Origin of the sequence: Pseudomonas violetae (assembly GCF_023072615.1) — a bacterium.
In the GTDB taxonomy this organism is placed as follows: Bacteria; Pseudomonadota; Gammaproteobacteria; order Pseudomonadales; family Pseudomonadaceae; genus Aquipseudomonas; species Aquipseudomonas violetae.
Genome location: NZ_JAKNRW010000009.1, coordinates 1 through 113221 on the forward strand (window position 1 = coordinate 1; position 113221 = coordinate 113221).

General features: G+C 58.3%; 115 protein-coding genes, 2 other RNA genes and 1 pseudogene (1 of these 118 cut by a window edge). 32 read left to right on the forward strand and 86 right to left on the reverse strand.

Translation table 11 applies throughout. The features are described from left to right. A partial coding sequence (locus L9059_RS13340) for a helix-turn-helix domain-containing protein (protein ID WP_247291504.1) occupies positions 1–228 on the reverse strand: 228 nt, incomplete at its 3' end. A 107-nt stretch (positions 229–335) separates the two neighbouring features. Here L9059_RS13340 and L9059_RS13345 point away from each other — a divergent pair. Continuing rightward, on the forward strand, positions 336–1085 hold the full coding sequence (locus L9059_RS13345; protein ID WP_247291505.1) for a sulfite exporter TauE/SafE family protein: 750 nt from the start codon (positions 336–338) through the stop codon (positions 1083–1085). On the opposite strand, the gene L9059_RS13350 is transcribed toward L9059_RS13345, so the two are convergent. Beyond that, positions 1075–1929: a LysR family transcriptional regulator gene (locus L9059_RS13350; protein WP_247291506.1), complete on the reverse strand. Its 855-nt coding sequence runs from the start codon at positions 1927–1929 to the stop codon at positions 1075–1077. The genes L9059_RS13345 and L9059_RS13350 overlap by 11 nt on opposite strands. Before the next feature lie 96 nt (positions 1930–2025). Between L9059_RS13350 and L9059_RS13355 the strand changes: the two genes are divergently transcribed. The 3 genes from L9059_RS13355 to L9059_RS13365 all read left to right on the forward strand — a co-directional run bounded on the left by L9059_RS13355 (position 2026) and on the right by L9059_RS13365 (position 3303). After that, entirely contained in the window at positions 2026–2247 is a 222-nt protein-coding gene (locus L9059_RS13355; protein WP_247291507.1) for a DUF1127 domain-containing protein, read from the forward strand. Positions 2248–2410: 163 nt separating this feature from the next. Further along, positions 2411–2629, forward strand: coding sequence for a DUF1127 domain-containing protein (locus L9059_RS13360; RefSeq protein WP_247291508.1), 219 nt, complete (start codon positions 2411–2413; stop codon positions 2627–2629). Positions 2630–2928: 299 nt separating this feature from the next. After that, on the forward strand, positions 2929–3303 hold the full coding sequence (locus L9059_RS13365; RefSeq protein WP_428480269.1) for a helix-turn-helix domain-containing protein: 375 nt from the start codon (positions 2929–2931) through the stop codon (positions 3301–3303). Here L9059_RS13365 and L9059_RS13370 read toward each other — a convergent pair whose 3' ends face one another. From L9059_RS13370 to L9059_RS13475, 22 genes are all read right to left on the reverse strand, one after another. After that, positions 3304–4182 (reverse strand): phage baseplate protein, encoded by an 879-nt coding sequence (locus L9059_RS13370; RefSeq protein WP_247291509.1) that lies wholly within the window; start codon positions 4180–4182, stop codon positions 3304–3306. A gap of 87 nt (positions 4183–4269) precedes the next feature. Next, positions 4270–6723: a hypothetical protein gene (locus L9059_RS13375; protein WP_247291510.1), complete on the reverse strand. Its 2454-nt coding sequence runs from the start codon at positions 6721–6723 to the stop codon at positions 4270–4272. After that, a complete protein-coding gene (locus L9059_RS13380) occupies positions 6716–7321 on the reverse strand; it encodes a putative phage tail protein (protein WP_247291511.1) in 606 nt (201 codons plus the stop codon). The genes L9059_RS13375 and L9059_RS13380 overlap by 8 nt, the downstream gene beginning before the upstream one ends. Beyond that, entirely contained in the window at positions 7318–8385 is a 1068-nt protein-coding gene (locus tag L9059_RS13385; protein ID WP_247291512.1) for a baseplate J/gp47 family protein, read from the reverse strand. The genes L9059_RS13380 and L9059_RS13385 overlap by 4 nt, the downstream gene beginning before the upstream one ends. Further along, positions 8385–8744: a phage GP46 family protein gene (locus L9059_RS13390; RefSeq protein ID WP_247291513.1), complete on the reverse strand. Its 360-nt coding sequence runs from the start codon at positions 8742–8744 to the stop codon at positions 8385–8387. Before L9059_RS13390 ends, L9059_RS13385 begins: the two co-directional genes overlap by 1 nt. A gap of 45 nt (positions 8745–8789) precedes the next feature. Then, positions 8790–9347 carry a phage baseplate assembly protein domain-containing protein gene (locus L9059_RS13395; protein WP_247291514.1) on the reverse strand — a complete coding sequence of 186 codons (558 nt, stop codon included), beginning with the start codon at positions 9345–9347 and terminating at the stop codon, positions 8790–8792. A gap of 2 nt (positions 9348–9349) precedes the next feature. Then, a complete protein-coding gene (locus tag L9059_RS13400; protein WP_247291515.1) occupies positions 9350–10468 on the reverse strand; it encodes a phage baseplate assembly protein in 1119 nt (372 codons plus the stop codon). Next, on the reverse strand, positions 10452–11780 hold the full coding sequence (locus L9059_RS13405) for a DNA circularization protein (RefSeq protein WP_247291516.1): 1329 nt from the start codon (positions 11778–11780) through the stop codon (positions 10452–10454). Before L9059_RS13405 ends, L9059_RS13400 begins: the two co-directional genes overlap by 17 nt. Then, positions 11780–13996 (reverse strand): phage tail tape measure protein, encoded by a 2217-nt coding sequence (locus tag L9059_RS13410; RefSeq protein WP_247291517.1) that lies wholly within the window; start codon positions 13994–13996, stop codon positions 11780–11782. The genes L9059_RS13405 and L9059_RS13410 overlap by 1 nt, the downstream gene beginning before the upstream one ends. Before the next feature lie 58 nt (positions 13997–14054). Beyond that, on the reverse strand, positions 14055–14318 hold the full coding sequence (locus L9059_RS13415; RefSeq protein ID WP_247291518.1) for a hypothetical protein: 264 nt from the start codon (positions 14316–14318) through the stop codon (positions 14055–14057). 109 nt (positions 14319–14427) lie between these two features. Continuing rightward, entirely contained in the window at positions 14428–14808 is a 381-nt protein-coding gene (locus L9059_RS13420) for a hypothetical protein (RefSeq protein WP_205894109.1), read from the reverse strand. Between the two features lie 4 nt (positions 14809–14812). Next, on the reverse strand, positions 14813–15184 hold the full coding sequence (locus L9059_RS13425; RefSeq protein WP_205894108.1) for a phage tail protein: 372 nt from the start codon (positions 15182–15184) through the stop codon (positions 14813–14815). A gap of 15 nt (positions 15185–15199) precedes the next feature. Then, the gene (locus L9059_RS13430) at positions 15200–16297 is read right to left on the reverse strand and encodes a phage tail sheath subtilisin-like domain-containing protein (protein WP_247291519.1); all 1098 of its coding nucleotides are present in this window, start codon (positions 16295–16297) and stop codon (positions 15200–15202) included. Next, positions 16294–16509: a DUF2635 domain-containing protein gene (locus L9059_RS13435; RefSeq protein WP_247291520.1), complete on the reverse strand. Its 216-nt coding sequence runs from the start codon at positions 16507–16509 to the stop codon at positions 16294–16296. The genes L9059_RS13430 and L9059_RS13435 overlap by 4 nt, the downstream gene beginning before the upstream one ends. Next, positions 16509–17075, reverse strand: coding sequence for a phage protein Gp37 (locus tag L9059_RS13440; protein ID WP_247291521.1), 567 nt, complete (start codon positions 17073–17075; stop codon positions 16509–16511). The genes L9059_RS13435 and L9059_RS13440 overlap by 1 nt, the downstream gene beginning before the upstream one ends. Then, entirely contained in the window at positions 17075–17566 is a 492-nt protein-coding gene (locus tag L9059_RS13445) for a phage protein Gp36 family protein (RefSeq protein WP_247291522.1), read from the reverse strand. Before L9059_RS13445 ends, L9059_RS13440 begins: the two co-directional genes overlap by 1 nt. Beyond that, positions 17563–17853, reverse strand: coding sequence for an HI1506-related protein (locus L9059_RS13450; protein ID WP_247291523.1), 291 nt, complete (start codon positions 17851–17853; stop codon positions 17563–17565). Before L9059_RS13450 ends, L9059_RS13445 begins: the two co-directional genes overlap by 4 nt. 3 nt (positions 17854–17856) lie before the next feature. Beyond that, positions 17857–18765, reverse strand: coding sequence for a Mu-like prophage major head subunit gpT family protein (locus tag L9059_RS13455; RefSeq protein ID WP_247291524.1), 909 nt, complete (start codon positions 18763–18765; stop codon positions 17857–17859). Positions 18766–18792: 27 nt separating this feature from the next. Further along, a complete protein-coding gene (locus tag L9059_RS13460) occupies positions 18793–19188 on the reverse strand; it encodes a hypothetical protein (RefSeq protein WP_247291525.1) in 396 nt (131 codons plus the stop codon). Between the two features lie 3 nt (positions 19189–19191). Beyond that, entirely contained in the window at positions 19192–20166 is a 975-nt protein-coding gene (locus L9059_RS13465) for a phage protease (protein ID WP_247291526.1), read from the reverse strand. A gap of 243 nt (positions 20167–20409) precedes the next feature. Beyond that, positions 20410–20979, reverse strand: coding sequence for a phage virion morphogenesis protein (locus L9059_RS13470; protein WP_247291527.1), 570 nt, complete (start codon positions 20977–20979; stop codon positions 20410–20412). A gap of 104 nt (positions 20980–21083) precedes the next feature. After that, positions 21084–22367: a PBECR2 nuclease fold domain-containing protein gene (locus L9059_RS13475; RefSeq protein ID WP_247291528.1), complete on the reverse strand. Its 1284-nt coding sequence runs from the start codon at positions 22365–22367 to the stop codon at positions 21084–21086. A gap of 51 nt (positions 22368–22418) precedes the next feature. Between L9059_RS13475 and L9059_RS13480 the strand changes: the two genes are divergently transcribed. Further along, entirely contained in the window at positions 22419–22946 is a 528-nt protein-coding gene (locus L9059_RS13480) for a hypothetical protein (protein ID WP_247291529.1), read from the forward strand. On the opposite strand, the gene L9059_RS13485 is transcribed toward L9059_RS13480, so the two are convergent. The 24 genes from L9059_RS13485 to L9059_RS13600 form a co-directional block, all read right to left on the reverse strand. Continuing rightward, a complete protein-coding gene (locus L9059_RS13485; RefSeq protein ID WP_247291530.1) occupies positions 22922–24469 on the reverse strand; it encodes a DUF935 domain-containing protein in 1548 nt (515 codons plus the stop codon). The genes L9059_RS13480 and L9059_RS13485 overlap by 25 nt on opposite strands. After that, positions 24469–26022, reverse strand: coding sequence for a hypothetical protein (locus tag L9059_RS13490; RefSeq protein ID WP_247291531.1), 1554 nt, complete (start codon positions 26020–26022; stop codon positions 24469–24471). Before L9059_RS13490 ends, L9059_RS13485 begins: the two co-directional genes overlap by 1 nt. After that, the gene (locus L9059_RS13495) at positions 26019–26531 is read right to left on the reverse strand and encodes a DUF3486 family protein (RefSeq protein WP_247291532.1); all 513 of its coding nucleotides are present in this window, start codon (positions 26529–26531) and stop codon (positions 26019–26021) included. The genes L9059_RS13490 and L9059_RS13495 overlap by 4 nt, the downstream gene beginning before the upstream one ends. 3 nt (positions 26532–26534) lie before the next feature. Continuing rightward, positions 26535–26846 carry a hypothetical protein gene (locus L9059_RS13500; protein ID WP_247291533.1) on the reverse strand — a complete coding sequence of 104 codons (312 nt, stop codon included), beginning with the start codon at positions 26844–26846 and terminating at the stop codon, positions 26535–26537. Further along, positions 26846–27154: a hypothetical protein gene (locus L9059_RS13505; RefSeq protein WP_247291534.1), complete on the reverse strand. Its 309-nt coding sequence runs from the start codon at positions 27152–27154 to the stop codon at positions 26846–26848. The genes L9059_RS13500 and L9059_RS13505 overlap by 1 nt, the downstream gene beginning before the upstream one ends. Beyond that, positions 27151–27366: a TraR/DksA C4-type zinc finger protein gene (locus L9059_RS13510; protein ID WP_247291535.1), complete on the reverse strand. Its 216-nt coding sequence runs from the start codon at positions 27364–27366 to the stop codon at positions 27151–27153. The genes L9059_RS13505 and L9059_RS13510 overlap by 4 nt, the downstream gene beginning before the upstream one ends. Next, on the reverse strand, positions 27353–27985 hold the full coding sequence (locus L9059_RS13515) for a FliH/SctL family protein (RefSeq protein WP_247291536.1): 633 nt from the start codon (positions 27983–27985) through the stop codon (positions 27353–27355). The genes L9059_RS13510 and L9059_RS13515 overlap by 14 nt, the downstream gene beginning before the upstream one ends. Further along, positions 27982–28614: a transglycosylase SLT domain-containing protein gene (locus L9059_RS13520; protein WP_247291537.1), complete on the reverse strand. Its 633-nt coding sequence runs from the start codon at positions 28612–28614 to the stop codon at positions 27982–27984. Before L9059_RS13520 ends, L9059_RS13515 begins: the two co-directional genes overlap by 4 nt. 2 nt (positions 28615–28616) lie before the next feature. Next, a complete protein-coding gene (locus L9059_RS13525) occupies positions 28617–28910 on the reverse strand; it encodes a putative holin (protein ID WP_247291538.1) in 294 nt (97 codons plus the stop codon). A gap of 446 nt (positions 28911–29356) precedes the next feature. Further along, positions 29357–29800: a Mor transcription activator family protein gene (locus L9059_RS13530; RefSeq protein ID WP_247291539.1), complete on the reverse strand. Its 444-nt coding sequence runs from the start codon at positions 29798–29800 to the stop codon at positions 29357–29359. Beyond that, complete coding sequence (locus tag L9059_RS13535) at positions 29797–30210, reverse strand: gp16 family protein (RefSeq protein ID WP_247291540.1); 414 nt, start codon at positions 30208–30210, stop codon at positions 29797–29799. Before L9059_RS13535 ends, L9059_RS13530 begins: the two co-directional genes overlap by 4 nt. A 276-nt stretch (positions 30211–30486) precedes the next feature. Then, positions 30487–30556: hammerhead ribozyme type II (locus L9059_RS13540), an RNA gene on the reverse strand. After that, positions 30555–31226 carry a DUF2786 domain-containing protein gene (locus L9059_RS13545; protein ID WP_247291541.1) on the reverse strand — a complete coding sequence of 224 codons (672 nt, stop codon included), beginning with the start codon at positions 31224–31226 and terminating at the stop codon, positions 30555–30557. Before L9059_RS13545 ends, L9059_RS13540 begins: the two co-directional genes overlap by 2 nt. Before the next feature lie 4 nt (positions 31227–31230). Continuing rightward, a complete protein-coding gene (locus L9059_RS13550; RefSeq protein ID WP_247291542.1) occupies positions 31231–31644 on the reverse strand; it encodes a hypothetical protein in 414 nt (137 codons plus the stop codon). A 5-nt stretch (positions 31645–31649) separates the two neighbouring features. Then, positions 31650–31720: hammerhead ribozyme type II (locus tag L9059_RS13555), an RNA gene on the reverse strand. Beyond that, positions 31720–31956 (reverse strand): hypothetical protein, encoded by a 237-nt coding sequence (locus tag L9059_RS13560; protein WP_247291543.1) that lies wholly within the window; start codon positions 31954–31956, stop codon positions 31720–31722. Before L9059_RS13560 ends, L9059_RS13555 begins: the two co-directional genes overlap by 1 nt. A gap of 59 nt (positions 31957–32015) precedes the next feature. Further along, complete coding sequence (locus tag L9059_RS13565; protein WP_247291544.1) at positions 32016–32657, reverse strand: DUF3164 family protein; 642 nt, start codon at positions 32655–32657, stop codon at positions 32016–32018. Beyond that, positions 32654–33046, reverse strand: coding sequence for a hypothetical protein (locus L9059_RS13570; protein WP_247291545.1), 393 nt, complete (start codon positions 33044–33046; stop codon positions 32654–32656). The genes L9059_RS13565 and L9059_RS13570 overlap by 4 nt, the downstream gene beginning before the upstream one ends. Beyond that, positions 33036–33527 carry a hypothetical protein gene (locus L9059_RS13575; RefSeq protein WP_247291546.1) on the reverse strand — a complete coding sequence of 164 codons (492 nt, stop codon included), beginning with the start codon at positions 33525–33527 and terminating at the stop codon, positions 33036–33038. The genes L9059_RS13570 and L9059_RS13575 overlap by 11 nt, the downstream gene beginning before the upstream one ends. Next, positions 33527–33709 (reverse strand): hypothetical protein, encoded by a 183-nt coding sequence (locus L9059_RS13580; protein ID WP_247291547.1) that lies wholly within the window; start codon positions 33707–33709, stop codon positions 33527–33529. Before L9059_RS13580 ends, L9059_RS13575 begins: the two co-directional genes overlap by 1 nt. Positions 33710–34066: 357 nt before the next feature. After that, entirely contained in the window at positions 34067–34804 is a 738-nt protein-coding gene (locus L9059_RS13585) for a hypothetical protein (protein WP_247291548.1), read from the reverse strand. Further along, positions 34804–35526, reverse strand: a complete 723-nt coding sequence (locus tag L9059_RS13590) for an AAA family ATPase (RefSeq protein ID WP_247291549.1) — start codon at positions 35524–35526, stop codon at positions 34804–34806. Before L9059_RS13590 ends, L9059_RS13585 begins: the two co-directional genes overlap by 1 nt. Before the next feature lie 59 nt (positions 35527–35585). Continuing rightward, entirely contained in the window at positions 35586–37616 is a 2031-nt protein-coding gene (locus L9059_RS13595) for a Mu transposase C-terminal domain-containing protein (protein WP_247291550.1), read from the reverse strand. Then, the gene (locus L9059_RS13600) at positions 37609–37953 is read right to left on the reverse strand and encodes a helix-turn-helix domain-containing protein (RefSeq protein ID WP_205892953.1); all 345 of its coding nucleotides are present in this window, start codon (positions 37951–37953) and stop codon (positions 37609–37611) included. Before L9059_RS13600 ends, L9059_RS13595 begins: the two co-directional genes overlap by 8 nt. 149 nt (positions 37954–38102) lie before the next feature. On the opposite strand from L9059_RS13600, the gene L9059_RS30730 reads away from it, so the two are divergent. Next, positions 38103–38831 (forward strand): S24 family peptidase, encoded by a 729-nt coding sequence (locus L9059_RS30730; RefSeq protein ID WP_205892952.1) that lies wholly within the window; start codon positions 38103–38105, stop codon positions 38829–38831. A 165-nt stretch (positions 38832–38996) separates the two neighbouring features. Next, complete coding sequence (locus L9059_RS13610) at positions 38997–40217, forward strand: winged helix-turn-helix domain-containing protein (RefSeq protein WP_247291551.1); 1221 nt, start codon at positions 38997–38999, stop codon at positions 40215–40217. Between the two features lie 111 nt (positions 40218–40328). On the opposite strand, the gene L9059_RS13615 is transcribed toward L9059_RS13610, so the two are convergent. Continuing rightward, positions 40329–41675: a class II 3-deoxy-7-phosphoheptulonate synthase gene (locus tag L9059_RS13615; RefSeq protein ID WP_247291552.1), complete on the reverse strand. Its 1347-nt coding sequence runs from the start codon at positions 41673–41675 to the stop codon at positions 40329–40331. 161 nt (positions 41676–41836) lie between these two features. Here L9059_RS13615 and L9059_RS13620 point away from each other — a divergent pair, with 161 nt between their 5' ends. Further along, positions 41837–42592: a spermidine synthase gene (locus L9059_RS13620; protein WP_008040534.1), complete on the forward strand. Its 756-nt coding sequence runs from the start codon at positions 41837–41839 to the stop codon at positions 42590–42592. Between the two features lie 54 nt (positions 42593–42646). Here the strand turns inward: L9059_RS13620 and L9059_RS13625 are convergent, their stop codons facing one another. After that, positions 42647–43438, reverse strand: coding sequence for a crotonase/enoyl-CoA hydratase family protein (locus L9059_RS13625; protein ID WP_247291553.1), 792 nt, complete (start codon positions 43436–43438; stop codon positions 42647–42649). 432 nt (positions 43439–43870) lie between these two features. On the opposite strand from L9059_RS13625, the gene L9059_RS13630 reads away from it, so the two are divergent. Next, entirely contained in the window at positions 43871–45544 is a 1674-nt protein-coding gene (locus L9059_RS13630; RefSeq protein WP_247291554.1) for a DEAD/DEAH box helicase, read from the forward strand. A 153-nt stretch (positions 45545–45697) separates the two neighbouring features. On the opposite strand, the gene L9059_RS13635 is transcribed toward L9059_RS13630, so the two are convergent. The 7 genes from L9059_RS13635 to minC all read right to left on the reverse strand — a co-directional run bounded on the left by L9059_RS13635 (position 45698) and on the right by minC (position 52459). Beyond that, entirely contained in the window at positions 45698–47854 is a 2157-nt protein-coding gene (locus tag L9059_RS13635) for a mechanosensitive ion channel domain-containing protein (RefSeq protein ID WP_247291555.1), read from the reverse strand. A gap of 76 nt (positions 47855–47930) precedes the next feature. Next, positions 47931–48107 carry a hypothetical protein gene (locus L9059_RS13640; protein WP_247291556.1) on the reverse strand — a complete coding sequence of 59 codons (177 nt, stop codon included), beginning with the start codon at positions 48105–48107 and terminating at the stop codon, positions 47931–47933. A gap of 149 nt (positions 48108–48256) precedes the next feature. Next, a complete protein-coding gene (locus L9059_RS13645) occupies positions 48257–49546 on the reverse strand; it encodes a M18 family aminopeptidase (protein ID WP_247291557.1) in 1290 nt (429 codons plus the stop codon). An 89-nt stretch (positions 49547–49635) separates the two neighbouring features. Continuing rightward, positions 49636–50271: an RluA family pseudouridine synthase gene (locus L9059_RS13650; RefSeq protein ID WP_247291558.1), complete on the reverse strand. Its 636-nt coding sequence runs from the start codon at positions 50269–50271 to the stop codon at positions 49636–49638. A gap of 181 nt (positions 50272–50452) precedes the next feature. Further along, positions 50453–50707, reverse strand: coding sequence for a cell division topological specificity factor MinE (minE, locus tag L9059_RS13655; RefSeq protein WP_007944431.1), 255 nt, complete (start codon positions 50705–50707; stop codon positions 50453–50455). Further along, a complete protein-coding gene (gene minD, locus L9059_RS13660; RefSeq protein WP_247291559.1) occupies positions 50707–51519 on the reverse strand; it encodes a septum site-determining protein MinD in 813 nt (270 codons plus the stop codon). The genes minE and minD overlap by 1 nt, the downstream gene beginning before the upstream one ends. Before the next feature lie 202 nt (positions 51520–51721). Then, positions 51722–52459 (reverse strand): septum site-determining protein MinC, encoded by a 738-nt coding sequence (gene minC / locus L9059_RS13665; protein WP_045060241.1) that lies wholly within the window; start codon positions 52457–52459, stop codon positions 51722–51724. Positions 52460–52577: 118 nt separating this feature from the next. On the opposite strand from minC, the gene L9059_RS13670 reads away from it, so the two are divergent. Together L9059_RS13670 and L9059_RS13675 are read left to right on the forward strand one after the other, a co-directional pair. Continuing rightward, the gene (locus L9059_RS13670) at positions 52578–53510 is read left to right on the forward strand and encodes a lipid A biosynthesis lauroyl acyltransferase (protein ID WP_247291560.1); all 933 of its coding nucleotides are present in this window, start codon (positions 52578–52580) and stop codon (positions 53508–53510) included. Positions 53511–53562: 52 nt separating this feature from the next. Next, positions 53563–54717: a patatin-like phospholipase family protein gene (locus L9059_RS13675; protein ID WP_247291561.1), complete on the forward strand. Its 1155-nt coding sequence runs from the start codon at positions 53563–53565 to the stop codon at positions 54715–54717. A 98-nt stretch (positions 54718–54815) separates the two neighbouring features. Here the strand turns inward: L9059_RS13675 and L9059_RS13685 are convergent, their stop codons facing one another. From L9059_RS13685 to puuE, 9 genes are all read right to left on the reverse strand, one after another. Next, a complete protein-coding gene (locus L9059_RS13685; protein WP_247291562.1) occupies positions 54816–55601 on the reverse strand; it encodes an outer membrane protein OmpK in 786 nt (261 codons plus the stop codon). After that, positions 55598–55741 (reverse strand): hypothetical protein, encoded by a 144-nt coding sequence (locus L9059_RS13690; protein WP_247291563.1) that lies wholly within the window; start codon positions 55739–55741, stop codon positions 55598–55600. The genes L9059_RS13685 and L9059_RS13690 overlap by 4 nt, the downstream gene beginning before the upstream one ends. Positions 55742–55974: 233 nt before the next feature. Beyond that, a complete protein-coding gene (locus tag L9059_RS13695) occupies positions 55975–56760 on the reverse strand; it encodes an outer membrane protein OmpK (RefSeq protein ID WP_247291564.1) in 786 nt (261 codons plus the stop codon). Between the two features lie 69 nt (positions 56761–56829). Then, on the reverse strand, positions 56830–58182 hold the full coding sequence (locus L9059_RS13700; RefSeq protein ID WP_247291565.1) for a nucleobase:cation symporter-2 family protein: 1353 nt from the start codon (positions 58180–58182) through the stop codon (positions 56830–56832). A 172-nt stretch (positions 58183–58354) separates the two neighbouring features. Continuing rightward, positions 58355–59653 (reverse strand): urate hydroxylase PuuD, encoded by a 1299-nt coding sequence (locus L9059_RS13705; RefSeq protein WP_247291566.1) that lies wholly within the window; start codon positions 59651–59653, stop codon positions 58355–58357. Between the two features lie 50 nt (positions 59654–59703). Continuing rightward, the gene (locus L9059_RS13710) at positions 59704–60207 is read right to left on the reverse strand and encodes an ureidoglycolate lyase (RefSeq protein WP_162437492.1); all 504 of its coding nucleotides are present in this window, start codon (positions 60205–60207) and stop codon (positions 59704–59706) included. Between the two features lie 143 nt (positions 60208–60350). After that, entirely contained in the window at positions 60351–61346 is a 996-nt protein-coding gene (gene alc, locus L9059_RS13715) for an allantoicase (RefSeq protein WP_247291567.1), read from the reverse strand. Between the two features lie 89 nt (positions 61347–61435). Beyond that, on the reverse strand, positions 61436–61951 hold the full coding sequence (gene uraD / locus L9059_RS13720; RefSeq protein ID WP_247291568.1) for a 2-oxo-4-hydroxy-4-carboxy-5-ureidoimidazoline decarboxylase: 516 nt from the start codon (positions 61949–61951) through the stop codon (positions 61436–61438). Next, positions 61948–62874, reverse strand: a complete 927-nt coding sequence (gene puuE / locus L9059_RS13725) for an allantoinase PuuE (RefSeq protein ID WP_247291569.1) — start codon at positions 62872–62874, stop codon at positions 61948–61950. Before puuE ends, uraD begins: the two co-directional genes overlap by 4 nt. A 418-nt stretch (positions 62875–63292) precedes the next feature. Here puuE and uraH point away from each other — a divergent pair, with 418 nt between their 5' ends. Beyond that, positions 63293–63646 (forward strand): hydroxyisourate hydrolase, encoded by a 354-nt coding sequence (uraH, locus tag L9059_RS13730; protein ID WP_008031462.1) that lies wholly within the window; start codon positions 63293–63295, stop codon positions 63644–63646. A 142-nt stretch (positions 63647–63788) separates the two neighbouring features. Here uraH and L9059_RS13735 read toward each other — a convergent pair whose 3' ends face one another. From L9059_RS13735 to L9059_RS13760, 6 genes are all read right to left on the reverse strand, one after another. Next, the gene (locus L9059_RS13735) at positions 63789–65408 is read right to left on the reverse strand and encodes a hypothetical protein (protein WP_247291570.1); all 1620 of its coding nucleotides are present in this window, start codon (positions 65406–65408) and stop codon (positions 63789–63791) included. A gap of 269 nt (positions 65409–65677) precedes the next feature. Then, complete coding sequence (locus L9059_RS13740) at positions 65678–67501, reverse strand: hypothetical protein (RefSeq protein WP_247291571.1); 1824 nt, start codon at positions 67499–67501, stop codon at positions 65678–65680. 193 nt (positions 67502–67694) lie between these two features. Then, the gene (locus tag L9059_RS13745) at positions 67695–71258 is read right to left on the reverse strand and encodes a calcium-binding protein (RefSeq protein ID WP_247291572.1); all 3564 of its coding nucleotides are present in this window, start codon (positions 71256–71258) and stop codon (positions 67695–67697) included. 165 nt (positions 71259–71423) lie between these two features. Beyond that, the gene (locus tag L9059_RS13750; protein ID WP_247291573.1) at positions 71424–72053 is read right to left on the reverse strand and encodes a LysE family translocator; all 630 of its coding nucleotides are present in this window, start codon (positions 72051–72053) and stop codon (positions 71424–71426) included. Between the two features lie 72 nt (positions 72054–72125). Then, a complete protein-coding gene (locus L9059_RS13755) occupies positions 72126–73475 on the reverse strand; it encodes an NCS2 family permease (protein WP_247291574.1) in 1350 nt (449 codons plus the stop codon). A gap of 294 nt (positions 73476–73769) precedes the next feature. Continuing rightward, on the reverse strand, positions 73770–74213 hold the full coding sequence (locus tag L9059_RS13760) for a MarR family winged helix-turn-helix transcriptional regulator (protein ID WP_247291575.1): 444 nt from the start codon (positions 74211–74213) through the stop codon (positions 73770–73772). Between the two features lie 81 nt (positions 74214–74294). Between L9059_RS13760 and L9059_RS13765 the strand changes: the two genes are divergently transcribed. Then, positions 74295–75461, forward strand: coding sequence for an aminotransferase-like domain-containing protein (locus tag L9059_RS13765; protein ID WP_247291576.1), 1167 nt, complete (start codon positions 74295–74297; stop codon positions 75459–75461). A gap of 157 nt (positions 75462–75618) precedes the next feature. Here L9059_RS13765 and L9059_RS13770 read toward each other — a convergent pair whose 3' ends face one another. From L9059_RS13770 to L9059_RS13790, 5 genes are all read right to left on the reverse strand, one after another. Beyond that, entirely contained in the window at positions 75619–75990 is a 372-nt protein-coding gene (locus tag L9059_RS13770) for a glutathione S-transferase N-terminal domain-containing protein (protein ID WP_247291577.1), read from the reverse strand. Between the two features lie 102 nt (positions 75991–76092). Beyond that, positions 76093–76638, reverse strand: a complete 546-nt coding sequence (folE, locus tag L9059_RS13775) for a GTP cyclohydrolase I FolE (protein WP_045059149.1) — start codon at positions 76636–76638, stop codon at positions 76093–76095. Positions 76639–76715: 77 nt separating this feature from the next. Next, the gene (locus tag L9059_RS13780; protein WP_122839286.1) at positions 76716–77273 is read right to left on the reverse strand and encodes a Smr/MutS family protein; all 558 of its coding nucleotides are present in this window, start codon (positions 77271–77273) and stop codon (positions 76716–76718) included. An 86-nt stretch (positions 77274–77359) separates the two neighbouring features. Next, complete coding sequence (locus L9059_RS13785; RefSeq protein ID WP_247291578.1) at positions 77360–77680, reverse strand: hypothetical protein; 321 nt, start codon at positions 77678–77680, stop codon at positions 77360–77362. Between the two features lie 131 nt (positions 77681–77811). Then, complete coding sequence (locus tag L9059_RS13790) at positions 77812–78402, reverse strand: cysteine hydrolase family protein (RefSeq protein ID WP_247291579.1); 591 nt, start codon at positions 78400–78402, stop codon at positions 77812–77814. A 240-nt stretch (positions 78403–78642) separates the two neighbouring features. On the opposite strand from L9059_RS13790, the gene prmB reads away from it, so the two are divergent. Then, complete coding sequence (gene prmB / locus L9059_RS13795) at positions 78643–79551, forward strand: 50S ribosomal protein L3 N(5)-glutamine methyltransferase (RefSeq protein WP_247291580.1); 909 nt, start codon at positions 78643–78645, stop codon at positions 79549–79551. 126 nt (positions 79552–79677) lie between these two features. On the opposite strand, the gene L9059_RS13800 is transcribed toward prmB, so the two are convergent. Both L9059_RS13800 and L9059_RS13805 read right to left on the reverse strand, forming a co-directional pair. Then, positions 79678–80469 carry a hypothetical protein gene (locus L9059_RS13800; RefSeq protein ID WP_247291581.1) on the reverse strand — a complete coding sequence of 264 codons (792 nt, stop codon included), beginning with the start codon at positions 80467–80469 and terminating at the stop codon, positions 79678–79680. Positions 80470–80568: 99 nt separating this feature from the next. Further along, positions 80569–81568: pseudogene (locus L9059_RS13805) on the reverse strand (alpha/beta hydrolase). A gap of 83 nt (positions 81569–81651) precedes the next feature. Between L9059_RS13805 and aroC the strand changes: the two are divergent. Genes aroC through mtnC form a run of 5 tightly spaced genes read left to right on the forward strand, consistent with a single transcriptional unit; the run spans position 81652 to position 85800 of the window. After that, entirely contained in the window at positions 81652–82743 is a 1092-nt protein-coding gene (gene aroC / locus L9059_RS13810) for a chorismate synthase (protein ID WP_247291583.1), read from the forward strand. A 28-nt stretch (positions 82744–82771) separates the two neighbouring features. After that, positions 82772–83923 (forward strand): MFS transporter, encoded by a 1152-nt coding sequence (locus L9059_RS13815; protein WP_247291584.1) that lies wholly within the window; start codon positions 82772–82774, stop codon positions 83921–83923. Then, positions 83920–84546, forward strand: a complete 627-nt coding sequence (locus tag L9059_RS13820) for a methylthioribulose 1-phosphate dehydratase (protein ID WP_247291585.1) — start codon at positions 83920–83922, stop codon at positions 84544–84546. Before L9059_RS13815 ends, L9059_RS13820 begins: the two co-directional genes overlap by 4 nt. Positions 84547–84566: 20 nt before the next feature. Then, on the forward strand, positions 84567–85112 hold the full coding sequence (locus L9059_RS13825; RefSeq protein ID WP_247291586.1) for a 1,2-dihydroxy-3-keto-5-methylthiopentene dioxygenase: 546 nt from the start codon (positions 84567–84569) through the stop codon (positions 85110–85112). A 4-nt stretch (positions 85113–85116) separates the two neighbouring features. Continuing rightward, on the forward strand, positions 85117–85800 hold the full coding sequence (mtnC, locus tag L9059_RS13830) for an acireductone synthase (protein WP_247291587.1): 684 nt from the start codon (positions 85117–85119) through the stop codon (positions 85798–85800). A gap of 205 nt (positions 85801–86005) precedes the next feature. Here mtnC and L9059_RS13835 read toward each other — a convergent pair whose 3' ends face one another. Further along, positions 86006–86284, reverse strand: a complete 279-nt coding sequence (locus L9059_RS13835; RefSeq protein ID WP_247291588.1) for a DUF3509 domain-containing protein — start codon at positions 86282–86284, stop codon at positions 86006–86008. A gap of 343 nt (positions 86285–86627) precedes the next feature. Between L9059_RS13835 and L9059_RS13840 the strand changes: the two genes are divergently transcribed. Both L9059_RS13840 and L9059_RS13845 read left to right on the forward strand, forming a co-directional pair. Continuing rightward, entirely contained in the window at positions 86628–88466 is a 1839-nt protein-coding gene (locus tag L9059_RS13840) for a long-chain-acyl-CoA synthetase (RefSeq protein WP_247291589.1), read from the forward strand. 97 nt (positions 88467–88563) lie between these two features. Then, a complete protein-coding gene (locus L9059_RS13845) occupies positions 88564–89082 on the forward strand; it encodes an ankyrin repeat domain-containing protein (protein WP_247291590.1) in 519 nt (172 codons plus the stop codon). A 167-nt stretch (positions 89083–89249) separates the two neighbouring features. On the opposite strand, the gene L9059_RS13850 is transcribed toward L9059_RS13845, so the two are convergent. The 3 genes from L9059_RS13850 to L9059_RS13860 all read right to left on the reverse strand — a co-directional run bounded on the left by L9059_RS13850 (position 89250) and on the right by L9059_RS13860 (position 92865). After that, positions 89250–90590, reverse strand: coding sequence for a substrate-binding domain-containing protein (locus tag L9059_RS13850; RefSeq protein WP_247291591.1), 1341 nt, complete (start codon positions 90588–90590; stop codon positions 89250–89252). Between the two features lie 139 nt (positions 90591–90729). Further along, positions 90730–91542: an exodeoxyribonuclease III gene (gene xthA / locus L9059_RS13855; RefSeq protein WP_247291592.1), complete on the reverse strand. Its 813-nt coding sequence runs from the start codon at positions 91540–91542 to the stop codon at positions 90730–90732. Positions 91543–91818: 276 nt separating this feature from the next. Next, on the reverse strand, positions 91819–92865 hold the full coding sequence (locus tag L9059_RS13860; RefSeq protein WP_247291593.1) for an RHS repeat-associated core domain-containing protein: 1047 nt from the start codon (positions 92863–92865) through the stop codon (positions 91819–91821). A gap of 333 nt (positions 92866–93198) precedes the next feature. On the opposite strand from L9059_RS13860, the gene L9059_RS13865 reads away from it, so the two are divergent. From L9059_RS13865 to L9059_RS13895, 7 genes are all read left to right on the forward strand, one after another. Beyond that, a complete protein-coding gene (locus tag L9059_RS13865; protein WP_247291594.1) occupies positions 93199–93849 on the forward strand; it encodes a GNAT family N-acetyltransferase in 651 nt (216 codons plus the stop codon). Between the two features lie 65 nt (positions 93850–93914). Further along, positions 93915–95642: an autotransporter assembly complex protein TamA gene (locus L9059_RS13870; protein WP_247291595.1), complete on the forward strand. Its 1728-nt coding sequence runs from the start codon at positions 93915–93917 to the stop codon at positions 95640–95642. Beyond that, positions 95639–99313, forward strand: a complete 3675-nt coding sequence (locus L9059_RS13875; RefSeq protein WP_247291596.1) for a translocation/assembly module TamB domain-containing protein — start codon at positions 95639–95641, stop codon at positions 99311–99313. Before L9059_RS13870 ends, L9059_RS13875 begins: the two co-directional genes overlap by 4 nt. A gap of 298 nt (positions 99314–99611) precedes the next feature. Further along, positions 99612–100085 (forward strand): MarR family winged helix-turn-helix transcriptional regulator, encoded by a 474-nt coding sequence (locus L9059_RS13880; RefSeq protein ID WP_247291597.1) that lies wholly within the window; start codon positions 99612–99614, stop codon positions 100083–100085. After that, entirely contained in the window at positions 100082–101545 is a 1464-nt protein-coding gene (locus tag L9059_RS13885; protein ID WP_247291598.1) for an efflux transporter outer membrane subunit, read from the forward strand. The genes L9059_RS13880 and L9059_RS13885 overlap by 4 nt, the downstream gene beginning before the upstream one ends. A 15-nt stretch (positions 101546–101560) precedes the next feature. After that, entirely contained in the window at positions 101561–102763 is a 1203-nt protein-coding gene (locus L9059_RS13890) for an HlyD/EmrA/EmrK family protein (protein ID WP_247291599.1), read from the forward strand. 70 nt (positions 102764–102833) lie between these two features. Then, positions 102834–104363 (forward strand): DHA2 family efflux MFS transporter permease subunit, encoded by a 1530-nt coding sequence (locus L9059_RS13895; RefSeq protein ID WP_247291600.1) that lies wholly within the window; start codon positions 102834–102836, stop codon positions 104361–104363. A 139-nt stretch (positions 104364–104502) separates the two neighbouring features. Here L9059_RS13895 and lpxH read toward each other — a convergent pair whose 3' ends face one another. Together lpxH and L9059_RS13905 are read right to left on the reverse strand one after the other, a co-directional pair. Then, positions 104503–105255 carry a UDP-2,3-diacylglucosamine diphosphatase gene (lpxH, locus tag L9059_RS13900; RefSeq protein ID WP_247291601.1) on the reverse strand — a complete coding sequence of 251 codons (753 nt, stop codon included), beginning with the start codon at positions 105253–105255 and terminating at the stop codon, positions 104503–104505. Then, on the reverse strand, positions 105252–105755 hold the full coding sequence (locus L9059_RS13905; protein ID WP_162440763.1) for a peptidylprolyl isomerase: 504 nt from the start codon (positions 105753–105755) through the stop codon (positions 105252–105254). The genes lpxH and L9059_RS13905 overlap by 4 nt, the downstream gene beginning before the upstream one ends. Before the next feature lie 250 nt (positions 105756–106005). On the opposite strand from L9059_RS13905, the gene L9059_RS13910 reads away from it, so the two are divergent. Beyond that, entirely contained in the window at positions 106006–107703 is a 1698-nt protein-coding gene (locus L9059_RS13910; RefSeq protein ID WP_247291602.1) for a glutamine--tRNA ligase/YqeY domain fusion protein, read from the forward strand. A gap of 18 nt (positions 107704–107721) precedes the next feature. Continuing rightward, positions 107722–109104, forward strand: coding sequence for a cysteine--tRNA ligase (gene cysS / locus L9059_RS13915; RefSeq protein ID WP_247291603.1), 1383 nt, complete (start codon positions 107722–107724; stop codon positions 109102–109104). A 105-nt stretch (positions 109105–109209) separates the two neighbouring features. Here cysS and L9059_RS13920 read toward each other — a convergent pair whose 3' ends face one another. Next, positions 109210–111042 carry a sigma-54-dependent Fis family transcriptional regulator gene (locus tag L9059_RS13920; protein WP_247291604.1) on the reverse strand — a complete coding sequence of 611 codons (1833 nt, stop codon included), beginning with the start codon at positions 111040–111042 and terminating at the stop codon, positions 109210–109212. A gap of 387 nt (positions 111043–111429) precedes the next feature. On the opposite strand from L9059_RS13920, the gene L9059_RS13925 reads away from it, so the two are divergent. Together L9059_RS13925 and L9059_RS13930 are read left to right on the forward strand one after the other, a co-directional pair. Continuing rightward, entirely contained in the window at positions 111430–112524 is a 1095-nt protein-coding gene (locus tag L9059_RS13925; RefSeq protein WP_247291605.1) for an ABC transporter ATP-binding protein, read from the forward strand. Next, positions 112524–113221, forward strand: the 5' portion of a protein-coding gene (locus L9059_RS13930; RefSeq protein ID WP_247291606.1) for an ABC transporter ATP-binding protein. Its footprint extends 400 nt past the window's final position; the window shows 698 of its 1098 coding nt (coding positions 1–698); it begins with the start codon at positions 112524–112526; the stop codon falls past the right edge of the window. Before L9059_RS13925 ends, L9059_RS13930 begins: the two co-directional genes overlap by 1 nt.

Here is a 113221-nt window from a genome sequence, read left to right on the forward strand (position 1 = left end):
CACGATCCGCCGCGCGCGCTCGGCAAACGCCAAGCCCGCCGGGGTCGCCCGCACCGCGTGGGTACTGCGGATGAACAGCTGGCTGCCTACGGCGTTTTCCAGACTATCGATACGCCGGGCGACAGCAGAAGGTGTCAGCGGATAACGCCGGGAAGCGGCGGAAAAACTGCCGGTTTCCAGCACGTCGAGGAACAGTGCAAGTTGTTCGGTTAACTGGTTGGGGTTCATGGCATTACGCTTATGCGAAGTTAGCACAGCCATTGTGCGTTGCTATGCGTTTCACTGCCAATCCCGAATGCGTAGCATGAGTCCCTGGCTTTGATAGGAATTTGACCGTGATTGAGTTCTTGATGTATCTGGTGTTCGGCGCAGCCTTGGGCACCTTAGGCGGGTTGTTTGGCATCGGCGGCGGGTTGATCGCGATCCCAGTTCTGGGTGTGTTTTTCGGGCTCGATCAGCAGGTTGCCCAGGGCACGGCGCTGGTCATGGTGGTGCCGAACGTAATGCTGGCCTTGTGGCGTTATCACCAGCGCAACCGCGTCGAATTGCGCCACGCGCTGCCGCTGGCTGTAATGGGCTTTAGTTTTGCCTGGATCGGCTCCATCTGGGCGGTGGGAATTGATGCGCAATCCATGCGCACCGGATTCGTCGCATTCCTGGTGGCCTTGTCGGTCTATAACCTTGTCCGAATGTTCACCACCAACCCGCCGGCAACTGCGCAAATGCGCTATTCATGGCCATGGCTGGCCGTGCTCGGCGCAGCGTCCGGGACCATGGGTGGTCTGTTCGGCGTCGGCGGGGCTGTGGTGGCAACGCCGGTATTGACCAGCCTGTTCGGCACCACCCAGGTCGTTGCCCAAGGGTTGTCACTGGCCCTGGCGTTGCCCAGCACCGGCGTAACACTGGTGACCTACGCCGCGCACCATCAAGTGGACTGGATGATCGGCGTGCCGTTGGCCGTCGGCGGCCTGCTCAGCATCAGTTGGGGAGTGAAGATTGCCCACGCAATGCCGGAGCGCGTGCTTCGTGGGCTATTTTGCGGCTTTCTGGTGCTGTGTGCGGTGATGCTTGCCTTTAAAGTTTGAAGCCATCGACTATATGTTCTGCCAGGCATTCAGTAATTGGCGAGGGGTTGTTCAGGTTGCGCAGTAGCATGATGCTGGCCTCGGGTAACAACGGCAAACCCTCGGCTTCACCCAGAATGCGCATGTCCGGGGTGATCAGGCTTTCCAGTTGCGCGGTCACCGCAAGGCCGGCGCTGACCACGGCCATGATCGCCGACAGACTGGAACTGTTATAGGCCACCCGATAATCATGCCCCATGGCATCCAGTGCGTTGCACGCCCATAAGCGGCAGAAACAATCGCTGTTGAACATCGCCAGCGGCAAAGGCGTCTGCTCGTGGGCATTGAAACATTGCGCTTCAGCCCAGACAAAACGCTCTTTGCGCAGCAATTGGCCGATTTCGTTGCCGGGTTCGCGGGTGACGATTGACAGGTCAAGGTCCTGGCGCTGCAGCAATTGTTTTGATGATTCGCAATGCACCTCGATCTGTATCAGCGGATAGGACTGGGCAAAACGCCGCAGGATCCCCGGCAGAAAACGCATCACGTAATCGTCCGGCGTACCGATCCGTACCATGCCTACCATATGCGGTTCGCGCAGGGTGTTGAACACTTCGCTGTGCAGTTTGAGGATGCGCCTGGCATAACCGAGCAGTACCTGGCCCTCGGGTGTCAGCCGCACCTGACGGCCGTCACGTTGGAATAGCTGGCGCTGCAGCACGTCCTCTTCCAGGCGTTTCATCTGCATGCTGACGGCCGACTGGGTGCGATTGACCTGTTCGCCCGCGCGGGTGAAACCACCCTGGTCAGCGATGGCGACGAAGGTGCGCAGGACTTCAGTGTCGATACTCGGGTAGGCGGACATACATCAATCTCCGAGATGTATTGCATAAGAAACATTCGTTGGATTGATCTTAGCGCCAGCGCGACACTTGAGCCATCCCAAACGGAGGGCAACAAGATGAAAGGTCAACAGGATGTTAGCGCTGTAGAACAACACTCCATCCACGTGGTTTCGAATCTGCTTCACAAGCTGAGCCGCTGGTATGAACTGCACCGCGAACGGGTGATGTTGGCGGGCATGAGTGATGAAGCCTTGAAGGACATCGGCCTGAGCCGCGCGGACGTGGCGCAGGAAGCCGAGCGGCATTTCTGGCAGGACCCATTGGGCAACGGTAAATGAGGCAAAAGCGCCCTTGGTACATGCTTGGTCACAACCCCATGACGCGCGGCGAAAGCCCGGGGAATGGGGTTTTTCATGGGCGGTAACTGACGCTCATATTCATTCGCTGGAGCCTGACAGGCTCCTACTGAAGACTGTCGCCTCGTTGTTGAGGAGCACCATCATGGAACGGATGTCGACCGCAGGACGCAGTACCTTCAATTACTTTACGTGGGCAATGGCCGAAGCCGCGGCGAAGATCGCGCGCTGGCGCCAATTGAGCAGGGATCGCGTCGAATTGGCGCGTTTGAGTGATGATTGTCTGCGGGATATAGGCTTGAGTCGATGTGATGTCAGGCGCGAGTGCGCCCGGCCATTCTGGGATGATCCGCTCAAGCGCTGACGCGATGCCATTGGCGTTTCTGGCGTGGACCGCTAAGGTGGGCACAGACCTCTAAACGAGTTGTTGAATGCCTACCTCCTCGCACTTTTCCTTGCTGCAAGCCAGGTGTAAGCGCGCGCCGCATTTGGCACCGCTTAACGCCGTATTTGGCACTGACAGCGCGATTCAATAGCCCCTCTCTTAGCGGTCCACTTGGCACCGCGTCGTGAATCAAACCTATCCACGGTGACAGCTGACTATCAGCTTGTGTAAGCTCTCCGATGATACTGTATGCCCATACAGCACTTGAGGAGCCTTATATGAGCAAGAATGTCGTGGTCCTGGAGACGTATCGCAAGCCCAACAAGGCAGCAAAGGTTGAGGAAGCAGAGATGCTTGATTTCCTCCTGAGCCTACCCCTGCACTTCACAAGAGAGCACTGTGCGCAGAGTAGATCGATGCTGGATTGGTCAGTCGAGGCCTTAGCGTTCCGATCAGGCGTGTCCGTGCGGGCGATACAGCAGTTCGAAAATGGGGAACGCGAGCTTCTAAGAGTCAGTCTCCAAGCCCTCTCGTACAGCCTGGAAGCTCAAGGATTGATCTTCATTCAGAACCAACCACCGCTGAGGGCAGACAACTGCCGAGGCGCGACCCCGGATCCACGGAGCCGTAGTGACTACCACTTGCTTGAATAGTTACGCTGACCGCTTCCACATGTAGACAACCAGGTATGGCGGCAGGTTGTTGTGAGCAGCGCCGCCCCCGGTTTCAGTGGTTGGTGGGGGGTTAGCGATAGTGGCAGTGGTGAGGTCATCACCGGATGTATAGGTATAAGCGCCACCTGGATCTGGGACCGGGTGCCCTTGCGGCATTCCATGACTATGCGCGGGCATTTCCCCAACCGTCAGTGCAACTTTGTACTCGCCCTGCTGCTCACCAGCCGTAAACGCTCGTTCCTCGCCCCGAGCATCAGTGCCGCTACCAACCCCAATCAACATCCGACCAGGCGCCAAAGCTACCCACTCTCCAAAGCCCAGGAGAGCCGCTGGATTAGTGTTTACGTTGGCGTTCATATAGACACTTCCGACTGGATAGGCAGCCGCCACCGAAGCCAACACGAACTCCGTAGAGGCGGCCTGCTTCGTCTTGGTGCCAGGTGCAGCCGTAGGCACGGTAGGTATACCGGTCAGCGCTGGCGATGCCAAAGGTGCCTTGGTAGCCAGTAGGCTGGTCATCGTTGTAGCGAAGTTGGGGTCGCGGCCCAGCGCATCAGCCAACTCTTTTAGTGTATCCAGCGCGGCAGGCGATGAATCGACCAGCGCCGCTATGAGAGCGTCAGTCTCTGGCTTGGTGTAATAGTTAAGGATCAACTTTCGGACAGACTTGAGCAACTGAGTATTGTCCGACGCGTCCAGTGCTGGCAGGTAAGCCAGAATGAAGTTGCATAACTCCTCCTGGATGAGGTTGAGATACTCGGCCTTGACTGGCGTAGGAGGGATACCACCAATTTCGGTTCCATAGCGGAACAGGCCACCAGGCGTGCATAAATCGGTGAAAGCGGAGACTCTGTTCATTCGTATACCTGCATTGAAACTTGGCGTATTTAATGCCCTAAAAATGCTTTGATCCGGGCATTTGCGGCTGATTATCTGGGTAACGACTCAGAGGCTAGTTGTCATCCTGATCACACTTTCCACGTCCCACTTTTCACCAGGTTGAGTGGTGTGCGTAACGCCGCCCATGGTGCTAACCGTGCTGCCGGCCACGCTGTAATAGGGCTTGTTGTAGTTGATCGCACTGGCGATATAAAACCCGCAGCTCGGCAGGCCTGGATGCTTCAGGATTTGAACGCTGGCAGAAATCCCGGACGGCCCCCAGAGCTGGGCGTCTGGCAACGAACCCAAGGTGGTGACCTGCGCGAAGCCAGTAGTAGACACGTCCTCAATCGAGGCATACGGCGCACGCATAGCCATATTGGTGATGACTTCACCTGTCGTGTCCGCAATCAACCGTTTGATTGGCAGCATCGTCAACATGGCCGCCTTCAACACCAGGGATTGAGACCAAACCACCTGCTGCGACAGTTCGATCTTCAAACCACCATCAGCGTGACTGAGGGTCACCCGCTTAACGTGGGTAGCCACTTCCTGCTGGGTGTTGCAGCGATACAAGCGAGAGTTCTGTACTAAGGTCAGCTTTTTGCCGACGTATGTGGCCACCGTGTTGAACGGGATCTGTACGCCATCTAGGAACAGTGCGGCATGGGTCTTTAGCTCGTCGCCATGGTATCCGCCGATATAATCCGGCGTGCCGGCCTCAAGGGCCGCAAGCTCGATCTCACCACCATTCAGTATTGCTTGACCACCCCGCGTCCGGGCAAAACTCATGGTCGAGGCGGTCAGGTCGCATTCGTATTGGTGCTTCAGGTGCCAGAGGTCCGAGTTACCGAAAGCGTCCGCACCGGTCGGATCGAAGGGGCGGTTTTCATAACCAATGGTTTGCTCTAGGTACTTAGCGGACCCCGACTTAGCCCCCTTGACGAACGCGCTGGCGGTGTTGCTGCCGACCTTGACCACCACGTCATCGGCAGCCAGCACCGACGGCACCCCAGCCCCAGGTGCCGATGCTGTCGGGAAGCCGCCCAGCGAGCCGAAGTCGTTGGGGCCGTTCCAATAAAAGATGGGCACCTGGCTCGGCAAGCCAAGGAAACGATCCGGGTTGGTCCCGTCATAGTATCGACCGCCCTTCACCGCTGTAACCGGCGTTTCCCCTGTGGTCACGGCCGCATCCAGATCCAGATAGGCGACGTTATTGTCTAGGGTAGAGAAGGTATAAGAACCGGCGGCCAGGGTAATCCGGCTTTGCCCGCCGATGGTTGGCAAAATCAACGTCTTGCTCCACGACAAAGTTCGGGTCGCTGGATCAAAAGTAATGACGGCGGCTTGCTTCAGCCAGACCTGGCCCACCCGAGTGGCCGTGGGTCTGCGGTCGGCCAAGACGCCGCTATACCCCAGCGTCTCATTGATAAATAGATAGACCTTGTTGTCATCGACGAAGGCCCCAGCCACCAAACCGTTAATTGGCGATGAATAGCCGCCCGTGGTGACTTGCGCAACTAGCTTGCCATCGACCAACGGCGCGTCCAGATCCACATACAACGCCTGCTGCAGCGGCACCAATACCGACGCCAGCGCGGCAACAGTCAGACTGGTATTGCCAACCCCCCGCGTGATGCGTAGATCGCCGGATGACAGCACGCAGCCTGTGCCATTGAGCAGGAAACGCGTCAACCGGCCGACAACTTGATAGGCCGGCCGCAGGCTGCGATTGCTCAAGGTTTTGTCGAGGACCGGCGCCGAAACGGAGCCAGCCGACGGCAGGACCGGACAAGCCTCGCCTCCGATGATGTCATTCAAGCAAGTGAACAAGATGAACTTGCTGTCGTCGATGTAGGAGCCGGGCGGGTTCGCCACTGCCGTCAACGGGATCGTTGAAACATGCACCACGTATTCGCCGCCAACCATCGGCTCAGCCAAGTCGACATAAGCGCATTGCCCGTCGGGCACTAGCAAGTCGGTCACCGCTTGAATATTCGCCCGAGCCTTGCCTGTGCCGGTGAAGAGGTAGAGCCGACCCCAGCTTACCGTCCAATTCAAGGTGCCGGCCACTTTAGCTGCTTTAGTAGCCCGCCCTGAGAGCTGGTAGTTTCCGCGTCGCGCAATACTGAGCACATTGGCGCTCGGAGTGCGCTTAGTCTCAACGGCGACCCCAGCCGCATTTTTATAAAGGATCGAAGTTTCCAGATCCAGAGGGCTCGGCACGCTGAAGTAACCGCCGTTGTTGGTGCCCGCCAACCCCTGAGCGGTCGTGGCATAGGTCATTGCCCCAGCCATTTGCAGAGCAACTTCACTCAGCGCAGAAGTTACTTTTTCTTGCGCCAATACGGCTTGCTTTGCCAATGTCGGAATTGGTCCTGACTCTGTCAAAACGTCAGTTAGTGCATTGCCATTAACAATCTCATGCTGCTTTCCAGAAGCGGTGATTGCCTGCGAAGCGGCTTCTGAAAGCTGCCCGGCGTAGCTGGCCAGCGCTTCGATAGTTGGTTGATCAACCATTGTTGGTACTCAAGTTAGAGGGCATGACGTAATTCACAGCATTGAATAGTTGGTCGACCGCACCCGTGATGCCATCCACCACCTCTTTGCCATAACCGAAGATCACATCGGTATTTCCAGGGCGACGTTCAGTGATCCGGTTTTCCATGGCGGAATTGATATAAGCCGTGAGCGGCGCATTAACGCGCCATGTATAAGGCCAGTCACCGGAATAGATTGAATCCCCCGTATCCAGTAGGCCGACAACGGGAATCTTGAAACTCTCAATGTTCGCCGCCACACCAAACAACGATGCCAAGCGAATAAAATAGGGAATGGACTGCCCACCAAGATCCCCCATAGCCGCAAGAACGGCCTGCACCCGCTCGTCCTGCGTCGCGCCGAGCGATGGAGTCAAACCATAGATCCGCTCCCAATCCGCAATAAACGCCCCTGCAGACTCCGGAAATATGGCCTTCTCTACAGCGTCAATACCCGCTAAAGCGTCACCCAAAACTGCAGCGTCACCTGCTAACTGTGCTTTTAAGTTCCTGCCGTTTGGATCGTACGAAACGGGTGGAAGTAACGACTGCAGTTGCTCAATTAATACTTCGCTCATGCCATCGCTTCCAAAGTTACTGTTCCGACACGAATCCAACTAATTATCGATGGATCATCGGATGCTGAAATATTGTTCGCAGGCGTCACCAGTTGAAGGTCAATAACTCCTGCCAAGCTGCTGAATGCTGCTGTTAGACGAAGGATGTAAAGGGTTTCCAAAGGGACCAAAGGATCGATAACGCCTGCAGCCGCAGACTCAGACGGCTCTTGAAGATCCACCAGGCTGAATCCGGTCTGAAGCTTGAGCCTTACGCGCACATCTACGGTTATGACAGCGGGTGTAATCACCCAAATATCGGCCCCGGCCGGAGCTACAGTCTCGATGTATGCCTGGCACGCCGCGATGACTGCTGCAGAAGAAGGGCTACCCGCTGACGTAATGACCACGTCAATCGAATTACCGCCACGACGCTTGGGGATGATTAAGGCGGTTGATACGCCGTCCACTGACAACGCCCAGCGGCGATAATCTGCAATCGATCCGCCGCTTGGGGGAAAGCGAAGTACGTCCAGGTAACGACCTAGCAGACTCTCTTGGATTTCGTCGTCAGTGCCGCCAATTAAAGCGGCAAGGGTACAACCACCATCAATCCCGAGTGGCGGACTGGTCAAAACGGCAGCACCCTCCAGCCCATTAAGGGAGGCGCCTTTCTCTGCCGTAGAAACAGGTGCAATGCCGGTCCCGCCAGATCCAATCGGTACGGTGGCCGTCGTGAACAACACGGTCCCCGTAGCAATCAGGCGAACCTGAGAGCCCATGGGCAAAGGAACACCAGGACTTCCACTTACTGCGATTGAACTGCCTGCAACGGTGGCGGACTTTGGATAAACACCGCGTGTGGCCGCGTGCCTCTTCAGTTCATCGAAGTCGGCAGTGTCTGGGAATATCTGCCTGGCAGTCCAAGAGCCCTGCTGGTGAATGCCCTCGGCAATCGCCGACGTTGAGCTGGCGCGAACGAAGTTATCGCTATCACTGGTAACGTCTGCGTCCGCAGCAAGCGAACGAATTTCCCGCAAGGCGCGAGTACGAATGGCATCGAATTTGGGAGCGTCGTAGGGCATCAGATTACGCTCACGAGATGTTCAAAGGTCTGCCTGCCGGCCGGGGTGAAAACTTCGACCAACAGCTTCAACCAGCCATCACCAGCGCGTTCTGCCGTGATGTCGATAGAGGTCGCCCGACCGTCATCGATCAGGGATTTCAAGGCGTTTTTGGCGTACTGGATGGCAAGGCCGCTAACGCGGGCCTTATCCTTCTCCCGCTTCAACTCATGAAGACGCGAGCCGAGTTCAGGCGCGGCCCAATAGCTTCCGAGGGGAGTCATGAGGCGTAGATAGACGGCGTTTGCCAGCGTCGTAATGCGCTGACCCGTCAAATCGCCAGTAGTGGGGTTTATGCCTGCGTCCATGCCCGGCAGCATGAACTTGCGAGCTCGACAAAAGAGTTTCTTGCATATGCACGAAACTCATTGTTGTGGAGAAGGTACTGGCCCACCCGGATGGCCATGGCCATTGTAGAGTTCGCGGTCCTCTTGCATGGCGCGAGTGTGGTCGGTGATCTCGCCATCCGCCTTGATGCTGCCATCCACTTTGACGTCGCCAGTTGTTTCGAGCAGCGGCGTTTCAAAGCGAACCTTCGTCCCGGCTTTAACCAGGAGCGTTTCCGTCACCACCTCGACCACCCGACCGCGCTTGAGGTGAACGTGATCGCCCTCGTCGGTATACAAAGCTACCTCACCATCCGCAAGCGTGATCCTGTAGCGACCATCCTCGCTGGCGACCACTACCGTGTGCTTGCTATTACCACCCACCGGTATAGCGATGTATTCGGCACCAGGCAGAGGCGCTGAGGTGAAGCCGTAGTGCTGGAATAACTCACCCGAGACCGTCTCACCGGCAAGGCCTTGCATATCGACCCCTATTAGCTTTCCGTGTTTATTACGGGCAGCCACGGCGCGAAAGGCCTGGCGAAACTGTTGCCTTTCTCGGCCCGCCTGCTCACGCATCATTCGCGTCATCGACATTGTCATAGCCCCTTAATCAGTTCGATGAACGCGCCGTCCTTGTTGGACTTGCCCTTATGCTTCTTCACAGGATTGCCGTCCAGCACCCACATCTTATCTTCGCGTAGACGTAGCTCAGTAATGGCGCCTTGGCCACGGGTTAGGCGAAGGGTGCGCGACATCAAAAAGTAAGTGGCGTCCAGACCATGCGGCTCACTTCGCACCTGAACACGCTGACCAGGTGCCCATACCTGACCGCTGGCAGTGCGATGCCCTTTCACTACGGCGCGAATCTCAAGCCCTTCCAAACGGCTGTCAGCAAGCAACTTACGGGCACGGGTGGTGGCCATGTCTTGGTTCTCGCTCGAACTGTCCACGATCACCTTCGGGCGGAAAATCCCACGCTTGGCCAGCGTCTCGTCCTGGATGACCGAACGCAGGTGAGACCGCGTCGTATCGTAGCCGTCATTGTCATACTGACCATGCTGCCCCAAGACGGTGATCTGGCTAAACCGGTTAGCGATAGAGCGACGCACTGATAGCCGTTCGACGTTGTTGCCTTGACCGCTCAGGTTCATCACCAGTGTATGAACCGGCGCACTGGTGTAATCGGGCCCACCGATCACCAACCGACCGTCAGGCTCAAACCATGGCCAGAGCCCATTAGCCTCGGCGACCTGCAGAAGCGCCTCCCAAGCTGACTGACCCGGCTCAATCTGAATGCGCCGTCGCGTCTTGGCTGACGCCGCCCTTATCTCGACTTTGCTCACGCCCAGGGGCTTGACCACTTGGCTGACGATATCTGCCAGTGAAGCCTCACGCATCGCCACGAATGGAGAGGAACAGTCCACTAAAGATGCGGCACCGTCACGACCGTTAATACGGATGGCGATGCCCTGGCGCGAGATATCATGCTCGAACTCATCGATCTGGCCCGTCAACACTCGATCACCGCCCAGAGTCAGAATGCATGGCGTACCTTCAACCAGGACGCTTGGCAGTTGAGTTGTCTCGCGGGTGTACAACTCCATCTCAAAGGCATCGGAAGGGGTAAGCAGATCCGACTCCACTGACCAGCCGTCCCACGTCGCGTGGGCCAGCCCGCCAATGGTCAAAGTGATGGCTTCACTTGGCGTAGGCACGCAGCACCTCTCCTGCAGGAATACTGTACGGCCGTGTCAGTCCTGGATTGAGCCGGAGTAACTCGGCTGCCCGTGAATGATCGGAGTACCAGCGAAACGCCAACAGGCGGAGGCTGCTTGGAGTTTGCACAGTACGCAGGATCAAGGGCGGGCTCTGCAGGATGACTGAACGAGCCCGAGCCTGAACAAGATGGGCAATATTGCGAAGCGACTCAATGACTGGCAAGGCGTCCTCGATGCCGTAGAGACGGCGTTGCAGCAGGATTGCTGACTGGATCAACGAGCGCACCAGGTTAACCAGGCTTTCCAGTTCATCCGGGCTCAACGTCGGGATTTCGGACTCGGCCTCGATCACCACTGATGCCGCTTGAGCATGTGACAAGGCGAGCTCCGTGATGACCAGGACAACCAATGCCAAACCCGATGCTGCCAACGGATCGACGGGCATGGCTTCCGGCAAGCCCTCGTCCGATGGCGTCTGACCTTGGCGTGCCGAAGCCAGCAAGGATGCCCCAGCATTACCGGCTTCGCCGGTCAGACTCGATGCACCTGGTACAGCTGCAGGAACACCACCACGGGCCAGCAGATCGCTTGAAGTGGTTGGGGTACTGTCCTGGATCGCTCTTCTAATTTCAGTCGGGGTCTGAGCTAGATTCACCAGCGGGTCGAAGGCTGAAAGCGGATCGCCCTTCGCCATCGAGACGACGCCCGATACGACGCCCATGATCTGTGAACGCAGCTGCTCAAGGCGCAGGCCGATGCCGGGCAGCCCAAGAGCTCTTTCGAGTAGGCCGGTCCAGCCTCCACCGATCCAGCCCTGCACGTCGGCTACCAGGGAGTCCACACTGGCCAACAGATCGAACAAGCCGTCCTGCCACGAATACTCGTCGCCCAACATCAGGCTTGCCTCATCGACAAAGACGAACTGGCGCTTGAAGAAGGGTTCATCAGGCTTTTGCTCGATGAACTGCAGGGAGACCTCAGCGTAATCCGGCCTGTTGGCCGTGTGCTGAACGCTCCAGTTGTAGGCTATGACACTGACGCTGCCATAAATCGGATGGACCAGTTCACCTGGCCCAATGGTGTCCAGCGCTGCAAGCAATGCCTGCAGCGCAATTTCGTAGTTAGTCCCGAACAACACGACCCGCATGGCAAAGGCTCGGGCACCACGCCCCAAGTCTTCCACCGAATCACCGTCCTGGTAAGGAGTGCCGTGCTGAGCAATTGCTCTTTGCGCCTGCAGGTTTTCATCAATCACATCTAAAGGAACGCCCCGATAGGAGGCATCCAAAAGCGTCTCTGACCAGCTCATTAACCGCGCCTCAATTGAATGCCAACACGTCGCTCCATCTCGGCCTGAAATGCCTCAGAGTCAAACCGCAGGTCGATAATTAGTGGTTTTTCCAGAAGTGTTTTTAGGCGCTGTTCAGCGGCCTGATTGGCACCGGCCGCACTCATTGGAGCAACGCCCGCGTTAACTAGCTTGGCGGCCATACCCGTGGCCCAGCTATTGGCTCCGGCAACGGAGGAGCCCGATGAGGTTAGGCCGGTTTGACCTTGCGCCAGGCGTCTGGCGTTTTCCGACAGCCAGTCAGAGGAGGCCTCTGGATTTTTGTTGGCCAGGTCAATCCGGTTTCGGTAGAACGCCGCCTCATAGGTGCGCTGATCGCCGTTGATCAGCTTGTTACGAGGCACCATCGCCAAGCGAGCCTCGTCAGTTTGCTGACCTGAGGAACCGCCTATTTGCATGGCGCCAAAGGCCAACACAGCTGGGGCTAGCCATTTACTCTTGTCCGCCTCGGACGCCAAGTCAGAGAGACCGCTATCCTCGTTATTAGGCCAATTGGTGACGAAAACTGACGTTACCCCTGTGGCTTCTTCCAGGACTTTGCCAACCGCTATGTTCTTGAGGGTTTCAGGGCCACCCATGAACTTGTCCAGCAACGCACCAACACCCGCCGTGGCGCCACGTCCGGCGTAGTAAGCACCCGCGCCCAAAGCAAGCCCGCCGCCCAGCATTTGTTCGCCGCTCAAATTCAAGTCATCGAGCAGGTAGCCCCCGAACTGAGCAAACTCTTTGTTGAGCGGTTGGGCCATACGGTCAATCGCCTCGGCAAAGGTGGTCTTCATGCGGTTTGCTACAGCCGTGGCGCTCTCGGTGTTTTCCTTTAGATCTCGATTAAGCACTGGCTCTGCAGCGTTTATTTTCGCTGTCTGCTCATTGAAGGTCGCAAGCCGGTCGCCACCGAGCATGATCCGCATACCTCGAACAGTATCCTGGTCCATGCTCTTGAAGACCGTGCCCATGAACTGCGCCCGCTGTTGGTCCGTCTTCATGGCGTCATACTTGCGCTTCAAATCGCCCATAACGTCAGTTGGGTTGCGCGAGCTGCCGTCGCCATTGAAGAACTTCACGCCGCTGCTCTTCGTCACCTGGTCACGGTATTGTTTCACGCTGAAGACCCGAAGCGTCGAGTCAGCAAGTGTTCCAAGGCGATCCGGCTGCATCTCTACGGTCGATAGCGTCTCCACGAATGCAAGCGCCTGAGACAGGCCCATGCCCGCCGCTTGAGCAGATCCACCGATCTTGGGGAACAGGTCGGCCAGGTTCTCTAGCTCAGCGTTACCGAGGCGACCGGCCACAGTCATCTTCTGCAGCAGATCGAGGGCAGCGCCGGCCTTGTTCAGATCGATATTGAACGCACTGGCACCCGCTACCGTGGCCTTGCCCAGCACCGCCGAGTCGGCTCCGCTGACGGCCGTGGTTTGCCCAATGGCATCTGCAGTCTTTTTGGCGGCGTCATAGTTCACGCCTGAAGCAATTAGCGTGTTGAAGCCGCTGTCCACGCCCGCACGATCCAAGCCGTAAGTCTTCGCAATGCGAAAACCTTCCTGACGCCATTCATCACGCTGGACCGAGGTCATCCCAGCAGTCTGCTGGGTACGGATCAATTGGCGGTCGAGCCTGGCGCTGCCGGTCAACCCGGCCGCAACACCGACACCAACCCCAAGACCCGCCAACCGCCCTTGCACCGAAGTGCCAAGCCCTTTAATGCGGTTGAATTCTTCACGGACGCCAGTGGCCAGCGTTTTGAGCAACCGAAGATTGCGACCGCCATTCAGAGCCAGACGTCGAAAGCTGGTCTCGGTGCGGTCGACACTTTGGCGCAGAGGATCGATGCCCTCGCGAGCAGTACGGACCAGTTCGGCTTTGGTCTCACGGGCAGCCTGGCGCCCAACCTGGCCAAGTTGCTTCAGGTCTGACGTAGTTTGTTGGACGCCTTGACGAAACACGCCACTGCCTTGGGTGGTGGCTTCACGCATGGCCTGACGGATAATTTTGTAACTGGCGGCACCCGCCTGACCCGTTTTGCTTATCGCATTGGTCGCCTTCCCAGACTCATCGGCCAACGCCTTGGCGCCGTCTTTTCCAGCCTTGCGCAGATCTCGCTCAATGGCTTGAATCTCGCGCCGACTGTTGCCCGACGTGGCTTGAATGCGGAGCGCTACGCGCAGATCTGAACTCATGGATGAAACTCCTGCACGCCATTATATAAAGAAGAAAGGCCCGTTTCCGGGCCTTTGGTCACTTCTGCGCAGGCCCAGCCTCAGAGCCGGCACTCCAACACAATGTGTTTCGGCCACCTGGTTGGATGTTGATCCAGAACACGCCCGGTTCAGGAGGCACGAATCCGAGACGCTCAGCCGCGATGACCAGGTCTTCCTGGAACGCATCCATCGGCGCCTTTGCATCGGGTGATGCCAACGCGTTGACGCGATGGGCGCGCATGTTCGCGTCGAGCGCCTCGAAGCTCGCCAGATCAAGGCTGATGTATACGATTGGAGTCATTTGGTTTTGCCCTTGCGCTTGCTGACGTATCGGGTGGTGTCCTTCTTGCGACCCACCAGAAGATCAAGGCGCACCTCGATCTCTGGACGGGTCATCGACCGGATTTCATCTAAGCGATAGCCGTGTCGGACAAGGGCGTGTTCGATACGTCGCCAGTCGTTGGAACCGCGCTCGGCGGCGCGAGCTTTTTTTCCAGAACTTCATCGGCCCGGCCTAACAGCGCCAGATCGGTCTCCGTCAGCTCGTCCAGGAGCAACTCCGTTGTCAGCGATGCGGCCGGAATATCACCCAAGGCCAATAGCTGACGACGGAAGACATCAACGGTAATCAGCTGAAGCGGACCCTGTGGATTGTCTTGCTGAGCACCAACCAAATCGCCTGCCATTGGCACACGCAAGGTAAAGCTTTTGTGACGCGAGCCCGCGAAGTACACACCAACTGCCAGCTCACCCGATTCGGTTAATCCATCCCAACGCTTGTCGACAGTCATCGCTTTATTCCGTGTAGTAGTTGAGTGCGGCCAGAGTCAGGTCGCGGGTCGCTTCACCTTCGAGCTGGTACTTGCTGCCCATTTCAATGAGCGATACACCCGTCCAGGACTCGCGATCACCGCCACCGTCCACCGGCTCGATGGTGATCTTGGCGTCCAACATCGCCCGCCAGTTCGGCTCACCCGACTTGGGAATGGCCACGGATACGCGCAGGTCGTAATCCTCAACACCGGAAGCCGTACCCAAGGGCCGCTTCTTACGGTTCATGGTTTTGACGATGGTGCGACCGGTCTTCAGCGTGTGCTCAAGACTCTTGATCTCGTAGTCTTCACCATTGATGGAAAGGACGATTTGTCCAACATAGATATCTGACATAGGTGCGGCCTCGGATTACAGGAGCAGGTCGATGCGACCGGCGAACACGTGCAGACCGTTCACCACATCGGCGGGAATGGAAGCGTTCAAGCGGTTCACGTCTTGCAGCGAACGCTCAACAATCAGGGCGCCCGCATTGGCATCGACCTCTTCGAGGATCTCCAGCTCTTCGCACTTTTTCGCAACGTCGAGCAGTTCGCTACGCACTGCAGCTGGCGTTCTGCTGGATAGCTTGGATCGCGGGAATCGCAGACGGATACGATCACGGCACGCCTGCCGGAAGTAATACAGAATCCGCATGGTGGTCAGGTCGAGCAGCGACACATCCGTCGCCCCGGTGGCGTTCTTTGTATAAGTGCTGACCGCTCGGACGATTTGCACCTGGTCACCCGGCCCAACCTCCAAAGGCGTGATGCCGTTGGCCAGGCAAGTCTCCTGCTCAGTACGGCCTAACCGACTGGCGATTGGCGGCACCTTGATGCCGGTTAAGACCAAGGTGTTCAAAGGTCGGGCCGGATCTTCTTCAGAAGCGATCAGCGCCGCGTAGGCAGCAGCGACCTGACGCGAAGTCGACGCAGTACCTGGCAAAAGCGCCAGGGTAATCGGTCCCGAGTTGAGCGCAGTGGCCATCGCAGTCGCTGCAGAGATGGTCGACGTCAAGGCGCCAACGCCTAGGATCGATTGCTGCTCAACCGAATCGGTGTAGGTGTTGATGTGAGTTCGCAGGGCCGTCATTGCAGCCTGACTGAACCAGGCAGGCACCAGGATGGTGAATTTGCCCATCGCAGTCGCAGCCAACGCGGCACTGATGTCGGGCTCTTGACCGTCGGTCACGGTTACACCAACGCACGAAATGGCCAGGTAACGGTAAGTGTCTATCGCCGCAGCTACCATCTCCTGAGCGACGACACCAAACTGGGCCAAGGCCTCATCGGCGCTGTAGACCTGACCAGGAACATGAGCAACGGCGGTTGCATCTTCGTCCAAAGGTACGATGAGGCAAATGCTTTGCGCGTTGGACGGCAGAGTGCGCACGGCCAACTTGGTATTGAACTCCATGTACACACCCGGCTTGCGGATGCTTGCTGGAATAGTGTCAAAGTCGATAGTCATTGCTTGACTCCTTTGGCGGTTTGTTTGGCACTGCGACCGGGCGATTTGGTGTCAGCAATTACGCGCAATTCGCCGGCTGCGATACGGCGCTGGTAGTAGGAGGTGTTGGCTACTTCTACCGCCTCGGCCGGCTCTGGCTGGATGAACCCCGCCTTTTTATTCAAATGATCCGGCTGCATAGGCACCGGATCTGTCGTGGCGATTACGCGCATTACAGATTCCTCAAATCGATGTTGTCTGTTGCAGTTGTCTCGGGGTTATCGCTCGGCACGTGGTACGAAATATCGATGCCTTCGAGGTCTGGCAGCGGCTCCTCGGGGATCACCCAATCCAGATCGATGGAGAAGCTCTGCCCAAGCACCGAGAGGTGATCGGACTGAAACTTGCCGGTGACCAGGTTGGCGAACTCAGTAGGCGATGCACGCGCCCCATCAGGCTTGTGCTGCCAGCCAGTCAGCAGGCGCATACAGCTTTCCCAAATCCAGTAGCTGCCCGGATCTGCAGTGATGGTGCCGCGACGAGTGGCTTTCTCATCTCGGACTGACTTGCTGGAGATGACCAGGCGGAACACCACTGCAGCGCTATAACGGCGTTGGCCTTGGCGACGGAACACCACCCGAGGCGTAGTGAGCATCACCGATGGCGTGCCCTTGATCAGATCAACCAGCAGATCTGGATCACTCAGCTCGCCGCCATACGTCTTGATCGTCAGGCGCGGGAGCTGCTTTTTCAGCTCCGCAAGCCTGGCCTCAATGGCGTCTTCCAGATCCCCCAACATCAGAGGCGGCTCAGCGTGTTGCGGCTGAACAGTCGCGGTGCATGGGTGATGGCCAAGCCTGACTGGCCTGACTCAGATGCCCCGCGCTTTTCATCCTCAGCGGCCAGACTCTCCAGCCGCTTGATGATGTCCTTGTAACGCAGCCGCACGCTCGACTCTGCATTGGCCTTCTCGCCATACAGATGAAACCGGGTCAGCTCGGGCAGGTCTTCAGCGACCCAAGCCGGCGCGTCCTCACCCAGACGGCGATAACGCAGATAGAACTGAACTTCGCTCCGGGCACGGGTGGCGGCATCGGCAATCCGTGCCAGCGCCGCAACGGCGGCCGCCACATCATCAGCATCCCATCCCGCCAGATCGTCGCCCTTGGCGGCTGCTTCCAGCAGAGCAGGCTCAATGGGATTGAAGGTGTCAGGAACGGCCAGGCTGGCCATTTCCGAAGCACCGAAACGAGCGATGAGGACAAGCGCACCAGGTAGCGAGAGATTCATTTGGACGCCTTCACACGGCCGGTCTTAGCACCAGTTGCCTGAGGCTTCGACGCACCAGGCGCCGAGCCTGTTTGTGTGCCACCACCTTCCAACCCGTCCTCGCTCTCATCGCCGTCAACCTCTTCCGGTTCTTCCACACCCTCAAGCACGATCAGTTGCGGCTCGCCCTTGAGCGCCTCCAGTTGCTCTTCGCTGAAGGCATCATCGGCGTGGTAAGTGCCCGCACTGAGATGAGCGATCCCAGCGCGACGGAAGCCATCGCGCATTGCTCTGATGAATAAGGCCATGGGTTAGGCGTCCGTACCGGTGGAGCCGTATGCGGTCTGCCAGAGGCCATAGCCACCAGCCGCACGTGCTTCAGCGCCGAACTTGAATTTCTTACGGTTGAACACATCGTCCGCTTCGGCGTCGATCTGCTGGACAAATACCGGGGCCTTACGCTCCTGGTAAATGAACGGCTTCACCGGCAGGCTGGTGTCGAGCAGGAACCAGGCAGTGTCCGAAGTCAGGCGGCCGGAGACCACCAATTCGGCAGTGCCCTTGTAGATGTTGGTTTTGCCATCTTCCAGACGATCAGCCGTGAGCAAGGCGCGGCCAACGTCTTCCAGCGCCTTTGGCACCAGGAGAACGGTTGCCGTGATGTTCAGCGGGCGGCCATCTTCGTCCATGAACTTGCCCATGGCAGTGCGTGCGGCACCGTAACTGGCCATGGCGAGCGCTTGAGTTGCAATCGAAAGCTTCTTGGTGCCCTTGTTGCTGACACTTTGATCGCCAACCGGGTGGTCGGTATCAAAGAAGTATTGATCGTCGTAGCACGGACTGGTGAAGGCAGCGTTGACCACGTCAAAAATGATTTCATCCGGCAGTTGCTTCGCCGAGTGCCCCGCCATTTGCGCCTGAGGTGCATAAACGCCCAGCAGATCGTCTTCGATATCGTTGCGGTCGACCTCGACGGTCGCCTCAAAGTCTTCGTTGACAACCGTGTACTTGAACGCCTTCAGGCTTTTGATGTGCTTCTCGCCGATCCAGCGGCGCATACGCGGGAAGGAAGACAGCCACGCGTAAAGGTTGCTGCCCGTGCTGGACGGAACCTTCATCGCAATCTTTTCCCAGTTGCTAGGAGCAGTGGTGAACGCATTGTTGAACAGCGTCTTGAGTGCGACAAACGCCGCGTTGATCGAAGCTTTATTTACCAGCATGCGCAATGCGCTCCTATATATAGAGGGTTACTCGACCCAAACACCGTCGGTATCGATGCCAACGATTCGGCCAGCGACGGAGCGAGTACCGCCCCCATCAGTGGCCGCAACAGTTCCGTCATCCACCACATAGGCGTTCTTCAACAGCTGGGCCTGAGCGATGGAGCCGTCATTAGTCCACTTGAAAGCCTTGTTACGGCGGACCGCCACGCGAGCTGCGCCGGCCGCACCGGACGTGTTGTCGACAAACTCTTCAGCTCGACCGGCGTAGGTCAAACCCGTCGCGGTGACACCCGACACGGCAAAGCCGGCCGCATTGAGCATCACCAGGCTGCCCGCAAAGATTCGCGAGCTGGCAGCCATGCCAATCACCAGGATGTCGGTGGCCTTCATTGAGGTATTACGGTCTTGAGTCAGTGGCACGGGTTAGCCCTCGCTCTGAAGCGTTTTGGCGAACTGCTCTTGATCAACACCCAGCTGGACGCACATGGCTTGCTGCTCGGCGTTGAGGGCAGTAGAGAGAACGGGTTTGGGTTTGCCATCCAAACCAGACGGCTCGGCCACAACCGCCGCCGCATTGACGAACGCCTTGAATCGCTCCAGGCCACCTTCTTCTTGGCAAGCTGCGCGGTGGTAGTCGGTGGTGGCCGGTGTGATCTTGCCGAGCTTGAGAGCGGCATCGATCTCGGCGTTAACCGAAGCGTCACGCTCCGTTTTCACGCGAGTCGACAGCGCTTGCTCGGCATTGGTGGCACGGGACAACAGGGTTTCGTAATCGGCACGCGGAACGAAGGTCGCCAGATTTGGAGTCTTTTCAGCGTTCGCGGCTTGCTTCAGTTGGGTCGTCGCCGCAAGGACATCGGCTTCGGTGGCAGCTTCGGGCAGGCCGAGCAGTGCCAATAGCGCAGGAGAGAGCTTCACATTGAACTCCGGGTTTTCGTGGTTGAGAGCGGTAAGCAGAAAATTCGGGACGTTGGTGAGGCCGGCGCTGACCAAGCGCACAATGCGCCCGCCGTCTGCCTCGTAATCGAATACAGGGGAAAGGAATCGATACTCTCGGGCGACGACTTGCTCGCCACCACGAGGGGTCCAGTTGACCTGGCCCCATAAGCCACCTGCGCGGATTTCCAGCTGGGCGATCCAGGCGGCAGCCGGTGCTTCTTCACCGTTCGGTGCTCGGCTTTGGGTGGCGTGCTCCCAATCAATGGGCAGCTCAATAGATCGAGCCGTAAACAAGCCCAGCACCATTTGCTGAGCCTGTTCATCGAACAACCAGGTGCGGCCATCACGACCAGTAACGACTGGACCGGCCGGAATCAGTTCGACCCAATCCGGCGCCTTGCCATTGGCTTTGGCAATCGCTGCTGACAGGTCGGTGTTAAGGGCGAGTAATGTTTTCATGCCGCCAGTTTCTGCGGCATCGGTAATGCGAGGAGTTTCAGCCCCGAATAAGAATTCTGAGGCTTCGACCAGGTGCGGGGGTTTTTACATGAACTGGCTATTTTGGCGGGATCTTTGTCGATCTGGCTACCGCTATGATGCTGCAATACCCTCTGAACCAAATCTAACGCATGTCTAACGCTATTCGCGGACGACTACCGCCGTCGTTGTACCTGTAAGGCTCTCTAAACGCCGTCAGCGCGATTATCTTGGACCGACCTCCAATGGTTCGGAAAGGTAGTCAGACACGATGGCGAGGATCTCATTGTCATCTGCTGAGGACAGACCCAGATAAGGTCGAGCCGGCATGTCTGTCGAGGTCGCACCTCGGGTTACCCATTGGGCAAAATTCGACTGCCTCTTTTTGACAAACCGATTTCCGACTTGGCCATTCTTATGTTTGAAGTAAACCTGTTGCGACCGAGCGCCTTGCTCGATCTTGCCGCCGAACTGATGGATCGCCGCATATGGACGATCGGAACCGAGTTCCAATTCGTCGCCGCTGACCCTATGTCGGATCGTGTCCTGCAGAAACCCGTCCTGCCGCAGGATCTGGCTCGACTTCTTTTTAGCGATAGTGGACGCGGCTAACGGTGCCCATGGAGCCCCGTCTGGAGATACCTGCTGTCTAAAGCGCTCGTCCGTGGATTGCTGCAGGTATTCGGCAATGTCCAGGAGTGGGACACGAATATCCTCCAACCGCTCCGCTAATTCGGCCAGGGCCGCACCAGACCGGCTGTCATCCACTTCGACATTGAGCATTGCGCCTGCCATGTGCATCTCCTACTATCGAAATACGTTCATTGAGTGAGCAGTCCCCGCCAGGACCTCCAGGCCTACACTCAGAGCGAAACCACGTGTGGCGGCGCGTGGTTTATTTATTCGTCGAGCGTCGACCGACGAAACAGACGTACGCCGATCCTGAGTTGTTCCAGGTAATCCGGGTTATCCGCATCGGGCGAGAACGTCGTCACACCATCCCAGCCGTCATCACCCACTTCGAATACTGACAATGCCGGAACCGGCTCCCCGTCGATCTGATAGCGCGATATATAGCGGCGCCGCACGACAGCCTTGTTCTTGGCGTAAAGCCATTCCAGCCTTACCCAAACCTCATCAGGATCTTTGATTGCTTCTGCTAGCAACAGCAGCTCGCGAGCGTGCCCCCGCTTCTTTATCTTCAAAGCGCCGGTTTTGGCACTGGTAAACAACTCACGACTGACCACCACGGCATCGCCTGTCACATCCTTGAACACGACCGACGCGGCATTCGATGCGCCGAATTCCGCCAAGAATCGCTCGACGTACTCCTGATCGGGTAGCCCCTCAGGCAAGAGCTTGTCAGCGGACACTTCACGAGCAGGAGGCAGCGCACCAGGTGCGCGTCTGTTCGGGAGCCCTGCGCCCTGGACACTACTTGACCGCGCACCAGGCTCAGGCAGTGGATCGTATGCACGCAGGGCAGGAACGGCGGTCGCGAGCCGAGATTGACCAGGTGCAAAATCAAACCCCGGATCAATGCCCTTTGGCACCCGGACGGTGCGTGCGCCGTTGGGACTGTTCACGCCGATGGTGCGATTCTCATACTCGATCTCCGGCGCTGGCCCGACCTTCAGACCCTGCCGGTCGATGTCACGCTGGCTGACCATGAACTTCTTGCACTTACAGCCCCATCCATTTTGCGGGCTGTGAGTCGACCACCATGGATCATCCAAAGGCAACACGGTCCCGTTCCACGCAAGATGCTGGGGCCGAGGATTGGCACTGTCGCCATGGCGATAGACGCCAAAGGGACGGCGCTTGCGCAACTCTGGATCAGCCATCTGGGCTTCGCGTCCGGCGTTGTACGACTGCCTCAGGTTCGTTTCGTAAATCACGCGGGTGCGCCATCCACGACCGCCGTTGTATTCCCAACCATGCTTATTCACGACCTGGTCAAACCCGGCACGGAACTGCTCTAGGCTGAGGCCATTGGTGATGGCCTTCTCGACAGCACCGCGCATATCTGCAAGAAGGGCCTGCTTGGTGGTGCCAGCTACCACGAACGCCCAGTCATGCTCGACGTTGTAGATATCCGTCCAGGCGCGGGTCGGGATATTGGTCTTGCCCCGGAAGTATTCGATCTGTTCTTGGAACGGGAGTGAGCCGTGCGAGACAGCCATATGCCAGTACCCTAGTATGATTGGTGAAATTTTCGCCTTGGAGGCAAAGCAATGGATCGTCTGGATTTCAAGTCAAACTGGCCAATTAATGACGAGCACTTGCTTGAGCTGGGTCGGCTGATGACGATGTGGATCGCACTCGAAAATCAGGTAATGGTCTCCATCTCCAAGCTCATGGGGTATGACGACATCCTAGATCGCCGACCGACAATTTTGCTGGCTCATGCGAACTTCAAACAGCGAGTCGACGCGCTTCATACCCTTTGCGAACAGCTCGTCAAACAGTTTCCCAGCTTGGCCAATTACGAGAATGTAATAAGTAAAATCAAAGCAGCCCAAAAAGGTCGAAATAAGTACGCACACAATGGCTTAACCCTTAACCCTGAGTCGGGGCATTTTGAAATCCATCGACTTTCCGCGCAGGGAACCCTTAAAGTCACCTCCGAAATCGTCCACGTAAATGACATTCGTGAGGTCACTGCCAAGACTCACGAGGCGGCCTGCTTGCTATACACACTAATAACAAGCAAACCCTGCCCTACCATGTGGGAGCGTCAAAGCCCTCGAAGCAAGTCATAACGGCCGGCCAGGCTGGCTGCCGCTAGGCCGTCAGCCATTGCGTCAGCAAGCTGGCTGGCATCCATATCTGGATAGACCTCGATCAGGCGATCACGAAACTCCTCCAAGCTGCTGACTGAATCAAGCAACTCGCGGATGGCGTCAACCATATCGCCGAGGGGCCTGGCTGCTGCGGCCTCCAACGTCTTCACCTGGTTATCCACCACATCCTTTATATCGACCTGGTTGGTCGGCTGCTCACGGTTTGCAGCGGTCGCAATGACAGAAGCTGCTGCAGGCTTGCCCAGCACCTTCGCGCCTTCAGCCGGCGACGGCAGATTGAGCTTGTCCAGGATGACTGACTGTTCAACCTCCAGACCAAGCGGCACCAGATCCTTGAGCGCCTTAATGAGCAGCTCGATGTTTTCTGGCTGAGGAACATCAACGATCAGCTTGGGATAGCGACGACCTGGTGCAAAGTTCAGATCGCAGAACGGTCGAACAAATTGCCGATTGAGGGTATTGCTGAGCGCTTTGGCATCAGCCTCCAGCAGATCCAGTCGAACTTCGTTGTGGACCTTGGCCTGCGCAAGACTGGCGCCATCATCCGCACTCATCGTCTGGCCTACCACGGCCTTACTGACCTGCTTATCCCACCACTCAGCCAAGCCCTTGAAGAAGTCTCCGGCTCCCGCCACATTCGCCGCATTCTGGAAGTCAATCCGCATGCTGTCAGGGATGACAGCGGCTGCATCGCTCCCGAGATTGGCGACGGCTGACAATAGAATGCCGATGTCATCCTTACTGGCGTTCGGGCCGTAGCGACCAATCCGCATAGGGATGCCGTAGATATCGGCGAACCCCATCCAGTCTTTCCACGTCCACGCCTTACACATATAAGCCACTGCCGCGAGACGGGCCAACCCACCACGAATAGGCAATCCAGAACGGATACGCGGCAAATGTACGATGAACTTGTACGGCGCCAGAGCAACGCCGTTGACCATATCGGCTTCGTCCAGGAGTCGCAGCTCACGACCGGTTTCGCGGTCGAACTGGAAGAATCGCTGGTCGCGAGGCTCGAACCGCTCTGGCATCCAAGTCTTGCCGCTTCGGTCCCAAATGATTTCGCTTACCGAGAAACCTTTGCCCAGGGCATCAACAGTTTCGCTCTGCAGCTCGCCAAACTCAGCAGACTCGACCACCTCACGTACAGCATCGGCACGACGAACATCCTCAGCTTCATCACTTGCCGCCTCGACACGAATGTTCAGGCCAGCTACAGCAAGCTTGCGAGTGCCCAGGACGGAGGCGTAATGCAGATCGCGCTCCTCCATCTCTTCAGCCAGGGTTAAATAGTCGTGTGCATTGCCCTCAGCAGCGGCCTGAAGAATGTTCGCCAGTCTCTGCGGGGTAAGGCCGCTCGCGACAGACGAGTGCCAAACCTGGCGCACACCCGTCAGCCGAGGTGCGGCGACCTCTTCGGTAAGCTGATCGAGCTGGATACGACGACCATGCTGGTCAACGATGCGGGACTGGGTCATTACCAGATGCCTTTATTAGTGCGCCAGCCGCCGCCAGTCTGAACCGTACGGTCGTGACTGCCTGATGGCGGGACGCGGTGAAATTCAAATATCTCGACATCTTGGCGAGAGGCGTAATCGGCAAGTACGGCCGCGATCCCGGCGTCACCGTGGCGCTTTGGCCCAGACTTTTCGCCTTTCTCGTTGGTGCGCTTTTCTGGGATTCGCGCCACACCCTTGACCACGCGAAAGGCGCGCACGTCGCTGACGACGTCCTTGTCGGCGGGGATGTCGTAGAACGTGTCGTCTTCAAGAGCGGCTTTGAACAACGGCATGTTGTCCCGATACCAACCTTCGGTGAGCATCACCCGCTCAATACGGTTGAAACCGAACTCGATGGCAGTGTCTTCAGACAACTGCGAGCCGTTGCCCCTGGCATCGTCAGCCCCTTTTAGGAAATTGGGCAGGCGACTGAGGATGTAGCACTTAATCTGAAACTGCTGCTTGAACGGGACGTTGCGCAGCTCCACCACAAAGGGTGTGCGCTTGCGCAGGTTCTGCTCTTTGACCAACGGCCAGATTACTGACAGGTCACCGCTACGGCCAAAGTCCATGCCATAGAAGCTCTGCACATCCAGCGGAATGGCCTTTAGCAGCGGGAGCAAATGCTCTTCACACCACTCTAGGGACTCGGCCAAACGAAGGCGCTCTTCTTGAACCTCGTAACCTTGCGGATAGGCCAGGCGCAGCACTGGCACGTCACGATTGCTACGCTGCTCGACCAGGGCCATGCTGAGGAATGCGCCGCCGCCTTGAGACGGGACACAATCGAGCTCCTCCTCCGACGCATCGCCGTAGAAGTCATAAACGTCCTGGACCCACTCGGCTTCCTCTTCTTCCCTGTACTCAATTCCTTTACGCAGGCAAACACGCTGATAGAGACCATCCGCGACAGCTTCACGGAAGGGGCAGCGGAACAATGCGCCCTTGCGCTTGCCTGCTCGGATATCGTTGATCAGTTCATTGAAGGCGTTCTCGGTGCCGTCGTGGGTGCTGATGACATGAACTTCACCACCCCAAATCAGCAGAGCCAATGCCGCCTTGAGCAGCTCAGCCAAGTCCTGGTGGAACGCCGCCTCATCGATCACGACCACGCCCTGACGACCACGCAAGTTGGATGGCCGACTAGTGAGCGCGACGATCCGGTGCCCGCTGGGGAAGCCGATGGTGTAGGTCTTTATGTGCTTGTCCGGGTCGCTGTCCGGCCAAATGCCTTCTTCGATTTCCTCGGCTGCGTAGTTGTAGGCCCGCGCCCACATGGCGCAGGCCTGGATGTACTCCACTGTCATGTCCTGGTTGTAGCCCAGGTAATAAACAGTCTGACCACCGGCTGGCTTCTCGGCAGCAGCCACCAGCACGTTGTCGGCCGCTTCCGCCCAGGTGAGGCCGATCCGCCTGGATTTCTCACCGACCTTGAGTGGGGCGCGAATGCCAATCCACTCTTTTTGGTAGTCGAGCAACACCGCCGGGGCTAAAAGAGTCGCGGTGCTATCCAGAACAAGGGGAACACTCACGATGCCATCCCGAGAATCTCGCGACGAATCTCATCGACAGTGGCTTGATTCAAGCCCCCTTTCTTGGCGATTTTCTCTACCTTGCTGGCAGCCGCTTCGGCCTTATCACGGAACTCGGCTTGCCATTTCTTCTGCACAACAGATGCCCGGCCAAGCTCAGCGACGGCCTTCGCCACTTTCGGCAAATCCATCTTGCCATCGTCCGCCATCAACAACTTAAACAGGTGTTCCTGCACCAGTCGCATTAGCGCTTCATTGACCGCGCCCTCATCATCGGGCGCCGCTTGAACGACGGCCTTCGCTTGCTCAGACGCCAGCTTGAGCGATGCCAGCTTCACCTCAAACTCCGACCCGTAACGATGGAGCGCGCTTTTGCCGATGGAGTATCCACGGCTCTCCAGCTCAGCGGAGAGCGATTCATAGCCAGAAAAGTTCGACTCGACCAACGAGTGATCGAGCCATGTCTTCACCTCGGCCGGCAGCGCGGCCACTTTGCTACGCGGAGGCATAAGTCAGGACCAGTACTTTTCAGGACGAGCAATGCCGGGATTGCATTCGATGGTGTACTCGGCAATGTCCACGCCATAGTGAGTCAGACCGCAGATCCACACACCGCTTGGCTGTTTCTTCAGAGTGGCCAGAGAACGATCTTTCAGATAGTCCAGCTCACGGCGCAGCTCCAGCTGTGTTGCGTCTGGGTAGATGCCCTGGATTGTCGACAGCACCACCGCTTCATGCGGATCGACCGGTCGGGAGGTGTTGAGGGTCAGGAGGATGTACCAGCGGAGTGTCTCGCGCCGTGTCTTCGCATGGTCGATGCTCATTAAAATTTCCCTTTGAGCTGAACGTTTTCGAACTTGAGGGCCAACGCGTCGAGCTTGGCCTCGATTACTGTTTGGTTACGCACGTAGTCTTCACGGCGTACGTAGTGCAGCGGCATTTCACCTCGGAGCCGCTCCAAGCCGAGTTCGACCTGACGCAATCGCTCGGAGTCCTTCGCGACGAGTTCAAAACGTTCGTCCAGGCGACCTTCCATTTGCGAGAGCAACAACCTAACCAGGCCGGAGAAAATCCCCAGCAGGGTCACGGCTGAGGCCAGCAGTTGCCACATCGGCATTTCGATCATGTTCATGTGCGCCCCAGTCGTTCATGGAAAGATTGGCAATCCACGCACAACAGCACGCCCGGCAGAATCACACGCCGCAGCTCCGGGATCTCCACGTTACAGTCCTCACAATTCGATGCTGAGGCTTGATTGGGTCTCTTGGCCTGTGCCAATTGCGCCGCTATAGCAGCCTCCCGATACGCGTCCTCTACTTCGGTGGCACGGTCAAATACGTCCATGGGTGTAATACTCGATCAGGCTTTTAAGCTGAGCTCGGCAAGAAGCGTGCTTCTCGCTATTGCGCACTTGGTTGGTAAGAAGGACAGCTGGAGTTATTCCGCTGTCGAGGTCGTCAGCGGTTCCGGTTCTTCCGGAAGGCGCAGCAGTTCCGCTGACGGGCTGCCCTGTATGCATTGCGATTGGGTTAAGGCTTTCGTTCCACACGCGGACAAAGCCGGCAGTGAACACAGCAACAGGAAGAGGCTCAGGCACCGCATCCAAGGTGCGGCGGTATAGAGTCGTGACATGCTTTATTTCCCCGTTGAGCCTGTCGGTATTCCGGCGCAGCTCTTGTTTGGTGGTGGCGAGCTTTGAGGCCAGCTCATTTCCGCGCTCTGTTTGCTCCTGGAGCAATTGAGCAACGGCCTTAGCTTTTGCGAGAGCCTCCGTCGCAAGAGCCAACTTCTCTCCCTCTACTTTGTCCTTGAGCTCTTGGTATGCCTCCGTGCCCTTTGCCTTTCCCGCGATAAACCCTTCGTCATAACCGGCTTGGCGGTTGTGCTCGACGAACAGGAATGCGGCTGCGATCAAAGCCATCGCGATGAGTGGTAGAGCGAACAACTTGAGTATTTCTTTCATTGGCACAACCCCTTGCCCCATCCGGCATCGACATAAAGGCGTTCCCATCGCAGCAAGATGAGGCGCGGGTATTGCCGGTTTTCTTTGAAGTTCGCTGCAGAGCGGCCAGCGTTGAATCGATCGATTGAGCCGAACCAAGTCAGCGGATCGGCGCCCTTAGCCGATGCCAACTTGCGGTCACGGATCAACCAACCCAGCCCGCCGTTGTAGCTAGACAGAAACATGGCGCCTTGCTCGCAGGGGTTCCGTGCCTTGATTCGGTCAGCCAGCCAGCGGTCGTAACTGACCAAAGCCTGTAGTGACCAGGTAGGGTTATAGGGCTCGACTTTGCCGAGAGCTTTCGGGAACAGCTCAGCAAGCCAAGTGGCGGTCGAGGGCATCACCTGGCCCAAGCCTTGCGCACCTACCGGAGATTTCGCATCGAACTTCCAGCGGCTTTCCTGGTGAACCTGAGCAGCGAAGGTGGCAATCGGTGCATCAAGCCCCCATTCCGCTTGAGCAATACGGGACAGATCGCGTCGGTAGTGTTCGGCCTGCATCGGGATTTCAGCGCGGGCCTTGTCACAGAGTGCCAAACCCACCACTAAACCAATGAAGCCAACAGCGAGCAGGATTCGTGATCGCACCATAGTCAAAGCCCCAACGTCAGGCCAAGAACACAAGCGAGAACAACGATGGCTCGTCGCAATCCGGCCAGTGGCTGGTGAATGCGACTGACCTGGTTTGGCCTGGCGTAGGGAAACAGTGCCCGGTCGATCCAGTAGCCGAGCACGCCACCGCCAGTGACAAGTCCGGCCTTGTAGAGAATTACTGCCAACTTGGTCGGGGCGATCATGCCCAGCGCGATGATCAAAATGACGGTGATCACCGTCCAATCGGTCATGCGCGGGGCACGGGTACGCCGTCCACGATTTCGGAAAGTCATTGATGGTTTGCTCGATTGGATTGGATAGAGGCCCGAACAGCAGCCAGGTGCGCGGCAGCAACGGCAGCATTGCCACGCACCAGGGGACGCTCCTGGTATGTCGCGACTGTCGGGCTAGAGGGTTTGGCCTGAGGCCTAAACTTCTGCTGACGGGCAACGTTCATGTCGCGCCTGTCCTGAGCGACACGAACGTGATCCATGACCAGGTCACGCCATTCCACAGGACACCGATCAAGAATCGACTCGCACGAAGATTCGCCCTCAAGAATCTGAGCAGCAAATGCACGCGGAGTTGTAGGAGCCGAGGCAGACATGACGTGAACCCGTCGGTAAGAAGTACCGAACTAGATTCGCGCTTTGGGGGATATGATCGAGTTTCTTATTTAGACAAGAAACCCCCGCGAATGCGGGGGTTTGGTAGGACGACATTGCTCAGTGCAATGCTATCAGTGGATGGTCTCCTGCTCAAAGCCAAACAGGTCAGGACCGTTCTGTCTGTGCAAGCCCCGTTGACGCTTGATGATGCCGTAGATGATGGCCGAGGAAAGCTGATACTTGCGCACCAGCTCATGAGGTTGGGCTCCAGCATCCAACCATTCACGGTAGATCTCAGCGTCTCGCATTGCCCGCTTGAGCGACTCGCCACGCGGCAGATAAATCACCGAGCCACCCATGGTGGAGCAGATCGAGAACACGACCGCCCGTGCAATTTCAGGTACAGCCTCTGGCTTTTCAGGAAGCCTTTTCAACAGCTCGAATTCAGCGAGCTCCACCATCTCCTTTAAATTTCCCTCCCATCGAGCGGAGACGATTGGATCTTCCATATGGGCCAAGACTTTCTTTGGGTCGAGCTTGTCACTGTCGTCAGCGAATAACTGGTCATTGTTCACTGTGCCCGCCTCCCATTCCGTTTGGCATCGTAAGTCAGGGCCGACACCATGCTCCCGAGTTGACGAGCATCCAGCCATTCCACCCGTTCGACCTTGAACATTCGCAAAGCCATGCCATCGGCATAAGCCCACTGACGCCCAGCTTCGGCCAGGAAGGCTTCGATTTTGCCAACCAGCTTTTCCCGATCAGGTGCAACTTTTGGTGCTGCTCTACCTACCTTAGATTTCTTTGGCTTCCACCCTAAGCGCACCAGCTCCGTGAGCACCGCCGAGGTTTTCAGTGGTGATAAATCCTTTGCCGAACTCACTCCAGCAACTCGCTGGAGCATTGCCCGGTAGGTGTCCTCATCCAGTGCCAAATCCTTCTTGGCGATATGGATCTTCGATAGATCAAGGTTGCGCCGATTCATTTTCTCCTCACTTCGACCAACCGCCTGAACGCCGCTGGATCACGCTTCGCCAGTTCTTCCCCCGCGTGAATCCATAGCGTTAGCGCCTCAGCCGTATCATCGAATTCCCCAACCGTCCGAACGGTATCCAATGCAGCTCTTGTTCCCGAGTACATCTCCATCTTAAATTTCGATGAGCCCATCGCCTTCCGCTTTGCGTTGCGAGCGTCACGCATGCGCTGTTGCCGCTCGCGAGCAAGCCGGCGCTTCCGTTCGGCTGGAGTTTCCTGTGTCATTGATTAGCTGCTCGTCAGTACCTGGCCACTACGCCAGGCAGACCACACCGATTGCCGGAGTGGTTTCGCTCAATTGAGGACCATTTGCTCCTGGCCATTCACCCCATGGTTCAAGCGGACATCCCCCGCCGCGAGAATTCCGTGCAGGGCGTCGGTCATGGCCCGCACACCAGTACCCTTGTTGGCATTGCGGTCGCGGCAGTCGAGCTTCTCCGTTTCCGCATGGTGCTTGAGCATGTAAGCGGCAGCGGCCGGGGACGGCTCATCGTTACCGGCAAAGGCCATGACCTGTTTGCGTACGGCCGAAACCCAGGCTCCACAGAACACATCGGCGCGCTTAGTCTTGGTCGCGGCCTTGCAGCGGTTCAATTGGGTGCTGATAAAGTCACGGCGGGACTGGCGCACCTGGCGCAACAACAGTGTCATGGTGTAGCTGGCCAGCTCAGCCATTTCACCGATGAAGCGCCATTCACCGACGCCTGCCATAAACAAGATCTTGCAGGCATAAGCCTTGGTCACAACCCCGGCCAAGTTGGCTTCCCACTGCGGCGGAGTCATCTTAGAACCGCTACGGGCAGCGCACTCGTATACCTCGGACAGGTGGACATCCGACTCTTCCAGTCGGTATTTCTCCATCAAGGCGCGAGCCTGGCGCATCGCAGCAGCCGCTTCGTGCGGGTTGTCACTGGCTGCAAGACGCAACAGCTTCTTGATTTTATCCAGGGCTTTGGTGTGGTCCATTTGGTCAGATCTCGTTGATTCGGGTGATGCTGGTATTGTTAGCCAGCAGGTGTTTTTTCAGGGAGTTGAAGCTTTTCCACGACGGATCGAAATAGAAGTGCTTCGCGGCAGCATGCTTATCGGCAGCACGCTTTCCGAATACCTTGCGGTAAGCCTCAACCTCTTTTCGGCAATACAACGACTTGCTGACCTTGCGAAGGAAACGGCGTGATTCGTCATGGAGCGCCTCACCCTCTCGGCTCGCCATAACCCAAGCACCCTTGAATAAGCCGTCCACATAAACCCCAGTCATCCAGCTTTTACTCTTGCTGGAGGTATGCTGCTGCAAGGTCAGCACGAACTGATCGCATTGCAGGGTCATAGATCCCCAAGGGCTGTCCATCTGCGCCTTCAGCGCATCCCAATCTGCTTGTTCCATGTCGTCGTCGGCTGCTCATCAGTACCCGGCCACCGCGCCGGATAGACCACCCCAGTTACCCGAGGTGGTTTCGCATTAATGGATGGTCGGTTTAGTCATCTGCTTTTCGCGCATGGCCTGGCAGATCTCGCAATCGCATGCGCCTTGCCCTGCGGCATAGTCAAAGGGAATGCGGGCAAGCAACAAAGGCGCGCCACTCATAAGCGCACATGCCACGCGACCTGCTTTGCTGCCACTCAACTGGGCTTGGTTGTCGACTTGGATAGAGACGCCATCGCCGCTGTCTTCGATGGTGATCTGGAACTTGGCCATAATTTGTTCGCTCTCTTACGTTCAGTGTTGAATGAGGGATGGTCAGTGACGGATTTGGATCAGTGCAAAGTCGACGGCGCAGAGGCCGCAACGAATGCACTGGAGATATCCAACGGGATGGAGGCGTATTGGTCGCTATCCCCGATTCGCTCATAGATCCGAACGTAACTTTTGGAGCCAACCACCTGAACCGCATCGCTGATGGCCTGCATTGCTCGCTGCCATCGCAAGTCCGTAATCTCCAGCCGGCGAAGCGCAAGCACGCGGCCGGTGCTGATTTCGCCCTCTTTGTCAGTACGGAATGCCTCATTCACCAACACTCGAACTTCACTTCTCGCGTCCAGCGTCCACTCAACAGCACACTCATCGATCAATGCCCGTGCAGCCTGAAGCCGCTCATCGAACTTGATGGAGTCCTGGACTGCATGAACAATCTTGTAGCGACCATCGAACGACAACAGCGTGACGTTGCCTTTCTTTCCGCCGATGGTGGCCTTGTACTGCTCGGCAGACATTTCGACGAATGCCTTGATGTCGCCGAAAGCCGTTGCCTTGAATGCGCCGAGCGCCTTGGAAAGTGCCTTAGCCTTGTCGACCAGCTCAATCACCAGTTCGTCGCGTGCCAGATCAATAGGCTTGATCATTTTTACTGGCACCAAGTGGCCCTTTGCGTCTTGGCGGAACCCTTCTGGAATGCTCATTCTTTGCCTTGCTCCATGTTCGTTTCATGTTTGTCATTGCTGTACTTCAAGGCGCCGAGGATCTCCCCGATCCGGCGACGCCCATTGGCGCGTTGTTCTTCTGTGAGTGCGGGCTTAGGTAAAGCCTGCTGGTTCTGCCGAGCCGGTATCGCTCGAATCAATGCTGCCGGTGCTGGCCACCGCTCGCAGCTCGCGAAGAGCGTCTCGAATGCGGCTCTAACCCTCGCTCCGTCTGTCTTTTCGTTCCACCGCTGAGCCTTTTTCAAAGCAACAAGCCAGATATCAAGCGTGTGGGTGATAGCGTCGGCAGCCGGGGCGCCGTCAAGGCGTAGGGCAACAAGTCCCATGAGCCCCGAGATCACCTCACGCTGTAACCACTCACCCTCCATTGAGCCGCCCCTGCAGTGCCGCCAGTGCAGCGGTTGTTTGGCTTGCCCGCCCAACCATGGCTGGCTTTGGGGGCGTGGCTTCAGGTAGCAGCAACGCCGTTGTTTCGCCTTGCCACTGAGTCATGACCTGGTACAGCCAGCCATGCGCTTTTAACGGCGTTACGAGTCGACCGGCATCACGGGCAGAAACTGCTTGCTCAATAGCCCACACCCAGCAAGCAGCGGGTGCACTGAACACAGCACCATTGCGCTCAATGCGCTGGGCTTGCAGATCCGGCAATAACTCATTGAGGATCTTGCCCACCCGATCCATGGTCAGCTCTCGGGTTTCTGGCCGGAACAAACCGACATAGCGGATCAACGCGTTGCCAAGTTGGCCGGATAATTTGAACGCCACACCGAGCGCATCGCGGGCGCCGTCGTGTGCAATCAGGGCATCCAGGCTGAGCGTCGTCCCGCAGTTGGGGCATCGAGTACGCATCAATGCACCTCCTGCTTAAGGTCGGCCTTGGCCAACTCTTCCGCACGAATCTGAGCGAACTTATAGGTTTCGGAAAAACCTACGCACTTCTCCCCCATGTAGAGACGAATCAAACTCCGACCGGATATATAGATCTGAACTGCGGGTAATTGCGGACGGACACTGTCAGTGGACGGTTGCATTTCCGGCACCTGCACAAGTTGGGTTGTAGGGGCAGTGCTGGCAGGCTCGCCAGTGCTGCATAGCCTGTGGGTTATGAGTCGGGGGAGACTTTTCGCGGTAAGTTTGGCACTGCTGAATGGAAACTTTTTCGGCCAAAGCGACACATTCAATTTGACCGAGAGCTGCCATTACACGCCGCTCCACACCTTTTGTGCTCGGGCTGGCGTACTTGTTGCTCAGCACAAGACTTACAGCCGTGCGACTGATTCCAATTCGTTCAGCAGCCCTAGCGCGATTTGTTTCTCCAACTTCGGCTGCCAAAAGGCGGACGAATAGAGGCGGCTGACTTCCCCAGCGCGAAATGTCGACCAGCTTCATTACGCCAACTCCAACTGAGTACGTTGAAGCAAGCTGATACTCGGACCTTTCTTCCCAGCAGCCACAAACTCCACTAGCAACTTCTTCAGTCTTGAGTTCTGTTCCTGAATGTCGTTACTTGGGGAGGACTCCCCCGACACACCGCCCGACTCAACACACGAAAAAACTACCTTATTCATGTTTTGATCGAACACCTGCAGCGAAACGGTGCGCTGTACTATGGGGTGACGCGGCCCAGCGGTAACTCCAGGTGCCAACTTGTAAGTTTGAGGCCCCTGAAAATCGTAGTCGCTCGTAACCAGGTAACCGGCTCGGACCAATGACCCGAAGTAGTTATGGGCATAAGCCTGCGAGACCTTCACGTCACCGATACTTGCCATTTCCGCCGCCTGAGCAGCAGTCATTTCTCCCATGATTCGCAGACTGCGCCATAGGTTCTCAAGTCCAGCACCATTCAGCGAACGCTTACCGGAAACGGTTACGCGAGGATGCTCCGCTCCTTCATCTCGGACCAGACGCCATCGATGATCCGCAAACTCCCCCGCACCATCGACCAACTCAATGAGTGCAGCTTTATTAAGAGCTCGAACATAATTTTTGACGCTGCCATCTGATTGCCCGGAAAGCTCCGCAATTTGGCGAGAGGTGAATTCCGCCCGGTTCGCTCGGACCGCTTCCCACATGTGCTGACGGGGTTCTTTGCCGCCCACCAAACGAAGATCAGTGCGCTTACCCATTAGCGAGTCCTCCGAGCCGGTGCCTCACCGTTATCCCAGCCTCGCTTGCCCCATGTCGCAAGATCGATCTTTTCACGCATCATGGCCGACGCTTCAGATTGAACTTTGTACAAATTCACCGCAGCTCGACGCAGGCATCCTCCTGTTGCTCGATTGAGGTCTTCAAGCAAGTCGTCTGCAATCTCCAGCTTTGGATAGCTGGCACTGGCCAGTTGTTTCAGATCCTCCAGCGTCGCCGCTTGAGCGGGCACCCACTCAAGTACTCGGTTGTGCAAACGCTCAAGCCGAGACAACGAAGCCGGCACTCGTTCTTCACCAATAAGAACGATGGTCCCTTGGCTCGCGTTGTAAATGTCCGTGAGGACGTTCGCGGCAGCTTTATCCAGCAGGTACTGAACGTCATCGATAATCAATGGACGACCCGAGGCTGTAAGCTGAACAGCAATCTGGTCCACCATTTCAGACATCGTTCGCGTCGGATGCACGGACATTTCCCGCAACACGGCAATCAGGAACGCTTTTTTGCTCCAGGTATCCCGACACTCGACGTAATAAGCGCGGTGCATATTTGCAGCGAATGCAGCAGCCGCACTTTTACCGAAACCGCTCGGACCATACATGGTGACAAGTCCAGGGAGCCCAGCTGGACGCACTTGGGCTCGCTTCATAGCACCCGCAAGCAACCCAACGTTTGTCAATGGAACAATTTTGGTTACACTCATTGTGTTTTATCTCCTTTAAGTCGGGCTTGCAGGCCCGTCTACTGCTTAAATCGCGGGTCTCAGCCCGCGCGTTGAAACACTTCTTTCATTGCTTTGAAGTCCGGGTGGGAGGGATAAAGCTCCCACCACCTGGTTTCTTCTGCGCTCAATTCCCCTCCTGAACTGACTCGCTCATCTAACTTGATCCAAAGCCGATACCGCGCCACGTCATCTCCAGGCACAACGAACTGAGGCTGTTCGGCTTCTAGCGTCTGGGCGAATTCTTGAGCTAGCGTTAGCGCCTCATGGCTAAGAGTCGCTGAGCGCCTTGTCGTAGGAGCAATCATCTCTACTCGATGCCCTGTCAAAGTCTCCAGCTTGTCCATAGAGCGCTTGACCTGGCCCTGCTGACGTTTTTCGCGACTTCTCTCAAGGAGACTCATCGGCATGTAATCCGAGGCGTTTCCATCCAGTAAGGCTTCCCCGATAAGCTCTCCGTCTAACGCGTAAGCCCATATGCGTGCAGCATCTCTAACGTCGTAAGCCAGCCGTATTTCTTGTCCATGCAAGGAGCGCAGGTCATCAAGAAAATAGATGTTGTTAAGCCACTGGATTTCGCCTCGATGAGTCTTGCGAACCACCTGAGGCCGCATGAGTGTCTCGACCAACTCTGGTGTCGCCACCAACGGCTCCCAACCTTGATCAATCGCCATTTGCCAAGCCTCATCGGGACTTGGATGCCTCATCACGCCGGTAAGCGGGTCTCGAAACTTTTCCAACCCGCGATGTGGTGTGCTGTTGTAGGTGACTATTTCGTCCTCGACACCGGCCATAAACTCACCAAAGGTAGGCATAAGCTTGGTAGTGCCAAACTCCTTGAGCTGTTTGCGGCCGACTCGGTGGACCTTGGTTCCGGCATGCTTGTCCATGTCGGCGCCTATGTAGCTGGTTAGCTTTTTAGCTGCACGCACCCATATGGTCTGGTGTCCGCGTTCGGAAACTCCACGCGCCTGGCTGTTGTAAGGGATTGAGTGCTGCATCGTCCCCCCAAGGCGATCAACAACCTCACGCACCATGTCGTTGTCGAATCCCGAACCGTTATCTACATAGAAAATTCCGAACATGCATTTACGTATCGCGTCCCTCAAAGCGTCTAGGACGCCGATTGCAGACTCGGCCTCTCCAACTGATACGCCCACCACTCGCCGTGTTGCCACATCAAGAACTGTGGTGATCTCTGGCCGATAAGGTTTGCCTGTAATTGGGTTAATTACTTCCGCGTCAAACTTGTGACCGTCCGCCGTGTAGACGTCACCAGGGAACATGTTCTTGGTAGTCCGGCGGCGGAACGGCTGCAAAGACTTCAATTCTTGTGGAGTCATGCGACCAGCCTGCAGAGCCTCTGGAGACAACTTTTTCAGAAATCGCTGCACCGCATGAATGCTCGGAATGCTGCCCTCGTATTTGCCAATGAACTCCGCATAGCTCGCCGCGACGCTAGGCTTCGTAGGGCGCTGATAGCAGCGCAAGAAGTCCTTGGTCCATGCGGGCATCTCCATATTGGGACGCTGGCGCAACGGTGCCAGACCAGCTTCCCCCTCCGAACGAAAGGCTGAAAGCCACCTTTTAAGTGTTCGTTCGGAGAGCGCACGCCCACCTGTCTTACGATCATTGGCTAAATCGACGCGCTCCATTAGATACGGGCTCAGGGCCGCGTCTTGAGCGTGTTTGACTAAAAGATCTATTGCTGCTCTCTGTGACACGTGCACGCTCATCCGCTCGATCTCACGGATAAAAGCCAATCTAGCGAGCATCACTTCGCGCTGAATATCGTTCAGGCGTGATGTGTTTTTTGCGTCACGCTCCTTAGGTATTTCGATAAGAGCACTGCTTACCGATTCCTTAGGGGCTTCTACTTCAGAGACAGCTTTAGCCAAAAGAGCCGACTGCGCTTCAGGCGGGAGACAGCTGAATGAGTACTCTATCGCCTTGCTTGCAAGACGTTTCCGACTCTCCCATTCAAGCCTAACGGCCACTTTTCGAACACCTGGGACTGTGCCTGGAAGGCCCGGAAGTCCTGCAAGTTCCTGAGTCGTATACCAGTTACGCATCGCTCTCTTTCCGCTTGGTTTTACTGTGACCTACCGGACCTTTTTCGGTATGCTTTGGAGATACCGAATTAGTCTCAGCACGATTCGGGCGCTGACGCAGTGGAGAGCCGTCGGCATTCCAACGCTCCGGCCACAATTGAGCAGGCTTAAGCCCTAGAGCTTCAGCTATTGCTCTTTCTACCCTCGGGTACGGCCGCTGCTTGGCATTGCGGATTGCACGTTCATTGAGGTCATGCGATCTCGCCAGCTCAGCAAGGTTGGTGCCGCGCAAACGGAGTTGGAATTTAATCCACTCCCAGCGACTCTCTAAATCGAGCGGTATGTCGAAAGTTTCCATTGTCACAACCATCATCAAGGGTGGTTTTTTTTGGCTTTCTAACGGCCGGTTTAGGACAATATATCCCGTATACGGGAGTCGGTAAACCGGATTCGAGAGTTTTTATTCTCGTTTTCGGGTAATGCATTCGTCTCAATGGAAATAACCAAGTGAAATCAGGGACTTACACGGAAAAGAAACATCCACCACAAGGTGAATTTGCGGTTTCTTTTCCGAATTCGGGAATAGAAACTCGAATAGCGACGGTCGCTGACCTCTTCGAATCCCGAAAACAGGCAGCCGAAGCCGCAAAAGTGGCTTTATCGTCGCTTCATCGTTGGATCGCGGGTGATGGAATGCCGGCCTTTAACTCATTGGCGCTGCTGGCTTCTGCCGTCGGGGTGTCGCTCGACTGGATTGCTTCAGGTAGAGGAGAGATGTATCCGAGTGAAGGCTTAACGGGACAAGCGGTAGACGAAAGCATCTACGCTTACGTTCCACTATATGACGCCCGTATCAGCCAGGGGCATGGCGCCTGGAGCGATGGTGCACGCGTTCTGACGATGCTCGCCTTTACTAAGTACAGTCTCACCAAGAAGGGGCTACAAGCCTCACAGCTCGCTGCCGTACGCGTAGATGGCGACTCTAATGAGCCAGTCCTAAAGGATGGGGACACTGTGATGGTCGACCTGTCCCGTAACAGCATCCAGGGTGAGGCCTTCTACGTGATTCGCTTAGACGATCTTCTTTACGCGAAGCGATTACAGCGGCAACTAGATGGGGGAGTGCTGGTCATCAGTGCCAATACGGCCTACCCAGCGATCACCGTACCCGCTGATCGACTTGAGCGATTACAAGTAGTGGGTCGGGTGGTCTGGTCTGGAGGCTGGATGATCTAGACGGAGATGCCAAAAAGCCCGCTAAACGCGGGCTTTTTGGCCTTTATAGAAACTTTCCTGCTTTGCGTTCCGTTTGGCACCATTTCTAATCGCATATCTAGCCTTACCCCTTATGTTTCCTGCCTTGCCCTTCTTCTTCCAGCTTCTTCCCACCAGTTTCCTTTAGTGCCATATCAATCACCCCCTCACACCAGGCGTCTGGCGTTGACGGCCCAGGGTTTCGGCGGGCGTCAGCCGCCGGCACTGGTCAGGTCGACCCAGGTCAATCGCGTGATTGAACGGTTGGGCCTCCTGCAGATCGACTCGGTCAATGCACTGGTTCGTTCACACTACCTTCCGCTGTTTTCGCGCCTGGGTCATTACTCGCCGGAATTGCTCGACCAGGCAGCCTGGAGTCAGGGCCGGCGCCGCACGCTTTTCGAATATTGGGGGCATGAGGCGTCGCTGCTGCCCTTGTCGATGTTCCCCATGATGCGCTGGCGGATGGCGCGGGCAACGCGGGGCGAAGATATCTATCAGCAATTGGCGCGTTTTGGTCGCGATCATCAGGACACCATCCGCCGGGTTCTCGGCTCGGTTCAACAACTCGGCGCGTTGGGCGCAGGCAGTCTTTCGACACGCCAGGAGCGGGCGGGACCATGGTGGGACTGGAGCGAGGAAAAGCACGCGCTGGAATGGTTGTTTGCCGCCGGTGAAGTAACCGTCGCCGGACGGCGCGGATTCGAGCGGCTCTATGACCTGCCGGAGCGGGTCATTCCTGCACCGATCCTCCGCCAGCCGTTACTCTCAGAAGCCGAAGCTCAGCGAGGCCTGTTGAAACACGCAGCGAGTGCTTTGGGAGTGGCGACCGAAAGAGACCTGCGGGACTACTTTCGGCTCAATCCGGTTGATGCTCGCCCGCGACTGGCGGAGCTGGTCGAGGCAGGTGAGTTGCTGACCTGTGAAGTGCAAGGCTGGAAGCAGTCCGCCTACTGTTTGCCGCAGGCGAAGGTGTTGCGCAAGGTCGAAGCCAGCGCGCTGCTATCGCCTTTCGATTCACTGATCTGGGAGCGCAGTCGCACCGAGCGGTTGTTCGATTTTCGCTACCGCCTGGAGATTTACACGCCGCAAGCCAAGCGCGTGTACGGCTATTACGTGTTGCCGTTCCTGCACAACGAACGCATCGCGGCGCGAGTGGATTTGCGCGCCGAGCGGGCATTGGGGCGGTTGGCGGTGCACGCGGTACACGAGGAAGAACCAGGGCTGGATGACCAGGGGATGTTCACACTGGCTTTGAATCTGCAGCGAATGGCCGATTGGTTGGGGCTGGAGCGAGTGCAGTTGAATTGTCAGAGAGAGAGTGCGGGGCGGTTGCGGGTGGCATTGGCCGGGATTGGTTGCGTCTGATGAATAGTCATCGCGAGCAGGCTCACTCCCACATGGATTGGTGTTGAACACAAATCCAATATGGGAGTGAGCCTACTCGCGATAACGATCCGACGATGGCAGCGCGGCGTTTTACCGGCGAACCTGCTTCAAGGTCTCGGCAATCAAAAACGCCAGCTCCAGCGACTGATCAGCATTCATCCGAGGGTCGCAATGGGTGTGGTACCGGTCCGACAACCCGTCCTCGGTAATCGGCCGCGCGCCGCCAATGCATTCGGTCACATTCTGCCCTGTCATCTCGATATGGATCCCGCCGGCGTAACTGCCTTCGGCCTGGTGAACCTGGAAGAACTGCTTCACCTCGCCCAGTATTTGCGCAAAATCCCGGGTCTTGTAGCCGCTGCTGGCCTTGATGGTGTTGCCGTGCATCGGGTCGGAACTCCAGAGCACCTGCTTACCCTCGCGCTGCACGGCGCGGATCAATGCCGGCAGATGGTCGCCGACCTTGTTGGCGCCCATTCGGGCAATCAGGTTCAGGCGACCGGGGTCGTTGTCTGGGTTGAGCACATCAATCAGGCGGACCAGATCGTCGGGGTTCATGCTCGGGCCGACCTTGACCCCGATCGGATTATTCACGCCACGCAGGAACTCGACGTGAGCGCCGTCCAGCTGACGAGTGCGGTCGCCGATCCACAGCATGTGCGCCGAGCAGTCGTAGTAGTCGTTGGTCAAGCTGTCGCGACGTACGAACGCTTCTTCGTAATTGAGCAGCAAGGCTTCGTGCGCGGTGAAGAAACTGGTCTCGCGCAGCTGCGGCGAGCTGTCCATGCCGCAGGCGCGCATGAAGGCAAGGGTTTCATCGATGCGATCGGCCAGGTGGCTGTACTTTTCAGCCAGTGCCGAATTGGCGATGAAGTCCAGGTTCCACTTGTGCACCTGATGCAGGTCGGCAAAACCGCCTTGGGCAAATGCGCGCAGCAGGTTGAGGGTGGCGGTCGACTGGTGGTAGGACTGCAGCAGGCGTTCCGGATCTGGCACGCGGCTCTTTTCGTCGAAGCCGATGCCGTTGACGATATCGCCACGGTAGGCCGGCAAGGTCACGCCGTCGATGGTTTCGTCATTGGCCGAACGGGGTTTGGCGAACTGCCCGGCCATGCGGCCGACCTTGACCACCGGGCAGCCGGCGGCGAAGGTCATGACGATCGCCATTTGCAGCAGCACCTTGAAGGTGTCGCGAATCTTCGCTGCGGAGAACTCTGCAAAACTTTCGGCGCAATCACCGCCCTGCAGTAGAAACGCCCGACCCTGGGTCACTTCGGCAAACTGGCGACGCAACTCCCGCGCTTCACCAGCAAACACCAGCGGCGGATAGCTGGCCAGGGTTTGCTCGACCTGCAGCAAATGTGCTGTGTCGGGGTAGACAGGTTGTTGCTGGATCGGCAGGGCTCGCCAGCTGTCAGGGCTCCAGGGTTGGCTCATCACGGTCTCGGTAGTTTTACGCTCGGATCGTCATGTTATCAGCAATTAGTGCGTGACCTGTTCCCGTTGCTTCGCGGACAATCGCGCCTTTGCAGTCGCATCAGCAGTTCACTGCGCTGCTGTTTCCCATGCTGCAGGCCCGATGACGATCAGGAGACGAAATGACCGAGGAGCGCGTCGAGCATCTGCTCGCCGAGGTACAGGATGAATTCGGTGTGATACGCGTGCTGGAAGTGGCGGATTACCGATTTCTCGAGTTCGGTGACGCCATTGAACAGAGCTGTGTGTTCACTGCCGACCCAAGCTGGCTCGAATACGATTACACCCGCGCGATGCTGATTGGTGCGTTGTGCCATGAGCAGCCGGAAAGTGCGTTGTTCCTGGGGCTGGGCGCCGGTACGCTGACCCAGGCCTGCCTGAAATTCCTGCCACTGGAAGACGTCGAAGCCATCGAACTGCGGCCCGACGTGCCGCGCCTGGCCATCGAATACCTGGGGCTGGATGACGATCCGCGGCTGTATATCCGGGTCGGCGACGCGCTGGAGTTGCTCGATACCGCAGAGCCGGCAGACCTGATTTTTGTCGACCTCTATACCGATGTCGGGCCTGGGGTCGGTCACCTGGCCTGGAGTTTCCTGGAGAACTGTCAGAAACGCCTGAATCCGGGTGGATGGCTGGTGATCAACCAGTGGGCCACCGACGATGGCAAGCCGCTGGGCGCTGCGTTGTTGCGCGGGCTGTATCACCGGCATTACTGGGAGCTGCCGGTGAAGGAGGGCAATGTGATTCTGCTGGTGCCGTCGGAGCTGGATCAGGAGCTGGACATGGATGGCCTGGTGGCCCGGGCCGAAGGGCTGGCGCCACGGTTGGGGTATTCGTTGCAGTCGCTGATCAAGGCGATTCGCCCGGCAACATAAGTCGGCGTCTTTGAGGGCCTCATCGCGGGCAAGCCCTCACAGTCAATACATCCCTCAAAGCCCTTTAAACACGCCGGGCCGCTTCTCGATCATCGACCGCACGCCTTCCTTGGCATCCTCACTGCCCAGCAGCTTCTTCACCAGCGGCGCCAACCCCAGCGCCGCCGCCGTTTCCCCTTCGTAACGCGCCTGGCGGGCCGACATCAGTGTCGCCTGAACCCCAGGCGGTGCCTGCCGGGCGATCCGTTCAGCAAGCTCAAGGGCCCGGGGTAGCAAATCCTCGCTGGCCATGACTTCCTGAACAAGACCTAAGTGCAATGCTTCATGGGCATCGAATTCATCCCCTGTGAGTAACCAGCGCATCGCATTGCCCCAACCCGCGACCTGATGCAGGCGCAAAGTGGCGCCGCCAAACGGGAAGATCCCGCGCTGCACTTCTTTCTGGGCGAAGCGGGTATTGCTGGCGCACAGATTGATATCAGCGGCCAGCATCAATTCGATGCCGATGGTCAGGCAGTAACCTTGGGCGGCGACAATCACTGGTTTGGTCACCCGAGGGCCGGCCAGGATGCCCCATGGGTCGCAGCCACCGGCTGGCGCCTGCCAACCGTCGGCCAAGCCGGCGCTGGCGCTGACCAGGTCGAGTCCGGCGGTGAAGTGGTCGCCATGGCCGAACACCACCGCCACCCGCGCTTCGCCGTCGGCTTCGAATTCGCCATAGGCCAGGCTCAGTTCGTTCAGCAGATCGAGATCGAACGCATTGCGCTTTACCACCCGGTCCAAGCCGATCAACAGCACATGACCACACCGTTCACGGCTGACTCGACTGGAGCAGGGCTGATTCATGGTGCAATTCCTCGGGCAGGAAGGGAGTGGACGCCGGGGGCAGGGCTGAGAGGACGGGTCAGCAGGGTGAACCGTTTTAGCGCCATCTCCAGCAGGGCCGGGCCTTTGAAAAGTAGACCCTGGTTGGATTCTGCGCAAAGCCTTTGACACAATGGCGTATACGTCAGTTTTCCGACAAATAATGCTCCCTTTTTGCCCGAATTCCGGTATAGTGCGCGCCGGCCTTTAACCGGGCCGCGTTTAGGTAGCGCAATTCCCCGAAGTCAGCTTCGGCTGCACGTCCGCACAGCGGACTCTCCCTTGACGAATCTTTTTCATTCATTCGTTTTCGCAAATCCCCGCCGACAAAGCAGCCAGGGCGACTCTTGAGTCTTACACGGCATGCGCAGCTTTGGAGCATGGGTCTTTGCGGATGCACTTAGAGGCAGACCCATGACCCAGGAAACCGGCGGCTTCGCCGCTTTTAATCTTAATCCGAATATCCTTGCAGCCGTCATCGCGACTGGCTACGAAGAACCTTCGGCTATTCAGCAGCAATCGATCCCGATCATCATGGCCGGCCACGACATGATTGGCCAGGCGCAAACCGGTACGGGTAAAACCGCTGCGTTCGCCCTGCCTATCCTGCATTGCATCGATCCTGCCAAGCGCGAGCCGCAAGCCCTGATCCTGGCGCCAACCCGTGAGTTGGCGCTGCAAGTAGCAACCGCTTTCGAAACCTACGCCAAGCAAATGCCGGGCGTTACCGTTGTGGCCGTTTACGGCGGCGCGCCTATGGGCCCACAACTGAAAGCAATCCGTAACGGCGCACAGATCGTTGTCGCCACCCCGGGCCGTCTGTGCGACCACCTGCGTCGCGACGAAAAAGTCCTGTCGACCGTGAACCACCTGGTTCTCGACGAAGCGGACGAAATGCTCAAACTGGGTTTCATGGACGACCTCGAAGTTATCTTCAAGGCCCTGCCTGCAACCCGTCAGACCGTATTGTTCTCGGCAACCTTGCCGCAGTCGATTCGTGCCATTGCCGAACGCCATTTGCGCGATCCGCAACACGTGAAGATCCAGACCAAGACTCAGACCGTTACCGCGATCGAACAGGCTCACCTGTTGGTTCACGCTGACCAGAAGACCTCGGCTGTATTGAGCCTGCTGGAAGTTGAAGATTTCGACGCGCTGATCATGTTCGTGCGCACCAAGCAAGCGACCCTGGACCTGGCCAGCGCCCTGGAAGCCAAAGGCTACAAAGCCGCTGCGCTGAACGGTGACATTGCCCAGAACCAGCGTGAGCGCGTGATCGACTCCCTCAAGGATGGCCGTCTGGACATCGTTGTGGCGACCGACGTTGCCGCTCGTGGCCTGGACGTTCCGCGCATCACTCACGTGTTCAACGTTGACATGCCGTACGATCCAGAGTCCTACGTTCACCGTATCGGCCGTACTGGCCGTGCCGGGCGCGAAGGTCGTGCGTTGCTGCTGGTGACTCCGCGTGAGCGCCGTATGTTGCAAGTGATCGAGCGTGTAACCGGTCAAAAGGTTGCCGAAGTTCGCCTGCCGGACGCCCAAGCTGTTCTCGATGCTCGCATCAAGAAGTTGACCAACAGCCTGTCGCCGCTGGTAGCTGATGCCGAATCGACCCACGGTGATCTGCTCGATCGCCTGACCGCCGACATCGGCTGCACTCCGCGCGCCTTGGCCGCTGCTCTGTTGCGCAAGGCAACCAACGCTCAGGCGTTGACCCTGGCCGCGATCGAGAAAGAACGTCCGCTGGTGCCGAACAATGCACCCCGTGGCGATCGTCCAGAGCGTACCGGTGATCGTCCGGACCGTGGTGATCGTGAGCGTCGCGCTCCGGTTCCATTGGCTGAAGGTCGTGCTCGTTGCCGTACCGCGCTGGGTGCGCGTGATGGTATCGCTGCCAAGAACCTGCTGGGCGCCATCCTGAATGAAGGCGGCCTGGCTCGTGAAGCCATCGGTCGCATCCAGGTGCGTGACAGCTTCAGCCTCGTCGAGCTGCCGGAAGATGGTCTGGAAAAACTCCTGACCAAACTGAAGGACACTCGCGTTGCCGGCAAGCAGTTGAAGCTGCGTCGCTATCGCGAAGATTGATCGGCCCCTGGGTTGATTGATCGAACATAAAAAATCCCCGACTGGTTCGGGGATTTTTTTTTGCCTGCGATTTGTTGTCGCCTAGTGTTTGGTCGGCCACTGACCCCTGTGGGAGCGAGCAAGCCCACAAAGGTGAGTGGCTACAAGGGGAGGCTACTCGGTTGTTTGGCCACCGCCTGCCGTTACCACCTGCACGCTCATGCGCGGCGTTGCCAGATCCAGGCCTGCTTCATCCAGATGGCGTTTGAGCGACAGGTTGAACGCCCTGGACACTTCCCACTGCTTGATCGGCGCCGTCTTGAACCGGGCGCGCAGGATCGCATTGCCTGACTCGAAACTTTCGACGCCCTGGATCTCCAGTGGAGACCAGATGTTACGCCGCTGCAGCGGGTCGTTGCGCATTTTCTGGCCGACGTCACGCATCAGTTTGATCGCTTCGTCGATGTCCATGCTGGACGGCACCGCCACCCGGAAAATCGCGTAGCCGAACTCCCGGGAGTAGTTCTTGATGCTTTTGATTTCACTGAACGGGATGGTGTGGACGATACCGTCGATATCCCGCAGGCGTACCGTGCGGATGGTCAGCCCTTCGACGGTACCCAAGTGCCCGCCAACGTCTACATAGTCATCGATGGCCAGTGAGTCTTCTATGATGATAAAAAGGCCGGTTATCAGGTCGGCGACCAGGGATTGCGCGCCGAAACCGATGGCGAGGCCGATCACGCCGGCACCCGCCAGCAGCGGTGTGACGTTCATGCCCATATTCGCCAGGGCGACGATCAGCGCGATGATGAAAATGGCCACGAACAGCACGTTGCGAATCAGCGGCATCATGGTCTGCGCGCGGGCATTGGCCAGGCCTTTGCGCGAGCGGGTGAGGGCGTGGTGTACCGCAGTGTCACTGAGAATCCAGATCAGCCAGGCGAAAATCAGCGTACCGGAAAGACTCAGCAACTTGACGCTGACTTCATGCCCTTCGCCCTCGGTGAAGGCGATCAACGACATACCCCAAACGCGCAGGCCGAGTTCAATGAACGCTAGCCAGACCACCAGATGCGCCAGGGTATAGAAGAAGTTTTTCAGGCGGTCCGAATACAGCGCATGGCGCTTCACCCCGCGTTGCGGCTTGAGCGAGTGGCGCCGCACCAGGCCGTTGATCACCATGCACAACACCAGCAGCACGGTGCAGATCAGTGACTGGCGCAAAGCGGTGCTGGTGTCGCCGGCGGAAACAAAAGTGGCGAATAGGGAGATTGCCACCAGCACCAACGCCGGCACATACCAGAAGGTGCCGAGGATATCGATGCTGTCGCTGAGTGCGCGGCGGGTCAGGCGTCGGGACAACGGTTGGTTGCGGATCAGGTGGGCGATGGGGCGGCGGAAACGCAAGATGAACAGGCCCGTGGACAGCGCCCCCAGGACATTGGCGACTGTCGCCGCGGTGTGCGCCAGATGGCTGCCGAGGCTTTCGACCAGGCGCGGGTCGCTCAATGCCTCGCCGAACGCGGCGAAACTGCCGATCAGCCACAGCGGCCGGAAGGCCTGATGGCGCAAGATATACAAGGCGCGGTGCCGATGCGGGCCGTCCAGCACCGAAAAGGCGATCACGCAGATAGCCGAGAAGCAGGTGCCCACCACCAGTGCATAGGCAAGGACCATGGCCAGGCTTTTGCCCAGTGACGACGGCAGGGCGTAGGTCATGTAGACGGTCATGATCAGGGCGACCAGCCAGGGCCCAAGTTTGCGCAGCGCGAAGCGCAACATATCCAGCGCCTTTGGGTGCTGCGGCAGCTCTTCAGTCAGGCCGAAGCGCATGCGCACGCGGTGGCCGAGCCAGATCAGCACGGCGGCAAGCAGGCTCCAGACCATCAGGATCATGGCAAAGGCGAAGATGATCGGAAGCCACTCGTTGGCTGGCAGGATCAAGGCTTGCAGTTCGTCCTTGGCCAAGTCGTATTCTTCTGACCAGCGTGTGATCGGGCTGTCGGCTCCGGAAAACTGCTTCTCGAAACTGGCCAATGTGCCGCCGATCAATCCAAGTACCCCCTGTTCCGCGGCGGGCTGGGCTTGCTTGGTGGCATCGCGGAGTTTCTTCAGGTCTGCGAGTAACTTGCTGCGTTGCTGGTCATTCTCCAGCGACTTGATGACTTCGTCCAGGGACTGTCCGAGCGGCGCTTGCGCCTCCGGCTGGGGTTTCGCCGAGCCGCTGATCAGCCCAGGCAGGCCGACCGCCTCGGCTGGCGCCAGCGGTAGTAGCGTCATGAGGCAGACGAGGAGGAAATACGGCAGGGCAAAAAGACGAACGAACACTAGGCGGTCAACCTTGGGGGATCAGATTGGCCGAGTGTACGAGCCCGCCAAAATCAATGCGAGTCGGGGCGAGTATTTATTCGTTGAGTTTGGCGAGGATTTTGAATACCACGGTGCCAAGGATCGTCAGCATGCCAATCCACATCGCGAACACGCCGGCGTTCTTGTCGCGGAAATTGAAGCCGATGGCCAGCAGGATCATTCCGCTGAGGATCGGGATCAGCATGGCGTGGAACGACTGGATTGTGATCATCAGCGACTGCCTTGTCGAAAGGGTTACTTTGATTTTAGGTGGCTTTTACGAAACTGAAAACAATCATGAGGGCGGCGCGATTGTTGTGGCGAGGGCGCTTGTCGGATGCGGCGATCCGGCAAGCTCCCTCGCCACGGGGTGGGGGTGGATCAGGGCATCTCGTGACTGGCGTAGAACGCGCTCAGCACCTTCACTAGGTGCGCCAGGTCATGGCTGCCGCACAACTCGCGGATCGAGTGCATGGCAAATGTCGGCAAGCCGATGTCGACGGTGCGTACGCCCAGATGGCTGGCGGTGATCGGGCCGATGGTTGAGCCGCAGCCCATGTCGCTGCGCACCACGAAGCTTTGCACTGGCACTTCTTCAGCCATGCACAGGTGGCGGAAGAACCCGGCGGTTTCGCTATTGGTGGCGTAGCGCTGGTTGCTGTTAACCTTGATTACCGGGCCAGCGTTGAGTTTCGGGCCGTGGTTGGCATCGTGCTTGTCCGCATAGTTGGGGTGCACGCCATGGGCGTTGTCGGCCGATACCAGAAGGGACTTCTGGATGGTACGGACAAACTCGTCACCCTCTGGTAGCAAGCGGCGCAACGTTTGCTCGAGCATTGGGCCATCGGCACCACAGGCCGAGCAGGAGCCGACTTCTTCGTGGTCGTTGGCAACCAGCACGCAGGTTTCATCGGTTTCGGCGGTGAGCAGCGCCTGCAGGCCGGCATAGCACGACAGCAGGTTGTCCAGGCGTGCGCCGGCAATGAAATCGCCATGCAGGCCGATGATCGAAGCGCCTTGGGTGTCGTAGAAGCTCAGCTCATAGTCGAGCACTACGTCGGCATTCAAGCCGTGCTCCAGGGCCAGTTGGTTGGTGAGTACTGCGCGAAAATCCACGCGCTCGTCACCGGCAAACTGCGCGAGGATCGGCGGCAGTTCGGTCTGGGCATTGATCGCCCAGCCCATGTTGGCTTCACGATTGAGGTGAATGGCCAGGTTGGGAATGACTGCGATCGGCAGCTTGAAATCGATCAACTGGCTCTCGACCTTGCCGTCGCGGCGGAAGGTCACCCGGCCGGCCAGTGACAGGTCGCGGTCAAACCAGGGGGCTAGCAGGGCGCCACCATAAACTTCCACGCCCAACTGCCAGAAACCCTGGCGCTGCAGTTCCGGCTGCGGCTTGACGCGCAGGCACGGGCTGTCGGTGTGCGCACCCACCAGGCGGATGCCGTTGTTGAGCGGGGAGTGACGGCCCATCTTGATCGCCACAATCGAAGAGTCGTTGCGGGTGACGTAGTAGCGACCGTTCGCTTCGGTGCTCCAGGACTCGCGCTCGTCAAGGCGCTGGTAGCCTGCCGCTTCCAGGCGTTGTACAAGGCTGGCAGTGGCATGAAAGGGGGTAGGGGAGGCCTTGAGGAAGTCGATCAGGCCTTGGTTCAACTCTTCGCGCATAAAAAGCTCCAGACAGCAGTGGCGCCAGTTTAACGTATTGGACCTGGCTTGTGCTTACGGCGCGGGTCCCTGTGGGAGCAGGCAGCAGCCTAGAACGGCGCGGGACACTCGAAGCGCAGGCGTTCGCCGGTTTGCGGGTGGGTGAAGCTCAGCATGCTGGCGTGCAGGCATAGCCTCGGCCAGGCGGCCAGTGCTTGTTCGTGGGCATAAAGCCCATCACCCAGCAATGGGTGGCCGATGGAGAGCATATGCACGCGTAGTTGATGGGAGCGCCCGGTGATAGGTGTCAGTTCGACCCGGCACCCGTCACCGCAGCGTTCCAGCACGCGCCAGAACGTCAGCGCATGTTTGCCGAATTCATGATCCACTACATGCCGGGGTTTGGTCGGAGGGTCGTAGCGCAGTGGCAAGTCGATGCTGCCACTGTCCAGTTCGGGCTGGCCCCAGCAGAGGGCGGTGTAGGCTTTTTCCGTTTCGCGGTCGTGGAACTGCCGGGACAGTTCGCGATGAGTATCCGGGTCACGGGCCAGCAGGATGATGCCGGACGTTTCCCAATCCAGCCGGTGGACGATGCGCGCCTCGGGGTAGCCATTTTCTTGCAGGCGGGTGATCAGGCAGTCCTTGTTATCATCGGCCCGGCCGGGGACGGAGAGCAGCAAGGTCGGTTTGTTCACCACCAGGACGGCAGCGTCCTGATGAATGATCTGGATGTTGGACAGCGGCATTAAAACAGCCTCGTAACAAACGCCAACGGCGACTCAGGCCCTCAGTGCCCAATGTAGGAGCTGCCGCAGGCTGCGATCTTTTGATTTTGCTTTAAGAACAAGATCAAAAGATCGCAGCCTGCCGCAGCTCCTGCAAAAGCTCCCGAAGGGCCCAAGCCGCCGTGGCTCCAGCCGGATCGACTCAGCGATCGGGCAGGGTGATATTGAGTTCCAGAATCGAGCAGCTGCCCTGGTTTTCCAGAGCGACATGCACGTCATCGGACCCGATATTGACGTACTTGCGGATCACCTCCACCAGTTCCTTTTGCAAGGCTGGCAGGTAGTCCGGTGTACTGCGTTGGCCGCGCTCATGCGCCACGATGATCTGCAGACGCTCTTTCGCTACCGAGGCTGTGCTTGGCTTCTTGTTGGCACGAAAGAAGTCAAAAATGTTCATTACCTACCTCCAAACAGGCGCTCGAAGAATCCCTTCTTCGTGACATCGAGAAAACGATGCTCCAAGGTTTTGCCCAGCAGACGATCGACGGCATCGCTGTATGCCTGGCCGGCGTCGCTCTGGTCGTCGAGAATCACGGGTACACCCGAGTTGGAGGCCTTGAGCACAGCCTGGGATTCCGGAATCACGCCCAGCAGGGTGACAGACAGGATTTCCTTGACGTCCTCGACGCCAAGCATTTCACCATCATTCACGCGTTGCGGGTTGTAGCGGGTCAGCAGCAGGTGTTCCTTGATCGGGTCCTCGCCCCTTTCAGCACGACGCGACTTGCTGGCAAGCAGGCCCAACATGCGATCCGAGTCACGTACCGAGGACACTTCCGGGTTGGTGACGATGATCGCTTCATCAGCGAAGTACATCGCCAGGTGAGCGCCTTTCTCAATGCCTGCCGGGGAGTCGCAGACCACGAATTCGAAGTCTTCCTTCAACGCCATCAGGACTTTTTCCACGCCTTCGACGGTCAGCGCGTCTTTGTCGCGGGTCTGGCTGGCGGCCAGTACGTAAAGGTTTTCCAGGCGCTTGTCTTTGATCAGGGCCTGCTGCAGGTTGGCTTCGCCGTTGACCACGTTGACGAAGTCATACACCACGCGGCGCTCGCAACCCATGATCAGGTCGAGGTTACGCAGGCCCACGTCGAAGTCGACGATAACTGTCTTGTGGCCGCGCAGTGCGAGGCCGGTACCGATAGCGGCACTGGTGGTGGTCTTACCCACACCACCCTTGCCGGATGTAACCACGAGAATCTTGGCCAAGGTGTTTCACCCCTAAGGAAAAAGGACATTTAGCCCCTGAAAAAACATCTCTGGAAAACTACTGCAGTCGGACAGCCTTGGCTGGAATCTGGCCCTGAACGGCACTTACCTTCGGTAAACACTGCTTTCTGGCCTTTTTCCGACTTCGTTCAAGCCGTTTTCGCTACGTTTTAGAGATGCTTGGAAAATGCGGCAGTATCCGTTAAAGCCGAATGATGTTCAACACATCGCCCGACAGGCTGACCTGTACGCCCGAACCCCATAAAGGGTCGCGCCGCAGGTCCTCCGAAACCTTGTAGTGGCCTGCAATGGAGACCAGTTCAGCGCTCATCTGCTGACAGAAGATCCTGGCCTTGGTATCGCCTTTTACCCCGGCCAGCACGCGACCGCGCATCGGGCCGTATACATGGATGTTGCCATCGGCGAGAAGTTCCGCTCCCGGGCTGACGGAGGAGATCACCACCAGGTCGCAGCCTTGGGCATAGATCTGCTGGCCACCGCGCACGGGGGAGGTGATGATTTTGGTCGGCTTGATCGTCGGCTCCGGCGGTTTTTCCGGTTTTTTTACGACAACGCCTTCATTCGGGTCCAGTGCTCGCTCACGGGCGCCGGACGGTGGCAGCACCGGCAGATCGACGGCGATGGCCGCGGCGATGTCCTCAATGCGACTGGCGCGGATCGCCAGGGTGCGCAGGCCGTGCTGGCGGCAAACACGCATCAGGCCCGGCAGATCAACGGCACCTTCGCCCGGTGGAAGTTTGTCCAGCGCCAACACCAGTGGCGCGTTGCTGAAGAAGTTAGGCGCCTGGGCGACCTTGGCGGCCAGTTGTCGATCGAGGTTCTCGAGGTCGTTACGGGCCAGTTCCAGCACCGTAATGGCGAGCATGCTGCCCTTCAACTGGAACACGGGATCTTTGTCTAGCGGTTCGGTTTGGCTCATGGTCGGCATACAACGACTTGTCACTAAAAGTGCCGAGACTTATAACGAGAACGCCCGCGAGCCGCAAGCCGGGTCTAACGATGTAGAATGCGCGGCCATTGTCTTGACGGAACCTTTAATGGATCGCCCGCGTTTTCGAAGAGCATTTCTTTCCCCGCGTTTCTGGCCGCTGTGGTGTGGTCTGGGGCTATTGTGGCTGATTGTCCAGCTGCCTTATCCGGCGTTGCTGTCCATCGGTCGCGTGCTGGGCGCAGTCATGTATCGCCTGGCCGGCGACAGACGGCGCATCGCCAAGCGCAATCTCGAACTGTGTTTCCCGGAAAAATCTGCGGCTGAGCGCAAACACCTGCTCAGGGAGAATTTCGCCTCTACCGGCATCGCCTTCTTCGAAATGGCTATGAGCTGGTGGTGGTCCCGCGAGCGGCTGGCGAAGCTGGCCCATGTCGAAGGCCTGGAGCATCTGCAAAAAGCCCAGCGCGAAGGCAAGGGCGTGATCCTGATGGCCGTGCATTTCACTACGCTGGAGATCGGTGCGGCCTTGCTCGGCCAGCAGCACACCATCGATGGCATGTACCGCGAGCACAAGAACCCGCTATTCGATTACATCCAGCGCCGCGGTCGCGAGCGCCACAACCTCGATTCCCTGGCAGTGGAGCGTGACGACGTGCGCGGCATGCTCAAACTGCTGCGGGCCGGGAGAGCGATCTGGTATGCACCGGATCAGGACTACGGCGCGAAGCAAAGCATCTTCGTGCCGCTGTTTGGCATTCAGGCGGCCACCGTGACGGCCACCAGCAAATTCGCGCGGCTGGGCAAGGCGCTGGTGGTGCCGTTCACCCAGGAGCGCCTGGCGGACGGCAGCGGCTATCGCCTGATGATCCATGCACCGCTTGAAGGCTTCCCCGGCGAGACAGAGGAAGGCGACTGCGTTCGCATCAATCAGTGGGTTGAAGGGGTGCTGCGCGAATGTCCGCAGCAATACCTGTGGGCTCATCGCCGCTTCAAGAGCCGCCCACCCGGTGAACCCAAGCTGTACGCCAAACGCGGTTGAACCACGATCCCACGTAGGAACGGATTACCAACAAGTACCCTGGAGCGCTGCGATGAGTCCCGTTGAACCGGTTACAGGCTTGATTCTTTCCGGCGGTGGGGCTCGGGCGGCCTATCAGGTGGGTGTGCTGGCGGCGATCGCCGAGCTGCTGCCCAAGGGGGCGAACAATCCATTTCCAGTCATCGTTGGCACCTCGGCGGGTGCGATCAATGCGGTCAGCCTGGCCAGTGGCGCACTGGATTTCCGTGGCGCCATTGAACGCCTGACGGCGTTCTGGCAAGGCTTTCGCAGTCATATGGTGTTGCGCAGCGATTGGCCAGGCGTGATTCATCAAGCCAGCCGCTTTGTTGCGCACAGCCTGCTGGGGATCGGTGCCCAAGTGCCGGTGGCCTTGCTCAACAGCTCGCCATTGCGCGGGCTGCTCGACGACAAACTGCAGTTGTCGGGGATCGCCGAAGCCATCGCACACAAGCAGTTGCAGGCTGTCGCGGTCACCGCGTTCGGCTATGAGTCCGGTCAGGCGGTCACGTTCTATCAAGGCGGGGGCACCATCGACGCCTGGTTACGCCATCGGCGCATCGGCGTGCCCACGCAACTGACTATTGAGCACCTGCTCGCCAGTTCCGCCATTCCGCTGTTGTTCGCTCCGGTGAAAATCGGTGAAGAGTATTTCGGCGACGGCGCGGTACGCCAATCGGCCCCCATCAGTCCGGCCCTGCACCTGGGGGCCAGCCGCGTGCTGGTGGTGGGGGTCAGCGGCAACCCGCGCGGTGTCGACCCCGAGCAGCCGCTGCAACGCGCCTACACCGGCCAGCAGCCGACGCTGGCGCAGATCGGCGGGCACATGCTCAACAGTACGTTCATCGACAGCCTGGAAAGTGACATTGAGCTGCTGCAGCGTCTGAACCAGTTTAGCCACCTGATGCCCGACGGTACACCCACCCGTGCACTCGGAGTGGCGCCGGTGGAGGTGTTGGTGATTTCCCCGAGCCAGCCGATCGATGAGATTGCGGCGCGGCATCGCCAGGAATTACCGGCGGCATTGCGCTTGTTCCTGCGCGGACCGGGGGCGACCAAGACGAGTGGAGCGGGGGTGTTGAGCTATCTGCTGTTCGAGTCGGGATACTGCAGCGAGTTGATTGAGCTGGGGCGGCGGGATGCGTTAGCCAAGCGCGGAGAGGTGTGTCGTTTTTTGGGGTTGCTGTAGGAGCGAGCTTGCTCGCGATGGACGTTAACGATGACGCTGGGAGCCTGACACCCCGTGGCGCTCTCTGGTCCATCGCGAGCAAGCTCGCTCCTACAAAATCAGAAGTGAACCTTGACCAGGAAGCTGGTCACGCTCTGATCGGTTTTGAAGCCCTGGCTGTCTTCGATACCGTACTTGTTTTTCCAGTAGTCATACTCGACACCAACGTACAACTGCTTGGCACCCAGGTTCAGCGCCTTGCCCAGGTCGTACTTGACCTGCGGGTTGAAGTGCAGGTTGGCGTGATAGTCACCCTTGGAATTGGAATCGTTGTCCATCACCCAATCCATGTAACCGTCGATCAGGATGCTGGAATCGCCGACGGGAATGGTGTAGGACCAGACCGGGGTCACCTGCCAGACGTTATCACCGGCGCGCGAGCCCTCGGTGTGGCGCTGGTAGAAGTTGAGCTGGAAGTAGTCGAAGCCGGGGATCGCCAGGTCAAAGCCCGGGCCGACCAGGTAGGACTCGGTGTCGCCTTCGCCGAACTCGTAGGTCATCGCCAGCAGCACGTCCTTGATCGGGCCGAACTCGACCTTCTGGTCCAGGACCTTGCCCAGGGAAATGCGCGGCTGAAACTCGCCGTAGTAGGTGTTCGGACCATTGTTGAAGTCCTTGTCCCCGTTGTAGAAGATCTTGTCGACGAAGAAGAAGTTATCCCCATATTTCCAGCCATCAGCATGTTCGAAGGTGACCGTCTGCTGGATCGCCGGGTTGACCTTGAAGTCTTTGCCGTACAGGTAACTCAGGCTGTTGTTCTGCCACTGCAGCAAGTCGCCGGCCAGCGCCTGGCCCCCAACCAGCATGGAGCCGGCAAGCATCAGGCTTGTGTACATACGTTTCATTCGGTTGCTCCCAAAAAGTAGGTGTTCCACGTTTTTCTTCTAAATTGGCGCTCTGGTGTGGCGCCTTTTTCTGTTGCTGTAAAAATCATCCAATCGGTCAGCTTTAGTGCTGTTAGCAAGAGCTGAGCCAAGGCTTTCAAAAAGCACAAAAACTCCCGTTCGGCAGCTCAAGAGCAGTCGATTGAGAGGGGTTTTGGAATGCCTTGATACTGGCCGGTGCCGGGGTAAGTTGGCTTTTCGGTCAGGAATTAAATCCGGGCTTTTTTTTAGACCAGATTCGGGCGGCCGCGGAGAATACTGACTCCCGGGCCAAGGCTCAAGTGCCCCGCAACGGCGCACCGACGACAGGGTTGGCGCACAGTTGCGGGTCATCTTAGAAGTGCACCTTCACCAGCAGGCTGGCGGTGTTCTGATTGGTGTCCAGGTTCGAGCTATTTTCGACCCCGTACTTGTTCTTCCAGTAACTATATTCGGTCCCAACATAGACCTGCTTTTCACGCCAGCCCATGGCCTTGCCCAGGTCATATTTGAGCTGTGGGTTGATGTGCAGGTTGGCGTGGTAGGTGCCGCGCGCGTTCTGGTCGTTGTCCACAACCCAGTCCAGATAGCCATCGAACAGCAGGTTCGAATTGCCCAGGGGGATGCTGTAGGACCAAGTGGGGGTGATTTGCCAGACGCCATCGCCAGGACGGGGGCCTTCGGTCTGGCGGCGATAGAAGTTCAGGGTGAAATAGTTGAACCCAGGTACCGCCAGATCGAAACCTGGGCCGATCAGATACGCCTCGCTATCGCCTTCGCCGTATTCGTAGGTCATGGCCAGCAGCACATCCCTGATCGGGCCGAACTCCAGGCGCCGGTCGAAGATTTTACCGAAGGACAGGCGTGGGCTGAATTCGCCGTAGAAGGCTTGGGGACCTTTGTTGCGGTCTTCCTTGCCGTTGTAGAAAATTTTGTCGACGAACAGGAAATTATCGCCGTACTTCCATTTGTCGGCATGCTCGAATGTCACCGTCTGCTGGATCGACGGGTTGATTGCGAAGTTCTTGCCGTAGAGATAGCTCAGGCTGTTGGTCTGCCACAGCAGCAAGTCGCCGGCCATGACCTGGCTCGCGGTCAGGAGACCGGCGCTCAACAGCAGGTTTTTCTGTGTCCTGATCATCTATTGCTCCTTCTTGTTTTTATTGTTCAAGGCACACGTCTGCTCCCACAGGGTTAGCAGCGTTACCTGTCAGTGCGCATGGCAGTCGTTGATGGCGGCGCGTTCCTTGCCGCCGAGGATGTTAAACAGCAGGTTCAGCGACAGCGCACTCAAGGTCGCCATCGCGATGCCGCTGTGGGTTATCGGGCTCATCCACAATGGCAGGTGGGCAAAGAATTCAGGACGCACCACTGGGATCAAACCCATGCCGATGCTCACCGCCACCAATAATTGGTTGCGACGGTCACCGATGTCGGCTTCCTGCAGAATCTTGATCCCGGTCGCAGCGACCATGCCGAACATCGCAATGGCTGCACCGCCCAATACCGCGGGTGGAATCGACGCCACCAGAAACGCCGCTTTCGGCAGCAGGCTCAATACCACCAGCAAGCCACCAGCCACGATGGTTACCGAACGGCAGCGCACACCGGTCATCTGCACCAGGCCGATGTTCTGCGCGAAAGAGGAGTGGGTGAAGGTGTTGAAGAAGCCGGCAAAGAACGAAGCGCCGGCGTCGCACAACAGGCCGCGCCGCAGCATCCGCGGGCAGACTTCCTGACCGGTGATCTTGCCCAGGGCGAGAAACATGCCGGTGGACTCGACGAAGATGATCACCACCACCAGGCACATGGACAGGATTGGTGCGAGTTCAAATTTCGGCATGCCGAAGTGCAGCGGGGTGACGATCTGCACCCAAGGCGCCTGGGCCATGCCACTGAGGTCGACCATGCCGATCAGGCCGCAGATCACGTAACCCAGGCACATGCCGATCAATACCGAAATATTGACCCAGAAGCCGCGCATGAAGCGATGCACCAGCAGGATGGTGCCCAGCACCAGGGCGGCGATACCGAGGTAGATGGGTGAACCGAATTGCGTTGCGCCGGCGCCACCACCAGCCCAGTTGACGGCCACGGGGAACAGCGACAAACCGATTGACGTGATGACTGTGCCGGTCACCAGTGGTGGGAAGAAGCGTACGACCTTGGACATGAACGGCGCGATGATCATACCGAAGAAGCCGGCGGCGATGGTCGCGCCGAAGATGCCTTGCAGGCCGATGCCAGGCATTCCTGCCATGGCGACCATGCTGCCGACGGCGGCAAAGCTGGCGCCCATCATCACTGGCATGCGGATGCCCATCGGGCCGATGCCCAGGGACTGCACGATGGTGGCGATCCCGGCGACCAGCAGGTCGGCGTTGATCAGGAAGGCGATTTCTTCGCGACTCAGGCCTGCGGCCTGTCCGATGATCAGCGGCACCGCAATGGCGCCACCGTACATCAGCAGAACGTGCTGCAATCCGACGAGGATCAGTTGCAGCAGGGGCAAGCGCTGAATAGCGGGTGCGTCGGGGATGCGGGCTTTGGATAGCTCGGACATGCAACACCTCGGATCTTTTTTATTCTTGTGATTTTGTGCATCAGGGGCCAGTGGCGAGGGAGCTTGCTCCCGCTGGGTCGCGAAGCGGCCCCTAAGAGGGGTCTGCTCGGCAGCCCAGCGGGAGCAAGCTCCCTCGCCACCCAAGCCTGCTCATCACAGGCTTTGGCACTGCTTAATTGGTCTGGGCTCCCTGCACAATCCATGCGCCAATCAGGTCACGCTCCTGCTGGGTCATCTGGGTGATGTTGCCCAGTGGCATGATCTGGCTTGTGACCGCCTGCGCCTGGATACGCGGGGCGTTCTGGCGGATCTGGTCGGGGGTGTCGAACATCACGCCAGCCGGTGCAGCACTGAACAACGGGCTGGTTGGCTTGGCGGAATGGCAGACGGTGCAGCGTTCCTGGATCACGTTGTGCACCTTGTCAAAACCCGGGCCGGCATTCGCTGCCTGGGTCGGTGCCATTTCAGCAGCCGTCGCCGGTGCCGCTGCAGCCGGCTTCTTGTCACCGCCCAGGGCGGTTTCCGGCAGTGGCTGGTACTCGACGGCGGCCTTGGCGACTTCAGGCGCGCTGGACATCGGCTTCGGACCAGACACATAGGCCAGGCAAATCATGCCCACCGCTGCCACTGGCAGGGTCCAGGCAAATTTGTGGCTGTCGTGGCGGGTGTTGAAGTAGTGACGCACCAACACCGCCAGCACCGCGATCCCGGCCAGGATCAACCAGTTGTACTGGCTGCCGTAGGTGCTCGGGAAGTGGTTGCTGATCATGATGAACAGCACTGGCAAGGTGAAGTAGTTGTTGTGCCGTGAACGCAGCAGGCCTTTGGCCGGCAGTGCCGGATCAGGCGTGCGGTTCTCGGCAATCGCCGCCACCAGCGCCCGTTGTGCTGGCATGATGATGCGGAACACGTTGCCGACCATGATGGTGCCGATGATCGCGCCGACGTGCAGGTACGCACCACGACCGCTGAACACTTTGCTGAAGCCGTAAGCGGCGCCAATGATCAGCACGAACAGAATGAAACCCAGCAGGGCAGGGCGTTTTCCCAGGGCCGAGTCACAGAGGAAGGAGTAGACGAACCAGCCGACGAACAGCGAGCCGATGCCCAGCAGGACGCCTTCAGGGCCGGTCAGGCTGCTGCCGGGAGCCAGCAAGTAGAGCGTCGGGTTGGAGTAGAACACCACGCAAAGCAGCGCGACCCCCGACATCCAAGTGAAATAGGCTTCCCATTTGAACCAGTGCAGGTTGTCCGGCATGGTCGGTGGAGCCAGTTTGTATTTTTCCAGGTGATAGATACCGCCGCCGTGGATCGCCCACAGATCGCCCGCCAGACCGTTTTTCGGGTTGACCCGATTGAGGTTGTTTTCCAGCCAGACGAAATAGAACGACGCACCGATCCAGGCCACGCCAGTAATCATGTGAACCCAGCGCACGCTCAGGTTCAGCCATTCCAACAGATGTGCTTCCACAGTCTTTACCTCTCGCCTGTCACTCTGTTGTCGAGTGATCAGACCTTCTCTTATTGGTGGGGGGCGAGGATCAAACGCTCATCCTCTTTGAAAAAATGCTCATCGCAGTTATTGCCTGTGCCACTGCGATCAACCACCAGGAAGTCATCCCGCTTTTCGATCGTCAGCACCGGATGGTGCCAAACGCCGCGATGGTAATTAATGCCCTGCCTGCCGTTGGTGACGAAGGCGCGGACCAAGCCTGATACAGGTTCATCGCCAACTGGCGCGACCACGATCAGAAAGGGGTTGCCGAGCAGCGGAATGAAAGCCTGGCTGCCCAGCGGATGACGCTCCAGCATGCAAACGGTCAGCGGCATATCCTGCGCGTCGGCGCGGAAGATGCTGATGATTGCGTTATCTTCTGGCTTGGCGGTTTCAACCGTCGCCAGTTTATGAAAGCGCATGGTCGAACCGTTGTTGATCATGAAGTGATCGCTGCCGTCGGTTTCGATCACGTCACCGAAAGGGGCGAAGGCTTCTTTGGTCAGCGGTTCAATCGTCAGTGTGCGCATGCTGTTGTTTTCCGAATTCTGTGTTGTTGGTTCCGCTCTTGTGGCGAGGGAGCTTGCTCCCGCTGGAGTGCGAAGCGCTCCCAAGCTTTTGGGGCCGCTTCGCAGCCCAGCGTGAGCAAGCTCCCTCGCCACAGGTTCAGCGCTTATTTAGCGACCTTGCCCAATACCCGCAGGCGGCTCACACCACCATCCGGGAATACGTTCAGGCGGATGTGGGTAATGGGCCCCAGAGCCTTGATCTGCTCGGCGAAGGTGTGCTCGGCATGCATCTCCAGCTTCTGCGCCGGCAGCAGCTCACGCCAGAACAGCGACTGGGTTTCGATCTGGCTGTCAGTACCGCCTTTCACGAACGCACCCTGGATGGAGCAGGTGTCCGGATAGTTACCTTTGAAGTGCAGGGTATCGACGATGACTTTTTCGATCTCGCCCGGATGACCCAGCGCGACGATGACCCAGTCATTGCCCGGGGTACGACGACGTGCGGTTTCCCAGCCGTCGCCCATGTTGATGCCACGGCCCGGGTTGAGGATGTTGCTCATGCGCCCGAAGTGTTCGTCGGAGCAGGCGAGGGCGCGGCCACCGTTCAGGGCTGCAGCCAGGTCGACTTGCTCGTTGTCGCCAACAGCCGACCAGTCGCGGAACGGAATACCGTACACGCGCAGGCGGGCCACGCCACCATCCGGGTAGATGTTGAAACGCAGGTGGCTGAACGACTGGTCGTTGCTGATTTCGTGGTAGTGATGGCTGTTGCCTTGCAGCTCGACAGCCGACAGCACTTCAGTCCACTGGGTATTTTCGTCTGGCTCGCCCGAGGCCAGGAAGCAGGCTTCCAGGGAGGCCGAAGGCGGGAAGTTGCCGGTGAAGAATGAAGTGTCGATGTCGACGCCTTTGATCGAGCCAGGCACGCCCAGGCGGATCACCGCGCTGTCGTAACCTTCGAAGCGCTTGCGGCGCGACTCCCAGCCGTCCATCCACTTGCCGTTGTCATCGAACACGCCCTCCTTCCATACGGCCGGGGTCGGTTGGAACAGACGATTGGCGTCTGCGAACCAGTCATCGGTGACCGAGATGATCTTAGTGCCCAGGCGGGCGTCGGCCAGGTTGACGAACTTCTCGAAAGGTACGGCGTAAGCTTTCATTCTTCTTGTCTGCCTTTAATAAGTTGGCTTGGGATGCTTGCGAGGCCCCGGGTGTCATTTGCGCTTGAAAACACCTGGGCCAGGCTCGCTTATAGGGTCAGTAATCGGAACAGGGCGATCTTGTTGATCTCCGCCAGCGCGCATTCGAATTCGGTCTCGACCGAGTTGTGGATGCGCGTTTCGAACGCCGCGAGGATCTGATGCCGGTTGCTGCCTTTTACCGCCATGATGAAGGGAAACTTGAACTTGGCTTTGTAGGCGTCGTTCAGCTCGGTGAAGCGAGAAAACTCTTCGGCCGTGCATTGGTGAATACCGGCGCCAGCCTGTTCATGGGTGCTGGCTTCGGTCAGTTGGCCCTGGACGGCAGCTTTGCCGGCCAGGTCCGGGTGAGCGTTGATCAATGCCAGCTGGCTGGCGTGATCGGCGCTCAACAGGATGTCGCTCATGCGCTGGTGCAGGGTTTCGATCTGGTCGATCGAGGCGTCCTGGCCCAGGTCAAAGGCCTTCTCAGCTACCCATGGCGAATGTTCGTAGATGTCGGCAAAGGTTTTGACGAAGGCGTCGCGGCTCAGGGTCGAGGGTTTGAGAGTTTGAAAAGTGCTCATTTTGCAGGCCCTTGGTACGGGTGGGTTTCGTGCCAGTGGCGAGCGATGTCGACGCGACGGCTGAACCACACCTGTTCATGACTTTTAGCGTATTCGATAAAGCGTTTGAGCGAAGCCAGACGCGCCGGACGGCCGATCAGGCGGCAGTGCAGGCCGATCGAGAGCATTTTTGGTGCTTCGGCGCCTTCGGCGTACAGCACATCGAACGCGTCTTTGAGGTATTCGAAGAAATCATCGCCCTTGTTGAAGCCCTGGACCTGGGTGAAGCGCATGTCGTTGGTGTCCAGGGTGTAGGGGATCACCAGGTGCGGCTTGCCGGTCGGATTGTTCGGTTCCCAGTAGGGCAGGTCATCGTCGTAGGTGTCGCAGTCGTAAAGGAAACCACCTTCTTCCATGACCAGGCGCCGGGTGTTCGGGCCGGTGCGGCCGGTGTACCAGCCCAGTGGGCGTTCACCGGTGATCTCGGTGAGCACGCGGATCGCTTCGAGCATGTGCTCGCGCTCCTGAGCTTCATCCATGTACTGGTAGTCGATCCAGCGGTAGCCGTGGCTGCAGATCTCGTGGCCGGCGTCGACCATGGCGCGGATCACGTCCGGGTGGCGCTGGGCGGCCATGGCCACGGCGAAGATGGTCAGCGGAATGTCGAATTCCTTGAACAGTTTCAGGATCCGCCACACGCCGGCACGGCTGCCATACTCATACAGCGATTCCATGCTCATGTTGCGCGCGCCTTGCAGCGGCTGCGCCGAGACCATTTCCGAGAGGAAGGCTTCAGACTCTTTATCGCCATGCAGGATGTTGCGCTCGCCACCTTCCTCGTAGTTGAGTACGAAGGACAGGGCGATGCGGGCATTGCCCGGCCAGTGTGGGTGCGGAGGGTTACTGCCGTAACCGACCAGGTCGCGTGGGTAGTCAGCGCTCACTGCAGTCTTCCTTCTTGTTCGTTGACAGGTTGTGTGGCGGCCTGGCGGTGGAATCACAGGCTGGCGTCACAGCGATGAGGTGATTGTATACAACTTTATGTGCATATTGTAAGTCTGAATTTTCGCATTTTTCACCAGCTGTCATCGGGTGGTTGCTGTGCAAGAAACCTGCCTGCTTGGTCAGCTAATGAATCGTAGGCCCTGTAATCGTCTGCTCATGGGCTGGGTTCGGCACGGAGCGCCGATTAGTGGGAGGTGTCGGAAAAATGTCGTTTTTATTGTGTACAATTTCATTCAAAAGTGTCTTAATCAATCGCTCGCCGCATCGTTTCGTGCTCCGAACCGGTGCGGTCTCCTTTTCAACTGACTTCGGGAGGCGCGAGGCCTGACGGCTCAATGCCACAGGCGCGCAGAATCAATGGGACGTTTGACTACTCACGTTTTGGATGCAGCACACGGTTGCCCGGGCAGTTCGATCAAGGTCGAGCTATATCGCGTTGAAGGCTCGCAGCTGGAATTGGTCGCCAGCGCGATAACCAACAGCGACGGGCGGGTCGATGCGCCGCTTCTGCAAGGCGATGACTACCGTACCGGGGTCTATCAGGTGCAGTTTCATGCAGGCGACTACTACCGTGCCCGTGGCGTTCAGTTGCCGGAGCCTGCGTTTCTGGATGTGGTGGTACTGCGGTTCGGCATCTCTGCCGAGCAGGATCACTACCACGTGCCGCTGCTGATCTCGCCTTACAGCTATTCCACGTATCGCGGCAGTTGATCCCCCAAGCAGCTGCCCTCACCTGGAAGCGACTGCGCATATAGCTTCTTTGGTCTTTCGCCCGCTCACACTGCGGGCTTTTTTTCGTTCGCTGTTTGACTGCACCCCGCGCGCGGACGGCGAGGTGCATCAGGCATCTCTATCAGCGCTCCTTGATTATAAAAATGGATGGATCGGCCCCAGGCAGGTGCTGGACGCCGCCGATCAACCAGACCACATCGCCATGCACATCCGCAGCCAGTAGCGCTTGGTGGCCCTCGGTGCTCATTCGTCTGTGCAGCATGGGGTCGGCCAGTTCCGGTACCGACGGAGGGTGGATCTCAATGGCGTCAGTGTCGATATAGCCCAGTTTCAGAAAATAGACCTTGTCATGATTGTTTCTTTTAAATAGCAGCATCGGGGGGAGGATCTTGAGGTGTTCGGCATTGGCAGGAAGGAACACCGTGTAACTGCTCTCGCTTAGTAACGTAGCGACCAATAGCGAAAGATGACCAGGTTCATCAAGCCTGTCTTTGTAGAGATGCCATACAGGAGAACTCTCAGGTTTGAGGTTCAACTGCTGCAGCGGCATTGGGGAATCTGCAGCATGTAATGGCACTATCCTCCTGGTTCCTGTGCTGCCGGCAGCAACAGGTAACATATCCAGCGGGTCGCCAAACTTGTTCACGGCAACCCTGGTTTTACCCTCCCAGTGGCGAAAGGTCTGCATCATGCGCGCTAGCCCGGTGCCGTCGATGTCCCGCAAGCTACCGGAGGCTTCGAATAGGCGCTTGGCGACGGCTCGCGAGGTATTCTGCGTGAATCTTTTGAATACATCGCCGACATGGTGGGTCAATGGCTTGGCAAAAGGGCGTATCGAACTGCTGACTACCTGGGGCCTGGAGCGCAAGGCAATCACCGGCTGCAGCGATGGTGCTTCCTGCAGCATGCGTTCGAATGGTTCAAAACGTCCGGGCGCAAAATCCGGGTGTTGAAGGAACACCAAAGGCACTTGACCGGTCAGTGCCCCCTTGGGGACGATCCGGTAGAACAGCTGGCCAATTTGAATGGATTCCCCTGACACAGGCTGGCTGGTTTTACCCCAAGATGCCCATAAATAGGGGTTCCTCCTGCTAACGTCAGCGTCAATGCCGTCGTCGCCCCCATCGGCGTCCTGCTCCAGACGAGGTCGCTGGTTGGGACCGGGCCCAGCCTGATCCGACGCGGGCCACTCGGCAACCGGCGATTTACGTTGCCAAAGGGTCATTCCTTCGATGCTTTCCAGTACTGGGCCCGAAGGGGTCGATTCGCTCGTCGAGGACGCCTGGTAATCTCCCTGGGTATTCTTGCGAATCAGTACGGTGCCTCCGTCTGCAAGGTCCACGTAGGTCCTTTTCAACTTGTCGAATCGAATGCCATTTGAGTCGGGTCGGGTCAGCTTGTCCGCCAGATGTGGTGCGATGAGCTCAAGGTTTGCGGGCTTGGCAACGGGTAGCACTGGATCGACCTGTCCGGGCCTGGCGATTCGCCACTGTGGCTGTCCCGGCACTTTCATCAAGATCGGTCCTGCTTGTCCGGGGGCAAACGGCAAGGGAATCTGGAACTCGTTGTTTGCATTTTTTTCAATTCGAAAAATGCCCTCTACGCCGATGTCCGCATAAAGATGTTCCTGACTGTCCATGAACAACCCGGTGTTATCGATTCGTAACAGCTGTTCGACCTGCTCGCGCGGCCAGGAAATCATGCGAGTCGCGTCAGCAATACCGATGGCTGCAGTCGGCATCTCGGTAATCACCACTGGGCGATTCGGCACGGTGCCTGATGTGTATCCTGAGGGGGGCGTGGTGTTTGAGTCCCAGGGGCGCTCGCTGTCCGGCACTGGGCGCGGAACGTTTGTCGACCCGTCCTCTCTTCCTCGAGTTTCAGTTGAGGGCTTTGTAACGGTAGATGGGGTGTCAGTGTTGCCGCCAGGTTTGGTGGGTCTGGGAGGTTTGGCCATGATGAGTTACCGTATCTGAGTGAAGATGAGAGTTGATCGAATGCCTGGGTCGATTAACGCTCTTTCATAATGAAAACCGACTGCCATCCCGTTGAGGTTGTCTGCACTCCACCCAATAACCAGGTCACTTTACTTCGAGCATTGGCGGCCGAGAGTTCCAGCACGGCGTCCACGCCTATTTGCGCAGGTAAAAGGGGGTTGGAAAGTTCTGGTACGGGGGTGGGATTCACACTTATAACGTCTTTATTAGAAACTCCGAGTTTCAGAAAATAGATTCGGTCATGATCTGGTCGCTTGAAAACCAACTTGGGATGTTGGTGCAGGCTTTGGATAGGAAATACGTCATAGCCATTACGAATTAACACAGTGCCCACTAGCACCTTAAGACCTTGATCGGAAGGATCAGCCATATAGGCATCCCATTCCTTTTTGAAATGTACTGGGGCGAAGTCAAGTCTGTATAATGAATCTCCCACGGCTGCGGGTGCCATTTTGATAACGTTGCCAGGGCGTGATTCGCGTGGTGCTACCGGTAATAGATCAATCGGGTTCTCGAAATCAGGATCGAATATGCCTGCCTGTTCTTTCCAATGGCGAAGCGTCAGTGATATGTCATATAAGCTGTCCCGATTCATTGAGTTTCCATCACCGGAAACCTCGTACAGTTTTCGGGCGACCGCTCGCGAGGTAATGGGAGAAAAATCCGCAAAGGATTCCGCCACCGACTGGACCATCGGTTTATCAAACATCCGGTGAGAGGCGTCCACGGCCCATTGCCCTTCGTTGGTCAGCAATACAGGCACTGGCTGTAACCAGGGCTGGGTGTGGAGCAATTGCTCGAAGCTTTCATAGTGCGTTGCGGTAAACTCGGGGGGTTGGAGATAAGTGATGAACTGGCTTTTTTTTCCACCATCGGGAAACACCTGGTAGTGCAACTCCTCTATCTGGATAGAAGTTGTTGCAACCGGCTTTTCGATCTTTCCCCAAGAAACCCACAAATAGGGGTTCGTGCTCGCCGGATGGCTGGTAGACAGTGAGAAATCCATTTCGACTGGTTTGCCTGGGGCGGCAGTTTGGTCAGCGCCCTCAAGCCGTGGACGCTTGTCTGGAATAACGTCAGTGTCCACGGCCTTGCGCTGCCACAAGGGAGTCTGCGCGATCCTTTCAAGCAGCGGGCCGGAAGGGGCCCACTCCTGGCCGTGTGTCGCCTGATACACGCCCTGCGGGTTTCTGGCGACTTGAACAACGCCTTCATTGATCAAATCGACATAACTCCTCAGGTTATGCCAGCGTATTCCGGACTCATTCGCCGCTGGTAGTCTTTGCGCCACTTGCGGATTGACCAGACGCACTGGCGGTCTGTCGGTGGCGCTGGTAGAACCTGCCGGAAAAGCTAGAGCCGGCACGATCTGCCATGTCGGTCGATCTTCGACTTTCCTCAGTGTCGTGCCCGACCGACCCGGTGCCTGGGACAGGTGAACTTGATAGTTGCCATTCGCATCGGGTTCCACGCGGCCGATGCCAACTCTGCCCATATCGGCATACAGTTCCTGGTCTTTGCTCATGAAAAGACCGGTCTCACCAATCCGGAGCAACTGATCGACCTGTTCACGGGGCCAGGTAATCATTGCGCCCAGTGTGACCGAGGGACGGGTGCTGCCCGAGGGCATGTCAGTCACAACGACTGGCTGGCGGGTCGTGTCGCCTGGAATACCCGTGCCTGATGAGCCGGGCTTCGGGGATCCATCACGCGGCGGTGAGCCAGGACGGCCGGGGTTGGTTCCGCCGATTGTGTCGCCCGGTAAGGGCGTCCTGTGGGGGGTGTTTGATGTGGAAGGTTGCGGCGAGACAGTCGGTTTGATCGGTGGTTTGGCCATGATAGTGCTTCCTGCAACAAGATGGGTTTGAATAAAAAGTCATGTGTGTCGTGCGTGCCGGTTTGATTATTATCAAATGAGTACGCACGATTAGTGCTGATCAGCATGGGTCTTAATGTATGAGGCAGTGCGCTGTATATGTCTGTGTGCAAAAAGTCATGTGTTGCGAAAAGTGTGAGCCCAGGCGTTCCGGTTAATGCAACTTGCAGGCGTCCAGTGTTAATTGTAATTCGGCCGCATCAAGGGTTGGCTCGGTAATCACTTGGGATTTAACTCGCGCGTAACAGTGCTCCAGTTGATGGGCGCAGCGGTTCAGTGGCAATAAGTCCGCGAACTGGATGAGTCGTGACGTGTCAGTGTCAAGTACCCAGCGCTGCTTCGATGGGTTATAAGATAGTGCTCCAATGGTGCCGTCTCGCATTGCGATATTTTGCACACTGATAGTGGGCTGTTTGATGGCCGCCAATTCGTTGATAAGAGTGATGTTGGCCCGATTCTGACCATTGAAAAATCGACCATCCAAACTATCGATATACAAAGCATCAAAGGCCAGATCGACTGCATATGTAATGCCCTGCGAGGTGATGACGCGTATCGGGTCAATCAGGTCATCAGGACTGTCATAGCGAGGCAATTGAATGGTGGTGGACCCGATCAGCAGTGCATTGTTCACCAGGTTGATGTCGCATAGACCAAGCGGAGTAGCATCAAATTCCCAGACCGAGGCTGACGGCGATTTAACACTGGCGTCTGCGTAGGCGCCCGGCGTCGTCACACGCAAGGTCATATCTGCACTGAGGTGAACCAAATACCTGGAGCCCGCACCCTCCAATACCTCAACAGCGGTTTGTACGGCAGGGGCGCTCAGATTGACACACTTGTCGCTGGCGCCCAGGGAGTGCGCTTCGTTTTCGTCCGGTTGGATGAAATCGTATAAACCGGGGCGTTGGACCAGAGCTTTTGGGGTCGTTTGCTGAACGTATGCAAACCGAGTCATCTTCATGATGTCGCTATCGGCCAAAGCAGGCGGGCGCAGGTGATACGACACACCATCGTTAAAGACGATAATGAATTGATGATTCATTTCCAGGGGCGGACGTGTGAGCCTGTCTGTCAGTAAAACGTAACCGACGCCATGAGAACTGGCCAAGTTCGAGATGGTTATACACTTGTCGTCGAAATTGAGGGACAGGCTGCAGGTTTTGTACGTCGGGTGATCTCTGTCCAACCGCACCGTCAGGTCCATTGAGTAGTGCGTCTCAACCGATGACAGGTCGGTACTGGCAAAATCAATATACAAAAAACTCAGTGCGGCATTATCTCGATGTTTGACGTTAAGCGTCGTGCGCGTCTGTTGGTTGGGCAGGAAGTAGTGTTTATTGCCAGCCGCTGCAAGGGCCATGACAGAGGTGTTGACTATAATCGGTTGCTTCGATTTGCCTGGTTGAACGATGACGGCGTTGACGTAAAGCGGGAAATCGTCCTCAATGGTTTCGGGACAATCCGGGACGAGCTGGAAGCCATCCTCGGTGATAAAGGTCAGCAGCCTGTTCTGTAATTGGCGATGGGCCCCTGCCATCTGGTATACACCTTCGATGATCAGGGTTCGTCTAAGGTGATCGTCCAGATCGAACTTTGAGGTGATGACCAAAGTATTCGAGACGATCCGCCAACTGTCGATCAACTCTAATCTCCAGCCCAGTGCAATCACGCTGTCGTCGATGCCATCCTCGATCACAACCACCGTGCCGGCCTTATGTGCAATGAGATAGCGATCCCGGCCCGGACCACCGTTGACGACGCCGTCGCCGTTGAGCATGGATATCTGGTCATCCCCGGCACCGGCCTGAACATGATCATCGCCACGAGAAACGATGGTATTGGCGCCGTCCGTGCCAACCACTCGATTGCGCCCGGCAACCAATGTCTCGATATTCTCGATACTGTCCAGGCGAGTATGAGTTCGACCTGGCTGACCACTGTTCGTGAGGATTTCCAGTGTGCCCAGCTGCAGATCGATCAGGTATCCAGGGTGACGCTGATGCAGGTGTTCTACCTTGCCAGCCAACACGAGCGTGTCCTGGCCGTCGCCGCCTTTTATGATATTCAAAGCCTGCTGTGTGTCGAGTGACAACAAGGACTCGGCAGCCCCTTCGAACATGAACTCATCATCTTTCCTGCCTCCCTCCAGTACCTTGGTACCGGCACCGAAGTAAAAGCTGTTGGACTTGTTTTTTACGCCACGGACAGTGTCGTTACCTGCGCCAATGAACCAGGCGATGCCTTTTGCCGTGCCTTCTGTTCCAAAGCTTGCGCCGGGGGTATCGATTGGTACGCCGTAACGAGCGTCGAGATCGTCATTGCCATCGATGATCCTCGGGCTCTTTATGATTTTGTGACTGTTCTGATGGGCGTCCCAATCGTAATAACGTACCCCAGCAGGTGTGAGTTCGACATCGAATGTGCCGTTGATGATGACTTCAATGCGGTCCTTCAAACTCCCGTCCAGCAGTTCTTTAGCGCTCGCCTGCAACATTTTTGAATGGGCAGTCGTCGCCTTGGCTATTGCCAGACGGTCCTCGATGCTTTCATCGGGGCTAATGCCCCAAAATGCGAACCAGCCGGTACGCAGGCGTTCATGAGTACTCAATTGGATGTAGTCGTCGATTTCGTCGACGATGCGCACTGCTGCATATGCCTGGGAACCAGCAACCAGCAGCAACCCTGCCGTCAGCCCCACCGGCCCAGCCATGGAAAAGCCCGCCAGAGCTGCGACACCGAGGATCAGCGACATCGCGGCGCTGGCTACGCTCATGCCGCCACTCACATAATGATCGATGGCTTCCTTGCCTGCCGTGTTGGCCGCGTTGTCGAACGATTTGACGGCGCAAATAATGTCGAATGGCAAGGTCACGGCAGCGGCAATCAACCCCCCACCTCGAGCCAACCGCACACCCATGCTCGTTCTGGCAAAGTCGCTGTAAGCTCTTTGCCCGGCATTGATCATGTACTTCGCTTGTTTCGTCACGGCCACTTCAACGGCCAGTGAGGCGAACTCTCCCGCGATGCTCAGGCTATTGAAGATGATTTCACCTTCGTCCTTGCGGGCCACCGCGTCTTGAAGTCCGCGCAGGCCGCTATAGATGCCGAAGGCCTGAAGTCCGACGCCGACACCGAGCATGCTGCTGCTTTTGACCCGGTTGACCCAATGCGGGGTGTGTTTTGGCATGTGATGGTGACTGATATCGAGCTTCTGCGCCGACTTCAGCAGCTTGTCCAATTTGCGCCGATACGCTTCGGAATCAGCCAGGGAGGCCGGAACATCGGTTAACAGAGGGGGGGCTGTCAGCGGGCGCCGGGACGCCATTTCGAATAACAGGGATGTCAGTCTGTAGTCGTCGCCTGTTGAATAGGAGCGCAGGCGCGCTTCGACGTGCAGTGGGTCCAGTTGAATGGAGTTGATGAATGACCGCTTGGCATGTCGGAAGAACGTGTTGTTCCCATCCAGTCGCTGGCCATGGAAAGTGGCGCCCAACGAGTCCAGTGCCTTGCGGGTGATGGAGTAGGGACCCATTTTGATTGGACCGAACAGATCATCTAACACCTTGAGCTGGCTGCGCTGCGGATTTCCCGTTTGATTGCTTTCGTTATCGAAGTTGATGGTGGAGGGCGGGGAGGGACGGGGCGTCAGATGAATATCGTTGATTACGACGATGTCGTAATTGTCGGAATCGGGAGAGGCGTAATGGACTGCCATTTGATTTCCTTGTCATGACCTTGTGTGCAGGAACGCAGAGTCATGTTAGGGAAACCTCACATCCGCCCAGTATAGATATGTATAGGGCGTGTTTCGGTGCGTTGCGTGGCGCGATCGAATTGTTGCCATCCATGGCGAACAATCCCGATTGATCTTTTTACCGTATCAATGGCTGCTCAATAAAGAGGCCGCACCCGCCCCGCCGAACAATCCCGCACTTATGCGATTGAACCAGCTTTGGCCCTTGCCGCTGCGCAAGTACCTGGCCGCGCCATGCGCGCCCAGGCCGTAAGCCAATTTGCACAGTAGGTCCAGCACGGTCCAAGTGGCAATCATCACCAGCAACTGGGGCAGGAAGGGTTGTTCTGCACTCAGGAACTGCGGCAGGAACGCGGCAAAGAACAGGATGTCCTTCGGATTGCTTGCGCCCAATACAAACGCCCGGCCAAATAGTGCGCGAAACCGTGGCACGGGCGCCGCTTGGGGCACCTCAGCCCCCCGGGAGGGTTGGCGCGATTGCTGCCAGCTCTGCCAGGCCAGGTAGAACAGGTACAGCGCACCGACGATTTTCAGCGCGCTGAACAGCTGTTCCGAAGCCAGCAGCAGGGCACCCAGGCCCAGTGCTGAAGCGCTGAGCAGGCAGATCGAGGCAATCACACCCCCCAGGAACGCCGGGTAAGAGCGCCGTAAACCGTAATTCAGACTGTTGCTGATCATCAGCAACGACAGCGGTCCCGGGATCAGGATCACTACCAGTGCAGCGCCGCTGAACAGCAGCCAGGTTTCCAGACTCATCACTTTCCTCCATTTGTGCAAAAGCCCCACCCGAAGGGGTGAGGCTGGTTCGAAACGCTTACTGCGTAACGTTTACAAGAAAACGAACTTGGCGATGAAGATCGCGCACAACACCCACAGGCTGACGGAAATTTCCTTGTACTTGCCAGTGCCGGCCTTAAGTGCCACGTAGGTGATGAAACCCAGGGCGATACCGTCGGCGACCGAGAACGTCAGGGGCATCATGATCGCGGTGACAATCGCCGGAATACTGTCGGTCGCTTCGTCCCATTCGATGTGAGCCATGCCGCCCATCATCAGCATCGCGACATAGATCAGTGCACCGGCGGTGGCGTAGGCAGGAATCATCCCGGCCAGCGGTGCGAAGAACATCGCTGCAATAAATAGCACACCGACCGTCACGGCGGTCAGACCAGTGCGCCCGCCCGCCGCGACACCAGCAGCACTTTCCACATAGCTGGTGACGGGTGGAACACCGACCACCGCACCGAACACACTGGAAGCACTGTCGGCCTTGAGGGCGCGGGAGAGGTTTTCGATTTTGCCGTCGGCGTTGACCAGGCCGGCGCGCTGGGCCACGCCCATCAGGGTGCCGGCGGTGTCGAACATGTGTACGAAGAGGAAGGCCAGTACCACGCTGATCATGCTGACGTTGAACACGCCGGCGATGTCCATGGCCATCCAGGTCGGAGCAAGGCTCGGCGGAGCCGACATGATGCCTTCGTAATGAACAAGGCCCAGGCCCCAACCGGCCAGTGTGACCGTGATGATGCTGATGAGAATCGCACCAAACACCCTGTGGTAGCTGAGCACCGCAATCATCAGGAAGCAGATGGCCGCCAGCAACGGGCCAGGTTCGCGCAGGGAGCCAAGTTTGATCAGGGTAGCCGGGCTATCGACGACGATGCCTGCGGTTTTCAGGCCGATCAGCCCAAGAAACAAACCAACGCCCGCGCCCATGGCGTAGCGCAAGCTCACTGGAATACTGTTGAGCAGCCATTCGCGGATCCGCGAAAAGGTCAGGAACATGAACAGCACGCCAGACACGAAAACCGCACCAAGGGCGGTTTCCCAGTTGTAGCCCATGGTACCGACAACGGTGTAGGTGAAGAACGCGTTAAGCCCCATGCCGGGCGCCAGGCCGACCGGCCAGTTGGCATACAGGCCCATGAGCAGGCAACCCAGCGCAGCGGCGATGCAGGTAGCGACGAACGCAGCACCGTGATCAATCCCGGCATCGGCCATGATGTTGGGGTTGACGAAGATGATGTAGGCCATGGTGATGAAGGTTGTCAGACCGGCAATCAGCTCGGTCTTCACCGTGGTGCCATGCAAGCTGAGTTTAAAGATGCGCTCCAGCCAGCCACTGCGTGCAGGCGGCGAGAGATCCAGCGTCGGTGCTTCCGATTTGCGGCTTTCCACAGCGAGTACTCCTCAAGAGTTTTATTGTTATTTCCAGGACCGGACCCATGAGGGCGGCAACGGTCCTTTGAGGCACTTGCGAATTTCTTGACTGCTTGGTCAGGAACTCGCACGAAGTGGATTATGCTTTTGTGTACAAATAAAGCAAATATTGTTTTTGCTTTTGTAGACTAAAAGTTTGCAGATCGGAGTATATCGCCTGTCAGGGCCCCATCGCGAGCAGGTAATGCGGTCATTGTGGAAGCCTGCTTGCGATGAGGCCGGATCGGAGAATGGATTACCAGCAGGTAAAACTCATTCAGTTGTATGGTTTCCCCCCAAAGCCAGATTTACCGCCAACCATCCATTCACCGCCGCTTCTCCAGCTTCGGCAAACACCTTATCCAGCAACTTCACCTGCTCCCGTCGCAGCGACTGCTCGAACCGCGCGCCATCGACGGTCAGTTCCAGCAGCCGTTTACGCTTGTCGGTCTCAGGCGCAACGCTGGCGACCAGGTGCATTTCCACCAACTGGCGCAGGGGCATATTCAGTGCCTGCTTCGTGACGCCGAGCAGCTCCAGCAGTTCCTTGACGCTCAGGTTCGGGTAGCGCGCGATGAAAAACACGATGCGCTGGTGCACTCGACTCAAGCCACGACGTTCGAGCATTTCATCGGCCTTGGCGGTAAACGCCTGGTAGCCGAAAAAAAATGCCTCCATGGCCTGCTGCTGGGTGCCAGTATTTTTAAGGTCAAGCATATTGACGTATCCGTTGGGGTTGTCGTAATTTCAGTCAACCAGTTTGACTCATTTTTCTCAGGCCTCGCTACCGGTGACCCCATGGCTTTTTCCGAACGTGCCTCGCGCCTTAAAAGTTCTTTGATCCGAGAAATCCTCGCCGCCGCCCAGCGCCCGCAAGTGATGTCGTTCGCTGGAGGCCTGCCGGCGGAGGCGATGTTGCCGAAAGTCGACTGGGCAGACATGCCCACATCCATGGGGCAGTACGGCATGAGCGAAGGCGAGCCGGCTTTGCGCGAAGCGCTGGCGGCTGAAGCGCGGGCGTTGGGTGTGCCGTGTGAAGCGAGCCAGGTGCTGGTGGTCAGCGGGTCGCAGCAGACCCTGGATCTGGCGGCCAAGCTGTACATCGATAAAGGCACCGAAATCCTGCTGGAAGCCCCGACCTACCTTGCGGCATTGCAGATTTTCCAGCTGTTCGGCGCCGACTGCATCACTGTGCCGCTGGAAGCCGATGGACCTGACCTGAGCAAATTGCGCTCGCGGCTCGAACAGCACAAGCCTGCGTTCATCTACCTGATCCCGACCTTCCAGAACCCTTCGGCCGTGCGCTACAGCGAAGCCAAGCGGGATGCGGTGGCAGCACTGCTGGATGAGTTCGGCGTGACGCTGATCGAAGACGAACCCTACCGCGAGTTGACCTTCGATGGCGGCAGCGCAACCCCTATCGTCAGTCGCTTGCGCAAAAGCAGCTGGATCTACACCGGCACCGTGTCAAAGACCCTGTTGCCTGGTCTGCGAGTGGGTTATCTGATCGCCAGCCCCGACCTGTTCCCGCATTTGCTCAAGCTCAAGCAGTCGGCAGACTTGCACACCAATCGGGTAGGGCAGTGGCAGGCGTTGCAATGGATCGGCAGCGAGAAGTATCAGCAGCACCTGAGTGAGTTGCGTGATTTTTATCGGGTGCGCCGGGATGCCTTTGAGTCGGCGCTGCAAACGCATTTTTCGGACCTGGCCGATTGGCAGGTGCCGCAAGGTGGCCTGTTTTTCTGGCTGGCGCTCAAGCAACCGCTGGATACTCGCACGTTGATGCAGGCGGCACTGGCGGCGGATGTGGCGTTCATGCCCGGGGAGCCATTCTTTCCGGAACCCGATGAGCATCATGGTCATCTGCGCTTGAATTTCAGCCACATCGACCCGCAACGGCTGGATGAAGGGCTCAAACGGTTGGCGGCGGTGGTGCGTCAGGCCAGAGCGACGGATGCGGCCTGAGATTTAAAGCAAATAAACCGGCCCATGGGTCGGTTTATTTTGTCTGGGATTTGTGCGGCTGTGCCGGCCTCATGGCGAGCAGGCTAGCTCCCGCAGGGTAACTCGCTCGGATGCAGGTCCTGCCCGCTGTGAGGCCACCCGCAAAACCCGCAAAACCTCAGGCCGCCGCAAACCGCTTATCCAGATAATCGATAATCACCTTGGACTCATACATCCAGGTTGTCTGCCCATTGTCTTCGATGCGCAGGCACGGCACCTTGATCTTGCCACCTTGCTCCAGAAGCGCCTGACGATCCTGTTCGTTGTTCTTCGCATCACGCAACGCTACCGGAACATTCAGGCGGTGCAGGGTGCGGCGGGTTTTCACGCAGAACGGACAAGCGTGGAACTGATACAGGGTCAATCCCTTGGCAGCGGCGTTGACCTTAGCCTGAACCTCGGCAGGGCGCTGTTTTTTGCCAGGACGAGTGATGAAATCGATGAAGATGATGATTTGGCCTAAGCCGACACGAAGCGCTTTGACGAACACGGTATAAGCCTCACTGGGGCAAGCGGAAGGCGCGCAGCTTACCTGATTTTTGCCGGACGAAAAAAAACCGGCGATGAATGCCGGCTTTTTTCGTGGTGCGTATTACTTGATCAGGCTGAGAAACTCGCTGCGTGTCGCGGCGTTCTCGCGGAACTCGCCCAGCATCACCGAAGTGATCATCGACGAATTCTGCTTTTCCACACCGCGCATCATCATGCACATGTGCTTGGCCTCGATCACCACCGCAACGCCCAGAGCGCCAGTGACTTCCATCACCGCATCGGCGATCTGGCGGCTGAGGTTTTCCTGGATCTGCAGGCGACGGGCGTACATATCGACGATCCGCGCGACTTTCGACAGCCCCAGCACCTTGCCACTTGGAATGTAAGCGACATGGGCCTTGCCGATGAACGGCAGCAGGTGATGCTCGCACAACGAGTAGAGCTCGATGTCCTTCACCAACACCATTTCGCTGTTGTCGGAGCTGAACAAGGCACCATTGGTGACTTCTTCCAGCGTCTGTTCATAGCCGCGGCAGAGGTACTGCATGGCTTTGGCGGCACGCTTTGGCGTGTCGAGCAGGCCCTCGCGGGAAACGTCCTCGCCCAGTTGGCCGAGAATCGCGGTGTAATTCTGTTCCAGGGACATGAAACTACCTGTGGGATTTTACGCAAAGGCCAAGGGTACGGTGGCGGACACGGCGCTGCAAGCGTGACGCGACAGGTTTACTCGTCGCGACCTTCCATCATGGTGCGTTTGAGCATCACATAAACCGCTCCGGCGCCGCCGTGTCGGGCCTGGCACGAGGTGAAGCCGAGAACCTGGGAATGCTGGCGCAGCCAGGTGTTGACGTGGCTTTTGATCATCGGGCGTTTTCCGTCCAGGCGCACGGCTTTGCCATGGGTGACGCGCACGCAGCGGATTTCGAATTTGGTCGCTTCGGCGAGGAACGCCCACAGAGTTTCCCGGGCTTTTTCCACCGTCATGCCATGCAGGTCGAGACTGCCTTCGAAAGGGATCTGGCCGACCTTGAGCTTGCGCATCTGGCTTTCCTGCACGCCGTCACGGGCCCACATCAGCTCGTCTTCGGGACCGACGTCGATCACGAACTGGTCGGACAGACCATCAACTGTGGTGGCATCGGTGCGCACGGTGGCGGCCTGGCGCAGCTTGGCGATCTGCGCGCGGTCAGCTTTGGGTTTGCCGGTTTCGGCGCGATCGTGCTTGATTGGCTTGACGCCTTGGATCGCACTTTTGAACAGGGAAAAATCGTCGTCTTGCATGTCAGCCTCCGCGAAGGGCGGCCAGTTTACCCAAGTCGAGGCGTGAGCCATAACAATTGAGGCCCGTCAGCAGTCGGGCCTTTGCATCAATCGTGTTTTTTCATCAGGTGCGGCGACATATTGAGTTCCCGCGATTGCCGCGCGCGACGGCGGCAACGGCGCCACAACCACACGCCCAGGTACAGCAAGAGTAGCCCGACAGCGAGGATGATTGCCGAGCCCAGAGGGCTCGCATTCAGTTCGCCGAGTGCGGGTGGGCGACCGAGCAGGCTGGCAGCGCCGGCCATCGCGAGCAGTACGCCGCAGGTGGCCAGCAGTGCGGCAAACGCGGCGCCAAAACGAAAACGCCAGTTGCTTGGGCCTTTAGGCCGCAGGCGGCGAGCGTCAAAACCATCGGATAACTTCATTCCGACCTTCCTCAATGGGTATCGGCCCTTCGACCGGGAGTTGACCGGGATGTTCCTGAGGCTAAGACAATTACAGCAAATGAGAGGCTTTTGCGGATGAGCGGCGATATGCACCGCTCATCAGGCATCGGTCAAATCAGTTCGTGAGTCAGGGCGAGGGTGGCGAAGTTGTCCGCCATGATCGCCATTTCCGTCTGCTGTACGTGTTCGGCGCTGAGCACTGTGCCTTTGTAGGGCAGGTCGCGGGTGGCACAGGCATCTTCGACCAGGGTGCAGCGAAAGCCCAGGTTTTTTGCCGCACGCACGGTGGTGCTGACGCTGGAATGGCTCATGAAGCCGCACACGATCAGGTCCAACGAGCCGAGATTCTGCAGGCGCTCCAGCAGTTCGGTGCCATGAAACGCGCTCGGCAGCAGCTTGCCGATGATGGTTTCGTCGGTCAGTGGCTCCAGTCCCGGAATGAACTCACCGCGCTCGCCCTGGGGGTCAAACAGCCCACCCACGGTGCCAAGGTGGCGCACGTGCACGATTGGACGACCGGCTGCGCGTGCAGCGGTCACCAGTTGCTTGATGTTCGCGACGGCAGCATCCATGCCGGTCAGGGCCAGGGGGCCGCTGAGGTATTCCTTCTGCGCATCGATGATGACAAGGGTCGCATGACTCAGGTTGGCTGCTGCATAACCGCGGCCGCTGAGTTGAAACATCGTTTTTGGAACGGGCATTCTGGGGCTCCTTCGGGTGGGGCTTTTGCGACATTGTCCTCTGGCTGAGCGCTTCTGTGAATCGCTACCATCGCAGATGCCGTCTTTACTGGCTCGCAGCGTTGTCAATACTCACAATTTGTTCAATAGCCTAGCGAAAAAAAAGAAAAGTCCTACATTTGCCCGGATGTTTTTACGGCGTCGTCGCAAGGCGTTTTGGCTGTTAGAATTGCCAGTCGTTTTTTCAGAGAGTTTGCCCCCGTGATCACTTCCCGACTTCGTACCCTGCGCGACCACATCCGTTGGGCCGTCAGCCGCTTCCATGGGGAGGATCTGTTCTTCGGCCATGGGACCGACAACGCCTGGGACGAAGCTCGTCAACTGGTGTTGGGTGCATTGCACCTGCCGTGGGAAATGGCGGAGAGCTACCTCGACTGCAACCTGGAAGAGGACGAACTGGTCAACCTCCAGCGTTTGCTCAAGCGTCGCATCGAAGAGCGTATTCCCACCGCCTACCTGCTGGGCGAGGCGTGGTTCTGTGGCATGTCGTTTATTGTTGACGAACGCGTGCTGATCCCGCGCTCACCGATTGGCGAGTTGATCGAAAAACGTTTTGAGCCATGGCTGGGCAGCGAGCCTGCGCGCATCCTCGACCTGTGCACCGGTTCCGGCTGCATCGGGATTGCCTGTGCCTACGAGTTCCAGAACGCCGAGGTGGTGCTGGCCGACCTGTCCTTCGAAGCGCTGGAAGTGGCTAACCAGAACATCGAGCGCCATGGCGTCGATGAGCGTGTATACACGGTGCAGGGTGATGGCTTCGATGGACTGCCAGGGCAGCGCTTTGACCTGATCGTGTCAAATCCGCCTTACGTCGATGCCGAAGATTTTGCCGACATGCCGCACGAGTACCAGCATGAGCCAGAGCTTGGCCTGGCCTGTGGCGATGATGGTTTGAACCTGGTGCGCCGCATGCTCGCTGAAGCGGGCGCGCATTTGACCGAGAAGGGTTTGCTGATTGTCGAGGTGGGCAACAGCCAGGTGCACGTCGAGGCGTTGTACCCGGAAGTCGACTTCGCCTGGCTGGACTTCGAGCGTGGTGGACACGGGGTATTTATGTTGACGGCGGAACAATGCCGCGCTCATCAGGCGCTATTCGCGTCCCGCGTCTGACCTGAGGACGCCATCGCTGGCAAGCCAGGCTGCCACAGGGTTTGTGTCGTTCAGCCATTATCTGAACGACAGGAGTCTTGTGGGAGCCTGGCTTGCCAGCGATGGCGGCACCACAGCCCCCAAGCCCTACCTGTGTGTAGCAATCCAGATCAACAAACCCGCCTGAAACACTGCAAACGCCACCAGGCATGAAATGGTAAACCGCAGTGCCGTTTCCTCGCGCCGATACTTGCTGACCTTTTCCTCGTGTTGCTTGATTTTGACTTCCTGCTCGGCCAGCTTCTGCTCGGCCTGCTGGAGCATCTGCGCCGCCTCGAGAATCTCCACCACCTGCAACTTCTCGCTGTTCCACTGCGCCTTCAAGTCGCCCACCAGCACATCCTTGACGGCGCCCTTGAGATGCTGGGCATCGGCATAGACCACCTCGAAACCATGCCCCTTCAGGAAGTCATCACGACGCAGGCGAGTATCCTCGTTCAGTGCGTCCTTGTTGTTGAGATCTGAGCCATTGACCGTGTAGCCGGGCCAGCGTTGCTTCAGCCAGCTGATGCCGTGTGCCGCCATGTAGCGTGCGATACCACGATTCATCGGTTCTATCTGCAAGCCGCTGTCGGGCCCGAAATGCACGCTTTTGTCCTGGTGGTCGACCCACACATCCAGCAGGTTCTGCTCCTTGCGCACTCGCTGGCCGGGCAAGGTGATGCTCATGCGCATCAGGCTGCGCTCCTTGTCATTACGCTCGGCGTAGCCGAATTCGACAAAGCGCAGCGGTCGCCCTCCGGTGTTGCGGTCGGTCTGGAGCGGCGCCAGGCGCAGCATTTTGCGATGCTCGGTGTGCACGTCCGCCCACGGCAGTTCGACCGCTGGCGGCGCGTCCTGATCTGCTGGTGTGGCGGGTGAAGTCGGGGTGTCAGTCATAACGGCAAGGTCCTGTCCAAGCTCGGCATATCGCCAGGCTTAATGCTGGCGACACTGGCTTATCGGCCGTCTTCTGCAGTACTGGAGGGTAAATAGCGCTTAACTGGCGCGAAGTCCGTCAATAAACCCGATGATACGTGAGCCCAGCTCGGCGGCCAGCGGCAAATTCGGATCCTTGTACGACGCCAACTGCCGTTTCACGTCGTTGGGTATGATGCGCATCACGTGGTTCATGCCTTCGATCAGTGCCAGTTCGGCGTCCGGCTTGGCCACCTTGAGCAGCTTCGCGTCACCGACACCGACCTGGATGTCGTTACTGCCCTGGATGATCAGCGCCGGCATCTTTAGCTTGGCGAACGCCGCTGCCGGGTCCTGGCGAAATAATGAAATCAGATACGGCTGCACACTCGGGCGGAAAATCACCTGCAGTTGCGGGGGCACGTTGTCGTCGATGCGACCGGCCTTGAGGCTGTCGAGCAATTCGCTGGCGCGCACCATCAAGGGCACAGGCAGGCGGTTGCTCAGTTGCTGACGCAACACCTGGTCAATTGGCCGGGCGCTGCCGGACATGGAGATTACCGCATCGGCATCGACATCGGGCGCGGCGAGGCTGGCGATCAAGGCGCCTTCGCTGTGCCCCAGCAGAATCAACTGACCGAATCGTGGGTCGGTTTTGAGCTTGCGGGTCCACGCCTGGGCGTCGGCCACGTAGCCTTCCACCGACAGATTGCGCTCGTCCGGGGTGGCGGGCAGGCTCGCCGCGACGCCGCGCTTGTCATAGCGCACGCTGGCGATGTTGTGTTTGGCCAGCACCCAGGCCAGGCGCTTGAGGCTGTCGTTGCGCCCGCCGTCGGGGTTATTGCCGTCGCGGTCGGTCGGGCCGGAGCCGGAAATAATCAGCACCACGGGCACGGGGGTGTCGGACTTGGGCAGCAACAGCGAACCAAACAGTTCGCCGCTGCCGGTATCCAGCGAGATGGGACGTTGCAGGACAGACGCCTGAACAAATCCGGTAAACAAGGTAAGGCTCAAGGCTAGAACTCGCAGCATCATCACGCCATCATTCACAAAGGTGCCGTTTGGACTCGCGGGCCCCCATAAGGTTCGAGGATGAACTACTTGGGTAGCCTGCGTATACTGGCGCGCATTACGTATTCACGTTCAATTCACGGAGCGTCCTGCATGTCCGGCAATACCTACGGCAAGCTGTTCACTGTCACCACCGCTGGCGAAAGCCATGGTCCGGCGTTGGTCGCCATTGTCGACGGCTGCCCGCCGGGCCTGGAAATTTCCCTGGAGGATTTGCAGCGCGACCTTGATCGCCGCAAACCCGGCACCAGCCGCCACACCACGCAACGCCAGGAAGCCGACGAGGTCGAAATCCTCTCTGGCGTGTTCGAAGGTCGCACCACCGGGTGTGCCATCGGCCTGTTGATTCGCAATACCGACCAGAAGTCCAAGGACTACTCGGCGATCAAGGATCTGTTCCGCCCAGCCCACGCCGACTACACCTATCACCACAAATACGGCGAGCGTGATTATCGCGGTGGTGGCCGCAGTTCGGCCCGTGAAACCGCGATGCGCGTGGCAGCCGGGGCGATCGCGAAAAAATACCTGGCGACCCAGGGCATCGTCATTCGTGGCTACATGAGCCAGCTGGGCCCGATTGAAATCCCGTTCAAGACCTGGGATTCGGTGGAAGACAACGCCTTCTTCAGCCCCGACCCGGACAAAGTGCCGGAGCTGGAGGCCTACATGGACCAGTTGCGTCGCGACCAGGATTCGGTCGGCGCGAAGATCACCGTGGTCGCTGAAGGCGTGATGCCAGGCCTGGGCGAGCCGATTTTCGACCGCCTTGACGCCGAGCTGGCCCACGCACTGATGAGCATCAACGCGGTCAAGGGTGTTGAGATCGGCGCCGGTTTCGCCAGCGTTGCCCAGCGCGGCACCGAACACCGCGACGAAATGACCCCCGAAGGTTTCCTCAGCAACAACGCCGGGGGCATTTTGGGCGGCATTTCCTCCGGCCAACCGATCGTAGCGCACCTGGCGTTGAAGCCGACGTCCAGCATCACCACGTCGGGCCGTTCAATCGACGTCCACGGCAACCCGGTGGATGTCATCACCAAGGGGCGTCACGACCCGTGCGTGGGCATCCGCGCCACGCCGATTGCCGAGGCGATGATGGCCATCGTACTGATGGATCATTTGCTGCGGCACCGTGGGCAAAACGCCGATGTGCGAGTCAGCACGCCGGTGCTGGGTCAGCTTTAATGGCTGACTTCATGGCCGCTGCCGTCTGATGACGACAGCGGCGCTCCCGTACTGGCGACTCTCCAGTTTCTATCTGTTCTATTTCGCCTTGCTCGGTTCGACGGCGCCGTTCCTGGCGCTGTATTTCGATCATCTGGGTTTTTCCAGCGCGCGCATCGGCGAGCTGGTGGCGATCCCGATGCTGATGCGTTGCGTGGCGCCGAATATCTGGGGCTGGCTGGGAGACTACACCGGCCGGCGCCTGGCCATCGTACGCTTTGGCGCGGTCTGCACGTTGCTCTCGTTTTCACTGATTTTCGTCAGCAAGACCTACGCCTGGCTGGCCATGGTCATGGCCTTGCACGCGTTCTTCTGGCACGCGGTGCTGCCGCAGTTCGAAGTCATCACCCTGGCACACTTGAAAGGCCAGACTTCGCGTTATAGCCAGATCCGCCTGTGGGGTTCCATCGGTTTTATCATCACCGTCGTTGCGCTGGGACGCTTGTTCGAATGGCTGAGCCTGGACATTTATCCGCTGGCGCTGGTGCTGATCATGGCTGGGATAGTGGTCAGCAGCCTGTGGGTGCCCAATGCCCAGCCGGTGCAGAGTGATCGGGTCACCGGTGACGGTTTTCTGCAACAGCTGCGCCGCCCCGGCGTCCTGGCGTTCTACGCCTGCGTGGCCCTGATGCAACTGAGCCATGGGCCCTATTACACCTTCCTGACCCTGCATCTTGAGCAATTGGGCTACAGCCGTGGACTGATCGGCATGCTCTGGGCGTTGGGGGTGGTGGCCGAAGTCTTGATGTTCCTTGGGATGAGCAAGATTCTTGCGCGTTTTTCCGTGCGGCGAGTGCTGCTGGCGAGTTTTTTGCTGGCGGCGCTGCGCTGGGTGCTGCTGGGCTCGTTCGCCGAGTATGTGTGGGTGCTGCTGTTTGCCCAGGTGTTGCATGCGGCGACCTTCGGCAGTTTTCATGCGGCTGCCATCCAGTTCGTGCAACGTAGTTTCGGTTCGCGCCAGCAAGGGCAGGGCCAGGCGTTGTACGCCGCACTGGCCGGCACCGGCGGCGCATTGGGCGCGCTGTACTCCGGCTACAGCTGGAATGCCCTTGGTGCCACGTTCACCTTTAGTGTCGCCAGTCTCGCAGCCTTCGCCGCTGCCGTTATCATCGCCACACGCATGCAAGAGGACCGGCCATGAGCCTTACCCGTGAACACCTCACCCAGGAAATCATCGATGCCGGGCGTTTCCTGTATGGCCGCGGCTGGTCGCCGGCGACCAGCAGCAACTATTCGACTCGCCTGTCGCCGACCGAGGCGCTGTTGACCGTGTCCGGCAAGCACAAAGGCCAGTTGGGCCTGAATGATGTGCTGGTCACCGACCTGTCGGGCAATAGCCTGGAACCGGCCAAGAAACCGTCCGCTGAAACCCTGCTACACACCCAGCTGTACAGCTGGTGCGCGGACATCGGTGCAGTGCTACACACCCATTCGGTGAATGCTACGGTGCTTTCGCGCCTGACGCCGCAAGCCTTCATCGAGTTCGAGGATTACGAACTGCAAAAGGCCTTCAGTGGCATATCGACCCACGAATCCCGGGTACGCGTGCCCATCTTCGACAATGATCAGGACATTGCGCGCCTTGCCGCCAAGATACAGCCTTGGTTGGAGGCACACCCTGATTGCGTGGGTTACCTGATTCGCGGCCACGGCCTCTACACCTGGGGCGCACGCATGAGCGATGCGTTGCGGCAGATCGAGGCCTTCGAATTTTTGTTTGAGTGCGAGTTGAAGATGCGCTCGCTCTCCAACCGTAACGCATGAACCGTTAAGGAGTTGCCCTGATGAGCAGCCTGTCCGTCTACCACGTCTCAAGCCCTGATATTCCCAACAAGGTGCTGACCCATTTCGAGGACATCGCGTCCACCCTGGCCGAGCAGGGCGTGCGGTTCGACCGTTGGCAAGCCGCAGCGAAAATCCAGCCCGGCGCCAGCCAGGAAGAAGTGGTCGCGGCGTACCAGGAACAGATCGACAAATTGATGACCGAGCGCGGTTACGTCACGGTCGACGTCATCAGCCTGAACAGCGATCACCCGCAAAAAGCTGAATTGCGCGCCAAGTTCCTGGACGAACATCGGCATGGCGAAGACGAAGTGCGATTTTTCGTCGCCGGCCGTGGGCTGTTCACCTTGCACATCGACGATTACGTCTACGCCGTGCTGTGCGAGAAGAACGATCTGATTTCGGTGCCGGCCGGTACCCCTCACTGGTTCGACATGGGTGAACATCCGCACTTCGTCGCGATCCGCCTGTTCAATAACCCTGAAGGTTGGGTGGCCAACTTTACCGGCGAAGACATCGCTAATCGCTTCCCGCGACTTGAGGACTGAGCGGATGCCAATCAAAGCGATCCTCACCGACATCGAAGGCACCACCAGCGCAGTGAGCTTTGTGTTCGACGTGCTGTTTCCCTACGCAGCCAAGCACCTGCCGGACTTCGTTCGGCAACAGGCCGGGCGCGCCGACGTGGCCGAGCAACTCGACGCAGTGCGCCGGGACAGCAACGAGCCACAGGCGGATGTCGAGCGCATCATCGAGATACTCCTTGGCTGGATTGGCGAAGACCGCAAGGCCACGCCGCTGAAGGCATTGCAAGGCATGGTCTGGGAGCAGGGGTATCAAGCGGGGCAATTGCAAGGCCATGTATATCCGGATGCTGTTGAAGCGCTCAACGCGTGGCACCAGGATGGTTTTAAACTCTATGTTTATTCGTCTGGCTCGATTCAGGCGCAAAAGCTGATTTTCGGCTGCTCGGAGGCGGGAGATTTGTCGCCGTTGTTCAGCGGCTACTTCGATACGACTTCGGGGCCCAAGCGCGAGGCGCAGTCTTATCAGCGGATCACCCAGGCTATTGGCCTGGAGGCGGCGCAAATCCTGTTCCTGTCAGATATCGTTGAGGAACTGGACGCAGCCCGTACAGCCGGCATGGCCACTTGCGGCCTGGCGCGGGAGGGTGGGGAGCTGGCCGGTCACTTGACCGTCGACAGCTTCACAAGCATTGATCCGACAAAGTACTAGACGGGCTCCCCCTTTGTAGGAGCGAGCTCGCTCGCGATGGTCGTCAACGATGACTCGGGAAGCCTAAGTGGCCAGGGTGCCTGGTAGTTTTTCGCGAGCAAGCTCGCTCCTGTAGCGGTCGGTACAGAATTCAAAGTCCACAGAAACAACTCAGGCCGTGGAGCGAAAGCTCTCACGGCCTGTCTGTTTAAAGCTCGACAGCTATTTACGCCGAATGGTAAGTCGGCAGCGCAAACCGTTGCTGGCTTTGCAGCATCGAAATTTGCGGCAGCTCACTGGCCTGCTCCGCAAGATCACGGCGAATCGCACTGATCACCCACGACAACTGGTCTCCAGCATGCAATTGCTGGTACGAAATAGACCGTTTGAAGACTTTGCCTTCCTCACTGCGCAGTGTCAGCAGGATACCGCCGTCGGGGCGTGGCTGAGTGTTCACTTCGAAGTTGGAGAACAGGGAGGTAAATTTTTCTTGGATCAGGCTCATGTCTATCAGCTCCGTTAGCACTTGATGGGCAAGCATGGAGAGGTAGTTGCACCCTTTGTGCCAGCATCTGAAAATAAAAAAAGTCTTTTAAATCAATGATATAAAAATTTAGGCAATTTTTTATTTCGTGCAATTTGCATGAATGGCTGTCGTGCATCCTGCATTTTGCGAGATTGCCGCAGTTTCAACGGAACCATTGGGAAAAAACGGGCTCGCTTGGTTGCCGGTCTGTCTCGCGGATACAAAACATTGCAAAAACCGCGTGTACAGGCCCTGAACCACTCACGTACTTTCGGCCTAAGACACCGCCACCCGACAATAAAAAGATCGAACGGGAGCAATCATGAGTCACGCGCTGAACGATACGATTACCTGGGGCATGATGCTGCGCAAGCTGCCCTCCATAGCCAAGGCCCTGCCACGGGTGGTCCGGGGCATGAAAGCCGCCAACGTCAAGGATCCGAACCAATCATGTGGCCTCGGCTGGAGCTTCGAGCAAGCGACGTTACGCAATCCCGATGGCCCGGCATTGCTTCAGGGCGACGTGCTCCTGACCTATGCCCAGGTCAACCAGTGGGCTAATCGCATTGCCCACCATCTGAGTGCCCAGGGCATCCGCAAAGGCGACGTGGTGGCGGTGTTCATCGAAAATCGCCCGGAACTGCTGGTGACTATCCTGGCGGTGGCCAAGGCGGGTGCGATCAGTGCGCTGCTCAATACCTCGCAAACCCGTGACACCCTGGTGCACAGCCTGAACCTGGTAACGCCTGCGGCGATCATCGTCGGCGAAGAGCTGGTGCCGGCATTTTCTGCTGTTCGCGAGCGGGTGGCGCTGGAGCCCGCGCGCGCTTGGTTTGTGGCGGATCAGGACACCTACCGGCACCCGGGCAATGCGCCCGACGGTTTCATCAACCTGATGGCGGCTATCGTCGACAGTCCGGCCGATAACCCGGTGACCAGCCAGCAGATTTTTTTCGACGATCCCTGCTTCTACATCTACACCTCAGGCACCACCGGATTACCCAAGGCGGGGGTGTTCAAGCACGGTCGCTGGATGCGCAGCTCCGCCAGTTTCGGCATGATCGCGCTCAACATGGGGCCGGACGATATCGTCTACTGTACCCTGCCGCTTTACCACGCCACGGGGCTTTGCGTTTGCTGGGGTTCGGCTATCAGCGGCGCCTCGGGGTTCGCCATTCGCCGCAAGTTCAGCGCCAGCCAGTTCTGGAACGATGTGCGCAAGTACCGCGCGACGACCCTCGGCTACGTCGGTGAATTGTGCCGCTACCTGGTGGACCAGCCGTCCAGCGTTGATGACAACCGGCACCGGGTCACCAAGATGATCGGCAACGGCCTGCGGCCCGGCGCCTGGGCTGAATTCAAGACCCGCTTTGCGGTGGATCACATCTGCGAACTGTATGCCGCCAGTGACGGCAATATTGGCTTCAGCAACATCCTCAACTTCGACAACACCGTCGGTTTTTCCCTGATGACATGGGAACTGGCCGCGTATGACCATGACAGCGGCCAACCACTGCGTGACGCCAGGGGGTTCATGCGCAAGGTTGCCAGGGGCGAGCAGGGGCTGCTGTTGGCGAAAATCGACGACAAGGCGCCGCTGGACGGCTACACCGACGCGCAGAAGACCGCAAAAGTGGTGCTGCAAGACGTGTTTGTAAAGGGCGACCGTTACTTCAATACCGGCGACCTGTTGCGCAACATCGGCTTCGGTCACGCGCAGTTTGTCGATCGCCTGGGCGATACCTATCGCTGGAAGGGCGAGAACGTCTCGACCACCGAGGTGGAGAACATCCTGCTGCAGCACCCCAATATTTCCGAGGCCGTGGCCTACGGAGTGGAAGTGCACAACACCAACGGGCGTGCCGGAATGGCGGCGATCACCCCGGCCGAATCCCTGGCGACCCTGGATTTCAGCGAGTTGCTGGCATTCGCCCGCGAGCAGATGCCTGCCTATGCGGTGCCATTGTTCCTGCGGGTGAAGGTGAAAATGGAGACCACTGGCACCTTCAAGTACCAGAAGACCCGGCTCAAGGATGAAGGCTTTGATCCTGGCAAAACCGGCGACGATCCCATTTATGCCTGGCTGCCGGGAACTCACACCTATGTGCAGGTGACAGAACAGGTGTTGGCCGAGATTTACGACGGCAAACACCGTTATTGAATCTGGCTATGACCCTTGATCAGAAAAAAGAAGTGACAGTCCCCAGACTGCTCGGGAAACTGTCGCCCTTTGCACCTACACAGAAAGTGGAGCCACCATGTCAGACCAAAGCCGCCAGATGACCCCCGAAGAAGCCGCCGAATTTGCCGAACAGGTATTCAACAAGGCGCGCGAGGGCGATGCGGCCATGATGGCAGCGTTACTGTCCAAAGGCCTGCCGCCGAACTTGCGCAACCACAAGGGTGACACCCTGTTGATGCTCGCTGCCTACCATGGTCATGTCGAGACGGTAAAAGTGCTGCTTGAGCACAAGGCTGATCCGGAAATCCGCAACGACAATGGCCAGAGCCCGATTGCCGGCGCGGCGTTCAAGGGCGACCTGGCGGTGGTCACAGCGCTGGTCGAGGGTGGCGCGCAGGTTGAAGGTTCGTCCTTCGACGGCCGTACTGCGCTGATGATGGCGGCCATGTTCAACCGCGTTGCTATCGTCGACTATCTGATCAGTAAAGGTGCCGACCCGAAGGCCAAGGATGCCAATGGCGTATCGGCGCTGGATGCCGCGAAGACGATGGGTGCAGTGGACACCACGGCGCAGCTGGAGAAATTGCTGAGCTAATGGCTCAAGCCGGGCGAAGAACCCGTGGCGAGGGAGCTTGCTCGCGCTTGGGTGCGCAGCACCCACAGGAATCTGCAGTGGACTTCTTATTTTTGGGCCGCTACGCAGCCCAGCTCGAGCAAGCTCGCTCGCCACAGGGGCTGTGACAGATTCAAAATCGCTTTGATTCAGTAGACCCAGACCTCAACCCGACGATTCCTGATCCGCCCCTCATCCGCGCTGTTTGCCGCCACCGGCATCTGGGCACCAAAGCCACGGATCTCGCGCAATACGACCCCGCTCTTGGCCAGTTCCCGTCGCACTGCCATGGCGCGCAGTTTCGATAACAGGTCAGCGCGCGCCGGGTCCGTCTTGGCATCACCAAATCCTACCAGCGTCACCTGCCGATCGGCTTTTTCGCGCTGCTTTATATAGTCGAGCACCCTCGACAGGTCCTGCCGCGCCTTGTTGTCCAGAGTGGCGCTGCCTTCTTCGAAGCGAAAATTCACGGTGAGGCGCTGTGCATGGCGGCTGAGGGTTTGATACTCATCTGGCATCAACGCATTGGGTAGGACAGTCATGGCCTGGACGGTTTGCGCGATAAACCCGTTGGCTGCAACGATGCCCTGGCCCTGGTTGCCCTGGGTGAACTTCACCAACGCCTGCGCCCATGGATTGCTGCCCTTGGGCGGCAGGTAGAGGAACAGCCGACGTGACAGCGGATAGTCTTCGGTGGCGATCAGGTTGTTCAGTGGCAGCATCGCCTGGGAAGCGCCGTCTGCAACCGCCACGGCTTTGGCCTGACGCACATAAGGCAAGCCGATAAAACCGATGCCTTGAAGATCGCGGCTGACGGCATCGGACAATTGCTCGCTGGACTCGAAGCGTTTTGCGCTGACGCTCAGGCTTTTCCCGCGGGGGCTGAGGACCAGTTCCTTCAAGGTGTCGTAGGTGCCGGATTGATCATCGCGCGCATAGAGATGAATAGCGCCACCGCTGCCGCCGACTTGTTCCCACGTCCTGATGTCTCCGCTGAAGATGCTCGCCAGTTGCTCGGTGGTCAGTTGTTTCAGCGGATTGTTTGGGTGGAGGATGATCGCCAAACCGTCGATCGCGATGACCTGCTCGGCGCCGGTACTCTTCAGGTCGCCCAGGAATTGCAGGCTGGCCAGTTCGCTTTCCTTGATCGGTCTTGAGGAGGCCGCGAGATCGGCAGAGCCGCTTTGCAGCGCAGTGAAGCCAGTGCTGGAACCGTGCGCGGCGATCTCTACTTCGATCCGACGGCCCTCGGCGGTTTCGCCGACGATGCGCAATTCGTTGGTCTTGTCCGGCTTTACGCGACGAACCTTGAGCAAGCCTTGCTCGTGCATCAGGCCTTCGACCAACGCCGGGCCCAAGGCTGCGCCGATGGTGTTGGAACCCTGGATGCGCAACACCGGGCCGTGTTCGGGCAGCGGTAACGCGGCAGCCAACGCCGATACGGGGAGCGCGATACCCAGCATCAACAGGAACAAAACGCGCAGCATCATGCCGGCACCCTACAAAACAAAGGAAGTGCCGGGAGATTAAGTCAGTAGGGTTTCACAAAGATGACAGGTCAAAAGATCGCAGCGTGCTTAGGCGCTGTGCAGGAGCTGTCGAGTGAAACGAGGCTGCGATCTTTTAATCTCAACTCAACTCAAGCCAGATCGGCGCATGATCCGACGGCTTTTCCATCCCGCGCAATTCATAATCCACCCCCGCGTCCTTCACCCGCGGCAACAAACCATGGGAAGCCATGATCAGGTCGATCCGCAGCCCACGCTTGGGTTCATCTTCAAACCCGCGGCTACGGTAATCGAACCAGCTGAAGCGATCCGCCACGTCCGGGTTCAGGTGCCGGAAGCTGTCCACCAGGCCCCAGTTCTTCAAGCGCGCCATCCACTCACGCTCTTCCGGCAGGAAGCTGCACTTGCCGGTCTTCAACCAGCGCTTCATGTTGTCCGGCCCGATGCCGATGTCGCAGTCTTCCGGGGAGATGTTGACGTCACCCATCACGACGACCGGCTGTTCATTGCTGAACTGACTTTCCAGCAGTTGCTGCAAGTCGCTGTAGAAGCGTTCCTTGGCGGGGAACTTGGTGGGGTGATCACGGCTTTCACCTTGTGGGAAATAGCCGTTCATGATCGTCACCGGCACGCCATTGGCGTCAGCGAATTTGCCCCAGATGAATCGACGCTGGGCGTCTTCCTCGTCGGTGGTGAAACCTTTGTGCAGCTCCAGGGGTTCCTGGCGAGAGAGCAGGGCAACCCCGTAGTGGCCTTTTTGCCCATGGAAATACACGTGATAACCCAGCGCTTGCACCTCGGCCAGCGGGAACTGGTCGTCGTGGACCTTGGTTTCCTGCAGTCCGATCACGTCGGGCTGATGCTTCTCAATCAGCGCCGCCAACTGATGCGGGCGAGCACGCAGCCCGTTGATGTTGAAGGAGACGATCTTCATGGCCGGCAGTCCTGGCAAAAGGGCGATGCTAGCTGACATGGGGACGGGGGGCTAGCTGTTGGTGCAGTAGCCTACCCTTTTAACAACGCTTGCTCGTGATGATGTTGTCTTAGTCAGCATCCGTGACCTATATCAACCGCTATCGCGAAGGAGTTTTGCGCCTACAAATCGTGCGCAATCCTTAGCGAGCGCCTCACCAATCAGCGCAGCACGCCTGCATGAAGTCCAGTTCACCCGCTATTCGCCTCGTTGGCCTTTGTAGCGCACCTAGCATTTTCATGTGCGTTTGCGAAGTTGGTTTATTATATCTATGTGGGCAGTATCGTAATTTGGTATGGCTTTTTTCAGGTCTGCATAATACGAATTGGCATCTCGCATAAACTCGAATTGGTCGATAAGCCTACTCCGGATATCCTGCGGCCGGTATTTGTTCGGTTCAATCATTTCAGCTGCCTTTTTGTGAAGGCTTAGGCTTTTTTTAATAAAATCGCTCACGTTGTCAGGGGTGAGCTTAGAAACATTTGCTATGCTTGAAGGATTAGATATTGTTTCGATAGTACCTATAAGTATATAGCTTGTTTTTTTTATTGAACGTCCAAATTCATCAGATATTTTTCTCTGCCCGTTTTTTGTGTATTTGTCGAGGTTGATTGTGCGCTTTAAGTCGCCTTTGGCTATGTAGTCACCGTATTTTACTGTTGGCATCTTATTGGGGGCTTGCATTTCATCTGCAAGATTAGCGGCCTTTAGAGATGAAATACTTTTTTTTCCTATTATCCCAAACCATCGCATGCTGCCATTTGGATCCGACCAGTTTATCGGGTCATTCCCACAGTACGCATAAGCATTGACACCACCCTCTCCAAACGGACTCAACTTGTCCGGGCAGTTGAATCTCATTAATACCGGGTTGTACTGCCGATATCCATTACCCAAATGATAATGCCCGGTTACCCGGTCTGGCGGTTCTCCGTTAAACCCTAACAGGCTCAGCAGGCCTTGCGAAAACGGTCGATGCCCATAGGGCAAGTAGGCGATGTTATGCGGTAGCAGCGAATTCAGTGCGTTCAACACCGAGCGTTGTTGATCGGTTGCCAGTAGCGTGGTCTCTACCTTGGGGCCCAGATGGTTGTGTTGCGCCAACACCTGGTCGTCGTGCTGGAAGATGCTGCGCTTCTCGGCGTTCTGGATTTCCGTGGTCAGACGATTTTGGCAATAAAAGCGCTGGAGGTGAGCCTGGCGGTCTGGCGTCCAGGTGATAGAGCGATCCAGTGCGTCATAGTGGTAGCGGCACAACACGGTTTGAAGTGGTGATGTCGGCATTCTCTGATCTCCGGGCCGAGTGTCGAAACTATTGCCAGAGCATCGGCTTAATCACAGATTTTGCCCACTAGCAGAACTGCTAGGGCAGTGGGTGTATGGTCGGGCGGTTTAAGCCCGATCAAAAGATCGCAGCCTCTTTTCACTCGACAGCGCCTACCAGCATCCCATTGCCATCGCGGCTCTCTCGCACACACCCGATCCACTTGGTCTATACATTGATAGACCCAGCGCAACCGCTGTTTTCATCCCAGCAAGGAACTGTGCCCACACCCAGAGGCTCGTACCAACAAGAGCGCCGCCATTTTGAGTGGTGCCCCGGGGAGATTTGCCGTTATGCCCGAAACCTCGACCGCCATTGCCGATATCCACATGCTCGACAGTGGCTACTCCCGCGAAGCCCGTTCGTTGCTGTACCAGGCCTATCGCCACGAGCCGACGTTCAGCTATCTGTTCGAAGCCGAGCGTCCCGGCTACGAGCAGCGAGTGCGCGCCACCGTGCGCGAGCTGGTCAAGCAGCATTTCCTCCAGGACTTGCCCGCCATCGGCCTGCTGGTCAACGACCGCCTGATCGGCATCGCCCTGATCGCGCCGCCGCAACGTCGCCTGGGCATCACCGAGAGCTGGGCCTGGCGTTTGCGCATGGTGCTCAGCACCGGGTTCCGTTGCACCCGCCGCTACCTGGAATACCACGAAGCGGTCATGGCGTGTGTGCCGTCCGACTCGGTGCACCTGCTGCCGTTGCTTGGTATTCATCCGCAATTTCAGGGCAAGCACTTCGGCGAACAATTGTTACAGGCTGTGCACAACTGGTGCGCCGTCGATGAGCACTCCCAAGGGGTCGTGCTGGACACCGGCAACCCGCGTTACCTGGAGTTCTACAAGCGCCAGGGCTATGAGGAGATCGGTGAAGTGGCCATTGGCCCGGTGCGTGAGCACGTATTTTTCCACGCCAACCCCCAGGTCCTGCAAACCGCAACCGCATAAAGGACGAACTTTCCGCGCACGCCAGGCTCTATCAGGCTCCCAAGCTCGTGATAGCATCCGCGCCTATGAAGTTTCCAGGAAGAATTACCAGTAGCGTGCTGATGCTGTTAACCAGCTGCGCGGCGCTGGCGCAAAGTGAATTGGATGTGCGGGTCAAACCGTCCAACGATGAACTCAAGGCCAATATAGAGGGCTATATCGGCAGCCTCGGCGATCGTGACGAAGAAGCCTTGCTGCGCTTCAGCCGCGGTGCCGAGGAACAGGCGCGCAAGGCCGCCCAGGCCCTGGGCTTTTACCAGCCGCAGATCGACACGGACGTGAAGGGCGGTAAGACCCCACGGCTGATTCTCGATATCGATCCCGGCGAGCCCATTCACCTGCGCAATGTCACCTTACGAATCGAGGGACCTGCGGCGTCGCTCAAAGCCTTTCGTGTTCCCAAAAGTGCGGCGCTGAAAACCGGCGCAGTGCTCAATCATGGCCATTACGAAGACGCCAAGCGCCTGATCCAGAACCAGGCGTCGCGTTTCGGTTTTTTCAGCGGGCATTTTTCCCACCAGACTCTGTCGGTAGACCCGCGCGCCGGTGTGGCCGATATCGACCTGGTCTACGAGAGCGGCCCGCGTTACTCCTTGGGCAAGATCAGTTTCCAGGGCGACACGCCATTCGACGAGGACTTGCTCAAGCGCATGGTGCCGTTCAAGGAGGGCGCTGCGTACGACTCCGAGCTGATCGCCGAACTCAATCAGGCCATGCAATCGAGTGGTTATTTTGAAAGTGTGCGGGTTGACGCCGCACCCACCGCATCGACAAACAACGTGATCCCGGTCAACGTCAAGCTCGACACCCGCAAGCCACGCACCATGGGTCTCGGCCTGGGTTATTCGACTGACGTCGGCCCCCGGGTCAAGGCCAACTGGACCCGGCACTGGGTTAATCCCCAGGGCCACAGCTACGGCTGGGAAACCGAGGTATCGGCACCACGGCAGAACGTTGGGGTTTTCTACGACATCCCCCTGGACCCGCCATTGACCGACAAGCTGCGGTTCGCCGGTGGCTACCAGAGCGAAGAAATTGCCGACAAGGATTCCCTCAGCAAGCTACTTACGATAGGTCCCGAGTGGCACAGCAAGTTGCCCAGCGGCTGGCAGCGTGTGGTGTCGCTGAAGTGGCAGCGCGAGGAATATCGACTCGGCGACGACTCAGGGCTCAGTAACCTGCTGATGCCCGGGGTCAGTTATTCCTATCTGAAAAGCGACAACCGCATTGATCCGCACAACGGCTATCGCCTGCAATTCGAGACCAAGGTGGCCAAGGAAGGATTGGGCTCGGACAATAATCTGCTATACGGCACGGCGCTGGTCAAAGGCCTGACCACGGTGTTCGACAAGCACCGTTTCCTTGGCCGGGTCCAGGTCGGCGGCAGTGCGACCAACGGCTACAAATCGGTTCCGCCGTCGCTGCGCTTCTTCGCGGGTGGTGATCAGAGCGTGCGCGGTTACGACTACCAGAGCCTGTCCCCGGAAAACTCCGAGGGCGACCGGATTGGTGGCCGGTACATGGTCACCGCCAGTGCCGAGTACCAGTACTCGGTCGCCGAAAAATGGCGGGTGGCGACCTTTGTCGACCAGGGAAACTCCTTTAATACGCTCGAATTGCCGAACCTCAAGACCGGCGTCGGTATCGGTCTGCGCTGGATTTCGCCGGTGGGGCCGATCCGCCTCGACCTGGCCCACGCGCTGGATGACGACGGCGGCGTTCGACTGCACTTTTCCATGGGGCCCGAGTTGTGAATCGTGGTTTGAAGATAACGCTGCTGGCCGTCCTCGGCCCGTTGCTGCTGGTTATTCTGGCCGCCTCAACCGTGCTCGGCACGGCGGTGGGCAGTCGCTGGACGTTGGGTTTTGTGCCGGGCCTGAGCGTGGACAACTTTCAGGGACGCCTGGGCGGTCAATGGAGCGCCGACCACCTGGTGTGGCAGCAGGGCAGCAGCCGGGTGGAGCTGAACAAGGCCATCTTCGCCTGGTCACCCTGGTGTCTGTCGCGCCGGACCCTGTGCATCGAGCAGTTGCAGGCTGATCAGATCAGCCTGCGGTTTCCACCGGGTACCGATGAAGTCAGCAGCGCGCCAATTAGCCTGCCCGACCTGGACCTGCCGCTGGCCATCGAGCTGGGCGATGTCAAGATCGGGAGCCTGTGGTTCAACGGCAGCGAAGAACTCAGGGGCGTGCAACTGGCCGCGCACTGGACCGCCCAGGGCTTGAAGATTGACTCGGTCAAGCTGCAGCGCGACGAGCTAAGCCTGAATCTGTCCGGTTTGCTGCAACCCAGCGGAAACTGGCCACTTACCGCTGAAGGCAGCCTGACCCTGCCTGCGCCCGGCAATGGCCCTTGGGCGTTGGCCTTGAAAGTTGACGGAGACCTGCTGAAAACCCTCAACCTGAAGGCCGACAGCAGCGGGTACCTCAATGGGCAGTTGACGGGTGAGCTGCAACCGCTGGTGGAGAATCTGCCAGCCAAGGTGCGCATCACTGCTGACGGCTTCAAGGCCAGCGCCGATCTGCCCGATACCCTGCAACTCAATCAGCTCGAACTGTCAGGCGCCGGTGACCTGAAAAACGGCTACCAGCTGCTCGGCAAGGCCACGCTACCGGCGGAACAAGGCCCAGTCGCGCTGGCGCTGCAAGGCAAGGTTGACGCCAAGGGCGCGCAGATTGTCGGTCTGGACCTGAGCGCAAATGACAAACAGCACCTCAAACTCACCGGCCAGGTGGACTGGAGCAAAGGCCTCAGTGCCGATGCGAAGATCGACTGGCTGGACTTCCCTTGGCACAGCGTCTATCCGCTGATCGATGAGCCGGAAGTGGCGTTACGCAGCTTCAACGGCGAAGTCTCCTACACTGATGGCAACTACCTGGGGCACTTCACGGCCGCGCTGGATGGTCCGGCCGGCGCCTTCAGCCTGGAGAGTCCGTTCGCCGGCGACCTGACTAAAATCTACCTGCAACAAATCCAGCTCGAAGCCGGGCAGGGCAAGGCCCAGGGCCACCTGAACCTGAAATTCGCCGACGGCATCGCCTGGGATACCGCCCTGGATTTGTCGGCAATCGATCCGGCGTACTGGGTCGCGGAGTTGCCGGGCACTTTGGCCGGTCCGTTGCGCAGCAGCGGCGAAATAAAAGATGAAAAGCTCAGCCTCAGTGCCGACCTCGACCTAAAGGGCAAGCTGCGCGGTCAACCAGCGGTAATCCAGGCCAAGGCTGATGGTGGCGGTGAGCAGTGGAATCTCAGCAGCTTGCAGATTCGCCTGGGCGACAACAGCATCAATGGCAAGGGCAGCCTGCAGCAGAAACTCGTCGGCCAAGTCGATATCAAGATGCCACGTTTGGCTCAGCTGTGGCCGCAACTGCGTGGTCAGCTCAATGGCCGGGTGGACGTCGCCGGTACGCTCAAGGCGCCCCAAGGCAAGCTCGATCTGCAAGGCACTCAGTTGGCCTTCCAGGACAATCGCCTGCAAAGCCTGAACCTCGATGCGACCCTGGACAACGCGCAACGGGCGAAAATCGATCTCAAGGGCAGCGGTATCCGGGCCGGTGACACTGCGCTGGGCACGCTGACTGCCAGCGGCCAGGGTGATATCAAGAAGCAGAAATTCAGCCTCGATCTGCAAGGGCCGCAGCTTAAGCTCGCTCTTGGCCTGGATGGCGCACTCGATCAAGGTAACTGGCGCGGACGCCTGGCCTCTGGCGATATCCAGGCCGGTGGCCAGGACTGGAAGCTGCAAGGCCCGGCCAAGGTTGAACGCCTGGCCGACGGTAAAATCAACTTCGGCGCCCATTGCTGGCGTTCCGGCCCGGCCAGCCTGTGCGGTGAAGATCAGCGCCTGATGCCCGAGCCGAAGCTGCGTTATCACCTCAAGCAATTCCCGATCGAAAGCCTGGCGCAGTGGTTGCCCAAGGACTTCGCCTGGAAAGGCGCGCTCAACGCCGACCTGCAACTGGACCTGCCCGCCAGCGGGCCGAATGGCCAAATCAGCATTGATGCCAGCGGCGGTACCCTGCGAGTGCGCGACAAGGATCAGTGGCTGGACTTCCCGTACCAGGCCCTGCTGCTCACCAGCAAGATGACGCCCAAGCGCATCGACACTGACCTGAACTTCGTCGGCGGCAAGCTGGGTGAACTGCGGGTCCAGGCCCAGATCAACCCGTTGCCGGCGAACAAACCCATGAGTGGCACGTTCCGCCTCAGCGGCCTGGACTTGTCCGTGGCGCGGCCCTTTGTGCCGATGGTCGAAAAAATCACCGGGCGGCTCAATGGCAGCGGCACGATCGGCGGCACCCTGATGGCACCTTTGGTGAACGGCAACCTGCTATTGAGCGATGGCGCAGTGTCCGGGCCGGAGTTGCCGATGGAGCTGCAAACCTTGCAGCTCCAGGCAGTCATCGCCGGGGAAGCCGTGCAGTTGAACGGCGGCTGGAAAAGCGGCAAGACCGGGCAGGGCACACTCAACGGCAACATCGCCTGGGGCCAGGCACTGGTGGTGGACCTGGCACTCAAGGGCTCGCAACTGCCAGTGTCCGTCGAACCCTACGCCAAGCTCGAAGTCGCCCCGGACCTGAAAATCTCGATGAAAGGCGATGAACTGGCGGTTGCCGGCAAGGTGCTGGTGCCCAGGGGCGAAATCACCGTGCGTGAGTTGCCGCCGTCTACGGTCAAGGTCTCCGATGACACCGTCATCGTTGGCCAGCAGACCGAGCAGGGCAAGCCGCCACTGGCGATGAAGATGGACGTTGATGTGGAGGTTGGCTCCGACAAACTCAGCTTCGCCGGATTTGGCCTGACCGCCAATCTGCAGGGCCACGTGCATATCGGCGACAACATGGACACCCGCGGCGAGCTCTGGCTCAACGACGGCCGTTATCGCGCCTACGGCCAGCGCCTGACCGTGCGCCGCGCACGGTTGCTGTTTGCCGGACCGCTGGATCAACCGTACTTGGACATCGAGGCCATCCGCCAGACCGATGACGTCATCGCCGGTATCCGCCTGAGCGGCAGCGCCGAGCAGCCCACCACACAGATTTTCTCGGAACCTGCGCTCAGTCAGGAGCAGGCTTTGTCCTATCTGGTTCTGGGGCGGCCGTTGAGCACCGATGGCGGCGACAACAACATGCTCGCTCAAGCAGCGCTGGGCCTGGGGTTGATGGGCAGCGCCGGGGTGACCGGCGGGTTGGCCAAGAACCTGGGCATCCAGGACTTCCAGCTCGATACCCAGGGCAGCGGCGACCAGACCGCTGTGGTCGCCAGCGGCAACATTTCGGAAAAACTCAGCTTGCGGTATGGGGTGGGGGTGTTCGAGCCGGCGAATACCATCGCGCTGCGTTACAAACTGAGCAAGAAGGTCTACCTGGAAGCGGCAGGTGGCGTGGCGAGTTCGCTGGATATCTTCTACAAGCGGGATTTCTAAGCCGCGCTCCCTCTGAAGCCGAGTCGCTGCCTTCGCGAGCAAGCCCGCTCCCACAGGATCTCATTTCCTGCAGGGGGCTCATTCCCACAGGGGTCTCATTCCCGGAGGAACCACTCCCACAGGTGTAATACCGCGCCTGTGGGAGCGGGTTTGCTCGCGAAGGCGTCAGCACAGCCGCCACATAATCCCCCGTTCATCACTGAAATACAAAGCACCCTAACTATTATGTTGACATTCGCTGCCTAGGCAGTAACATCTCGTCATACATTCTCTGCCTAGGCAGCTAATTGGTGACCAGATGAAACACTTCACCCCGGACGACTTCAAGAACTGCCACCTCGGGCTCCTGCTCGGGCGCGCGGCGCTGCTTAAGGACCGGATCATCGACACCCACATGGAACCCCACGGCATCACCGCCGCGCAGTTCAAGGTGCTGATCATCATGGCCCAGTTCGGCGTCGACACCCCGGCCGAGTTATGCCGGCATCTGTCCCTGGACAGTGGTTCCATGACCCGAATGCTTGATCGCCTGGAGCACAAAGGTTTCCTCGCCCGTCGGCGCTCGGAAGCTGACCGTCGTCAAGTGCAGCTTGTACTCACCGCGCAAGGCCAGCAGCTCGCTGACCGCCTGCCGGACATCGGCGCGGCCGCCATGAATGAGCTGGCTGGGGCGATCACCGAGCAAGAACTGGCAACCCTGGAACAGATCCTGAAGAAAATTTTGGTCGCCGCGGGTGATTCGATCACCCTGCTGCGGGTAGGTGATAAATGAGCAGTACAATCTCGCGCGCCGGCTTGAGCCTGGTGCTGTTGGCCATGACCCTGGCGGGCTGTGCCAGTTACAGTGGTTTGAACACCCAAGGCGTCAGTCTTGATGCCAAAAGTCTCAAGGCCGGTCAGTCCCTGACCGGCGTCACGCTGTCGCCAGCTGCCTGGCCTAAAAGCGACTGGTGGAAGAGCCTCGGCGACCCGCAACTTGATGGGTTGATCCGCGAAGCCCTGCAAGACAGCCCCGACATGCAGATTGCCGAGGCTCGCGCCCATCAGGCCAGCGCCGCAGCCTATGCCGCCAATGCCGAGCGCATGCCGACGCTCGATGCCAGTGCCGGCGTCAGTCGTTCCCGGCTGGCTCGGGACCAGGACCCTCAGGGGCAGGGCGGTGCTTACTCGACCCTGCGCAACCTCGGTGCTAGCTTCAATTACAACTTTGACCTCTGGGGTGGCCAGCGTGACGCCTGGGAAGCGGCACTGGGTGAGGCCCGTGCTGCCGAAGTCGACCAGCGGGCGGCTCAGTTGACCTTGTCCGCCGATGTCGCCCGGGCCTATAGCGATCTGGGCCAAGCCCACATCATCCATGACCTGGCCAGCGAAGACCTCAAACGTACCCGGCAGATGCTCGATCTGAGCAGGCGCCGCCTGAGTTCGGGGATCGACAGCCAGTATCAGTTCCAGCAGACCGAAAGCCTGGAAGCCAGCTCGGAAGCCAGCCTGATCGACGCCGAAAAGCGCCTGAACAGCGCAAAGATTGCCCTGGCGGTGCTGCTCGGCAAAGGCCCTGATCGTGGCAATGAAATCGCCCGGCCAAAAGTCCTCCAGGCCAGTGCTGTGGCACTGCCATCGGTACTGCCTGCCGAATTGCTCGGGCGCCGACCGGACCTTATCGCTGCACGCTGGCGGGTCGAAGCTACGAGCAAGAACATCGCCGCCGGCAAGACGCGTTTCTACCCCAACCTCAACCTGAGCGCGGCTGCGGGCTTCGAATCGCTGCTAGGGGATGCGATGTTCGGTTCGGCCAGTCGTTTCTTCAGCGTCGGGCCGACAATTTCCCTGCCGATTTTCGATGGCGGCCGCCTGCGTGCCGACCTCGATTCGCGCGACGCCGACTACGACCTCGCAGTGGCGCAGTACAACAAAAGCCTGGTCAAGGCACTCGGCGATGTCAGCGACTCGATCAATCAGCTGCGCGATATCGGCCGGCAGATCGGCGTGCAGCAGCACGCCACCGACATCGCTCAGGATTCCTACAACACCGTGGTCCAGCGCTACGGTTCCGGCATCGGTAACTACCTGGACGTGCTCAGCATCGAACAGCAATTGCTCCAGGCCCAGCGTCAGCTGGCCAACCTGAATGCCGAGCAGATCGACCTGTCGATCCAACTGATGCAGGCGCTGGGAGGCGGCTTCCAGGGCGACACCCTGGTGACCTCCACCTCAGCCACGCAGAACAACTAATTCAAGGTAACTGTCATGGCCACTGCCGAAAACACTCAAGCCCCTGATGCTCCACAGGACACCGGCAATCCGCGCAAGCGCAAGATCATGCTGGTGATTCTGGCCATTGTAGTGATCCTCGCCGGTGCCGGCGTCTGGGCGTATCACGAGCTCTACGGGCGCTGGAACGAGAGCACCGACGATGCCTACGTAAACGGCAACGTGGTGGAAATAACCCCGCTGGTCACCGGGACCGTGGTCAGCATCGGTGCCGACGATGGCGACCTGGTGCATGAAGGCCAGGTGCTGATCAACTTCGACCCGAGCGACGCAGAAGTCGGGCTGCAAAGTGCCCAGGCTAATTTTGCCCGCACCGTGCGTCAGGTTCGCGGCCTTTACAGCAATGTCGACGGCATGAAAGCCCAGGTCAACGCGCAGCAGGCGGAAGTGCAGAAGGCTCAGGACAATTTCAATCGGCGTAAGAATCTGGCGGCTGGCGGGGCGATTTCACAGGAAGAACTGTCCCACGCTCGCGACGACCTGACCTCGGCGCAAAACGCCCTGGCCAATGCCCGCCAGCAACTGAAAACCACCAGCGCTCTGGTGGACGATACCGTGGTTTCGTCGCACCCGGACGTCATGTCCGCCGCAGCCCAATTGCGCCAGGCCTACCTGACCAACGCCCGCAGCACCCTGATCGCTCCGGTTACCGGTTATGTCGCCAAGCGCACGGTGCAACTGGGCCAGCGGGTTCAACCGGGCACCGCGTTGATGGCGGTGATTCCCCTGGATCAACTGTGGATCGACGCCAACTTCAAGGAAACCCAGCTGCGCGACATGCGCATTGGGCAGCCGGTTGACATCGAAGCCGATCTCTATGGCAGCGATGTGAAATACAGCGGCACCATTGACAGCCTTGGTGCTGGTACCGGCAGCGCGTTCGCCCTGCTGCCGGCGCAGAACGCTACCGGTAACTGGATCAAGATCGTCCAGCGGGTGCCGGTGCGTATTCACATCAACGCAGAAGAATTGGCCAAACATCCCCTGCGCGTCGGGTTGTCGACCCAGGTTGATGTGAACCTGCACGACCAGAGTGGTCCGGTGCTGGCGCAACAGCCGCCGCAAAAGGCCTCTTTCAGCACCAACGTCTACGACCGTCAGTTGGCCGAAGCCGATGCAATGATCGCCCAACTGATCCACGACAACAGCGCCGCGGCCAGCAAGACCGCACAACGCTGATTCGCAATCACAACGACCTTGTGGGAGCAAGCCAGCTCCCACAAGGACTGTAAGCTCCAAAGGATTTGCGATGAGCAATAACGCGTCTTTCACGCCGCCCAGCCTGCTGCTCAGCACGATCGGCCTGTCGCTGGCGACCTTCATGCAGGTGCTCGACACCACCATTGCCAACGTGGCGCTGCCGACGATTTCCGGCAACCTGGGCGTGAGTTCGGAGCAGGGCACCTGGGTCATCACCTCGTTCGCGGTGAGCAATGCGATCGCCTTGCCGTTGACTGGCTGGCTCAGCCGGCGATTCGGTGAGGTGAAGCTGTTTCTCTGGGCGACCATCCTGTTCGTTATCGCCTCCTTCCTGTGCGGAATTTCCACCTCGATGCCGGAGCTGATTCTGTTCCGGGTAATCCAGGGGTTGGTAGCGGGGCCGTTGTACCCGATGACGCAGACGTTACTGATTGCGGTCTATCCCCCTGCGAGGCGCGGCATGGCCCTGGCGTTGCTGGCGATGGTCACGGTGGTGGCACCGATTGCCGGTCCCATCCTCGGCGGCTGGATTACCGACAGCTACAGCTGGCCGTGGATCTTCTTCATCAACGTACCGATTGGCATCTTCGCGGTGATGGTAGTGCGTCAGCAACTTAAGGCGCGCCCGGTGGAGACCAGTCGCCAGCCGATGGACTATGTCGGCTTGATCAGCCTGATCATCGGCGTGGGTGCCTTGCAGGTGATCCTCGACAAAGGCAATGACCTGGACTGGTTCGAATCCAACTTCATCATCATAGGTGCGGCCATTTCGGTGATCGCCCTGGCGGTGTTCATCATCTGGGAAATGACCGACCAGCACCCGGTGGTCAACCTGCGCCTGTTTGCCCACCGCAACTTCCGTATCGGCACGATAGTGCTGGTGCTGGGGTATGCCGGGTTCTTCGGGATCAACCTGATCCTGCCGCAGTGGCTGCAAACCCAGATGGGCTACACCGCGACCTGGGCCGGGCTGGCGGTGGCGCCGATTGGTATCCTGCCGGTGATCCTGTCGCCGTTCGTCGGTAAGTATGCGCACAAATTCGACCTGCGCCTGCTGGCCGGCCTGGCGTTTCTGGCGATTGGCCTGAGCTGCTTCATGCGCGCTGGTTTCACCAACGAAGTGGACTTCCAGCACATCGCCCTGGTGCAGTTGTTCATGGGGATTGGCGTGGCGCTGTTCTTCATGCCGACGTTGAGCATCCTCATGTCCGACCTGCCACCGAGCCAGATCGCCGATGGCGCCGGGCTGGCCACCTTCCTGCGCACCCTGGGTGGCAGCTTTGCAGCATCGCTGACCACCTGGATCTGGATTCGCCGGGCGGATCAACACCACGCCTACATGAGTGAAAGCATCAGCACCTACGAGCCCGCGACCCGTGAGGCGCTCAATGCCTTGGGAGGCCCGAGCAACCCTGCCTATGCGCAACTCGATCATGTGCTGACCAGCCAAGCGTACATGCTCTCCACCGTGGATTACTTCACGCTGCTGGGGTGGGGGTTTATGGGGTTGATACTGATCGTGTGGCTGGCAAAACCGCCGTTTGCCGCGAAGGCGGGGCCTGCGGCTTCTGGTCACTGATAAAACCCATCCTGTGGGAAAACACCAACCCCTGTGGGAGCGAGCCTGCTCGCGATAGCGGATGATCATTCAACATCTTTGTTGACCGATCTGACGTTATCGCGAGCAGGCTCGCTCCCACAGGGGGCGTGTTCAATCGTTAAACCGAAGGTGCGGCCAATTGTGGTGGCGGGACAAATTCGAACGGGGCCAACGCAAACCCGTTCTCATCCACCTGCAACGCCCAGCCCTGTCGGTCCCAATCCCCCAGCACAATGCGCCGGGCCGCCTGCTCACCAATTTGCAATTTGTGTATGGCAGGACGGTGAGTATGGCCGTGGATCAGGGTTTTTACCCCGTATTGCTGCATCACCCGCGGTACTTCCTCGGGGGTCACATCAACAATGTCATTGGCCTTCATGCGAGTCTGTGCCCGGCTTTCGCTGCGTAACTTGCGGGCCAGCCTGTGCCGGGTGCTCAGGGGCAGGTGACGCAGGATAAACAGGGTGACGGGATTACGCAGATAGCGACGCAGCTTCATATAGGCTTCGTCGCGGGTGCACAGGCTGTCACCGTGCATCAACAGCACCGGCTCGCCTGCGAGTTGCACGACGCTCGGGTCTTTCAACAACGTGCAGCCGGCCTGTTTGCAGAAGGCCTGGCCGAGCATGAAGTCGCGATTACCGTGCATCAGAAAAATCGCCGTGCCACTGTCGCTGAGATCGCGCAGGGCCTGGCAGATGGAGCGCTGGAACGCGGTCATGGCATCGTCGCCAATCCACGCTTCGAAAAAGTCGCCGAGGATGTACAACGCATTCGCCGAGTGGGCGCGCCCGGCGAGCAAATCCAGAAACGCCCGGGTAATGTCCGGGCGCTCCTCTTCCAGATGCAAGTCTGAAATCAGTAGTATCACTCAATGATCTCGGCTTTCTCGATGATCACGTCGTCTGCTGGAACGTCCTGGTGGCCGGACTTCATGGTGGTGGAGACACCTTTGATCTTGTCGACTACTTCTTCGCCGGCAACTACCTTGGCGAATACGGCGTAACCCCAGCCCTGGGTGGTCTTGGCGCTGTGGTTGAGGAAGCTGTTGTCAGCCACGTTGATGAAGAACTGCGCGGAAGCCGAATGCGGCTCCATGGTGCGGGCCATGGCGACGCTGTACTTGACGTTCGGCAGGCCGTTGTCGGCTTCGTTCTGGATGCTTGGGCGCTTGTCTTTCTTTTCTTTCATGCCTGGCTCGAAACCGCCGCCCTGGATCATGAAGTTACCAATGACGCGGTGGAACACGGTGTTCTCGTAGTGGCCGGCCTTGACGTATTCGATGAAGTTGGCAACGGTGAGCGGTGCCTTTTCAGCGTTCAGTTCCAGGACGATGTCGCCATGGTTGGTGGTCAGTTTGACTTGGGTCATGAGCGGTACTCTTCTAATAAATTCGTGGGTTCAGGGGCGCCAGCGCCCTTAACCGGTCCGGCCAACAGCAGCCAAGGTGCGCAGTTTAGCGCGACAGGCGTTAATTTCGAGGCAGTTTTTCAAAACAGGTGCATTAAAGGCACCTGATTTGGGGCCTGCTCTGTCAGCAGCTTGGCGGCATCGGCTATGATAGCGGCTTTGTTTTGTCAGGCCCTGTCTGCGGCCGCGCACTTGTACGTTCAAGGATCCTATGAGCAAGCCCACTGTCGAACCTACCTCGAATTCCAAGACCGGCCCAGCCGTGCCGGCCAATTTCCTGCGCCCGATCATCCAGGCGGACCTGGACTCGGGTAAGCACACGCAGATCGTCACCCGTTTCCCGCCTGAGCCCAACGGCTACCTGCACATCGGCCACGCCAAGTCGATCTGTGTGAACTTCGGCCTGGCACAGGAATTCGGTGGGGTCACGCACCTGCGCTTCGACGATACCAACCCGGCCAAGGAAGACCAGGAATACATCGACGCGATCGAAAGCGACATCAAGTGGCTGGGCTTTGAATGGTCCGGCGAAGTGCGCTACGCCTCGCAGTATTTCGACCAATTGCACGACTGGGCCGTCGAACTGATCAAGGCCGGCAAGGCCTACGTCGATGATCTGAGCCCGGACCAAGCCAAGGAATACCGCGGCACCCTGACCGAGCCGGGCAAGAACAGCCCGTTTCGCGATCGCTCCGTGGAAGAGAACCTCGACTGGTTCGCGCGCATGAAAGCCGGTGAATTCCAGGACGGTGCACGGGTACTGCGGGCCAAGATCGACATGGCCTCGCCGAACATGAACCTGCGCGACCCGATCATGTATCGCATCCGCCACGCTCATCACCACCAGACCGGTGACAAGTGGTGCATCTACCCCAACTACGACTTCACCCACGGTCAGTCGGACGCCATCGAAGGCATCACCCATTCGATCTGCACCCTGGAATTCGAAAGCCACCGTCCCCTGTACGAGTGGTTCCTCGAGCACCTGCCGGTACCGGCCCATCCGCGCCAGTACGAATTCAGCCGCCTGAACCTGAACTACACCATCACCAGCAAGCGCAAACTCAAGCAGCTGGTGGACGAAAAGCACGTTCATGGCTGGGACGACCCGCGCATGTCCACGCTCTCGGGCTTCCGCCGCCGTGGCTACACGCCGAAATCGATCCGCAACTTCTGCGATATGGTCGGCACCAACCGTTCCGACGGCGTGGTTGACTTCGGCATGCTGGAATTCAGCATTCGTGACGACCTGGACCACAGCGCCCCGCGCGCCATGTGCGTGCTGCGTCCTTTGAAAGTCGTGATCACCAACTACCCGCAAGGCCAGGTCGAGAACCTCGAACTGCCGTGCCACCCGAAAGAAGACATGGGCGTGCGCGCCCTGCCATTCGCCCGGGAAATCTATATCGACCGTGAAGACTTCATGGAAGAGCCGCCAAAAGGCTACAAGCGCCTGGAACCCAACGGCGAAGTGCGCCTGCGCGGAAGCTACGTCATTCGTGCCGACGAAGCGATCAAGGACGCCGATGGCAACATCGTCGAACTGCGTTGCTCCTACGACCCCGAGACCCTGGGCAAGAACCCTGAAGGCCGCAAGGTCAAAGGTGTGGTGCACTGGGTGCCGGCCGCGGCCAGCGTCGAATGCGAAGTGCGCCTTTACGATCGCCTGTTCCGCTCGCCGAACCCTGAAAAGGCCGAAGACAGCGCCAGTTTCCTGGACAACATCAACCCTGACTCGCTGCAAGTTCTCACCGGTTGTCGTGCCGAGCCTTCGCTGGGCAATGCACAGCCTGAAGACCGTTTCCAGTTCGAGCGCGAAGGTTACTTCTGCGCGGATATCAAGGATTCGAAACCAGGTCATCCGGTGTTCAACCGTACCGTGACCTTGCGTGATTCGTGGGGCCAGTGATTCAAGGAATCGACTAAAGTGCTATCGATCTACAACACGCTCACCAAGAGCAAAGAAGTGTTCAAGCCGCTGGATGGCAACAATGTGCGCATGTACGTCTGCGGGATGACCGTGTATGACTACTGCCACATTGGCCACGGCCGCAGCATGGTCGCGTTCGACCTGGTGACCCGCTGGTTGCGGTTCAGCGGTTACAACCTGACTTACGTGCGCAACATCACCGACATCGAAGACAAGATCATCAACCGGGCGCGGGAAAACGGTGAGCCGTTCGACGCGCTAACCGAACGCATGATCACCGCGATGCACGAGGACGAGGCGCGCCTCAACATCCTCAAGCCGGACATGGAACCGCGCGCCACGGATCACATCCCGGGCATGCTGAGCATGATCCAGACCCTGATCGACAAGGGCTACGCCTACGCCCCGGGCAATGGCGATGTGTATTACCGCGTCGCCAAGTTCATGGGCTACGGCAAGCTGTCGCGCAAGAAGATCGAAGACCTGCGCATCGGCGCCCGAATTGAAGTCGACGAGTCGAAACAGGACCCGCTGGACTTCGTGCTGTGGAAGGCCACCAAGCCGGGCGAGCCAAGCTGGCCTTCGCCGTGGGGCGACGGTCGTCCGGGCTGGCACATCGAGTGCTCGGTTATGTCCACCTGCTGCCTGGGTGAGACCTTTGACATCCATGGCGGCGGCAGTGACCTTGAGTTCCCGCACCACGAAAACGAAATCGCCCAGAGCGAAGCGGCCACCGGCAAGACCTACGCCAACGCGTGGATGCATTGCGGCATGATTCGCATCAACGGCGAGAAGATGTCCAAGTCCTTGAACAACTTCTTCACCATTCGCGATGTGCTGGAAAAGTACCACCCGGAAGTCGTGCGTTACCTGCTGGTGTCGAGCCACTACCGCAGCGCCATCAATTACTCGGAAGACAACCTCAAGGACGCCAAGGGCGCCCTGGAGCGTTTCTACCACGCGTTGAAAGGCCTGCCGAGCGTTGCTCCGGCTGGCGGCGAAGCCTTTGTCGAGCGTTTCACCCAGGTGATGAACGACGACTTCGGCACGCCGGAAGCCTGTGCGGTGCTGTTCGAGATGGTGCGCGAGATCAACCGCCTGCGCGAGAGCGATTTGAACGCAGCGGCCGGTCTGGCTGCCCGTTTGAAAGAGCTGGCCAGCGTGCTGGGAGTGTTGCAGCTGGAAGCTGATGACTTCCTGCAGGCCGGTGCCGAAGGGCGCGTGGATGCAGCCGAAGTCGAGGCGTTGATTGCCGCGCGGCTGGCGGCGCGTGCCGGTAAAGACTGGGCCGAATCCGACCGCATCCGTGACCAGCTCACCGCTATGGGCGTGGTGCTGGAAGACGGGAAGGGTGGGACGACCTGGCGTCTGGCTGACTGATTGCTGTGCTTGCTACAAACAAAACCCGCCTTGTGCGGGTTTTTGTTTTTCGGGTAGCTGCATGTCTGTTGGCGCCAGTCGAACACCGCCGGTGCGGTTCACCTGTCATTCAGCCTGACGCAGCCGCTTGTAGAGGGTATTACGGCTTACTCCGAGCCTGCGGGCCAGATGCGAAATATTCCCCCCCAGCGCCTGCAACTGCCGATTCAACTCCTCCACATCATTCAAATCCACCGCCAACGGTTCATCCAATTCAACCGGCTCCATCTCCAGATCGACAAAAAAATCATCCGGCAAATGCTCCGGCCGCACCGGCTGCTCTTCGGCCATCGCCAATGCCACCTGCATCACGCTGCTGACCTGGCGCAAATTCCCCGGCCACGGGTGGCGACCAAACAACTCCAGCACCTCACGACTCAAACCCGCCCATTGCGAAGGCTCACGATGCTGTTCCCACAACCGCTTGAACAGCTCCCGCTTGTCACTGCGTTCTCTCAAGGGCGGCAACTCCAGGGTCAAGCCGCCGATGCGGTAGTACAAATCTTCGCGAAAACGGCCCAACTGCACCTGCTCGCGCAACGAGCGGTTGGTCGCCGAAATAATCCGGATATCCACCGGGAACAATTCACTGCTGCCCACCGGTTGCACGCAACGCTCCTGCAACACCCGCAATAGCCGAGCCTGGGTGGGCAGCGGCATGTCACCGATTTCATCAAGGAACAGGGTGCCTTTGTCGGCTTTGCGGATCAGCCCGATGCTGCCTTTCTGGTTGGCGCCAGTAAACGCGCCTTTCTCGTAGCCGAACAGTTCCGACTCCACCAGTTCGGCGGGGATTGCTGCACAGTTCACCGCGATAAACGCTTGTTTACTGCGGGAGCTGGCCTGATGCAATGCCTTGACGAAGACCTCCTTGCCCACTCCAGTCTCGCCGTGGATCAGCAGCGGAATGTCCTTTTCCAGCAACCGCTCGGCCTGGCGCACGGCTTTCTCCACCCGGCTGTCGCCAAAGTGCAAGGTATTAAGACTGATGGCAGCCGATGACGCTGCTGGCTGCTCGACGAATACCCGAGCCTTGATCGGCACCTGTTTGGGTCGTTTCAACAGGCATTGAAAGCGATTGCGTCCCGAGGTTTGCAGGGCAAACGGCAAGTCATCGGGCTGATTCAACAGCTCCAGTAATGACACCTTGAACAGGCTCTCGATGCTCACTCGCGACAGGCTGATGCCGAGCAGATTGTCAGCCCGTCGATTGGCCGAAAGCACCTGGCCGGTCTCATCAAAAATCAGCAACCCGGCCCACTGGCTGTCGAGGTTGTTCAAACCGGTGTTGAAGGTCAGTTGAAAGTGCTGGCCGTGGAACAGGTTGAGAATCAGCCGGTTTTCCACGGTCTGACTCATCATCTTGACCATGCCTAAGGTGTGTGACGGCGGCAGGTAGCTGTCACTGGACACATCCAGGACCGCGATCACTTTACGCTCGGCATCAAAGATCGGCGCTGCGGAGCCGGTCATGAAGCGGTTGGCCTTGAGAAAGTGCTCATCGTGTTCGATATGCACCGCCTGCTCACAGGCCAGCGCGGTGCCAATTGCATTGGTCCCGCTGCAGCGTTCCACCCAGCTGGCTCCAGCGCTGAAACCTCGGGTCAATTTCGGCTCGATAAATCGCTGGGTCCCCCAGGATGTCAGCACCTGGCCCTGGTTGTCGGCGAGCAGGATCAGGCAGTTGGAGTTGCTGAGGATGTTCTCGTAGTAGGGCAGGACTTCCTGGTGGGTGGTCTGCACCAGCGAATGCTGGCTCTCCAGGAGTTGCGCAATGCCTGCGGCCGGCAACTGATCGAATGCCGGGATGCTTTGGTGATTGAGGCCAAACGCCCGGCACCTGGACCAGGAGTCCTGGATGATGGCGTCGTGGGAGAGCGGCAAGGCGGGTGCGGCCATGGCAGTCGATCTCTGAGCAAAGCTTTTATTGTTTTTATAGGTATTCCCCTTGTGGGAGCGAGCCTGCTCGCGATGAGGGCGTGCCAGCCGACATGAATGCTGGCTGACCTCACGCTATCGCGAGCAGGCTCGCTCCCACAGGTTGCGTATCTCAGGCCTTCGTCGCGGAAGGTAAAAAGCATTCATAGAGTGTTGTTCACTATTGTTCATTGTCAACCAGCCAGCTGTTCAATTGTTCACTCGCAGTTGTTCATTTCTGTTCAGCATCGAAATTCGGCCCGTCGAGATTTCAACGTTTTTCCCGATGGAACAACAACTTGCATTTCCTGGCACGAAACTCGCTCTACAGCCTGGGTCGCTTGACTCCAATAATAAAAAGGCCGAGCCATGTCATTAACCCTGGAGCACGTCAGCCGCACCGTCGAGGGCCAGACCTGGATCGACGACGCGTGCCTGAATTTCGAACCCGGTTCTTTCAACGTTCTGCTTGGTCGCACGCTTTCCGGCAAAACCAGCCTGATGCGCCTGATGGCTGGCCTGGACAAGCCCGACAGCGGGCGCATCCTGATGAACGGCGTCGACGTCACCCAGCGCCCGGTTCGCCTGCGCAACGTGTCGATGGTCTATCAGCAGTTCATCAACTACCCGACCATGACCGTATTCGAGAACATCGCCTCCCCCTTGCGCCAGGCAGGGGTGTCCAGGGAGCTGATCGAGAGCAAGGTTCAGGAAACGGCGAAGATGCTGCGCATCGAGAAGTTCCTCCAGCGCTATCCACTCGAACTCTCTGGCGGCCAGCAACAACGCACTGCCATGGCTCGTGCCCTGGTCAAGGACGCCGAACTGATCTTGTTCGACGAGCCGCTGGTCAACCTCGATTACAAGTTGCGAGAAGAGCTGCGCCAGGAAATGCGCGAGCTGTTCAAGGCCCGACACACTATTGCGATTTACGCCACCACCGAACCCAATGAAGCGTTGGCGCTGGGTGGCACCACGACCATTCTTCACGAAGGCCGGGTGATCCAGAGCGGCAAGTCGTCCGAGGTCTATCACCAGCCGCAGAGCGTATTGGCGGCCGAGCTGTTCTCCGAGCCGCCGATCAACCTGATGCCGGGGCGCATTGCCGGCAATGAAGTGAGCTTTGCCAACTTTGTGCACTTCCCGCTCAACGTCGACCTGCGTCAGGTCGGTGAGGGTGAATACCGATTTGGCGTGCGGCCCAGCCATATTTCGCTGGTGCCGAGCAATGACGATGACCTGGAACTTGCGGTATCGGTCGAGGTGGCGGAAATAAGTGGATCGGAAACCTTCCTGCACGTGCGTAACGAACATTTCCTGCTGGTGCTGCACTTGCCCGGGGTTCACGAATACGACGTCGACGCGCCGATTCGCATCTATATCCCGACCCATAAACTGTTTGTGTTCGATGTGCAGGGCCGCTTGGTCCAGGCACCGGGACGGCGTATCGCGAGGGTTGCCTGATGGCTGAGATCCGTTTGCAGAACCTTGCCCACAGCTATACCCGCACGCCCAGCGGCCCCGGGGACTACGCGATCCGCGAAATGGATCACATCTGGGAGCAGGGTGGCGCCTACGCATTGCTCGGCCCCTCGGGTTGCGGCAAGTCGACCTTGCTCAACATTATTTCCGGCCTCCTCAGCCCGTCCCAAGGCCAGGTGCTGTTTAACGGAAAAGTGGTCAACGACCTGACCCCGGAGAAGCGCAACATCGCTCAGGTGTTCCAGTTTCCGGTGGTCTACGACACCATGACGGTGTTCGACAACCTGGCCTTTCCGTTGCGTAACCAGGGCATGGCCGAAGCGAAAATTCACAGCAAGGTGCAGGAGATCGCCGAAGTCCTCGACCTGCAGGCGTTACTGGGAAAGAAGGCGCGCAACCTCACCGCTGATGAAAAACAGAAAGTCTCCATGGGTCGCGGGCTGGTTCGCGATGACGTCTCGGCGATCCTGTTCGATGAGCCGCTGACGGTGATCGACCCGCACTTGAAGTGGAAGCTGCGGCGCAAGCTCAAGCAGATCCATGAGCAGTTCAACATCACCATGGTCTACGTCACCCACGATCAACTGGAGGCCTCGACTTTTGCCGACAAGATCGCAGTGATGTATGGCGGCCAGATCGTGCAGTTCGGTACGCCGAGGGAACTGTTCGAGCGGCCGAG

Excerpts from the sequence above, each read along its gene's own strand:
- L9059_RS13565 (WP_247291544.1), bottom strand. The coding sequence starts at position 32,657 with ATGAGCATTCCAGAAGGGTTCCGCCAAGACGCAAAGGGCCACTTGGTG.
- L9059_RS13560 (WP_247291543.1), bottom strand. The coding sequence starts at position 31,956 with ATGGCCAAGTTCCAGATCACCATCGAAGACAGCGGCGATGGCGTCTCT.
- L9059_RS13415 (WP_247291518.1), bottom strand. The coding sequence starts at position 14,318 with ATGACTCCAATCGTATACATCAGCCTTGATCTGGCGAGCTTCGAGGCG.
- minE (WP_007944431.1), bottom strand. The coding sequence starts at position 50,707 with ATGAACATTTTTGACTTCTTTCGTGCCAACAAGAAGCCAAGCACAGCC.
- L9059_RS13760 (WP_247291575.1), bottom strand. The coding sequence starts at position 74,213 with ATGCTTGACCTTAAAAATACTGGCACCCAGCAGCAGGCCATGGAGGCA.
- L9059_RS13785 (WP_247291578.1), bottom strand. The coding sequence starts at position 77,680 with ATGAAGTTATCCGATGGTTTTGACGCTCGCCGCCTGCGGCCTAAAGGC.
- L9059_RS13590 (WP_247291549.1), bottom strand. The coding sequence starts at position 35,526 with ATGAGTGTAACCAAAATTGTTCCATTGACAAACGTTGGGTTGCTTGCG.
- L9059_RS13860 (WP_247291593.1), bottom strand. The coding sequence starts at position 92,865 with ATGCCGACATCACCACTTCAAACCGTGTTGTGCCGCTACCACTATGAC.
- L9059_RS13520 (WP_247291537.1), bottom strand. The coding sequence starts at position 28,614 with ATGGTGCGATCACGAATCCTGCTCGCTGTTGGCTTCATTGGTTTAGTG.
- L9059_RS13765 (WP_247291576.1), top strand. The coding sequence starts at position 74,295 with ATGGCTTTTTCCGAACGTGCCTCGCGCCTTAAAAGTTCTTTGATCCGA.
- L9059_RS13750 (WP_247291573.1), bottom strand. The coding sequence starts at position 72,053 with ATGAGTCTGGAAACCTGGCTGCTGTTCAGCGGCGCTGCACTGGTAGTG.
- L9059_RS13405 (WP_247291516.1), bottom strand. The coding sequence starts at position 11,780 with ATGAGCTGGTCAGAGACGCTTTTGGATGCCTCCTATCGGGGCGTTCCT.
- L9059_RS13895 (WP_247291600.1), top strand. The coding sequence starts at position 102,834 with ATGAGCAATAACGCGTCTTTCACGCCGCCCAGCCTGCTGCTCAGCACG.
- L9059_RS13840 (WP_247291589.1), top strand. The coding sequence starts at position 86,628 with ATGAGTCACGCGCTGAACGATACGATTACCTGGGGCATGATGCTGCGC.
- L9059_RS13710 (WP_162437492.1), bottom strand. The coding sequence starts at position 60,207 with ATGCGCACACTGACGATTGAACCGCTGACCAAAGAAGCCTTCGCCCCT.
- L9059_RS13445 (WP_247291522.1), bottom strand. The coding sequence starts at position 17,566 with ATGAATCTCTCGCTACCTGGTGCGCTTGTCCTCATCGCTCGTTTCGGT.
- L9059_RS13700 (WP_247291565.1), bottom strand. The coding sequence starts at position 58,182 with ATGTCCGAGCTATCCAAAGCCCGCATCCCCGACGCACCCGCTATTCAG.
- L9059_RS13435 (WP_247291520.1), bottom strand. The coding sequence starts at position 16,509 with ATGCGCGTAATCGCCACGACAGATCCGGTGCCTATGCAGCCGGATCAT.
- L9059_RS13645 (WP_247291557.1), bottom strand. The coding sequence starts at position 49,546 with ATGCGCGAAGAGTTGAACCAAGGCCTGATCGACTTCCTCAAGGCCTCC.
- L9059_RS13670 (WP_247291560.1), top strand. The coding sequence starts at position 52,578 with ATGGATCGCCCGCGTTTTCGAAGAGCATTTCTTTCCCCGCGTTTCTGG.
- folE (WP_045059149.1), bottom strand. The coding sequence starts at position 76,638 with ATGTCCCTGGAACAGAATTACACCGCGATTCTCGGCCAACTGGGCGAG.
- L9059_RS13850 (WP_247291591.1), bottom strand. The coding sequence starts at position 90,590 with ATGATGCTGCGCGTTTTGTTCCTGTTGATGCTGGGTATCGCGCTCCCC.
- L9059_RS13395 (WP_247291514.1), bottom strand. The coding sequence starts at position 9,347 with ATGTCGATGACGCGAATGATGCGTGAGCAGGCGGGCCGAGAAAGGCAA.
- L9059_RS13625 (WP_247291553.1), bottom strand. The coding sequence starts at position 43,438 with ATGAATCAGCCCTGCTCCAGTCGAGTCAGCCGTGAACGGTGTGGTCAT.
- alc (WP_247291567.1), bottom strand. The coding sequence starts at position 61,346 with ATGAAAGCTTACGCCGTACCTTTCGAGAAGTTCGTCAACCTGGCCGAC.
- L9059_RS13905 (WP_162440763.1), bottom strand. The coding sequence starts at position 105,755 with ATGACCCAAGTCAAACTGACCACCAACCATGGCGACATCGTCCTGGAA.
- minC (WP_045060241.1), bottom strand. The coding sequence starts at position 52,459 with ATGAGCCAAACCGAACCGCTAGACAAAGATCCCGTGTTCCAGTTGAAG.
- L9059_RS13570 (WP_247291545.1), bottom strand. The coding sequence starts at position 33,046 with ATGGAGGGTGAGTGGTTACAGCGTGAGGTGATCTCGGGGCTCATGGGA.
- L9059_RS13865 (WP_247291594.1), top strand. The coding sequence starts at position 93,199 with ATGCCCGAAACCTCGACCGCCATTGCCGATATCCACATGCTCGACAGT.
- L9059_RS13500 (WP_247291533.1), bottom strand. The coding sequence starts at position 26,846 with ATGAGCATCGACCATGCGAAGACACGGCGCGAGACACTCCGCTGGTAC.
- aroC (WP_247291583.1), top strand. The coding sequence starts at position 81,652 with ATGTCCGGCAATACCTACGGCAAGCTGTTCACTGTCACCACCGCTGGC.
- L9059_RS13735 (WP_247291570.1), bottom strand. The coding sequence starts at position 65,408 with ATGCCGACTGCAGCCATCGGTATTGCTGACGCGACTCGCATGATTTCC.
- L9059_RS13535 (WP_247291540.1), bottom strand. The coding sequence starts at position 30,210 with ATGAATCGGCGCAACCTTGATCTATCGAAGATCCATATCGCCAAGAAG.
- L9059_RS13820 (WP_247291585.1), top strand. The coding sequence starts at position 83,920 with ATGAGCCTTACCCGTGAACACCTCACCCAGGAAATCATCGATGCCGGG.
- L9059_RS13355 (WP_247291507.1), top strand. The coding sequence starts at position 2,026 with ATGAAAGGTCAACAGGATGTTAGCGCTGTAGAACAACACTCCATCCAC.
- L9059_RS13745 (WP_247291572.1), bottom strand. The coding sequence starts at position 71,258 with ATGGCAGTCCATTACGCCTCTCCCGATTCCGACAATTACGACATCGTC.
- L9059_RS13360 (WP_247291508.1), top strand. The coding sequence starts at position 2,411 with ATGGAACGGATGTCGACCGCAGGACGCAGTACCTTCAATTACTTTACG.
- L9059_RS13835 (WP_247291588.1), bottom strand. The coding sequence starts at position 86,284 with ATGAGCCTGATCCAAGAAAAATTTACCTCCCTGTTCTCCAACTTCGAA.
- L9059_RS13650 (WP_247291558.1), bottom strand. The coding sequence starts at position 50,271 with ATGCCGCTGTCCAACATCCAGATCATTCATCAGGACGCTGCCGTCCTG.
- L9059_RS13480 (WP_247291529.1), top strand. The coding sequence starts at position 22,419 with ATGGATCGTCTGGATTTCAAGTCAAACTGGCCAATTAATGACGAGCAC.
- L9059_RS13485 (WP_247291530.1), bottom strand. The coding sequence starts at position 24,469 with ATGACCCAGTCCCGCATCGTTGACCAGCATGGTCGTCGTATCCAGCTC.
- L9059_RS13465 (WP_247291526.1), bottom strand. The coding sequence starts at position 20,166 with ATGAAAACATTACTCGCCCTTAACACCGACCTGTCAGCAGCGATTGCC.
- L9059_RS13550 (WP_247291542.1), bottom strand. The coding sequence starts at position 31,644 with ATGGAACAAGCAGATTGGGATGCGCTGAAGGCGCAGATGGACAGCCCT.
- xthA (WP_247291592.1), bottom strand. The coding sequence starts at position 91,542 with ATGAAGATCGTCTCCTTCAACATCAACGGGCTGCGTGCTCGCCCGCAT.
- L9059_RS13815 (WP_247291584.1), top strand. The coding sequence starts at position 82,772 with ATGACGACAGCGGCGCTCCCGTACTGGCGACTCTCCAGTTTCTATCTG.
- L9059_RS13885 (WP_247291598.1), top strand. The coding sequence starts at position 100,082 with ATGAGCAGTACAATCTCGCGCGCCGGCTTGAGCCTGGTGCTGTTGGCC.
- L9059_RS13870 (WP_247291595.1), top strand. The coding sequence starts at position 93,915 with ATGAAGTTTCCAGGAAGAATTACCAGTAGCGTGCTGATGCTGTTAACC.
- L9059_RS13790 (WP_247291579.1), bottom strand. The coding sequence starts at position 78,402 with ATGCCCGTTCCAAAAACGATGTTTCAACTCAGCGGCCGCGGTTATGCA.
- L9059_RS13515 (WP_247291536.1), bottom strand. The coding sequence starts at position 27,985 with ATGAAAGAAATACTCAAGTTGTTCGCTCTACCACTCATCGCGATGGCT.
- mtnC (WP_247291587.1), top strand. The coding sequence starts at position 85,117 with ATGCCAATCAAAGCGATCCTCACCGACATCGAAGGCACCACCAGCGCA.
- L9059_RS13455 (WP_247291524.1), bottom strand. The coding sequence starts at position 18,765 with ATGCTGGTAAATAAAGCTTCGATCAACGCGGCGTTTGTCGCACTCAAG.
- L9059_RS13375 (WP_247291510.1), bottom strand. The coding sequence starts at position 6,723 with ATGGTTGATCAACCAACTATCGAAGCGCTGGCCAGCTACGCCGGGCAG.
- L9059_RS13695 (WP_247291564.1), bottom strand. The coding sequence starts at position 56,760 with ATGATCAGGACACAGAAAAACCTGCTGTTGAGCGCCGGTCTCCTGACC.
- L9059_RS13580 (WP_247291547.1), bottom strand. The coding sequence starts at position 33,709 with ATGCAACCGTCCACTGACAGTGTCCGTCCGCAATTACCCGCAGTTCAG.
- L9059_RS13800 (WP_247291581.1), bottom strand. The coding sequence starts at position 80,469 with ATGACTGACACCCCGACTTCACCCGCCACACCAGCAGATCAGGACGCG.
- L9059_RS13495 (WP_247291532.1), bottom strand. The coding sequence starts at position 26,531 with ATGCCTCCGCGTAGCAAAGTGGCCGCGCTGCCGGCCGAGGTGAAGACA.
- uraH (WP_008031462.1), top strand. The coding sequence starts at position 63,293 with ATGGGACGTTTGACTACTCACGTTTTGGATGCAGCACACGGTTGCCCG.
- L9059_RS13370 (WP_247291509.1), bottom strand. The coding sequence starts at position 4,182 with ATGAACAGAGTCTCCGCTTTCACCGATTTATGCACGCCTGGTGGCCTG.
- L9059_RS13600 (WP_205892953.1), bottom strand. The coding sequence starts at position 37,953 with ATGGAAACTTTCGACATACCGCTCGATTTAGAGAGTCGCTGGGAGTGG.
- L9059_RS13525 (WP_247291538.1), bottom strand. The coding sequence starts at position 28,910 with ATGACTTTCCGAAATCGTGGACGGCGTACCCGTGCCCCGCGCATGACC.
- L9059_RS13910 (WP_247291602.1), top strand. The coding sequence starts at position 106,006 with ATGAGCAAGCCCACTGTCGAACCTACCTCGAATTCCAAGACCGGCCCA.
- L9059_RS13350 (WP_247291506.1), bottom strand. The coding sequence starts at position 1,929 with ATGTCCGCCTACCCGAGTATCGACACTGAAGTCCTGCGCACCTTCGTC.
- L9059_RS13640 (WP_247291556.1), bottom strand. The coding sequence starts at position 48,107 with ATGATCACAATCCAGTCGTTCCACGCCATGCTGATCCCGATCCTCAGC.
- L9059_RS13615 (WP_247291552.1), bottom strand. The coding sequence starts at position 41,675 with ATGAGCCAACCCTGGAGCCCTGACAGCTGGCGAGCCCTGCCGATCCAG.
- L9059_RS13740 (WP_247291571.1), bottom strand. The coding sequence starts at position 67,501 with ATGGCCAAACCACCGATCAAACCGACTGTCTCGCCGCAACCTTCCACA.
- L9059_RS13845 (WP_247291590.1), top strand. The coding sequence starts at position 88,564 with ATGTCAGACCAAAGCCGCCAGATGACCCCCGAAGAAGCCGCCGAATTT.
- L9059_RS13425 (WP_205894108.1), bottom strand. The coding sequence starts at position 15,184 with ATGTCAGATATCTATGTTGGACAAATCGTCCTTTCCATCAATGGTGAA.
- L9059_RS13385 (WP_247291512.1), bottom strand. The coding sequence starts at position 8,385 with ATGCCCTACGACGCTCCCAAATTCGATGCCATTCGTACTCGCGCCTTG.
- L9059_RS13685 (WP_247291562.1), bottom strand. The coding sequence starts at position 55,601 with ATGAAACGTATGTACACAAGCCTGATGCTTGCCGGCTCCATGCTGGTT.
- L9059_RS13575 (WP_247291546.1), bottom strand. The coding sequence starts at position 33,527 with ATGCGTACTCGATGCCCCAACTGCGGGACGACGCTCAGCCTGGATGCC.
- L9059_RS13430 (WP_247291519.1), bottom strand. The coding sequence starts at position 16,297 with ATGACTATCGACTTTGACACTATTCCAGCAAGCATCCGCAAGCCGGGT.
- L9059_RS13825 (WP_247291586.1), top strand. The coding sequence starts at position 84,567 with ATGAGCAGCCTGTCCGTCTACCACGTCTCAAGCCCTGATATTCCCAAC.
- L9059_RS13920 (WP_247291604.1), bottom strand. The coding sequence starts at position 111,042 with ATGGCCGCACCCGCCTTGCCGCTCTCCCACGACGCCATCATCCAGGAC.
- uraD (WP_247291568.1), bottom strand. The coding sequence starts at position 61,951 with ATGAGCACTTTTCAAACTCTCAAACCCTCGACCCTGAGCCGCGACGCC.
- L9059_RS13585 (WP_247291548.1), bottom strand. The coding sequence starts at position 34,804 with ATGGGTAAGCGCACTGATCTTCGTTTGGTGGGCGGCAAAGAACCCCGT.
- L9059_RS13890 (WP_247291599.1), top strand. The coding sequence starts at position 101,561 with ATGGCCACTGCCGAAAACACTCAAGCCCCTGATGCTCCACAGGACACC.
- L9059_RS13410 (WP_247291517.1), bottom strand. The coding sequence starts at position 13,996 with ATGAGTTCAGATCTGCGCGTAGCGCTCCGCATTCAAGCCACGTCGGGC.
- L9059_RS13880 (WP_247291597.1), top strand. The coding sequence starts at position 99,612 with ATGAAACACTTCACCCCGGACGACTTCAAGAACTGCCACCTCGGGCTC.
- L9059_RS13505 (WP_247291534.1), bottom strand. The coding sequence starts at position 27,154 with ATGAACATGATCGAAATGCCGATGTGGCAACTGCTGGCCTCAGCCGTG.
- L9059_RS13780 (WP_122839286.1), bottom strand. The coding sequence starts at position 77,273 with ATGCAAGACGACGATTTTTCCCTGTTCAAAAGTGCGATCCAAGGCGTC.
- L9059_RS13510 (WP_247291535.1), bottom strand. The coding sequence starts at position 27,366 with ATGGACGTATTTGACCGTGCCACCGAAGTAGAGGACGCGTATCGGGAG.
- L9059_RS13380 (WP_247291511.1), bottom strand. The coding sequence starts at position 7,321 with ATGAGCGAAGTATTAATTGAGCAACTGCAGTCGTTACTTCCACCCGTT.
- L9059_RS13545 (WP_247291541.1), bottom strand. The coding sequence starts at position 31,226 with ATGGACCACACCAAAGCCCTGGATAAAATCAAGAAGCTGTTGCGTCTT.
- L9059_RS13365 (WP_428480269.1), top strand. The coding sequence starts at position 2,929 with ATGAGCAAGAATGTCGTGGTCCTGGAGACGTATCGCAAGCCCAACAAG.
- L9059_RS13925 (WP_247291605.1), top strand. The coding sequence starts at position 111,430 with ATGTCATTAACCCTGGAGCACGTCAGCCGCACCGTCGAGGGCCAGACC.
- L9059_RS13630 (WP_247291554.1), top strand. The coding sequence starts at position 43,871 with ATGACCCAGGAAACCGGCGGCTTCGCCGCTTTTAATCTTAATCCGAAT.
- L9059_RS13390 (WP_247291513.1), bottom strand. The coding sequence starts at position 8,744 with ATGCTGCCGGGCATGGACGCAGGCATAAACCCCACTACTGGCGATTTG.
- L9059_RS13620 (WP_008040534.1), top strand. The coding sequence starts at position 41,837 with ATGACCGAGGAGCGCGTCGAGCATCTGCTCGCCGAGGTACAGGATGAA.
- L9059_RS13475 (WP_247291528.1), bottom strand. The coding sequence starts at position 22,367 with ATGGCTGTCTCGCACGGCTCACTCCCGTTCCAAGAACAGATCGAATAC.
- L9059_RS13675 (WP_247291561.1), top strand. The coding sequence starts at position 53,563 with ATGAGTCCCGTTGAACCGGTTACAGGCTTGATTCTTTCCGGCGGTGGG.
- L9059_RS13420 (WP_205894109.1), bottom strand. The coding sequence starts at position 14,808 with ATGACTGTCGACAAGCGTTGGGATGGATTAACCGAATCGGGTGAGCTG.
- L9059_RS13450 (WP_247291523.1), bottom strand. The coding sequence starts at position 17,853 with ATGGCCTTATTCATCAGAGCAATGCGCGATGGCTTCCGTCGCGCTGGG.
- L9059_RS13595 (WP_247291550.1), bottom strand. The coding sequence starts at position 37,616 with ATGCGTAACTGGTATACGACTCAGGAACTTGCAGGACTTCCGGGCCTT.
- L9059_RS13470 (WP_247291527.1), bottom strand. The coding sequence starts at position 20,979 with ATGGCAGGCGCAATGCTCAATGTCGAAGTGGATGACAGCCGGTCTGGT.
- L9059_RS13440 (WP_247291521.1), bottom strand. The coding sequence starts at position 17,075 with ATGTTGGGGGATCTGGAAGACGCCATTGAGGCCAGGCTTGCGGAGCTG.